Origin of the sequence: Ruegeria sp. (assembly GCF_965243365.1) — a bacterium.
In the GTDB taxonomy this organism is placed as follows: Bacteria; Pseudomonadota; Alphaproteobacteria; order Rhodobacterales; family Rhodobacteraceae; genus Ruegeria.
In genome coordinates this window covers 2,218,477-2,332,686 of record NZ_CBDEUW010000002.1, presented here as the reverse complement: position 1 = coordinate 2,332,686, position 114,210 = coordinate 2,218,477, and the positions used below count along the sequence as shown (strand labels likewise).

Annotated in this window: 111 protein-coding genes, 2 tRNA genes and 1 riboswitch (2 of these 114 cut by a window edge); of the genes, 66 read left to right on the top strand and 47 right to left on the bottom strand. The window is 58.4% G+C overall.

Annotation, left to right across the window (positions count from 1 at the left end):
- The 8 genes from trmB to miaB form a co-directional block, all read right to left on the bottom strand.
- Positions 1-636, bottom strand: the 5' portion of a protein-coding gene (gene trmB / locus ACP0GE_RS15290; RefSeq protein WP_424832775.1) for a tRNA (guanosine(46)-N7)-methyltransferase TrmB. It extends 75 nt beyond the left edge of the window; 636 of the gene's 711 nt are visible here — the first part of the coding sequence; the start codon lies at positions 634-636; its stop codon lies off the left edge, out of view.
- A 166-nt stretch (positions 637-802) separates the two neighbouring features.
- Positions 803-1,984 carry a methionine adenosyltransferase gene (metK, locus tag ACP0GE_RS15285; protein WP_424832774.1) on the bottom strand — a complete coding sequence of 394 codons (1,182 nt, stop codon included), beginning with the start codon at positions 1,982-1,984 and terminating at the stop codon, positions 803-805.
- Between the two features lie 5 nt (positions 1,985-1,989).
- Positions 1,990-2,038: riboswitch (SAM-SAH riboswitch) on the bottom strand.
- Between the two features lie 42 nt (positions 2,039-2,080).
- Positions 2,081-3,586: an apolipoprotein N-acyltransferase gene (gene lnt, locus ACP0GE_RS15280; protein WP_424832773.1), complete on the bottom strand. Its 1,506-nt coding sequence runs from the start codon at positions 3,584-3,586 to the stop codon at positions 2,081-2,083.
- Positions 3,583-4,470 (bottom strand): hemolysin family protein, encoded by an 888-nt coding sequence (locus tag ACP0GE_RS15275; protein ID WP_424832772.1) that lies wholly within the window; start codon positions 4,468-4,470, stop codon positions 3,583-3,585. The genes lnt and ACP0GE_RS15275 overlap by 4 nt, the downstream gene beginning before the upstream one ends.
- A 36-nt stretch (positions 4,471-4,506) precedes the next feature.
- A complete protein-coding gene (gene ybeY, locus ACP0GE_RS15270) occupies positions 4,507-5,001 on the bottom strand; it encodes an rRNA maturation RNase YbeY (RefSeq protein WP_424832771.1) in 495 nt (164 codons plus the stop codon).
- Between the two features lie 38 nt (positions 5,002-5,039).
- Positions 5,040-6,062, bottom strand: a complete 1,023-nt coding sequence (locus ACP0GE_RS15265; RefSeq protein ID WP_424832770.1) for a PhoH family protein — start codon at positions 6,060-6,062, stop codon at positions 5,040-5,042.
- A 158-nt stretch (positions 6,063-6,220) separates the two neighbouring features.
- Complete coding sequence (locus ACP0GE_RS15260) at positions 6,221-6,952, bottom strand: outer membrane protein (protein ID WP_424832769.1); 732 nt, start codon at positions 6,950-6,952, stop codon at positions 6,221-6,223.
- A gap of 198 nt (positions 6,953-7,150) precedes the next feature.
- Complete coding sequence (miaB, locus tag ACP0GE_RS15255; protein WP_424832768.1) at positions 7,151-8,470, bottom strand: tRNA (N6-isopentenyl adenosine(37)-C2)-methylthiotransferase MiaB; 1,320 nt, start codon at positions 8,468-8,470, stop codon at positions 7,151-7,153.
- A 121-nt stretch (positions 8,471-8,591) separates the two neighbouring features.
- Between miaB and ACP0GE_RS15250 the strand changes: the two genes are divergently transcribed.
- The gene (locus tag ACP0GE_RS15250) at positions 8,592-9,455 is read left to right on the top strand and encodes a hypothetical protein (RefSeq protein ID WP_424832767.1); all 864 of its coding nucleotides are present in this window, start codon (positions 8,592-8,594) and stop codon (positions 9,453-9,455) included.
- 111 nt (positions 9,456-9,566) lie between these two features.
- Here the strand turns inward: ACP0GE_RS15250 and irrA are convergent, their stop codons facing one another.
- Positions 9,567-9,986, bottom strand: a complete 420-nt coding sequence (gene irrA, locus ACP0GE_RS15245; RefSeq protein WP_424832766.1) for an iron response transcriptional regulator IrrA — start codon at positions 9,984-9,986, stop codon at positions 9,567-9,569.
- A 209-nt stretch (positions 9,987-10,195) separates the two neighbouring features.
- Here irrA and fabA point away from each other — a divergent pair, with 209 nt between their 5' ends.
- From fabA to ACP0GE_RS15225, 4 genes are read left to right on the top strand one after another with little or no spacing between them, the layout of a single operon-like run.
- Complete coding sequence (gene fabA / locus ACP0GE_RS15240) at positions 10,196-10,705, top strand: bifunctional 3-hydroxydecanoyl-ACP dehydratase/trans-2-decenoyl-ACP isomerase (protein ID WP_093964585.1); 510 nt, start codon at positions 10,196-10,198, stop codon at positions 10,703-10,705.
- Between the two features lie 49 nt (positions 10,706-10,754).
- Positions 10,755-11,984, top strand: a complete 1,230-nt coding sequence (gene fabB / locus ACP0GE_RS15235; protein WP_424832765.1) for a beta-ketoacyl-ACP synthase I — start codon at positions 10,755-10,757, stop codon at positions 11,982-11,984.
- 5 nt (positions 11,985-11,989) lie between these two features.
- Positions 11,990-12,781, top strand: coding sequence for an enoyl-ACP reductase FabI (locus tag ACP0GE_RS15230; RefSeq protein ID WP_424832764.1), 792 nt, complete (start codon positions 11,990-11,992; stop codon positions 12,779-12,781).
- Between the two features lie 59 nt (positions 12,782-12,840).
- The gene (locus ACP0GE_RS15225) at positions 12,841-13,035 is read left to right on the top strand and encodes a hypothetical protein (RefSeq protein WP_424832763.1); all 195 of its coding nucleotides are present in this window, start codon (positions 12,841-12,843) and stop codon (positions 13,033-13,035) included.
- 8 nt (positions 13,036-13,043) lie between these two features.
- On the opposite strand, the gene ACP0GE_RS15220 is transcribed toward ACP0GE_RS15225, so the two are convergent.
- The gene (locus ACP0GE_RS15220) at positions 13,044-13,472 is read right to left on the bottom strand and encodes an FKBP-type peptidyl-prolyl cis-trans isomerase (protein ID WP_424832762.1); all 429 of its coding nucleotides are present in this window, start codon (positions 13,470-13,472) and stop codon (positions 13,044-13,046) included.
- Positions 13,473-13,595: 123 nt separating this feature from the next.
- On the opposite strand from ACP0GE_RS15220, the gene ACP0GE_RS15215 reads away from it, so the two are divergent.
- The 9 genes from ACP0GE_RS15215 to ACP0GE_RS15175 all read left to right on the top strand — a co-directional run bounded on the left by ACP0GE_RS15215 (position 13,596) and on the right by ACP0GE_RS15175 (position 21,775).
- Positions 13,596-14,282 carry a haloacid dehalogenase type II gene (locus ACP0GE_RS15215; RefSeq protein ID WP_424832761.1) on the top strand — a complete coding sequence of 229 codons (687 nt, stop codon included), beginning with the start codon at positions 13,596-13,598 and terminating at the stop codon, positions 14,280-14,282.
- Positions 14,282-15,109 carry an alpha/beta fold hydrolase gene (locus ACP0GE_RS15210; protein WP_424832760.1) on the top strand — a complete coding sequence of 276 codons (828 nt, stop codon included), beginning with the start codon at positions 14,282-14,284 and terminating at the stop codon, positions 15,107-15,109. The genes ACP0GE_RS15215 and ACP0GE_RS15210 overlap by 1 nt, the downstream gene beginning before the upstream one ends.
- Complete coding sequence (locus ACP0GE_RS15205; protein ID WP_424832759.1) at positions 15,106-16,080, top strand: threonine ammonia-lyase; 975 nt, start codon at positions 15,106-15,108, stop codon at positions 16,078-16,080. The genes ACP0GE_RS15210 and ACP0GE_RS15205 overlap by 4 nt, the downstream gene beginning before the upstream one ends.
- Positions 16,081-16,150: 70 nt before the next feature.
- Positions 16,151-16,939, top strand: coding sequence for a 3-oxoadipate enol-lactonase (gene pcaD / locus ACP0GE_RS15200; RefSeq protein ID WP_424832758.1), 789 nt, complete (start codon positions 16,151-16,153; stop codon positions 16,937-16,939).
- A 12-nt stretch (positions 16,940-16,951) separates the two neighbouring features.
- Positions 16,952-17,665, top strand: coding sequence for an alpha/beta fold hydrolase (locus tag ACP0GE_RS15195; protein WP_424832757.1), 714 nt, complete (start codon positions 16,952-16,954; stop codon positions 17,663-17,665).
- Between the two features lie 82 nt (positions 17,666-17,747).
- Positions 17,748-18,947, top strand: coding sequence for a TCR/Tet family MFS transporter (locus tag ACP0GE_RS15190; RefSeq protein WP_424832756.1), 1,200 nt, complete (start codon positions 17,748-17,750; stop codon positions 18,945-18,947).
- An 82-nt stretch (positions 18,948-19,029) separates the two neighbouring features.
- Positions 19,030-20,124, top strand: a complete 1,095-nt coding sequence (locus ACP0GE_RS15185; RefSeq protein ID WP_424832755.1) for a Zn-dependent alcohol dehydrogenase — start codon at positions 19,030-19,032, stop codon at positions 20,122-20,124.
- A gap of 18 nt (positions 20,125-20,142) precedes the next feature.
- A complete protein-coding gene (locus ACP0GE_RS15180; RefSeq protein ID WP_424832754.1) occupies positions 20,143-21,375 on the top strand; it encodes a mandelate racemase/muconate lactonizing enzyme family protein in 1,233 nt (410 codons plus the stop codon).
- Between the two features lie 112 nt (positions 21,376-21,487).
- Positions 21,488-21,775, top strand: a complete 288-nt coding sequence (locus ACP0GE_RS15175; protein ID WP_424833857.1) for an ArsR/SmtB family transcription factor — start codon at positions 21,488-21,490, stop codon at positions 21,773-21,775.
- A 3-nt stretch (positions 21,776-21,778) separates the two neighbouring features.
- Here the strand turns inward: ACP0GE_RS15175 and ACP0GE_RS15170 are convergent, their stop codons facing one another.
- Positions 21,779-24,775, bottom strand: a complete 2,997-nt coding sequence (locus ACP0GE_RS15170) for an ABC transporter transmembrane domain-containing protein (RefSeq protein ID WP_424833856.1) — start codon at positions 24,773-24,775, stop codon at positions 21,779-21,781.
- 213 nt (positions 24,776-24,988) lie between these two features.
- Here ACP0GE_RS15170 and ACP0GE_RS15165 point away from each other — a divergent pair, with 213 nt between their 5' ends.
- Positions 24,989-25,378, top strand: a complete 390-nt coding sequence (locus ACP0GE_RS15165) for a DUF3307 domain-containing protein (protein ID WP_424832753.1) — start codon at positions 24,989-24,991, stop codon at positions 25,376-25,378.
- Positions 25,379-25,381: 3 nt separating this feature from the next.
- On the opposite strand, the gene ACP0GE_RS15160 is transcribed toward ACP0GE_RS15165, so the two are convergent.
- Positions 25,382-25,843, bottom strand: coding sequence for an Lrp/AsnC family transcriptional regulator (locus ACP0GE_RS15160; protein ID WP_424832752.1), 462 nt, complete (start codon positions 25,841-25,843; stop codon positions 25,382-25,384).
- A 141-nt stretch (positions 25,844-25,984) separates the two neighbouring features.
- Between ACP0GE_RS15160 and ACP0GE_RS15155 the strand changes: the two genes are divergently transcribed.
- Entirely contained in the window at positions 25,985-29,410 is a 3,426-nt protein-coding gene (locus ACP0GE_RS15155; RefSeq protein WP_424832751.1) for an indolepyruvate ferredoxin oxidoreductase family protein, read from the top strand.
- On the opposite strand, the gene ACP0GE_RS15150 is transcribed toward ACP0GE_RS15155, so the two are convergent.
- The 7 genes from ACP0GE_RS15150 to ACP0GE_RS15120 all read right to left on the bottom strand — a co-directional run bounded on the left by ACP0GE_RS15150 (position 29,337) and on the right by ACP0GE_RS15120 (position 37,392).
- On the bottom strand, positions 29,337-30,104 hold the full coding sequence (locus ACP0GE_RS15150) for a hypothetical protein (protein ID WP_424832750.1): 768 nt from the start codon (positions 30,102-30,104) through the stop codon (positions 29,337-29,339). The genes ACP0GE_RS15155 and ACP0GE_RS15150 overlap by 74 nt on opposite strands.
- A 56-nt stretch (positions 30,105-30,160) precedes the next feature.
- Positions 30,161-31,465, bottom strand: coding sequence for an NAD(P)/FAD-dependent oxidoreductase (locus ACP0GE_RS15145; RefSeq protein ID WP_424832749.1), 1,305 nt, complete (start codon positions 31,463-31,465; stop codon positions 30,161-30,163).
- Positions 31,452-32,135 carry a TetR/AcrR family transcriptional regulator gene (locus ACP0GE_RS15140; protein ID WP_424832748.1) on the bottom strand — a complete coding sequence of 228 codons (684 nt, stop codon included), beginning with the start codon at positions 32,133-32,135 and terminating at the stop codon, positions 31,452-31,454. Before ACP0GE_RS15140 ends, ACP0GE_RS15145 begins: the two co-directional genes overlap by 14 nt.
- Complete coding sequence (locus ACP0GE_RS15135) at positions 32,136-33,680, bottom strand: trimethylamine methyltransferase family protein (protein WP_424832747.1); 1,545 nt, start codon at positions 33,678-33,680, stop codon at positions 32,136-32,138. It abuts the gene before it with no gap.
- 2 nt (positions 33,681-33,682) lie between these two features.
- Positions 33,683-36,085, bottom strand: coding sequence for a GcvT family protein (locus tag ACP0GE_RS15130; protein ID WP_424832746.1), 2,403 nt, complete (start codon positions 36,083-36,085; stop codon positions 33,683-33,685).
- A 108-nt stretch (positions 36,086-36,193) separates the two neighbouring features.
- Positions 36,194-36,823 carry a glutathione S-transferase family protein gene (locus ACP0GE_RS15125; RefSeq protein ID WP_424832745.1) on the bottom strand — a complete coding sequence of 210 codons (630 nt, stop codon included), beginning with the start codon at positions 36,821-36,823 and terminating at the stop codon, positions 36,194-36,196.
- A 71-nt stretch (positions 36,824-36,894) separates the two neighbouring features.
- A complete protein-coding gene (locus tag ACP0GE_RS15120; protein WP_424832744.1) occupies positions 36,895-37,392 on the bottom strand; it encodes a class I SAM-dependent methyltransferase in 498 nt (165 codons plus the stop codon).
- A gap of 230 nt (positions 37,393-37,622) precedes the next feature.
- Here ACP0GE_RS15120 and ACP0GE_RS15115 point away from each other — a divergent pair, with 230 nt between their 5' ends.
- Genes ACP0GE_RS15115 through ACP0GE_RS15095 form a run of 5 tightly spaced genes read left to right on the top strand, consistent with a single transcriptional unit; the run spans position 37,623 to position 44,847 of the window.
- A complete protein-coding gene (locus ACP0GE_RS15115; RefSeq protein WP_424832743.1) occupies positions 37,623-39,395 on the top strand; it encodes a dipeptide ABC transporter ATP-binding protein in 1,773 nt (590 codons plus the stop codon).
- Positions 39,388-41,301 carry an ABC transporter substrate-binding protein gene (locus ACP0GE_RS15110; RefSeq protein WP_424832742.1) on the top strand — a complete coding sequence of 638 codons (1,914 nt, stop codon included), beginning with the start codon at positions 39,388-39,390 and terminating at the stop codon, positions 41,299-41,301. Before ACP0GE_RS15115 ends, ACP0GE_RS15110 begins: the two co-directional genes overlap by 8 nt.
- Positions 41,302-41,315: 14 nt before the next feature.
- On the top strand, positions 41,316-42,344 hold the full coding sequence (locus ACP0GE_RS15105) for an ABC transporter permease (protein WP_424832741.1): 1,029 nt from the start codon (positions 41,316-41,318) through the stop codon (positions 42,342-42,344).
- Positions 42,341-43,495: an ABC transporter permease gene (locus ACP0GE_RS15100; protein WP_424832740.1), complete on the top strand. Its 1,155-nt coding sequence runs from the start codon at positions 42,341-42,343 to the stop codon at positions 43,493-43,495. The genes ACP0GE_RS15105 and ACP0GE_RS15100 overlap by 4 nt, the downstream gene beginning before the upstream one ends.
- On the top strand, positions 43,492-44,847 hold the full coding sequence (locus ACP0GE_RS15095; protein ID WP_424832739.1) for a CoA transferase: 1,356 nt from the start codon (positions 43,492-43,494) through the stop codon (positions 44,845-44,847). The genes ACP0GE_RS15100 and ACP0GE_RS15095 overlap by 4 nt, the downstream gene beginning before the upstream one ends.
- Positions 44,848-44,936: 89 nt before the next feature.
- Here the strand turns inward: ACP0GE_RS15095 and ACP0GE_RS15090 are convergent, their stop codons facing one another.
- Entirely contained in the window at positions 44,937-47,306 is a 2,370-nt protein-coding gene (locus tag ACP0GE_RS15090; protein ID WP_424832738.1) for a mechanosensitive ion channel domain-containing protein, read from the bottom strand.
- 343 nt (positions 47,307-47,649) lie between these two features.
- Here ACP0GE_RS15090 and ACP0GE_RS15085 point away from each other — a divergent pair, with 343 nt between their 5' ends.
- Genes ACP0GE_RS15085 through ACP0GE_RS15055 form a run of 7 tightly spaced genes read left to right on the top strand, consistent with a single transcriptional unit; the run spans position 47,650 to position 54,144 of the window.
- Entirely contained in the window at positions 47,650-48,864 is a 1,215-nt protein-coding gene (locus tag ACP0GE_RS15085) for a glycosyltransferase family protein (RefSeq protein ID WP_424832737.1), read from the top strand.
- Positions 48,861-50,108 (top strand): glycosyltransferase family 4 protein, encoded by a 1,248-nt coding sequence (locus ACP0GE_RS15080; protein ID WP_424832736.1) that lies wholly within the window; start codon positions 48,861-48,863, stop codon positions 50,106-50,108. Before ACP0GE_RS15085 ends, ACP0GE_RS15080 begins: the two co-directional genes overlap by 4 nt.
- Positions 50,108-51,184 (top strand): glycosyltransferase family 4 protein, encoded by a 1,077-nt coding sequence (locus ACP0GE_RS15075; protein ID WP_424832735.1) that lies wholly within the window; start codon positions 50,108-50,110, stop codon positions 51,182-51,184. Before ACP0GE_RS15080 ends, ACP0GE_RS15075 begins: the two co-directional genes overlap by 1 nt.
- The gene (locus ACP0GE_RS15070; RefSeq protein WP_424832734.1) at positions 51,181-51,759 is read left to right on the top strand and encodes a histidine phosphatase family protein; all 579 of its coding nucleotides are present in this window, start codon (positions 51,181-51,183) and stop codon (positions 51,757-51,759) included. Before ACP0GE_RS15075 ends, ACP0GE_RS15070 begins: the two co-directional genes overlap by 4 nt.
- Entirely contained in the window at positions 51,759-52,898 is a 1,140-nt protein-coding gene (locus ACP0GE_RS15065; RefSeq protein WP_424832733.1) for a glycosyltransferase family protein, read from the top strand. The genes ACP0GE_RS15070 and ACP0GE_RS15065 overlap by 1 nt, the downstream gene beginning before the upstream one ends.
- Positions 52,898-53,671 (top strand): polysaccharide deacetylase family protein, encoded by a 774-nt coding sequence (locus ACP0GE_RS15060; protein ID WP_424832732.1) that lies wholly within the window; start codon positions 52,898-52,900, stop codon positions 53,669-53,671. The genes ACP0GE_RS15065 and ACP0GE_RS15060 overlap by 1 nt, the downstream gene beginning before the upstream one ends.
- Positions 53,668-54,144 carry a class I SAM-dependent methyltransferase gene (locus tag ACP0GE_RS15055; protein ID WP_424832731.1) on the top strand — a complete coding sequence of 159 codons (477 nt, stop codon included), beginning with the start codon at positions 53,668-53,670 and terminating at the stop codon, positions 54,142-54,144. The genes ACP0GE_RS15060 and ACP0GE_RS15055 overlap by 4 nt, the downstream gene beginning before the upstream one ends.
- Here the strand turns inward: ACP0GE_RS15055 and ACP0GE_RS15050 are convergent, their stop codons facing one another.
- Entirely contained in the window at positions 54,145-55,287 is a 1,143-nt protein-coding gene (locus ACP0GE_RS15050) for an alpha-D-ribose 1-methylphosphonate 5-triphosphate diphosphatase (RefSeq protein ID WP_424832730.1), read from the bottom strand. It lies immediately after the preceding gene.
- A 53-nt stretch (positions 55,288-55,340) separates the two neighbouring features.
- Here ACP0GE_RS15050 and ACP0GE_RS15045 point away from each other — a divergent pair, with 53 nt between their 5' ends.
- Positions 55,341-56,024, top strand: a complete 684-nt coding sequence (locus tag ACP0GE_RS15045; RefSeq protein WP_424832729.1) for a DUF1045 domain-containing protein — start codon at positions 55,341-55,343, stop codon at positions 56,022-56,024.
- Here the strand turns inward: ACP0GE_RS15045 and phnN are convergent.
- From phnN to phnG, 8 genes are read right to left on the bottom strand one after another with little or no spacing between them, the layout of a single operon-like run.
- Entirely contained in the window at positions 56,006-56,554 is a 549-nt protein-coding gene (gene phnN / locus ACP0GE_RS15040) for a phosphonate metabolism protein/1,5-bisphosphokinase (PRPP-forming) PhnN (protein WP_424832728.1), read from the bottom strand. The two genes, ACP0GE_RS15045 and phnN, sit on opposite strands and share 19 nt — an antisense overlap.
- Entirely contained in the window at positions 56,551-57,234 is a 684-nt protein-coding gene (gene phnL, locus ACP0GE_RS15035; RefSeq protein WP_424832727.1) for a phosphonate C-P lyase system protein PhnL, read from the bottom strand. The genes phnN and phnL overlap by 4 nt, the downstream gene beginning before the upstream one ends.
- A gap of 22 nt (positions 57,235-57,256) precedes the next feature.
- The gene (phnK, locus tag ACP0GE_RS15030) at positions 57,257-58,027 is read right to left on the bottom strand and encodes a phosphonate C-P lyase system protein PhnK (RefSeq protein WP_424832726.1); all 771 of its coding nucleotides are present in this window, start codon (positions 58,025-58,027) and stop codon (positions 57,257-57,259) included.
- Positions 58,024-58,884, bottom strand: a complete 861-nt coding sequence (locus ACP0GE_RS15025) for an alpha-D-ribose 1-methylphosphonate 5-phosphate C-P-lyase PhnJ (protein WP_424832725.1) — start codon at positions 58,882-58,884, stop codon at positions 58,024-58,026. Before ACP0GE_RS15025 ends, phnK begins: the two co-directional genes overlap by 4 nt.
- Positions 58,881-59,477, bottom strand: coding sequence for an HAD family hydrolase (locus ACP0GE_RS15020; RefSeq protein WP_424832724.1), 597 nt, complete (start codon positions 59,475-59,477; stop codon positions 58,881-58,883). The genes ACP0GE_RS15025 and ACP0GE_RS15020 overlap by 4 nt, the downstream gene beginning before the upstream one ends.
- Entirely contained in the window at positions 59,474-60,565 is a 1,092-nt protein-coding gene (locus ACP0GE_RS15015) for a carbon-phosphorus lyase complex subunit PhnI (protein WP_424832723.1), read from the bottom strand. Before ACP0GE_RS15015 ends, ACP0GE_RS15020 begins: the two co-directional genes overlap by 4 nt.
- Before the next feature lie 2 nt (positions 60,566-60,567).
- Positions 60,568-61,143, bottom strand: a complete 576-nt coding sequence (phnH, locus tag ACP0GE_RS15010) for a phosphonate C-P lyase system protein PhnH (RefSeq protein WP_424832722.1) — start codon at positions 61,141-61,143, stop codon at positions 60,568-60,570.
- Positions 61,143-61,601 carry a phosphonate C-P lyase system protein PhnG gene (phnG, locus tag ACP0GE_RS15005; RefSeq protein ID WP_424832721.1) on the bottom strand — a complete coding sequence of 153 codons (459 nt, stop codon included), beginning with the start codon at positions 61,599-61,601 and terminating at the stop codon, positions 61,143-61,145. Before phnG ends, phnH begins: the two co-directional genes overlap by 1 nt.
- 103 nt (positions 61,602-61,704) lie before the next feature.
- Between phnG and phnF the strand changes: the two genes are divergently transcribed.
- Positions 61,705-62,415 (top strand): phosphonate metabolism transcriptional regulator PhnF, encoded by a 711-nt coding sequence (phnF, locus tag ACP0GE_RS15000; protein WP_424832720.1) that lies wholly within the window; start codon positions 61,705-61,707, stop codon positions 62,413-62,415.
- A gap of 68 nt (positions 62,416-62,483) precedes the next feature.
- Here the strand turns inward: phnF and ACP0GE_RS14995 are convergent, their stop codons facing one another.
- The 5 genes from ACP0GE_RS14995 to phnC all read right to left on the bottom strand — a co-directional run bounded on the left by ACP0GE_RS14995 (position 62,484) and on the right by phnC (position 67,218).
- Complete coding sequence (locus ACP0GE_RS14995; RefSeq protein WP_424832719.1) at positions 62,484-63,098, bottom strand: chloramphenicol acetyltransferase; 615 nt, start codon at positions 63,096-63,098, stop codon at positions 62,484-62,486.
- A gap of 18 nt (positions 63,099-63,116) precedes the next feature.
- Positions 63,117-64,484, bottom strand: a complete 1,368-nt coding sequence (gene phnE, locus ACP0GE_RS14990) for a phosphonate ABC transporter, permease protein PhnE (RefSeq protein WP_424832718.1) — start codon at positions 64,482-64,484, stop codon at positions 63,117-63,119.
- Positions 64,481-65,362, bottom strand: coding sequence for a phosphonate ABC transporter, permease protein PhnE (phnE, locus tag ACP0GE_RS14985; RefSeq protein ID WP_424832717.1), 882 nt, complete (start codon positions 65,360-65,362; stop codon positions 64,481-64,483). The genes phnE (ACP0GE_RS14990) and phnE (ACP0GE_RS14985) overlap by 4 nt, the downstream gene beginning before the upstream one ends.
- Positions 65,363-65,428: 66 nt before the next feature.
- Entirely contained in the window at positions 65,429-66,331 is a 903-nt protein-coding gene (gene phnD / locus ACP0GE_RS14980) for a phosphonate ABC transporter substrate-binding protein (RefSeq protein ID WP_424832716.1), read from the bottom strand.
- A 65-nt stretch (positions 66,332-66,396) separates the two neighbouring features.
- On the bottom strand, positions 66,397-67,218 hold the full coding sequence (gene phnC, locus ACP0GE_RS14975; protein ID WP_424832715.1) for a phosphonate ABC transporter ATP-binding protein: 822 nt from the start codon (positions 67,216-67,218) through the stop codon (positions 66,397-66,399).
- Positions 67,219-67,386: 168 nt separating this feature from the next.
- Between phnC and rpe the strand changes: the two genes are divergently transcribed.
- Positions 67,387-68,073 (top strand): ribulose-phosphate 3-epimerase, encoded by a 687-nt coding sequence (rpe, locus tag ACP0GE_RS14970; protein ID WP_424832714.1) that lies wholly within the window; start codon positions 67,387-67,389, stop codon positions 68,071-68,073.
- Positions 68,074-68,079: 6 nt separating this feature from the next.
- On the opposite strand, the gene ACP0GE_RS14965 is transcribed toward rpe, so the two are convergent.
- Entirely contained in the window at positions 68,080-70,167 is a 2,088-nt protein-coding gene (locus tag ACP0GE_RS14965; RefSeq protein WP_424832713.1) for a 3-hydroxyacyl-CoA dehydrogenase NAD-binding domain-containing protein, read from the bottom strand.
- A gap of 324 nt (positions 70,168-70,491) precedes the next feature.
- Between ACP0GE_RS14965 and pcaF the strand changes: the two genes are divergently transcribed.
- The 8 genes from pcaF to ACP0GE_RS14925 are packed head-to-tail and all read left to right on the top strand — an operon-like array spanning position 70,492 to position 76,313.
- Positions 70,492-71,694 carry a 3-oxoadipyl-CoA thiolase gene (pcaF, locus tag ACP0GE_RS14960; RefSeq protein ID WP_424832712.1) on the top strand — a complete coding sequence of 401 codons (1,203 nt, stop codon included), beginning with the start codon at positions 70,492-70,494 and terminating at the stop codon, positions 71,692-71,694.
- Between the two features lie 15 nt (positions 71,695-71,709).
- Positions 71,710-72,702, top strand: coding sequence for a 1,2-phenylacetyl-CoA epoxidase subunit PaaA (paaA, locus tag ACP0GE_RS14955; protein ID WP_424832711.1), 993 nt, complete (start codon positions 71,710-71,712; stop codon positions 72,700-72,702).
- Positions 72,703-72,710: 8 nt separating this feature from the next.
- A complete protein-coding gene (locus tag ACP0GE_RS14950) occupies positions 72,711-72,929 on the top strand; it encodes a hypothetical protein (RefSeq protein ID WP_424832710.1) in 219 nt (72 codons plus the stop codon).
- A gap of 16 nt (positions 72,930-72,945) precedes the next feature.
- The gene (gene paaB / locus ACP0GE_RS14945; protein WP_424832709.1) at positions 72,946-73,230 is read left to right on the top strand and encodes a 1,2-phenylacetyl-CoA epoxidase subunit PaaB; all 285 of its coding nucleotides are present in this window, start codon (positions 72,946-72,948) and stop codon (positions 73,228-73,230) included.
- Positions 73,230-73,988 (top strand): 1,2-phenylacetyl-CoA epoxidase subunit PaaC, encoded by a 759-nt coding sequence (gene paaC / locus ACP0GE_RS14940; RefSeq protein WP_424832708.1) that lies wholly within the window; start codon positions 73,230-73,232, stop codon positions 73,986-73,988. The genes paaB and paaC overlap by 1 nt, the downstream gene beginning before the upstream one ends.
- A gap of 6 nt (positions 73,989-73,994) precedes the next feature.
- On the top strand, positions 73,995-74,453 hold the full coding sequence (gene paaD, locus ACP0GE_RS14935; protein WP_424832707.1) for a 1,2-phenylacetyl-CoA epoxidase subunit PaaD: 459 nt from the start codon (positions 73,995-73,997) through the stop codon (positions 74,451-74,453).
- A 14-nt stretch (positions 74,454-74,467) separates the two neighbouring features.
- Positions 74,468-75,541: a 2Fe-2S iron-sulfur cluster-binding protein gene (locus tag ACP0GE_RS14930; protein ID WP_424832706.1), complete on the top strand. Its 1,074-nt coding sequence runs from the start codon at positions 74,468-74,470 to the stop codon at positions 75,539-75,541.
- A 13-nt stretch (positions 75,542-75,554) separates the two neighbouring features.
- Positions 75,555-76,313: a Phenylacetic acid catabolic protein gene (locus tag ACP0GE_RS14925; RefSeq protein ID WP_424832705.1), complete on the top strand. Its 759-nt coding sequence runs from the start codon at positions 75,555-75,557 to the stop codon at positions 76,311-76,313.
- A 4-nt stretch (positions 76,314-76,317) separates the two neighbouring features.
- On the opposite strand, the gene ACP0GE_RS14920 is transcribed toward ACP0GE_RS14925, so the two are convergent.
- From ACP0GE_RS14920 to paaG, 5 genes are all read right to left on the bottom strand, one after another.
- The gene (locus ACP0GE_RS14920) at positions 76,318-76,533 is read right to left on the bottom strand and encodes a hypothetical protein (RefSeq protein WP_424832704.1); all 216 of its coding nucleotides are present in this window, start codon (positions 76,531-76,533) and stop codon (positions 76,318-76,320) included.
- 82 nt (positions 76,534-76,615) lie between these two features.
- Positions 76,616-77,212, bottom strand: a complete 597-nt coding sequence (locus ACP0GE_RS14915) for a TetR/AcrR family transcriptional regulator (protein ID WP_424832703.1) — start codon at positions 77,210-77,212, stop codon at positions 76,616-76,618.
- A 21-nt stretch (positions 77,213-77,233) separates the two neighbouring features.
- Entirely contained in the window at positions 77,234-78,541 is a 1,308-nt protein-coding gene (gene paaK, locus ACP0GE_RS14910) for a phenylacetate--CoA ligase PaaK (RefSeq protein ID WP_424832702.1), read from the bottom strand.
- 16 nt (positions 78,542-78,557) lie between these two features.
- Positions 78,558-78,986, bottom strand: coding sequence for a hydroxyphenylacetyl-CoA thioesterase PaaI (gene paaI / locus ACP0GE_RS14905; protein ID WP_424832701.1), 429 nt, complete (start codon positions 78,984-78,986; stop codon positions 78,558-78,560).
- Between the two features lies 1 nt (position 78,987).
- Entirely contained in the window at positions 78,988-79,773 is a 786-nt protein-coding gene (paaG, locus tag ACP0GE_RS14900; protein ID WP_424832700.1) for a 2-(1,2-epoxy-1,2-dihydrophenyl)acetyl-CoA isomerase PaaG, read from the bottom strand.
- Between the two features lie 190 nt (positions 79,774-79,963).
- Here paaG and ACP0GE_RS14895 point away from each other — a divergent pair, with 190 nt between their 5' ends.
- The 17 genes from ACP0GE_RS14895 (at position 79,964) to speB (ending at position 98,450) form a co-directional block, all read left to right on the top strand.
- On the top strand, positions 79,964-80,983 hold the full coding sequence (locus ACP0GE_RS14895; protein WP_424832699.1) for a TRAP transporter substrate-binding protein: 1,020 nt from the start codon (positions 79,964-79,966) through the stop codon (positions 80,981-80,983).
- A 54-nt stretch (positions 80,984-81,037) separates the two neighbouring features.
- The gene (locus ACP0GE_RS14890; protein WP_424832698.1) at positions 81,038-81,544 is read left to right on the top strand and encodes a TRAP transporter small permease; all 507 of its coding nucleotides are present in this window, start codon (positions 81,038-81,040) and stop codon (positions 81,542-81,544) included.
- Positions 81,541-82,893: a TRAP transporter large permease gene (locus tag ACP0GE_RS14885; protein ID WP_424832697.1), complete on the top strand. Its 1,353-nt coding sequence runs from the start codon at positions 81,541-81,543 to the stop codon at positions 82,891-82,893. The genes ACP0GE_RS14890 and ACP0GE_RS14885 overlap by 4 nt, the downstream gene beginning before the upstream one ends.
- 28 nt (positions 82,894-82,921) lie before the next feature.
- Complete coding sequence (gene paaZ, locus ACP0GE_RS14880) at positions 82,922-84,946, top strand: phenylacetic acid degradation bifunctional protein PaaZ (RefSeq protein WP_424832696.1); 2,025 nt, start codon at positions 82,922-82,924, stop codon at positions 84,944-84,946.
- A gap of 56 nt (positions 84,947-85,002) precedes the next feature.
- Positions 85,003-85,806, top strand: coding sequence for a PaaX family transcriptional regulator C-terminal domain-containing protein (locus ACP0GE_RS14875; protein ID WP_424832695.1), 804 nt, complete (start codon positions 85,003-85,005; stop codon positions 85,804-85,806).
- A 286-nt stretch (positions 85,807-86,092) separates the two neighbouring features.
- The gene (locus ACP0GE_RS14870) at positions 86,093-86,998 is read left to right on the top strand and encodes an alpha/beta fold hydrolase (RefSeq protein ID WP_424832694.1); all 906 of its coding nucleotides are present in this window, start codon (positions 86,093-86,095) and stop codon (positions 86,996-86,998) included.
- Positions 86,999-87,078: 80 nt separating this feature from the next.
- Positions 87,079-87,155: transfer RNA gene (locus ACP0GE_RS14865), tRNA-Met, on the top strand.
- A gap of 249 nt (positions 87,156-87,404) precedes the next feature.
- Positions 87,405-88,673 (top strand): imelysin family protein, encoded by a 1,269-nt coding sequence (locus ACP0GE_RS14860; RefSeq protein WP_424832693.1) that lies wholly within the window; start codon positions 87,405-87,407, stop codon positions 88,671-88,673.
- A gap of 143 nt (positions 88,674-88,816) precedes the next feature.
- On the top strand, positions 88,817-89,110 hold the full coding sequence (locus ACP0GE_RS14855; protein WP_424832692.1) for a (2Fe-2S)-binding protein: 294 nt from the start codon (positions 88,817-88,819) through the stop codon (positions 89,108-89,110).
- A complete protein-coding gene (gene bfr, locus ACP0GE_RS14850) occupies positions 89,058-89,543 on the top strand; it encodes a bacterioferritin (protein ID WP_424832691.1) in 486 nt (161 codons plus the stop codon). The genes ACP0GE_RS14855 and bfr overlap by 53 nt, the downstream gene beginning before the upstream one ends.
- Entirely contained in the window at positions 89,503-91,047 is a 1,545-nt protein-coding gene (locus tag ACP0GE_RS14845) for a di-heme oxidoredictase family protein (protein WP_424832690.1), read from the top strand. The genes bfr and ACP0GE_RS14845 overlap by 41 nt, the downstream gene beginning before the upstream one ends.
- A 4-nt stretch (positions 91,048-91,051) precedes the next feature.
- Entirely contained in the window at positions 91,052-92,059 is a 1,008-nt protein-coding gene (locus tag ACP0GE_RS14840) for an imelysin family protein (protein ID WP_424832689.1), read from the top strand.
- Between the two features lie 3 nt (positions 92,060-92,062).
- Complete coding sequence (locus tag ACP0GE_RS14835; RefSeq protein WP_424832688.1) at positions 92,063-93,148, top strand: DUF1513 domain-containing protein; 1,086 nt, start codon at positions 92,063-92,065, stop codon at positions 93,146-93,148.
- 101 nt (positions 93,149-93,249) lie between these two features.
- Positions 93,250-95,139 carry a biosynthetic arginine decarboxylase gene (gene speA, locus ACP0GE_RS14830; protein ID WP_424832687.1) on the top strand — a complete coding sequence of 630 codons (1,890 nt, stop codon included), beginning with the start codon at positions 93,250-93,252 and terminating at the stop codon, positions 95,137-95,139.
- Between the two features lie 14 nt (positions 95,140-95,153).
- Positions 95,154-96,365, top strand: a complete 1,212-nt coding sequence (locus tag ACP0GE_RS14825) for a saccharopine dehydrogenase family protein (protein WP_424832686.1) — start codon at positions 95,154-95,156, stop codon at positions 96,363-96,365.
- A gap of 76 nt (positions 96,366-96,441) precedes the next feature.
- Positions 96,442-97,611 (top strand): carboxynorspermidine decarboxylase, encoded by a 1,170-nt coding sequence (gene nspC / locus ACP0GE_RS14820; protein ID WP_424832685.1) that lies wholly within the window; start codon positions 96,442-96,444, stop codon positions 97,609-97,611.
- Positions 97,608-98,450, top strand: a complete 843-nt coding sequence (gene speB, locus ACP0GE_RS14815; protein ID WP_424832684.1) for an agmatinase — start codon at positions 97,608-97,610, stop codon at positions 98,448-98,450. Before nspC ends, speB begins: the two co-directional genes overlap by 4 nt.
- Here speB and ACP0GE_RS14810 read toward each other — a convergent pair.
- Positions 98,447-99,037, bottom strand: coding sequence for an HD domain-containing protein (locus tag ACP0GE_RS14810; RefSeq protein WP_424832683.1), 591 nt, complete (start codon positions 99,035-99,037; stop codon positions 98,447-98,449). The two genes, speB and ACP0GE_RS14810, sit on opposite strands and share 4 nt — an antisense overlap.
- 101 nt (positions 99,038-99,138) lie before the next feature.
- On the opposite strand from ACP0GE_RS14810, the gene ACP0GE_RS14805 reads away from it, so the two are divergent.
- Positions 99,139-99,969: a LysR family transcriptional regulator gene (locus ACP0GE_RS14805; RefSeq protein WP_424832682.1), complete on the top strand. Its 831-nt coding sequence runs from the start codon at positions 99,139-99,141 to the stop codon at positions 99,967-99,969.
- Here the strand turns inward: ACP0GE_RS14805 and lptF are convergent.
- Entirely contained in the window at positions 99,966-101,105 is a 1,140-nt protein-coding gene (lptF, locus tag ACP0GE_RS14800) for an LPS export ABC transporter permease LptF (RefSeq protein ID WP_424832681.1), read from the bottom strand. The genes ACP0GE_RS14805 and lptF overlap by 4 nt on opposite strands.
- Positions 101,106-101,711: 606 nt before the next feature.
- On the opposite strand from lptF, the gene ACP0GE_RS14795 reads away from it, so the two are divergent.
- Entirely contained in the window at positions 101,712-102,041 is a 330-nt protein-coding gene (locus ACP0GE_RS14795) for a DUF2834 domain-containing protein (RefSeq protein WP_424832680.1), read from the top strand.
- Between the two features lie 64 nt (positions 102,042-102,105).
- On the opposite strand, the gene ACP0GE_RS14790 is transcribed toward ACP0GE_RS14795, so the two are convergent.
- Positions 102,106-102,181, bottom strand: a tRNA-Trp gene (locus ACP0GE_RS14790).
- A 143-nt stretch (positions 102,182-102,324) separates the two neighbouring features.
- Here ACP0GE_RS14790 and ACP0GE_RS14785 point away from each other — a divergent pair.
- The gene (locus tag ACP0GE_RS14785) at positions 102,325-103,071 is read left to right on the top strand and encodes a lysophospholipid acyltransferase family protein (RefSeq protein WP_424832679.1); all 747 of its coding nucleotides are present in this window, start codon (positions 102,325-102,327) and stop codon (positions 103,069-103,071) included.
- Here ACP0GE_RS14785 and ACP0GE_RS14780 read toward each other — a convergent pair.
- Positions 103,055-103,996, bottom strand: a complete 942-nt coding sequence (locus ACP0GE_RS14780; protein WP_424832678.1) for a lipid A-modifier LpxR family protein — start codon at positions 103,994-103,996, stop codon at positions 103,055-103,057. The two genes, ACP0GE_RS14785 and ACP0GE_RS14780, sit on opposite strands and share 17 nt — an antisense overlap.
- Before the next feature lie 267 nt (positions 103,997-104,263).
- On the opposite strand from ACP0GE_RS14780, the gene ACP0GE_RS14775 reads away from it, so the two are divergent.
- A complete protein-coding gene (locus ACP0GE_RS14775) occupies positions 104,264-105,415 on the top strand; it encodes a ParA family protein (protein ID WP_424832677.1) in 1,152 nt (383 codons plus the stop codon).
- An 88-nt stretch (positions 105,416-105,503) separates the two neighbouring features.
- Here the strand turns inward: ACP0GE_RS14775 and tuf are convergent, their stop codons facing one another.
- From tuf to parC, 3 genes are all read right to left on the bottom strand, one after another.
- Complete coding sequence (gene tuf, locus ACP0GE_RS14770; RefSeq protein WP_424831564.1) at positions 105,504-106,679, bottom strand: elongation factor Tu; 1,176 nt, start codon at positions 106,677-106,679, stop codon at positions 105,504-105,506.
- A 113-nt stretch (positions 106,680-106,792) separates the two neighbouring features.
- Positions 106,793-107,386 (bottom strand): hypothetical protein, encoded by a 594-nt coding sequence (locus tag ACP0GE_RS14765; protein WP_424832676.1) that lies wholly within the window; start codon positions 107,384-107,386, stop codon positions 106,793-106,795.
- Positions 107,387-107,482: 96 nt separating this feature from the next.
- Entirely contained in the window at positions 107,483-109,831 is a 2,349-nt protein-coding gene (gene parC / locus ACP0GE_RS14760) for a DNA topoisomerase IV subunit A (RefSeq protein WP_424832675.1), read from the bottom strand.
- Between the two features lie 199 nt (positions 109,832-110,030).
- On the opposite strand from parC, the gene ACP0GE_RS14755 reads away from it, so the two are divergent.
- The 6 genes from ACP0GE_RS14755 to ACP0GE_RS14730 all read left to right on the top strand — a co-directional run.
- Complete coding sequence (locus tag ACP0GE_RS14755; RefSeq protein ID WP_424832674.1) at positions 110,031-110,651, top strand: SH3 domain-containing protein; 621 nt, start codon at positions 110,031-110,033, stop codon at positions 110,649-110,651.
- A gap of 68 nt (positions 110,652-110,719) precedes the next feature.
- The gene (locus tag ACP0GE_RS14750; RefSeq protein ID WP_424832673.1) at positions 110,720-111,547 is read left to right on the top strand and encodes an SDR family NAD(P)-dependent oxidoreductase; all 828 of its coding nucleotides are present in this window, start codon (positions 110,720-110,722) and stop codon (positions 111,545-111,547) included.
- A 79-nt stretch (positions 111,548-111,626) separates the two neighbouring features.
- Complete coding sequence (locus tag ACP0GE_RS14745) at positions 111,627-111,830, top strand: twin transmembrane helix small protein (protein ID WP_424833855.1); 204 nt, start codon at positions 111,627-111,629, stop codon at positions 111,828-111,830.
- On the top strand, positions 111,831-112,403 hold the full coding sequence (locus ACP0GE_RS14740; RefSeq protein ID WP_424832672.1) for a cob(I)yrinic acid a,c-diamide adenosyltransferase: 573 nt from the start codon (positions 111,831-111,833) through the stop codon (positions 112,401-112,403). It begins immediately after the preceding gene.
- Positions 112,404-112,586: 183 nt separating this feature from the next.
- Positions 112,587-113,345, top strand: a complete 759-nt coding sequence (locus ACP0GE_RS14735; RefSeq protein ID WP_424832671.1) for an electron transfer flavoprotein subunit beta/FixA family protein — start codon at positions 112,587-112,589, stop codon at positions 113,343-113,345.
- Positions 113,345-114,210, top strand: the 5' portion of a protein-coding gene (locus ACP0GE_RS14730) for an electron transfer flavoprotein subunit alpha/FixB family protein (protein WP_424832670.1). Its footprint extends 64 nt past the window's final position; 866 of the gene's 930 nt are visible here — the first part of the coding sequence; it begins with the start codon at positions 113,345-113,347; its stop codon lies beyond the right edge, outside the window. Before ACP0GE_RS14735 ends, ACP0GE_RS14730 begins: the two co-directional genes overlap by 1 nt.

Here is a 114,210-nt window from a genome sequence, read left to right as displayed (position 1 = left end):
AATCCAATCATCCCACGGTTCACGCCAATCCACAGGACGCTCGGCCAGCCATTCGAAACCGGCGCGCGGCACCTCTTCCAGAGTTTGGCGCACATAGTCGGGAATATCGGTGGCCACACGGAAGATCGATCCCGGTTTCAGGGCACGCGCCAAGGGTTCAAGATGCTCGGCCGTTACAAAGCGACGGCGATGATGCCGTGTTTTGGGCCACGGGTCGGGATAGAGCAGGAAAGCCCGGGAAATGCTGGCCTCGGGCAGTACATCAAACAGATCACGGGCGTCGCCGGGATGCACAGCCAGGTTTTGAACCCCCGCCCTGCGGATTTTGCCCAGCAGCATCGCGACGCCGTTGATATACGGTTCAGCGCCGATAATCCCGATATCAGGGTTGCTGGCCGCCTGGTGCACCAGATGTTCGCCACCGCCAAAGCCGACCTCTAGCCAGACCTCTTTGCCATTAAACAGATTTTTCAGGTCCAACGGTTGGCGTTCAGGGTTGCTGTCCCAGTCAACTGCACCCGGAGACAAAGCGTCGAGGTCTTCGCTCAGATACGTCTTTTGACTCTGCTTCAAAGCTTTGCCTTTGAAACGGCCATAGAAGTTTCTGCGGGGGCGTTGGGGTGTTTGGGTGCTCATGGCCGTGGCCATACTGCGCGCGCCGATGCGTTGCAAGGGCTGGGCGTGGCCGCCATCCTGTCCCCATTGGTTTCTCGAACCAATGGCGCATCCAATGGCGGCCCCCGAAGTATTTTCAACAGAAGAAGAGGCGCCGACCACAGCGCACCCTTCGGGTTGCAGTTGGTTAGACAGCCTGTTTCAGGGCTGCGGCAAGGTCGGTCCGCTCCCAGCTGAAACCGCCATCAGCATCGGGCTCGCGGCCAAAGTGACCGTAAGCAGCGGTGCGCTGATAGATGGGTTTGTTCATTTCCAGATGTTGACGAATGCCACGCGGCGTCAGGTCCATCACCTGGCCAACGGCTTTTTCGATCTCGGCATCCGGAATCTGCCCGGTACCTTGCGTGTCAGCATAGATCGAAAGTGGCTTTGAAACGCCAATTGCATAGCTGAGCTGAATAATGCAGCGCTCGGCCATGCCTGCGGCCACAACATTCTTCGCAAGATAGCGCGCGGCATAGGCAGCCGAGCGGTCCACCTTGGTCGGGTCTTTGCCCGAGAACGCACCGCCGCCATGCGGTGCCGCCCCGCCATAAGTATCCACGATGATCTTGCGACCCGTCAGGCCCGCATCCCCGTCAGGGCCACCGATCACGAACTTTCCGGTCGGGTTCACGTGCCACTCGGTTTCTGCCGACAGCCACCCCTCGGGCAGCGTTTCACGGATATAAGGTTCAACGATCTGGCGAATATCGTCTGAACTCAACGTCTCATCCAGATGCTGGGTCGACAGCACGACCGAGCTGACCCCGACCGGTTTGCCGTCGCGATAGACAACAGACAGCTGCGACTTTGCGTCCGGGCCCAACGCAGGTTCTGTGCCGTTTTTACGCACTTCGGCCAGGCGACGCAGAATCGCGTGGGAATACTGGATCGGCGCAGGCATCAACGCGGGCGTCTCGGTCGTGGCGTAACCGAACATGATGCCCTGATCGCCAGCGCCCTCATCCTTGTTGTCCGATGCATCCACACCTTGCGCGATGTGGGCGGATTGTTCATGCAGCAGGTTCGTCACCTCAACCGTGTTGTGGTGGAACTTGTCCTGCTCGTAGCCGATATCTTTGATACAGGCGCGGGCGATTTCATCTATGCGCCCCATGTAGTCGTGCAGTTTATCCTGATCCGACAGGCCTACTTCGCCGCCGATAACCACACGGTTTGTGGTGGCAAAAGTTTCGCACGCCACGCGTGCCTCGGGTTCTTCGTTCAGAAATGCGTCAAGGACGGCATCGGAAATTCGGTCACAGACCTTGTCCGGATGCCCTTCGGAAACGGACTCCGAAGTAAATGTGTAGTTCTGTCGGGACATGAAAGTGCTCCATTAAGATTTCCCCGCCACGCCAGGAAGCCGTTGTGACAGGCATTCGAGGGGATACGCCCACAGAAAATCGGGGTCAATCGGAAATTATGCGTGACCCGATCGCAGGTTGCGCCAAAGCAGCAAAAACATCGCCAATAGACAGAGAAAGACCGGAATGTCGCCAAAACGGGAATAGGGGGTTGGCGGCAAGGGCTGCGGCAGAACAGCGTCGACGAAACCCGCCTGCCCCAAAGGAAGCGCATCGGTGATCCGGCCAAGAGGGTCGATCATCGCCGACACGCCCGTATTGGCGACCCGTACCATTGGCAGCCCCTGCTCGATCGCGCGCATCCTGGCCTGCGCAAGATGCTGATAGGGGCCAGAGCGGGTTCCAAACCAGGCATCGTTCGTGATCTGCAGCAAGAAGTCCGAGCGGTCCGGTGCGGCCAGAACGTCCTGCGGGAACACGGCTTCGTAACAGATCAACGGCAAAGCCTTGCCCAGTTTCCCAACGTCCAGATTTGCCGCCCCGGGACCAGCGCTGAAGCCGTGACCGGTAGTCGATGCCAATCCCGCGATCCCGAATTGTTCCAGCACCCCTCCAAAAGGCACATATTCGCCAAAAGGCGCCAGATGGTGTTTGTCATATAGCCCGGCCTGACGCCCTTGTTCGTCCAGATACACCATCGAATTGTAGATACGCAGCCCCTCTGCCCTTTGGATACCAAGAATTACCGGCGTCCCCTGGGCGGCATCGGCGATGGCCTCAAGATAGGGTTGAGCACTGTCCAGCCATGCAGGCACAGCTGTCTCCGGCCAGACAATCAGGTCTGGGCGCGGCTCGATCGCCGTGAACTCGATCTGACGGGCGAAGAACAGCGGTGCGTAATCCGGATCCCATTTCTGGTGTTGGGGCGCGTTGGGTTGAACCAGTCTGACGATATGTTCCGTCTCAGACACCGGCGGCCGGGTCGTTGCATAAAACCCGGCGATGCCCGTAACGCAAATCGCACCGATGGCGGGCAAGGCCAGTCCTCTTGCCGTTCTGCGTTCCGCAAGCGCCGCGCCCAATGGCAAAGTCACGGCCAGTGTCAATGCCCCCAAACCGAACGGGCCGATCAGCGACAACGCCTGAGCAATTGCAGCGTCGACCCAGACCTGAGAAATCCCGGCCCAGGGGAAGCCCGTCAGCACATACCCCCGCGCAAACTCGGCCACAGACAAGGACAGGGCCAAAAACACGGCCTGACGAAGCGGATCGGTCTTCGGTCTACGCGCGATCCAGAACGCCCAACTCCAGAACAGGGCGAGACCACCAGCCAAAAAGACCAGGGCGAAGGGGGCCATCCAGGCATGGCGCGCGGCATCCACTTGAAAAGGTTCAATAATCCAGCTAAGCGCGTTGGCAAGATAACCTGTCGCAAACAGCCATCCCAGCCACGCGGCCCGAAGACGCGTTTCGCAGGCTAAGAAAAGCGGTGCGATTAGGACCAGCCCGACAATCGTGGCCACCCAAAATCCGTAGGGAGCCAACCCAAACGCCGCAATTACACCCAGCACTGCACCCAGCACAAGCCTCAGCCAGAATGGCCAACCCTGCGCTGGGTTCATGTAACGAGGTCCGGCAGCATAACGCGCAACCGCTTGATACGGCGTGGATCGGCATCCATGACTTCAAACTCGGGGCCCTCAGGGTGCAAAACCACCTCGCCGCGAGCCGGGACCCGGCCAGAAAGCATGAAGACGAGACCGCCCAGAGTGTCGATTTCTTCTTCGTCCACGTCTTCGTGGCTGGTCAGAGAACGCCCGATCTCTGCCTCGAATTCTTCAAGTGGGACACGTGCCTGAACGATATAACAGCCGGGTTTTTCGTGCACCCACAGCTGGTCCTCATCGGCGTCGTGCTCATCAGCGATCTCGCCTACCACCTGTTCGATCAGGTCCTCAATCGTCAGCAACCCGTCGACGCCGCCATATTCATCAATCACCAAAGCCATGTGCCTGCGTTCGGTCTGCATTTTGGTCAGCAGGACTCCGATCGGCATCGAAGGGGGGACAAACAGCAACGTGCGCAGCATCGATTGCAGGTCAAACTCGGCCTCGCCCCCATTGAACCCATGGGTCAGCGCAAAATCCTTCAGGTGGACAAAACCCAGCGGGGTATCCAACGTGCCGTCATAGACTGGTATCCGTGACAGGCCGCTGTCCCGAAAAACTTTCGCCAGTTCATCCTTGGAGATTGTCAGAGGGGCTGAAACGATTTCCGCCGTAGGTATGGCCACATCTTCTACCCGCATTCGGCGCAGGTTGATCATGCCGCGTGATTGCGGGGCTATTGCCGATTGGCCGTTTACCGTGTCCGGCTCTTCCTCGCCGGGAGGTGAAAACGCATCGATGATGCGGGAAAAAAATCCGCCTTTTTCGTCTATTGCCGTGTTGCTGTCCTGAGGTTGCGCGCCGTGCGCCGCCCTAGAACTGCCGTCTGTATCGCCCATTTCTCTGTTCCAGTTGATCGAGCCCGAGGACCCACATTAATCATTATATGGGTCATCAATACCCATTTTGCCAAGTATCTCGACCTCGATCCGCTCCATTAAAGTGGCGTCGGGGTCACGGATGTGATCATAGCCCAACAGGTGCAACGTACCATGAACGATCAAATGTGTGACGTGATCACCCATGTTTTTGCCCGCAGCAGCCGCTTCGCGGACGCAAGTGTCGTAGGATATTGCGATGTCACCCAACGCAATCTCACCCGTGAAATCCGGCGTCGCCGGATGGGGCGTCCCCCCTGCTTCGTCTGGGGACAAATCCTTGGCAGGCCAGCTTAGCACATTGGTCGGGGTCGGTTTCTCGCGGAATTCAGTATTCAGTTCCGCGATGCGGTTGTCGTCACAGCCCAGCAGGCTGACCTCGCAAATCTCTTTGTTCAGGCCACAATGATCCAGAACAGCAGAAATGGCTGCATGCGACAGCACATCCAGCCCCTGCCAGCGGTCGTCTTCGATGGTGATCTCAAGGTTCATGACATTTCACACAAAGGCCCGGCGCGGGCCTTCGGTTTTCAGCCTGCTTCACGGCCCGCATCGGCCTCATACGCTTCGATAATCGCGGCGACAAGCGGGTGACGTACGACATCCTTGGAAGTGAAATAGTTGAAGCTGATGTTGGGGATCGTCTTCAAAAGACGCTCTGCGTCCTTCAAGCCAGACTGCACGCCACGCGGCAGGTCGACCTGGGACCGGTCGCCGGTGATGACCATGCGGCTGCCCTCGCCCAGACGGGTCAGGAACATTTTCATCTGCATCGTCGTGGCGTTTTGGGCCTCGTCAAGAACCACAAAGGCGTTGGCCAATGTACGCCCACGCATAAAGGCCAGCGGGGCGATTTCGATCCGTTTTTCCTCGATCAGTTTGGCCAGCTGTTTTCCCGGAAGAAAATCATTCAGCGCATCATAGAGCGGCTGCATATAAGGATCGACTTTATCCTTCATGTCGCCGGGCAGATACCCAAGCTTTTCGCCAGCTTCGACCGCCGGGCGGCTCAGGATGATGCGATCCACGTGGCCACCAATAAACATCGAGACACCAACGGCCACCGCCAGATAGGTCTTGCCCGTCCCCGCCGGACCGATTCCAAACGCAAGCTCGTTCTGGAACAGCGACTGAACATAGGCTTTTTGCGCATCCGTGCGCGGCTCTACCAGTTTCTTGCGGGTCTTGATCTCGACCGTGCCGCCCTTGAACATTTCAAGCTGATCACCGTCACGCGCGCCGGTCCCAACCTCGGAATTTCCCATCCGCAGCTCCCGGTCCACGTCGGCGGCCTCAACGTCCCGCCCCCCTTCAAGACGGGTATAGAGTGCCTGCAGAACTTCGACCGCCTGCTTCTGGGCATCCTCTTCGCCCATCACGACAAGCTGGTTGCCGCGCCGTACGATCTGGACGGTCAGTTTCTGTTCGATCTCGGCGAGATTGCGATCGTACTCGCCGCACAGATCAATCAACAATCGGTTGTCTGGAAATTCAACAAGTGCCTCGCGCTGGGGCATGTCGTCTTGCGGTGGGGTCAGGGCACCGATGGCCAATCCGTTCTCCTGTCTTGGCGTTTCATCTTGAGCGTGACAACAAATTCTGGTCGGCGCAAGGCGCAGATTCAAATTTTCCCAAACCAATTGCAATTGCGCCCGCAGATCATCCCAAATCCGGGAAATGCAAGCGGGAAACAGTAAATATCAGGGAAGTTTCAGAAGGTGTAATTCAGCCCAAACCTGACCCCGGTAAAGCTTGGGGTGGATTTGGTTGAAAAGCCCGAGCCAAAGTCAACGACTTTCGATTCGAACTGCACATATTCAATTTCACCAGTGATCGACCACCGATCATTCAATCGATGTTCGGCACCCAAGCTGGCTGAATATCCGTTGCGCCGATCCGATTCTTGAAACCGTGAAAGCGGTCCGCCCCCCGGCAGAGTCGCCTGTGTGCCAATGTCGCCGGTGACATATCCCAAGGTGGCAAAATATAGAACACTGCGGCTGCGATTGCTGATGCCGCTACGAAGGCGAACAGAGAATACATCCGAGATTGAGGATTCGGCCTGAACAGGGATTCCCGTCACCCGAGTTGAAGCACTGTCTTCGAGTGTTCCGAAATCATAACCGACCTCAAGGCCATAAACATAGTCACGGCCGCCCCGCGCAGGCAAAACGCCACGCCATCCGCCGCGAATACCTCCGTATCCACCGCTAGGCTCCAATTCGCCAATCGGAAACAGCCCGCCCGGCGTGCGAAGCCCAAACTCATCGTCGCCCCCGCCACCATAGCCGCCGCTGAGTCCTAAATAGAATGCGCTGGCATCACGTGGTTGTTGCTGCGGAGCGATGACGTCCGGTTCTGTCACATTGCCTACAACATCCCCTGCCAGGGTCGGGACTGCACTGAAAACGGCAAAGGCAGCTGCGCTGAAAAAGCGAGACAAACTACTTCTTTGTAACACAGTCGAACTCACCACACGCGCTCCCAATCGCATGGATCCGCAACGCAGATCCGGGCAGATTCCCCACACATCAAATTATTCTCCCGTGAAAAATCTGGCCTCTCTCGGAACATAATTCCAAGTGATAAATCAAGGGTTAATTTCCTGAAAACTCGTCAGATATGACGACCAACCACCTGATCAGATCAACTCACCCGCGAGTGAGTTTGCGCCCGAGCCGGTGATCTTCACGGCCCGCAGATCACCTGTCGCGACATCGGCATTTGTCACGTGAACCGCGTGAAGATACTCGGATTTTCCGACCATTTGTCCGGCCAGACGCCCTGGTTTTTCGAATAGAACGCGCACAGTACGACCGACCATCGAATCCTGAATTTCGCGCTGATGCTGTGTAATCATTGCTTGCAAACGTTGTAGACGGTCATCTGCCACTTCGGGTTCGACCTGTGGCCGTTCTGCCGCAGGTGTGCCGGGTCGCGTGGAATACTTGAACGAATACGCATACCCGTATTTGACCTGCTCGACCAAATTCAAAGTGGCTTGAAAATCCTCATCTGTCTCTTCAGGAAAACCAACGATGAAGTCCCCGGACATAAGGATATCCGGCCGCGCTTCACGGATTCGTTCGATCAAACGCAGATAACTTTCCGCCGTATGGCTGCGGTTCATCCGCTTCAAAATCCGATCCGAACCCGACTGAACCGGCAGGTGCAGATAGGGCATCAGCTTGTCACAGGTACCGTGTGCCTCGATCAGATCGTCACTCATGTCATTGGGGTGCGAAGTGGTAAAGCGGATACGCTCCAATCCGTCGATCTTGTTCAGTTCCCAGATCAAACCAGCCAGCGTCATGTCGCCATTAGGACCAGCGCCATGATAAGCGTTGACGTTTTGACCCAACAGAGTGATTTCCCGCACGCCGCGTTCGACCAGATCCTGCGCTTCATGAATGATGCGATCTGCCGGACGGCTGACTTCGGCCCCACGAGTATAGGGCACCACGCAGAAGGCACAGAACTTGTCGCACCCCTCCTGTACGGTCAAAAACGCGGTCGGACCACGCTTGGCTTTTGGCCGGTTTTTCAATTTCTCGAACTTATCCTCCTCGGGAAAGTCCGTATCCAGCGCCTTTTCGCCCTCGCGTGTCTTCGCCTCCATCTCAGGCAAACGGTGATAGCTCTGCGGCCCGACCACCAGGTCGACCAGAGGCTGACGGCGCATGATCTCTTCGCCCTCGGCTTGGGCAACACAGCCGGCAACCCCGATTTTCAGATCCGGCTTCTCGGCCTTTAACCCCTTAAACCGACCCAGTTCCGAATAGACCTTTTCGGCCGCTTTTTCCCGAATATGGCAGGTGTTCAGCAAGATCATGTCCGCGTCATCCGCCGATTTGGCTTCGACATAGCCCTGCCCGCCCAGCGCTTCCGCCATGCGTTCGCTGTCATAAACATTCATCTGACAGCCATAAGTCTTGATAAACAGCTTTTTGGGTTCGGACATGAGACGGGCCTTTGCAGTCGCTGGATCGGCGTCATCTATATGCTTCGAACGCCGCTTGCAATGCCGGCGCAATTACCCGAATTTGACGCCCAATTCCAGCAATGCGGCAGCAATTCAGACGATGCAGTACGAATCCGTAGATCAGTTTCTCAAAAGTGGCCAGGCGGCACTGGCCAAAGGGCCAGTCGCATTGATCTTTGCCGAAGATAACGTCGAACTGAACAGCACGCTGCGTCACCACCTTAAGCTGGGGTTCCGGTCGGTCATCGCATTTATGCCGCAAGGTTTCGAGATAGACGCAGACCTAGAAAGTGACATTCATCGCGTCACATTCACCTGCGCGCCCCGATCAGTGGTTTTTGACACGATCAATCAAATTGGTCAGGCCGCGCCGGGGCTGTGGACGTACTACTGCTACAATGCGGAATACCTGTTTTTCCCTTTCTGCGAAACGCGCAGTGTAGGCGAGATGCTGGCGTTCCACACCGAAGAACGGCGCCCCGCCATGCTGACCCATGTGGTCGATCTGTATGCCGACGATCTGACCACTTTCCCAAACGGAGTCTCGCCAGACCGTGCGATGCTGGACCGAACTGGTTATTATGCTCACACACGGCACGACGCGACGGGTCAGCCAATTGACAGACAGCTTGACATGTCCGGCGGTCTGCGCTGGCGGTTCGAGGATCATATCCCGTATGAGCGCCGCCGCATCGACCGCATTGCCCTGTTCAAATCCCGCAAGGGCCTGACCTTACTGCCCGATCACAGTTTCAACGAGCCCGAGTACAATACCTATGCCTGCCCGTGGCACCATAATCTGACCGCCGCAATCTGCTCGTTCCGCGCAGCCAAAGCGCTAAAAACAAATGCAGGATCAACCTTCGACATCCCCAGCTTCCGCTGGCGCAATTCAGTCGAATTCCAATGGACCTCACGCCAATTGCTCGACCTTGGCCTGATGGAACCGGGCCAATGGTTCTGACCCGCTCTTCTTCTGTTCAAAAATACCTCGGGGGAGTCGCGGCTTGCCGCGGCGGGGGCAGAGCCCCCTTTCACTGACATGACACTAAAGGGTCAATGGCACCAAAACCATTCAGGCCTTCCTGCGTAGACGGATCACTACGTCGACCGACGCGATCTCGACCCCTTCGGGGGCATCCGGCAGTTGCTGGATCACCAACTGATCAGAGGGAGCATCGCTCAGTCGCCCCTCATCTTCCCAAAAGAAATGCGGGTGATCATGGGTGTTGGTGTCGAAGTAGCTTTTCGAACCATCCACGGTGATCTCCTGCAACACGCCTGCTTCGCAGAAAGCGCGCAGAGTATTGTACACCGTCGCCAGCGAAACGGCGTCGCCGTTGCGCTTTGCAGATTCGAACAGACTCTCAGCGGTCACATGGCGATGACGTCCGTCGCCCACCAACAACTCAGCCAGCGCCAGCCGCTGGCGCGTAGGGCGTAAACCGGCATCGACCAGCCAGCTTGTCGCGATATCTCGGCTCTGAGGTGTCATGAATCCGATACCTGTTATTGCTGACTTTATATATAGGGGCGCATGGTTGGTAATTTCAAATGAAATTCATTCGCAAAGACACATGTAGACAAACACAAAGAATGTCGCGTGCACAACATGATATGCGCGCTGCTCTTGCAGGACCTTGCATGCGGGTGCTAGACGAGGCCAGATATAACGAACGAACCCCTGGCAGGAGAGGCGGCAGAATGGCCCAATTCCCGAGCAGCTTTGACAAAGATGATCTGCTGAAATGCGCCCGTGGCGAATTGTTCGGCCCCGGCAATGCGCAGCTGCCCGCCCCGCCGATGCTGATGATGGACAGGATCACCGATATCTCAGGTGATGGCGGCGCCCATGGCAAAGGCCACGTGGTCGCCGAATTCGATATCACGCCGGACTTGTGGTTCTTTGACTGTCATTTCCCTGGCAACCCGATCATGCCCGGATGCCTTGGCCTTGACGGTTTGTGGCAATTGACCGGTTTCAACCTGGGCTGGCGCGGCTGGCAAGGGCGCGGCTATGCACTCGGCGTGGGTGAAGTCAAACTGACCGGGATGGTTCGCCCCGACCGCAAGATGCTGACATATTACGTAGACTTCACCAAAGCTGTGCAAACCCGCCGCCTGACCATGGGTGTGGCGGATGGCCGGGTCGAAGCGGACGGTGAAGTAATCTATCAGGTCAAGGACATGAAGGTTGCATTGTCCGAAAGCTGACCCCAGCTTTCGAACAAGGAACTGAACCAGGGAATACAGGAGTACGCTTATGCGTCGCGTCGTCGTCACCGGTCTGGGGGTCGTTTCCTCCATCGGGAACAATGCCGAAGAGGTCTTGGCCTCACTCAAAGCAGGTAAATCCGGGATCGAGGCCAATGAGCAGATGGTCGAACACGGCTTCCGCAGCCAGATCGCCGGATCGCTCAAGATCGACGTGGCCGAGCATGTGGACAAGCGCACGTTGCGCTTCATGGGACCGGGTGCGGCCTACGCGCATATCGCCATGAGCCAGGCCATTGCCGATTCCGGCCTGACCGAAGATCAGGTCGTCAACCCGCGCACCGGTCTTGTGGCCGGATCAGGTGGTCCGTCCACAAGCGCCATGCTGACCGCGCACCAGACCGTACTGAAAAACGGCGCGACCAAGCGGATCGGGCCGTTTGCGGTACCGAAATGCATGTGCTCGACCATTTCGGCAAACCTGGCGACCGCGTTCAAGATCAAGGGCATCAACTATTCGATCACCTCGGCCTGCTCGACCTCCCTGCACTGCATCGGCAACGCGGCGGAACAGATCATGCTGGGTAAGCAGGACGTGATGTTCGCAGGCGGCGGTGAAGAGCTCGACTGGACGCTCTCCTGCCTGTTTGATGCGATGGGGGCGATGTCGTCCAAATACAACGACACGCCCGAGAAAGCCTCGCGCGCATTTGATGAACACCGCGACGGATTCGTGATCTCCGGCGGGGGTGGCATTGTCGTGCTGGAAGAGCTGGAGCACGCTCTGGCCCGTGGTGCCAAAATCTATGCCGAGGTGACCGGCTACGCCGCAACCTCAGACGGCCACGACATGGTGGCCCCGTCTGGCGAGGGCGGCGAGCGTGCGATGCGTCTGGCGTTGTCCACGCTGCCCGAAGGCCGCAAGGTCGGCTATATCAACGCCCATGGCACGTCGACCCCGGTCGGCGATGTGGGCGAGGTCGAAGCCGTGCGCCGCATATTCGGCGAGGGCAGCGTGCCACCGATTTCCTCGACCAAATCGATGACAGGCCACGCACAAGGCGCGGCTGGCGCGCTTGAGGCGATCTTCTGTCTGCTGATGCTGGACAATGACTTTATTACTCCGTCGATCAATGTCGACACACTAGCCGAAGGCATCCTGCCCGGTGAGATTGCAACGCAAGTAGTTGAAAACGCAGGGCTGGACAGCGTGATGACCAACAGCTTCGGCTTTGGCGGCACCAACGGGTCCATGATTCTGTCGAAGTATAACGGGTGACTGTGATGTCGGATTCTCTTAAAGGTAAACGCGGCCTGATCATGGGCGTGGCTAATGACCGCTCAATCGCGTGGGGCATTGCCAAAGCCATGCACGAGGCAGGCGCAGAACTGGCATTCACCTATCAGGGCGAGGCCTTCGGCAAACGGCTTGAACCGCTGGCCCAAAGCCTGGGCAGCGATTTTATGGTCGATGCGGATGTGACCGACGATGCATCGCTGGACCGTGCCTTTGGCGAACTGGCCGAACGCTGGCCCACAATTGATTTTGTGGTCCACGCCATCGCTTATTCGGACAAGTCCGAACTGACCGGCCGGTTCCTGAACACGACACGGGCGAATTTCAAGCACTCGCTGGATGTCTCGGCCTACTCGTTTATCGAAGTTGCGCGTCGCGCATATCCGATGATGCAGGAAAACGGCGGCACGCTGCTGACGCTGACCTATCAGGGCTCGAACAAGGTTGTGCCGAACTATAACGTGATGGGTGTGGCCAAGGCCGCACTGGAATCGGCGACCCGTTATCTGGCAAATGATCTGGGTCCCGAAGGTATCCGCGTAAACGCCATCTCACCCGGCCCGATGAAGACGCTGGCAGGGGCGGCTATTGGCGGCGCGCGCAAAACCTACAAGTTCTGTGATCAGAACGCCCCCATGCGCTCGAATGCGACGCTTGAGGCTGTCGGGGGCACCGCTGTTTACCTGGCTTCGGATGCCGGGGCCTTTACTTCGGGTGAGATCATCCGGGTCGATGGCGGTTATCACATCCTCGGAATGCCGCAACCCGAATCGATGTGACCATAACATTCCCTGCCGTCGCCAAGATTTCACCATTATTGCGCGGCAGGGATTGGGTTATGAGCAAAGTTGACCACATCCTTGTAAACAGCGGGCGTACACCGCGATCCAAATTGACGCGGGGCCTTAAAGGCAATCGCCCACGCATGTTGCTGGTGTCGCTGATTGCCCTGCTGACCGCATTCATTTTCTTTACTCAGCCTGAGGTTAGCCGGGCAACACAATCATTGATCGGCAGCTTACCCGGCTTCTGATCAACAGATCAGTTGATCGCGACGATTTCGAAATCAAACACCAGATCCTGCCCCGCAAGTGGGTGATTTGCATCCAGTGTGACGGTGGCTTCATTTGCACCAACAACGGTTACGGGGATGGCCTGTCCTTCTGGTGTTTGCATCTGCAGTTGCGTGCCTGGTTCAAGCGGGATGTCGTCTGGGATACCTTCGCGTGGAATTTCCTGCCGCATACCTGGATTGATCGGGCCATAGGCATCAGCGCAGGCAATCTCGACCTTTTTCTTTTCGCCCAGTTCCATTCCCGGTAGCGCGGCATCCAGACCCGGGATGATCTGACCCGAACCCACCACAAACTCCAGCGGGTCGCGCCCTTCGGAACTGTCGAACACTTTGCCGTCCAACAATGTCCCTGTGTAGTGAATGCGAACGGTGTCGCCTTGTTTGATAGCGGTCATGGTGGCCTCCGGCCTCAAGGGGTTGAACGGCGCAGCCTAGGGTCTGACACGGTATTGTAAACCCTTGGCCCTTTAACCTGCTGGACCATTGTGTTTACCTGCGCCCGATCAGGGGAGGGTCAAATGGCAATCACCACATGTATATTCGATGCGTATGGCACTTTGTTCGATGTAGCCGCTGCTGCGCGTCAGGCTGCGGCAGAGCCCGGAAACGAAGCGCTAAGGGAAAAATGGCCCGAACTGGCCAATCACTGGCGGCTGAAACAGCTGCAATATACATGGCTGAGGGCGGTCGCCGACGCCCATGCCGATTTCTGGGACGTCACGCAAGACGGGCTGGATTGGGCGCTGGAGGCGACCGGCCTGCATGGCGATGCGACCCTGCGCCAACGATTGCTGGACCTGTATTGGGAATTGCAAGCCTATCCGGAAGTACCTGCCATGCTGGCCGCGCTCAAAGCGGGTGGATTGCAAACCGCGATCTTGTCCAACGGCTCGCCCCCAATGCTGGATGGTGCTGTGCAATCGGCCGGAATCGGCAGTGTTCTGGATGATGTTCTTTCGGTCGAAAGTGTTGGTGTCTTCAAACCTCACAAGCGGGTTTATGACCTTGTGCAGGAACGGTTCGGCTGCGCCCGCGATGAAGTTCTTTTCGTCAGCTCAAACGGCTGGGATGCGGCTGGCGCAAGCGGCTATGGTTTTGTGACTGCTTGGGTTAATCGGGCAAACGAACCAATGGACCGACTGCCCTGGACCCCAGCACATACTCTGTCGGACCTGACCACAATCCCTGACTTGGCCGGTATGTGATGGCCTTCTTCACAACCTCGGACGGCCAGCGTTTGCACTTTGAGGATTCTGGCACTGGTACGCCGCTGCTGTGCCTTGCCGGATTGACCCGATCAGGCCTCGATTTTGGGTATCTGGCACCGCATGTCGCTGACCTGCGCATGATCACGATGGATTATCGCGGGCGCGGGCGTTCGGACTTTGATCCGGACTATATGAACTACAACGTTCTGCGTGAATCTCATGACGTGATCGAACTGATGGATCATCTTGGGCTTAAGCGCGCAAACGTCCTCGGCACATCTCGCGGTGGTCTGATCGCCATGGCGCTGGCCGCCAGTCACCCCAAGCGATTGAAGCGTGTCATCCTCAACGATGTCGGCCCGGTGATCGAACCCGTGGGGATCGCCCAGATCATGGATTATGTCGGCAAGCAGCCTGTTTCGAAAACCTATGAAGAGGCGGCCCGCGCACTGAAACAGGCAATGGAGCCCCGTTTTCCGGGCGTACCACTTGAAAGATGGCGACAGCAGGCCGAGGTGCAGTATTCCGAAACCAGCGGCGGTCTTGGGTTGCGCTATGACCCCGCGTTGCGCACTGCGCTGATCGAGCAATCCGTAACCGGCGCGACCCCTGATCTGTGGCTGTTCTTTGAAGCCCTGCGCGACATCCCGACCGGCGTTATCCGTGGTGCGAATTCCGATGTTTTGGGTGCCGCGACACTGGCCGAAATGCACGCCCGGCATCCGGGGCTGATCTCGGTCGAGGTTCCGGATCGCGGCCATGTTCCGTTTCTGGATGAACCAGAGTCACTTGAACTCATCCACAAGGTGTTGGAGACCGCATGAGTACGTTGGACATGATCGAGGCCGCCGCCATTCGGCTAAATGGGCATGTGCGTGAAACGCCGATCCTCACATCACCCTTTCTGGATGAAATCGCGGGCCGCCGGGTGCTGATCAAACCGGAATGTCTGCAGCATACAGGCAGTTTCAAGTTCCGGGGTGCGTGGTCGGCTATTTCAGCCTTAGATGACGCCGCGGGCAAACGCGGGGTCATCGCCTTTTCATCGGGCAACCATGCGCAAGGCGTGGCCTACGCGGCAGCGCAACATGGCGTTTCTTCCGTCATCATTATGCCCTCGGACGCACCAAAGCTGAAGATCGACAACACCCGCGCATTGGGGGCCGAAGTTGTTCTGTACGACCGCGCCAAAGAAAGCCGCGAAGAGATTGGAGAAGCCCTTGCCAGCGAGCGGGGCCTGACCCTGATCCGTCCATATGACGAACCGCAAGTGATCGCCGGGCAAGGTACAACCGGGCTGGAAATTGCGCGACAGGCCAAGGATCTGGGTGTCACCGAAGCCGACGTTCTGATCTGCTGCGGCGGCGGAGGGTTAACGTCGGGCATCGCATTGGCGCTTGAAGAGCATGCCCCGGGTTTGCGTGCGCGTCCTTGCGAGCCTGAAGGATTTGATGACGTAAAACGTTCGCTGGCGTCGGGCAGCATTCAGAATAACAACGCCACATCGGGCAATATCTGCGATGCCATCCTGACGCCGCAACCCGGTCAGATCACCTTTCCCATCCTGAAACGCCTTTGCGGGCCCGGGTTTTCGGTCTCGGAACAAGAAGCGATGCATGCAGTGGCGCTGGCGTTTCTTAGGCTGAAGATCGTGTTGGAACCCGGTGGAGCAGTGTCTTTGGCGTCTGCGTTGTTCCGAAAGGATGAGATCGAAGGTGATGCCGTCGTCGTTGTCGCATCCGGCGGGAATGTCGATCCGCAGGTATTTCGACAAGCCTTGGAATTCCTGACCTGACAATTGGACCTAACGGGTGCAAACTGTTGGCAACACCTATCCTCCGCCCGCAGATATTGGAACCGAAACAATGAACATCGTTGAATTGGGGGACGTGGGTCTCCACTATCGCATTGACGGCAACGCTGACGGTCCGCCCGTGGTCTTTGCGAACTCACTGGGCACCGATATGCGATTGTGGGATCCGGTTCTGCCATTCCTGCCCGAGGGCTTACGCGTCATCCGATTTGACAAGCGCGGGCATGGGCTGTCGTCGCAACCTGCGGGCCCCTATACGATGGGTAGCCTGGTACGCGATGCCGAAAGACTGCTGGATTATCTGGACGTCAAAGATTGCGTTTTCGTGGGCCTGTCCATCGGTGGAATGATCGCGCAGGGACTGGCCGTCAAACGCTTGGATCAAATCCGGGCGCTGGTGCTGTCAAACACGGCGGCCAAGATCGGAACACCCTCGATCTGGCAGGAGCGTATCACTGCAGCGCAATCCGGCGGGATTGAAGCGCTGGCAGATGCCACAATGGAGCGCTGGTTCTCAAAACCTTTCCGCGCAAGCCCCGAAATGCAGTTGTGGCGCAATATGATGGTGCTCCAACCGCTGGAAGGGTACCTGGGATGCTGTGCGGCGATTTCGGGTACGGATTTCTATACTCCAACCAGCGGGCTGCGCCTGCCGGTACTTGGGATAGCTGGCAGCGAGGACGGATCAACCCCACCCGATCTGGTGCGCGAAACCATCGATCTGATCCCGGGTTCGCGATTTGAATTGATGCGAAAGGCCGGGCATTTGCCTTGTGTCGAACGCCCCGCTGACTATGCCGCATTGCTGACCGGGTTCCTGACCAAGATTGGGCATATTTGAGGAAGACAGATTATGGCAGATTTATTGTTGGTGCATGGCTCTTGCCACGGCGCGTGGTGTTGGCGCGATCTGATCCCGGAATTGACGGCACTTGGTCACTCCGCTCGCGCCATCGACCTGCCCAGCCACGGCTCGGACCCAACGCCCATCGCTGATGTCACGCTGGACCTGTGCCGCGACACGGTTCTGGCAGCCTCATCCCCCGAGACAATTATTCTTGGCCATTCATGGGGCGGCTATCCCATCAGCGCTGCGGCCGAGGCGGACCCAAACGCCATGCGTGGGCTCATATACCAAAGCGCTTACGTGCCGCATGCGGGCCTATCCATGGTCGAGATGCGAAGGCGCGGGCCACGCCAGGTGATCGGCGACGCCGTCGAAAAATCCGCAGACGGGCTTTCGTATAGCGTCCTGCCGGACCGGGTGCAGCAGCTGTTTTACCACGACTGCCCTTCGGAGGTCGTCACCTATGCTCTCGCGCGCCTATGCCCGCAGGCAATCCTGCCGCAAGACACTCCCCTGCCAACCAGTGAGAATTTCGCCAGCGTACCCAAGGCTTATATCCGCACCACCGATGACCGAACTGTGCCGACCGAATATCAGGCGCAAATGGCCCAATGTGCGGACCCTGAACAGCATGTGACCATCAACAGCTCGCATTCTCCATTTTTCTCGCAGCCTGAACACATGGCAAAACTGATCGATAGGATCGTGAGGCGCATGTGACGTACCGTTAACCGAACAAAGCTGACTTTTCAGATTGCAGATGTGCAGTTAGGGTCCGGCTACGACACAGCCCGGAATCCCTATGCGTCTGCCTTTTCTGTTTGTTCTTGGTACGGTGATGATCGACGCGATGGGCATCGGTCTGGTGTTGCCCATCATGCCGCAATTGATTGTCGAGGTTCAGGGCGGCACTCTGGCTTCCGCTGCGATCTGGGGCGGCATCCTCAGCACCGCTTTTGCCACCATGCAGTTTCTGTTCGGCCCGGTTCTGGGCAATCTGTCGGACGCCTATGGACGCAGACGGGTTCTGCTGGTTTCCCTGTTTGTCATGGCACTGGATTACGTCGTGATGGCCGTTGCCGGTAGTATCTGGCTGTTGCTGGCCGGGCGGATTATCGGCGGGATCACCGCAGCCACGCATTCTACGGCAGCGGCGTTCATGGCCGATGTCTCTAAGCCACAAGAAAAAGCGGCCAATTTTGGATTGTTGGGCGCGGCCTTTGGTCTTGGCTTTGTCCTGGGTCCACTTATGGGCGGAGTACTTGGCGAATTTGGCACCCGTGCACCTTTCTGGGCAGCGGCAGGGCTGTCAGCCATAAGCTTTTTACTCGGGCTGTTGGTCATGCCTGAATCTGTCACCGATAAGAACAGGCGCGCCTTTCAATGGAAGCGCGCCAACCCGGTGGGCGCGTTAACGGCCATTGCCGCCTTACCTGGTATTCAGCCGCTGCTGTGGGTCTATTTCCTCTATTCCGTGTCAATATACGTCTACCCAGCCATCTGGTCCTACTTCACTTTGGAACGGTTTGGCTGGTCACCGCAGATGATCGGCCTGTCACTCGGTGTTTATGGGCTGGGTATGGCCGCTGTACAGGGCGGGCTGATCCGCCCGGCAACGCGGTATCTGGGTGAACGTGTGACCGTGATCTGGGGCATGGGGTTCGAGATCGTCAGCTTTGCCCTGTTGGCCTTTCTGACCAATGGCATAATTGCGCTGATGCTGATCCCGATCACTGCCCTTGGGGCGGTTGTGACACCAGCCCTGCAAGCAATGATGTCCAGGGCCACACCGGACTCCCAACAGGGGGAATTGCAAGGTGTCCTGACCGCGCTGCATGCCTTGTCGATGATCATCTCACCGTTGCTTATGACCAGCGTGTTCGCGGAATTCTCCCGTGCAGGGGCCATGTTCTATTTGCCGGGTGCGCCGTTCCTGCTAGCGCTGGTTCTGATGCTAATTGGTCTGGCGCTTTTCCTGCGTCCCTTGCGTCACCCGGCCTAAAACGACACGCGCGTGACGGAAATTGCCTTGCGGGACGCGATCCGGACGTCCACCGTGGACTGAAAGAGAAACGGGGACAGACATGCAATCTATCAAAGCCGCTGTGTGCCGGACGTTCGGCCAACCTTTGGTCATCGAAGACATCCAGATTGCTCCACCCGGTATGGGAGAGGTCGAGGTCACTTTGGGCGCGGTGGCCATCTGCCATTCTGATATTACCTATGCCAGCGGTGCATGGGGTGGCTTTCTGCCCGCCGTTTACGGGCACGAAGCGGCAGGTGTCATAACCGCGACCGGCGACGAGGTCGGGCCCTTCAAGATCGGAGACCCGGTTGTCGTGACCCTTATCCGCAGTTGCGGCTCCTGCCCCTCTTGTGCAAGCGGCAAACCTACGATCTGCGAGACCCCTTATGACGCCCTGAAAGGCCCCCTACGAACTGCAGACGGCGGACCTTTGGAGCAGTCGATGGCCTGCGGCGCTTTTGCCGAAAAGGTCGTGGTCAGTCATCGGCAGATTGTCAAAATCCCGCAAGACATGCCCAAGGATGTGGCCAGTCTGTTGTCCTGTGGTGTGATCACCGGCGTTGGTGCCGCCGTGAACGCGGCGGGCCTGCGCGCCGGTCAGGACGTAGTCGTGATTGGCGCAGGTGGCGTGGGTCTGAACGCCATTCAAGGTGCTCGCATCGCCGGGGCGCGGCGTATCGTGGCCGTGGACATGACTGAAGAAAAACTGGACATCGCCCGGGAATTCGGCGCCACAGATGGGGTGTTGGGCAGCCAGAAGGAACCCTGGAAAGCAGCTTACAAGGCTTTGGGCGGTCGTGGCGCAGATGCGGTCCTGATCACCGTTGGCGCCATCCCCGCCTACGATCAGGCCCCGCGCTACTTGGGTCCGGGCGGCAAAGCCATCATGATCGGGATGCCGCATTCCGGTGATTTCTCGTCCTACGAGCCCGTCATACTTGCCGCATTGGGGCAAGGTCTGATCGGCTCGAAGATGGGTGACGTTGTCATCCAACGTGACATCCCATGGATGATCGACCTGTACGAACAAGGAAGACTAAAACTGGACGAGCTGATCTCGGGCCGATGGTCGCTGGATCAAATCAACGAGGCGATCGAGGATACAAAGACCGGGGCGGCCAAACGTAATGTGATCCTGTTCAATCAGGGCTGAACATCGGGGAGGAATTCGATGAAACTTCAGGATCTCGACATTATCGTGACCGCCCCGCCTGCCCCCGGCTGGGGTGGACGGTATTGGATACTGGTCAAAGTCACGACAGACACAGGTGTTACGGGTTGGGGAGAATGCTATGCCTCGACCGTCGGCCCCGAGGCGATGACACACGTCATCCGAGATGTGTTCGAACGCCACATGGCCGGAGAAAACCCAGAAAACATCGAACTGATGTTTCGCCGCGTCTATTCCAGCGGGTTCACACAACGCCCTGACCTTACGGCAATGGGCGCGTTTTCAGGGCTGGAAATCGCGTGCTGGGACATCTTGGGCAAAGACCGCGACCGCCCCGTCTATGCCTTGTTGGGCGGCAAAGTAAATGACCGCATCCGTGCCTATACTTACCTTTACCCCCTGCCCCAACATAACCTGAACGATTTCTGGACCGCGCCCGATCAGGCCGCTGAAAGCGCGCTGGAAATGGTTCGCCGGGGCTATACTGCGGTCAAGTTCGATCCTGCCGGCCCCTACACGATCCGAGGCGGACATATGCCAGCGATGTCCGATATTTCGATGTCGGTCGCCTTCTGCAAAGCCATCCGCGAAGCGGTCGGGGACAAAGCGGACCTGCTGTTCGGCACCCACGGACAATTCAACACCGCAGGCGCGATCCGGTTGGGACAAGCGTTGGAACCCTATTCCCCGCTTTGGTTCGAAGAACCTACGCCACCCGACATGATCGAAGATATGGCCCGCGTCGCCCGCAACGTCCGCATCCCGGTCGCAACCGGAGAGCGTATGACCACAAAGGCCGAATTCAGCGCTGTTCTGCGCACAGGTGCCGCGGAAATCCTGCAACCGGCGTTAGGGCGCGCTGGCGGCATTTGGGAAATGAAAAAGGTCGCGGCCATCGCCGAGGTTTTTAACGCGCAGATGGCACCGCATCTTTATGCTGGTCCGGTCGAGTGGGCCGCCAACATCCACCTTGCCGCTTCAATCCCCAACCTGCTGTTGCTGGAAACCATCGAAACACCGTTCCACGAGCAGTTGATCAAAGGCTCCATCCGCATTCAGGACGGCTTTGTTCCAGTCCCCACCGAACCCGGCCTTGGGATAAAGGTGGACGAAGAACTGGCCCGCGCCCATCCTTACACCGGCGACGGCCTGCATCTTCAAATGCAAGAAGACCCATGCAATTACGTCGACGGCAACGCGTTCCAAGGCGGAGCACCTGCGACCGAGGGGTGACAAACACAGGGCGTTTAGGGCATATTGCATCAACCCCTCGTTGCAAACCGGTTTGCATGTGACTGTTCAAGACCCCGAAACCACTCACCTCGCGCCGCAAACCCCGGCGGAAATGGAAGAAAGCGCCGGAAAGGCGGCCGCGTTCCTGAAGGCGCTGGCGCACCAGGGGCGGCTTATGATCCTGTGCCACTTGGGTACCGGAGAGCGTTCAGTCGGCGAGTTGGAGGCGTTGCTGAATATGCGACAAGCCGCCGTCAGCCAAATGCTCGCGCGTCTGCGGGAAGAGGAGATGGTGACGACCCGCCGCGACGGAAAGACAATCTACTATGCGCTTCACGATGGCAAAACGGCTCAGGTCATCGAATTGCTTTACGACCTGTTCTGCGCTCCGGAAGACTGAACGTCAGTTCGAGACATAGCCCGCGATCACCTGCATCAGCTTGAACGCCGTCGCGGCATCGTTTTCGACCACAGCCAGGAACTCCTCTTCACCGATGCGCAGACAGGACAGTTGCGTCTCGGCGATCATGCTGAGCGCTCGGGGCTCTTTTCGGATCAGACCCAATTCACCAACCAAAGCGCCAGCCCCCACTTTGGTGATCAACTGATCCGGACCGTCCGCCTGGGGCAAGTAAAGCCCGGCTTCCCCTTCAAGAACCACATAGGCACCGTCTGTAGGCTGATCGTCTTTGAGGAAGACAACCTCGCCCGGTTTGGCGTCAAACCACCGGGCACCAAAGGCCAGCAGGCGCAACTGGCGGCGATCCAGCCCCGAAAACAGCGGCGTCTGTTCCAGCGCGCGCAGCTTACGTGCCAGATCCGCTGATGAGGCTCCGTCTTCTTCCACGTCCGCAGGCCCCTCGTCCGAAACAACCCGCCCCTGGCGTATCTCAACAAACATGTCGAACGCCTGCGGGTTCTGAAACTGATCATTCAGGTATATGACAGTTGCGTCCGGCAACAAAGCGCGCAGGTTTTTGTAGACAGCCACTTGTGTCTGCATGTCATAACTGGCCAGCGCGTTGTCGAGGATCAGAATGTCTGGCTTTTTGATCGTCGCACGAGTAAAGGCCAGAGGTTCAGCAAAGACAGCAGGCAGGTTTTGTCCGCCCAGCGCGACAGGCACGTCATAGATCAGTTCGACCACCAGCGGCCGCGCGCCGTTTTCCGCCAGCACATCAACGATGGTTTTGCGAACTTCATCAGATCGCGCACCGCCAATCTGACTGACTTTGCCGAAAAGTGCGTTTTCTAAAACGGTCAAACCCGGGGCAAACTCGGTCGCATCCAGCGGAACAAAGACATCATGCAGCCGCGCCATCAGCTTGTCGGAATGGGAAGCGCGCAATTCAAGAATACGGTTCTTGAGCTCGTCGGTGAACGCGGGCCCGATCTGCTCTGCCGAGATGACAAAAGGTACTGCCAGCAAACTGGCCAGTTGTTCGTCGTCCAGCCCAGAGGCCCCCTCTTTCCGGGTTTGTTCGACCAATTCTACGGCTGCTTCGTAGGTCTGAACCTCCAGCCCCAACTTGCGGAACAGCGGGTGGTCCGTGCCGTCCAATCCAAAAATCTGGCGCAGCATGTCGATCACATCGCGGGTCAGCCCGATCAGGGTTTCATCCAGCCCCAATTCACGCAATTGCCCCAGGAAAATCGTCTGACGCGCCAGCAGCTCTTGTGTTACGGGCACGCGCGGAGTGGCAAACAGCAGGTTTTCAACGACCGGCAGCGCCGGATTATAGGTGTCTCGATCAAAGACCAGCGCCTGTTGTTCCAGTCCGGCCTCACGCACAGCCGCTTGCACAAACGGCCTGATCTCGACCAGTTTGCGGGCCAATGCCGGATGTTCGTCAGCCTCGAACGCCTGCTCGGCCCCGCGCAGGAACAGCTCGGTCCCGGATCCCATCCCGTCGATCAGTTGCAGCCACCAATCCCGCAGGTTTTCAGCGTTATCGAACCCGGCCAAAGACGGATCCAGCCATTCGGTTTTGAATGGATCGTTGCTGTTTCCGGCACGCAGGGTTTCGGCAAAGTCCGGATCGTTTTCCAGCGCCGCAAGCGGTTTAAACCGCATTGGCATCATGACGTTGTCCCCCAACGACCCCTGAAACATCACCGGGCGCGAGGATGCATACCCGATACGCGACGCCACCACAGCCTGATGCAGGCCCGAAAGGTTCCGGCCGCCAATCTCCACCCGTCCGGAACTGGGCAGAATTTCCCGCGTCAGAAGGTCGGCCAGCGCGCGGCGATCCTCTTCACTTGGGGCGGAGATGCCGATTGTCTGTCCAGCCGGAAAGGTCAAATCAAGATCGTCCAGAATATGGTTGCCGTCCATATCCCGCACCGAGACGTGGTCCAGAACGATATCACCAGTCAAATGCGGGCGGGTTTCCGGTTGGCCTTCGAACAACTTTTCGTCCTGCATGCCGGACGGCGCGAAACGCTCGATCACGACCTCCCACCGTAGCGACATGTCTTGCGTCTGGTTGTAATAAGTCAGCAGTTCCTTCCACGGCGAACTCAGATCCTTATACGCCGCCAGCGCCGCGACCAGCGCCCCCAGCGAGACAGATCCCTGAAGAACCAGAAGGCCGCCCACAAGGTAGAACATGAACGGGGTCAGCTGCGAGATGAAGTTGTTGATGAACTTCATAAAGAATTTTTTCTGGTAGATATCAAAGCGGATGGCAAACAACCGCCCCAACTGATCCGAGATCATCGCGCGGCGATAACGCCAGCCTCCGTTGGCACGCAACGTCGACGCACCTGCGGCGTTTTCGCCAATCTGTGCCGCCAAAATACGCACTTCCTGTATGCGTTTCTTGTTCAACAGGTTGATCTGCCGCTGCAGGCGCGGAATCAGCCAGGCCTGCACCGGGATCAGCGCGACCGCGGCCAGCCCGAACCAGACGCTTTGAAGAAACAGAAACGATAGGATCGTGATCATTTGCCCGGCCTGCAGAACCGGTTGGCTGATCGCGTCGCCCATCAGCCCGCCCATCGGTTCGCTCTCGGCGGTGATCATCGACACCATCTCGCCCTGGCTGACACGCTCGAAATAGGGTTGCGGGAACCGCAGGGCGCGGCTGATAAGTTGATAGCGGAAGCGGCGCAACATGCGTTCGCTCAGCACGCCTTTCATCGTGTTGATCCGCATTTTCATCAGCCCGTGGGCCAGAACTGCCACCAGAAATGCTATACAAAGGACAATCAAAAACGTTGTCTGTTCCAGCGAGTATCCCCAGACATCGACAATCGGGCTGGCTGCACCAATCGCATCGTTGATAATGCGCTTGGGCAGTTCGAGCGTTAAATAAAGTAATGGGAATAGGGTCGAAGTCACAGCCAGCAAAATCAGCTGATCGCGTTTGGAATACTTCCAGATGAACCCAAAAATCGTGCGTTCTATGAAACCTGCCCCTGCTACTGTTCCGCCGCTTAAATCACTGATTTCGACGGGAAGACAACGGCCTGAATTTACCGCAATCGTATCCAAAGACGCAAATGAAATCCCGATTTGCGCCGAATTCCCCTTATGTGAACAAGTTCATTTGCGCGTAGCACTATTACCCCCTAGTCTTTGACACAGGACGATGTCGGGAGGGTTCATTTGCCTGCTACTATAGGCACGGTGTTTCTGTTGCTATGTCTGCTACAGATCAAACACATGTTTGCCGACTACTATTTGCAGACGCCCAAGATGTTATCTGGGCGAGGCACATATCTACATATGGGCCGGGCTCAACATGCCGCTGTGCATGTCGTGGGATCGGTCATTATTTTTGCGCTGTTTCGCGCCCCTGTTGAATTTATTCTGATCATCGCCGCCCTGGAATGGATTGTTCACTTCCACATCGATTTCGCCAAGGCCAGTTATTCCGACAAAAAACAGCTACAGCCCAATCAAGCCGCATTCTGGCGCGCTGCTGGTTTGGATCAATGCATGCATAACCTGACCTATATCGCGATGGCCTGGGCCTGGGCGACCTTCGCGGCCTGACATTCAGGGCACAATCGGCCGGTTTCGCTTGATCGTCCGCAAAACCACATTGGTTTGTGCGCTGGCAACCGCAGGCAAGCGGAACAGGAAATCCTCAAGAAACACGTTATAGGCCGCAAGATCCCGGCACAGAACCCGCAGGTGATAATCCGCTTGCCCAGTTGTGGCGTAACATTCCTGGACTTCAGCACTGATCTCGACCGCTCGGATAAAATCTACAATTCTGTCCGGGTCGTGCCGCGTCAGGTGTACATGCACGATCGCCTCGAACCCCAGACCCATGGCCGAAGGGTTCACGACCGCGCCATAACGTTCGATGATCCCCGCTTCTTCCAACGCGCGAACCCGGCGCCACAGGGCCGAGGCGGACATACCCACCTTGTCAGCCAAATCGGCGTTCGACATGCGGCTGTCCGTTTGTAGGTGCTGCAGAATTTGGCCGTCTCGGTCGTCGAATTGATCCATATTGGTTATTTCCTCCGAAATTTTACCAATTACTGGATGAAATTTTCGCATTTATTGAAATCAAAAGTCAATCTGGCACATCTTTTCACCGTGACCGGGATAGAATTTCAGAATCCACAGGCAACCCGGCGGATTCACGCGATGACCCATCACACCCCTGCCTTGCGCACCTACCAACTTGACGACCGGTATACCCAAACCGAAGGCCGTGTTTTTCTGACCGGCACTCAGGCTCTGGCCCGGATCATGATGGATCAGGCAAGACGCGACCGACAATCAGGATTGAACACAGCCGGGTTTATCTCGGGCTATCGCGGTTCTCCGTTGGGCGGTCTGGATCTCGAGCTGTGGCGCGCGAGCGAACGCCTCAAGTCCGACCGCATCACCTTTATGCCCGCAGTGAATGAAGACTTGGGCGCAACCGCCGTTCTTGGCGCACAACAGGCCACACTGGACCCGCATTGCGAAGTCGAGGGCATCTTTTCCATGTGGTACGGCAAGGGCCCCGGTGTAGACCGGTCCGGCGACGCGCTAAAGCACGGCAACGCCTATGGTTCCGCCCCCAAAGGCGGCGTGCTGGTTGTGGCAGGCGATGATCATGGCTGTGTCAGCTCGTCAATGCCGCATCAGTCGGATGTGGCCTTCATGGCGTGGTTCATGCCAACGCTGAACCCGGCCTCGGTCGAGGAATATCTGGAGTTCGGAGAATACGGTCTGGCGCTGTCTCGATTCTCTGGTACCTGGGTCGGTTTCAAAGCCGTCTCGGAAACCGTCGAAAGCGCCCGGTCCGTCGAATTGCGCCCAGATCGCCAATTCACCCTGCCACAAATCGACCAGCCTCCAAATGGTCTGCACGTTCGCCCAGCCGATTTGCCCTCACCCGAGATCGAAACCCGCATTCAACACAAACTGCGTGCGGTTCGGGCCTTTGCCGAGGAAAATCCGATCGACCGGCGCATATATGACATTGAGAAAGCGAAGTTTGGGTTCGTCACAACCGGCAAAGGACATCTGGACTTGATGGAGGCACTGCGCCTTCTTGGTCTGGACGAGGCAACCTGCCGCCGTTTGGGGATCGACATCTACAAGGTTGGCATGGTCTGGCCTTTGGCCCGGCGCAACGCCTTGCGCTTTGTGAAAGGCAAGGCCGAGGTGCTGGTTGTCGAAGAAAAACGCGGCATCATCGAAAGCCAGTTCAAGGAGTATTTCTATGACTGGCCCGGAGACAAGCCTCAGAAGATGGTTGGCAAATATGACAGCCATGGCGAGCCGCTGATCCCCTGGACCGGAGAGCTCAGCCCTCTGATGCTGGTCCCGATCGTCGCCGCGCGCCTGCATACGTTCTTCCCCGAGGAAAACCTGCCCGCCAAGGCTAAAGCCCTGACCGACACGCCGCCGCAACTGATCAACGTACCCGGCGCGACGCGTACGCCTTATTTCTGCTCGGGCTGTCCCCACAACACGTCAACCAAGGTGCCCGAAGGTTCAACGGCGGCCAGCGGGATCGGATGCCATGTCATGGCCTCGTGGATGGATCGACAGACGGTGGGCTATGCGCAGATGGGCGGCGAGGGCGTGCCGCATGTGGTGGCGTCCAAGTTCAATGGTGGAAAGCACATCTTCCAGAATCTTGGAGAGGGAACATGGTATCACTCGGGGTCATTGGCGATCCGGCAAGCGGTGGCCGCAGGAACGAATGTCACTTACAAAATCCTCTACAATGACGCCGTCGCAATGACCGGCGGGCAGCCCGTCGATGGCCCGGTCAGTGTCGCCGGCATCGCCCAAACCTGCCGTGCCGAAGGCGTTGAACGCATTGCATTGGTCTCGGACGATATCGAAAAGTTCCACAAGTCTGATTTCCCTCAGCGCACCAGTTTTCATGACCGGGCCGAACTTGACAATCTACAGCGTGAACTGCGCGAAGCCCCCGGCGTCACGGTCCTTATCTATGAACAGACCTGCGCGACCGAGAAACGCCGTCGCCGCAAGCGCGGTACGATGGAAGACCCTAACCGCTTTGTATGGATCAACGATCTGGTTTGTGAGGGTTGCGGTGACTGTTCTGTCGCATCAAACTGCCTGAGCGTCGAGCCGCGCGAAACACCGTTCGGACGCAAGCGCAAGATCAACCTAAGCACGTGTAACAAGGACTTCTCGTGCCTGAATGGGTTCTGCCCCAGCTTTGTGACTGTCGAAGGGGCGGAGCGTCGGAAACAGAAGGCCGATCTGGATCTGACCGAGCTTGAGAACAATCTGCCCGTTCCAACTCTGCCAGCGATGGACAAACCCTATGACCTGCTGGTCACGGGTGTCGGCGGGACAGGTGTCGTGACCATTGGCGCCTTGATCACCATGGCAGCACATCTTGAAGGCAGGGGCACTTCGGTTCTGGACTTCACGGGCTTTGCCCAGAAATTCGGGACTGTTCTCAGCTATATTCGCCTGGGCTCGGCGCCGTCGGATTTGAATCAGGTGCGTATCGACTCCGGCGCGGCGGATGCGGTGATCGGCTGTGACGTGGTGGTCAGCTCGGCGCCCAAAGCTTCGGCTCACTATCGCCGCGGCACACGGATAGTTCTGAATAGGGCTGAAATGCCAACCGGTGACCTGGTTCTGCATCGCGACGCGCAGTTGAATGTGTCCGACCGGGAGCGCGCGATTGAAACCGTCGTCGGTGCCGAGAATGTATCCGGCATTGACGCCAACCAGGTAGCAGAGGCTCTGCTGTGCGATGCCGTTTTCGCCAACATGGTCCTGCTGGGCTATGCGTGGCAAGCCGGATTGGTTCCGGTGTCACACAGCGCATTGGGTCAGGCCATTTTGCTAAATGGGGTCGCCATCGACAGGAACCGTCTTGCCTTCGCCATCGGGCGCTGTCTGGCCGCAGACCCTGCGCGACTTCCGTCAGTTTCTCAGCCGCAGGATGAGGTGGAAACACTGGATCAGATGATTGCCCGCCGTGCTGAGTTTCTGAGCGATTATCAGGATGCCGCTTATGCCAAGCTTTACTCTCATCGGATTTCCACCCTGCGCGCGAACCAGCCCGAGGTGATCGTCGATAGCGCCGCGCGCAACCTGTTTCGTTTCATGGCCTACAAGGATGAGTTCGAGGTTGCACGGCTTCAAACCTCCGAAGCATTTTCCGATGAGCTGGCCCGCACCTTTCAAGGTCGATTCAAGACCAAATACCACTTCGCCCCGCCGCTGATCAGTTGGGGGAAAGATGAGCAAGGTCGTCCCAAAAAACGGCAATTCGGTCCTTGGGTCCGCCCGGTCCTGACCGCCTTGGCGCAAGCAAAATCACTGCGTGGCAAGGCTTGGAATCCTTTCGGCTATCATTCCGAAGCACGGCTGCACCGTTCAATTCTGGCGTGGTATCAAGGCCTGCTCAACCAACTTGAAGCAGATATCGCGCCCGACGCGGATTGGCACCAGATCCTGTCTGCAGCGGATCAGATACGCGGGTATGGTCCTGTCCGCGAGGCCGGGTTCAAAACAGCGCGCACTGCGGTCGAAAAACTGCTATCCGATCACGCCGCACTGGCCAATCGGGACCTTTCATAGGCTTCCAGCCACAGTTGATCCAGCGCGTCGATCTTTTCAGGGTCAAACCTGTCCTCGACCTCCCAGTAGCGTCAGACGACACAAAATAGCCAAGCTCTGCCTCCCGGGCCAACGGTGCCTTCATTGACTTTGCGTTTGGGAAGGACGCGGGCAGATCGTCCTGTGTCGCAGCCGGGAACACCAGCCTGCTTTCCCCACTCGACAACCGAACGACACTGCAGTTCTGCGCGGCCCCGAACAAGGCAAGGCGCGCCGATTTGGCCTCGAGCGACCGCAGGGTCACGTCGCCACGCAAAGGATCTGCCGTTCCAGTGCCATAGAAATGCGTTTTGCCAGATCCGGGATAAATCATGTCGCAGCCGAAATAAGCCAGAACCGCAGGCTTCAGCGCGCCTAAAGCCCAATAACCGGCCGTGAAGGCCATGGTTCCACCGGCGTAGACGAACCCGCCATACTTGTTTTGTAGCGGAACGTAGTCCTTGGCTGTCACGATGTTCTGGCCAGGGGACAGGTCCGTTGGCCGGTTTTTAACCGGGAAATCTTCGGGATGGATCAGCACATCCCAATCCGGCCTGATCCGCCAGGCGTTGTTGATTGCAACGATATGGGTGAATGCCTGCCGCGGCCAGTCGCGCGCCGCAACCGCTGACGGAGCGCTGCCAAGGATCAGAACCTGCGGACGTTTCGATGCCATCGCGGGGCCTCGTATTTTCCTGTTCACCAGCGACCTAGGCCGCTTTGGGCACCAGTCTAGCCCAGAACAGAAAAACTGCTATCCGTATTGATTGGCCGTTTGCGCGAATAAAAACCCACATCGATCATGCGCCCGATATAAGGCAGTTCGAATTGCAAGGGCTGCGCATCGTGATCTGCCCCACCTTCGCAATAGCCGATCAGGGCCGCCATCATTTTCCCTGCAATTGGCGCATTCTTGTATTGGTTACCGCTGGTCCCGCACGCCATGTAAAACCCAGGCAGGCTGGATTTGTCGTAAATCGGAATCCAATCGGTCGAGGCGTCATACAGATCGACGACCCCTCGTGTTTTCGACGGGATCCCCAGGCTTGGGACACGTTGCGCGTATCGCATGGCCTGAGTGGTCCACTGGTCCGAGAAATCGTGATCATAGCTCTGATCGTCCTCGCACCATTGATGCGGGTCACATTCCGGGTCTTCCGAGCCGATCAGAATGTGATTGCCACGTTCTGGCCGACAATACAGCGCAATATCGCTGTCCGACACGATCGTTCCGTTGTTTTCGAAGTCGAACCCTTTCGGGGCAGGCACATGAACCACCTCTTGCCGAAGGGGCCGTGTTTCAATGGTCATATCCTCCAGAACCCCCGCCATCCCATTGATGATAGCCGATCCCGGACCCGCAACATTTACCACGACCTTGCTTCGGATCTTTTCGCCCGAGGCCAGCTTGACTCCGGCCACGCGACCAGCCTCTGTCAGGATTTCCGTAACTTCTGCACCAGTTCTGACGTCAGCCCCATGCTGTTTGGCGGCGTCCATCAGGTTCTGCGCTGAGAGGGCCGGATCCGTTACATACCCCGCATGCGGCCAAAAGATTGCGCCCTTTATCCGGCCCCCATTTGGCTGCCCGAACGCAGGGTCGTCCATGCGGCGAGCGGGCGCGAAACTGTCTAATGCATATATCGGGAGATGTTCTGTAATCTCCTCCGGCGACCAGTCCTCGAACGGGCAATCCAAGGCGGCGCTGTTGATTTTGTGCTTTTCCAGCATCCCGTTCGCATCGGTCTTCATGACCAGACAGCCGGTTTCGCGGAACTGCGCCAGGTTGGCATCGTCCGGCAGGCCCAGATAGTCGGCCCAGTCACGCCAGTAATGGTAGCCTTCCCAGGCGAAAGCAGTACCATCGAAAGTCGAATAGTGCATACGGATGATAGCGCAGGACCCGGCAGTCGATCCGTGGCCAACCTGTGAATTTCGGTCCAGCGAAAGGGTTTTCCAACCCTGCTTGGCCAATTCGAATGCGATTGCTGCCCCTATAACCCCTGTACCGATGATAATTGCGTCAGGTTGGTTCATGATCCACCCCCTCCCAAAACCGCTTTGCATAAGCGCTGAATTCCTCGACCTCGTCCGGGCGCGGTTCAACCCCGGTGAAGACGTAGAGGTAATGCGGAACCATCGACAATCTGACCGTCATCGGTTCATTCAACTGCGCCAGATCATAGCCAAGCTGCATGTAATAAAGAACGCGGCCGCGCGTTTCGGCCTCGGTTTCGTCGTACCCGTACCGGACGAACATTGCGCGCAGCGCGGCTAGGCGGCGTGCGTCTGACTGGTCCAGCATCCGCCGCACCTTGCCGGACCGGCGCGCCCAATCGCGTACGGCAAAGTCCAGTGCGGTATCGAACAAATCGGTATTCACCACACAGCGCTGGACATTGCACACCGCCGCGGTGATCGTCTCTGCCGGTAATTCCGATTGCGAGATCAGCGCCGCCGTATTGGTAGCTTGCCAACGGTTCAGCAGCGCGTCCAACAATTCCTGCCGCGATTTGAAATACCAATAGAAAGACGAGCGTGAGACAGCCATACGCTCGGCCAGGTTCATCACCTTGACCTGCTCGACCCCGTCCGAGATCAGTACGTCCATGGCTACATTCAGCCAATCGTCACGAGTGACCTTGATGTTACCGACCAGAGGTTCCGCCTTGGGGTCGTCGCGGTGCAGAATAGGTTTGGTGTTCATTCAACTCTCCGGCGGTGCGCCGCCCTCTTCCGTGCGGCGCGCTATGAAGTCCTTCAGCGCGCCGATGCGATCCAGTTCCTGCCCCGGCGCTTTGAAATTCGCCAGGATGTCCTTCCACACGCCCGTTGCACGCCGATTGGCATCGATCGCACCACGCTCGGTCCATGTTCCGAAATTGGCATAGTCGTGCAGATGGGGTTCATAGAACGCCGTATTGTAGCGCTCCATCGTCTGGCTGGTGGCAAAGAAATGCCCGCTGGGTTCCACTTCGCTCAGCGCGGTGTCGAACCCGATCTCATCCCCACCGGCCTGTGCCCCGGCGCAAAGCTCGGCCACCATGTTCAGCACTTCGGCATCGCAGATCATTTTCTCGAAAGACACCGTCAGACCGCCTTCGAGCCACCCGGCCGAATGGATGATCACCGTCGCCCCGGCCATCAGGCAACCCCACAGGCCGAACTGGTTTTCATTCGCGGCCTGCACATCGTTGATATTGGCAGCCGAACCCGCCGCCGACCGCCATGGCAAGCCAAGATGGCGGGCCAACTGACCGGCGGCCAACGAGGCCTGGAAATGCGAAGGCGTGCCAAAGGCTGGCGCACCGGACTTCATATCCACGTTGCTGGTGAAGGTCCCATAACAAACCGGCGCACCGGGATTGGCCAGCTGGGTCAGTGTCAACGCCGCCAGCGCCTCGGCGTGCGATAACGTGACGGCCCCGGCCACAGTAATCGGCGCCATTGCCCCCATCAGGGTAAAAGGCGTGATGATCGACATCTGGCCATGGCGGGCAAAGTCGATCAGTCCCTGTGCCATCGGAATATCCAACGTCCGCGGGCTGTTGGTGTTGATGATGGTATAGCAATGCGGATTGGCGCGGAACTCATCATCGGTCAGCCCGCGCGCGATCGACAGCATCTCAAAGCAATCCATCACCTGCGGCGTACCGCGCGAGAAGAAGAAGGGGAACTTATCCGTCAGCTCCATCTGCGCTTGCGTCGTGAAATAGTGGCGCAGGTGAGTCGGTACATCCTGCGGCTCAACCTGGGGTGAGATCATCTGGAACACATCAAAATGATGCGTAAGCTTCAGAAATTCCAGATAATCCTGCCCGCTTGCCGGTCTGCGCCCACGTTCCAGATCGGTCGCATTCGGAGCCCCCGCCCCAGGTTGGAACACCAAAGAGCCCAGTTCCAGCGTGAAATCCCGCCGACGCGCACCCGCGCGGCAGGCGATGGATTTCGGGGCCGAAGCTATCGCGGCTTCGACAATGTCGCGCCCGATAAAGACCATTTCGCTGTCTTCATCCATCCGGGCGCCGCCTTGGGCAAATATCCGGCGCGCCTCGGGCAACAGGACTTTCACGCCCAAGTCTTCCAACGTGCGCAGCGCGGTTTCGTGCATATCCGCGATCTGGCCCGCTGGAAAAACCTCCATCTGCGGGAACGGATTCCGGAGCTGGCGATAGTTTACATCGCGTTGGGGTGGAGGCATCGCCTCGGCCCCGCGTCCGCGTCGACGGCGTCTGCGGTTTTCAGCTTCCATGATCAGCCTCGCATCGCTTTGCCCTGCGGGTCATAAGGCGACGGCGCAATGACACGGGCCGGACGTTCGACACCAACCACATGAACTGACAGCTCTGTCCCCGGCTCGGCCTTGTCGCGATTGACCAGAGCCATCGCCAGCGACTTGCCTGTGTAGTGACCATAACCGCCAGAGGTGACAAACCCCACGCGTTCGTCTCCGGCCCAGATCGGCTCGTACCCGCTGGCATCTGCGTCCAGCGCGTCGACCTCAAGCGTCACCTGAACTTGCGCGGGTCCGTTGCCATCGCGTTCCGCCAATGCCGCCTGCTTGCCGACAAATTCCTTGTCCCAGTCGATCCAGCGGTCCATGCCAGTCATACCGGGCGTATAGAGTTGGGTGAATTCCGCCGACCAGATGCCAAAGCTCTTCTCCAGCCGGGTCGATAGCATCGCATTGAAACCGCACTCGCGGATACCATCCTCGGCCCCGGCTTCCAGAAGCATTCTTCGTAACTTGATGTGATCACCATAGCGGCAGTTGATCTCGTAGCCTTTCTCGCCGGTCACCGACATGCGGGCGACACGGGCGCGCACCAGACCGATGTCGAAATCTCCGCAGCCCATGAACTTGAGGCCCGAGATATCCTGTTCCGCCAGTTTCTCGACCACAGCCTGCGATTTCGACCCAACCACTGCGAAGCCGCAATATTCTTCGCCCAGATCGCGGACCGTTACACCGTCCATCATGTGATCGTCGAACCAGCGCATGTGCCATGCGCGCAGATAATAGCTGCCCATGATCCACCATGTGCCATCACCCCAGTTGAGCACGGTCAGATCGCCCTTGAGCCGCCCGTTTTCCCCCAGCATCGGGGCCAGCTTGGCACGCCCCGGCGCGGGCAGTTTCGAGGCCATGACCCTATCCAGCCACGCCTCGGCATTCGGCCCGCTGACTTCGAACCGCGAAAAGCCCGAGATATCTAGCAAGCCGACCCCTTCGCGGATCACCTTGCATTCTTCAGCCACGATGTCATGCGCGTTGGATCGCTTGAGTGTCGGCGTTTCCTCGAACCCGTTTGGCGCGAAATACAGCGGCACTTCAAGGTCCCAACTGACTCCCCATTTGCACCCCGCCTCAGTCATCGCATCGTGGGCCGGAGCCATTTTCAGCGGGCGACCCGCAGGCAATTGCTCGTTCGGGTAGGTCATAACGAAGCGACGGGAATAGAACTGCCCCGTTGTCTCGCGGATATAGCGTTTGTTCTGCGCGAAGTCGCCATAACGCGCCACGTCCATCGGCCACGCGTCGGCCTCGGGCTCGCCATGGATCATCCACTCGGCCAGTGTCTTGCCCACACCGCCGCCTTGCAGAAAGCCCGCCATCACCGCGCAGGCAGACCAGTAGCCGCGCTTGCCCGGGACGGGTCCAACCAGAGGGTTGCCGTCCGGCGAGAAGGTAAACGCCCCATTCACCCATGTTTTAATACCCACGTTCTGGATTGATGGATAGCGTTCAAAACCCAGCATCAGCTCGTTCTCGATCCGGTCGAGCTGTTCCTGAAACAGTTCCTCACCATAATTCCACGGCGCACCGTCCATGGCCCAGTGTTCGTGATCAATCTCGTAAATGCCAACCAGAACGCCTTTCTGGTCTTGCCGCATATAGGTGAACCCTTCGAGGTCCACGGTCATCGGCATCTCGAAATCGGCTTGCGCAACCTCTGGCACCGTATCGGTAATCAGATAATGATGTTTCAGCGGAGAGACCGGCAATTCAACGCCCGCCATACGCCCCACCTGTTTGGCCCAAAGACCTGCTGCGTTGACCACATGCTCGCAGGTGATCGTGCCGCGATCCGTCACCACCTGCCAGCCATCATCTGTCTGGATCAGTTCCTCAACCTTGGTTTCTTCATAATACTCCGCACCCCGCTTTTTGGCCGCCGTTGCATAGGCCTGCACGGTCCCGGTCGTATCGATATAGCCCTCGCGATCCGCCCACATCGCGCCCAGCACCCCATCGGTGGACATGATCGGGCAACGCTTCTGCGCTTCTTCCGGCGACAACAACTCGCAATCGTCAATGCCGATGGACTGGAAGATGCGGTAATTGGCTTGCAGCCACTCCCATCGCTCGGGCGTGCCTGCCAGCGTCAAACCTCCGGTCATGTGCAACCCGATATTCTGGCCTGACTCCTTCTCGATCTCGCTGAGCAGATCAATAGTGTAGGCCTGCAGCGAAGCCATGTTCGGATCGGCGTTCAGCGCGTGGATGCCCCCCGCTGCGTGCCAGGACGAACCCGACGCCAAACGCCGCCGTTCCAGCATGACCACATCGGACCAACCGAACTTGGCCAGATGGTACAGAACCGAGGCGCCCACAACGCCGCCCCCAATCACGACAACACGATACTGAGATTTCATCCTGCCTTCCCCCGCATGACTCGCAGAAGACGCTAGTAGCACTGTTCACTTCTGTCTAGACATTTCTGTCCAGTACAAGACGCGACCTGACTGTTCGGAACATTTCGGCTAAAGCTGCGCGCTGGGACGGGCTTGAACGGCCTCAAACCAAGCTTGAGTCGCGGCATTCCCATCCGGGATACGGATCTTGATGACACGGGCGAAATCGACGAACACAAAGGCCGTTATATCCGCCAGAGAAAAAGCATCCCCTGCCACAAACGCGCTATCCTGCAAGCGGGTTTCAAGTAGATCGAAGAACGCAGCCACCCGATCACGGCCGCGCTGTGCCAATTCCGGGATTTGTGCGTAGCTCACCGGACCGGGTATGGCACGCCCCTCGAAAGCGGGATGAGTGTTGCGCAGCGTTTCAGCAATTGGCGCGCCGCCCTGCTGTTCAACGATAGCGTTCCACATCAGCACCGCCCCTTTTTCATCCGGGTTGCGTCCCATCAAAGGAGGCTCGGGGTAGCGCGCCTCAAGATACGCGGCGATGCCGAGGTTTTCCGTCAACGCATTCCCTTCATCTGTCACAAGAACAGGGATTGTCGCCCTCGGGTTCACCGCCCGAAACGCATCGCTCAGCTGCTCACCCTTAGCTATGGAAATGTCGCGAGTTTCGATGTCCAACCCCTTTTCCGCGATAAACATGCGGGCGCGGCGCGGGCTTGGTGCGGTCGAGCAATCGTAAAACAGCATGTGGTCGGATCCTCCTGCAGCTCAGGCTAGACGATTACTGAACCACAGAGCGAGCCTGACCCTACGGCATATCAGCGCTGGTAGATAAAGCAGCGTCCCTCGACTGCGCCTTGGGGTATAGGCAGTTCACTCAGCCCGTCAAAATACATGCGGTCACTGGACACCATCAGCCCACCCGGTGCCAGCAGCGGTTCAATCAGGGGCGAGACAAAGCGGGCGAACGCATCATTCTTTTCCCGGTTATGCCCCCCCAAATCCGCGTGGATCAGGCTGGCCGTTGCGCCGAAGCGGTTGACCGACGCAGGCAATGTCTCCCGCACATCACCCAGAATGACCCTGTCTTCGGGTGGTGTTGAATCCGGGTGCGAGGCCACCGCGCGTTCAAAAACATAGACCGGTCGATTCTGAATATGCTGTATCATGTGGTGATAGGTGCGCCCGTTCCCCAAACCCAGCTCGAATACCGGGCCCGGCTGACCTGAGGTTTGGGCAATAGCGAAATCCAGACAGGCGCGCTGGGACACCATGCGATCAATGAACAGATCCAGGCGGCTTTGATTCTCGGGCACGGGGCTTAACCTTTTCCTTTTGTTCGACACATAGCGCGTGCCGATTGCGCAGTTGATGACAAAATCTCAGGACTTTGTGTAGAGATACGCAGCGGTATTTCACGAATCCGCGACAATTCTGCTGAAGAAGGTATTTGACTAGCCCGCCCCAACCGCGCGAAACTGCACGAAAAAGTCAGGGAGTTCAAAAATACGATGCCATTCCACGGCCAGCCGGGTGGAAAACCCGAATGACTGCGTTGTTGTCCGTTCGGGATCTCAGCATCGGATTCGGCACGGGGCCGGATGTCGTCCAGAACGTCAATTTCGAAGTCTCCGCCGGACAAACCCTTGCTTTGGTTGGAGAATCCGGGTCGGGAAAAACGATTTCCTGCCGGGCAGCATTGCGAATTCTACCGCGCACAGCACAGATACGCAGTGGAACAATTACCTTAAACGACTCCAAAGGTATGGCCGATCTGACCGCCATCAGTGAACGCGAAATGCGTTCGATCCGCGGCAACCGGGTGTCGATGATCTTTCAAGAGCCGATGCGTTCTTTGTCGCCGCTTCACAAAATCGGCAATCAGGTCAGCGAAGTTCTGTGGCTACATCGCGGCGCGTCCGAGGCGCAGGCGCGCAAAGAAGTTCTGACCCAGTTCGAGCGGGTCGGCTTTCCCGACCCGCAACGGGCCTATGATTCTTATCCGTTCGAGCTGTCAGGCGGGATGCGTCAACGTGCCATGATCGCGATGGCTATGGTCTCAAAGCCGGAACTGCTGATCGCCGACGAACCGACGACGGCTTTGGACGTCACCACTCAGGCGCAGGTTCTGGGGCTGATCAAAGAGTTGCAGCGTGAAACCGGCATGGCGCTGATTCTGGTGACGCATGATCTGGGCGTCGTAGCCAATATGGCCGAGCAAGTCGTGGTCATGCACAAGGGCCGCGTGATGGAGGCCGGTCCCGCCGATCTGATCCTGACCGATCCTGCGCACCCATATACCAAACAGCTTTTCGATGCGGCCCCTGAAATTCCCGACAAGGATGCGGTCGGCCTGCCGATGCCGGACGAAGACCTGATCCTAGAGATGAAGGATGTGTGCAAGACCTACACCATGCGCGCGGCCAAAGGCTGGAAGTCGGACAAGCTGATTCACGCCTGCCGCGGGGTCGATATGAGGCTGGCGCGGGGTAAGACACTTGCAATCGTGGGCGAAAGCGGCTCGGGCAAAACCACGGCGGCGCGTATCGCGCTTGGGGCCGAATTGCCCGACCCGGGTGGACAGGTCCTGTTCCGCACCGCGCCTGACACCGATCCGATCACAGTACATCAGATGACCAAAGCGGAACGCACCGCGTTCCAGCGCAAGGCGCAGATGGTGTTTCAGGACCCTTACAGCTCGCTCAGCCCGCGCATGCGCATCCAGGACGCCATGACGGAACCGCTGGAAATTCATGGCCTTGGCTCAGTTGCGGAACAACGGGACAAGGCGGCGGAAATGCTGCAGCGGGTCGGGCTGAATGCCGATATGCTCAAACGCTATCCGCACGCGTTTTCCGGCGGTCAGCGCCAGCGCCTGTCGATTGCGCGCGCGATGATGCTAGACCCGGCACTGATTGTCTGTGATGAGCCGACCTCGGCCCTGGATGTATCCGTTCAGGAGCAGATCCTGACTTTGCTGGAAAACCTGCAGGACGGTCTGAACCTGTCCTATCTGTTCATTTCTCACGACCTGGCGGTCGTGGCCCGCATCGCCGACGAGGTTGCAGTGATGCGGCAAGGGCTGGTGGTCGAACAGGCCCCACCCGAAACGCTGTTCTACAACCCTCGTCACCCCTACACCAAGGCGCTGATCGCTGCTCAGCCGGAACCCGATATCAATCGCCCGATCGACCTGAAACTGGTTGCTTTGGGCGCCGGATCACCAGACAGTTGGGAAGACGCCTTTCGTTTCTCGGACACCATGATACCCTCACTTGTGGAAATGGAGCCCGGCCATAAGGTACGTTGCCATGTTTAAGACCACTCGACACTTGTTATTGGGCTCGGCCCTGGCCCTTCTGGGAATGCTGCCCGCCACGGCGGAGATTCCCGCGAACCTGCAGGAAAGCGCGTTTTGGCAATCCGAGGTGGATAGCGGAGATCTTCCACCCGCAGCAGAACGCGTGCCGCAGGATCCCTTGATCGTGGACCTAACCGCAAAGGGCCGGGAATTTGGTGAACCCGGCGGGACATTGCGCACGATGGTCACCCGATCGAAAGACATCCGGCAGATGGTTGTTTACGGATATGCAAGGCTGGTCGGGTTTGATGAAAACTACGAAATCGCTCCTGACCTGCTGGCCGCATATGAAAACGAAGGCAACCTCAAGTTCACTTTGCGTCTGCGCGAAGGGCACAAGTGGTCCGATGGCTCGCCCTTCACATCCGAAGATTTCCGCTATTGGTGGGAGGACGTCGCCAATAACGAATTGCTCAGCCCGTCCGGCCCACCGGATTTTCTGCTGGTGGAAGGCAAACCCCCAGTCGTCACCTTCCCCGATGAGATGACAGTGGTGTTCGAATGGGAAGACCCCAACCCGAACTTCCTGCAATCTCTCGCGCAGGCCCGACCGCCGTTTATCTACCGACCGTCTGCATTTCTGAAACAGTATCACGAGAAGTTTGCCGATCAGGAGGAACTGGCATTTCAGGTCGAGGATGCCCGCGTCAAAAGCTGGGCGGCGCTGCATAACAAGCTGGATAACCTCTATAAATTCGACAATCACGAACTACCGACGCTGCAGCCGTGGCTAAACGCCAGCTCTGGCAAAAAGATCCGGCACAGCTTTGTGCGCAACCCCTATTACCACCGCATCGACAGCAACGGCGTGCAGTTGCCCTATATCGACGTGGTCGAGATGGAGATCGTGGCCCCCGGCCTTGTCGCCGCTAAAACCAACGCGGGAGAAAGCGACTTGCAGGGGCGCGGACTGGCGTTCCGCGATGCCTCGATCCTGAAAAAGGGTGAGGCCGACGGAAACTACAAAACTCTGCTTTGGAAAACCGGCGTTGCATCGCAGATCGCCATCTATCCAAACCTGAATTTTGAGGATGACGGTTGGCGTGACGTTTTGCGCGACGTCCGTGTGCGCCGCGCGCTGTCTCTGGCGATCGACCGTAATACTATCAACCAAGCGCTTTATTTTAAACTGGCCCAACCCGGAGCGATGTCCGTTCTACCAGCCTCACCCTTCTATGACGAAGAAAACGCCAAGGCCTGGGCACAGTATGACATCGACGCCGCCAATGCCCTGCTGGATGAGGTCGGTCTGACCGAACGCGACAGGGATGGCATCCGCTTGCTGCCTGACGGGCGCCCAATGGAACTTGTGATTGAAACCGCAGGCGAACGGCAGGAGGTTGAAAACGCGCTGCAGATCGTCACCGACAACTGGCGCGATATTGGTGTCGATCTTGTCATGCGCCCATTGGATCGCGATATCCTGCGCAATCGGGTGTTTGCGGGGAACACCATGGCCTCGGTCTGGTTTGGCTGGGATGACGGCATCCCGCAACACCACACGTCTCCGGCCTATCTGGCGCCCACCGATCAGGTGTTTCTGGCCTGGCCCAAATGGGGGCAGTATTATCAGACTGGCGGTGGCTCGGGCGAACCCCCCGATATGCCAGAAGCCCAGCGTCTGATGGAACTTGCGCATGATTGGGAGATCGCGTCATCAGACGAAGCGCGCGCAGCCGTCTGGACCGAGATGCTGAAAATTCATGCCAATCAGCTATATGCCATCGGCATCCTGAACGGCGCGCCGCAACCTATCGTCGTGTCCAACCGTTTGCGCAACGTCCCTGAACAGGCCATGTGGGCGTGGGAACCCGGTGCGCATTTTGGCGTCCACCGACCGGACGAGTTTTTCTTCGCCGACTGACTGGGAGCAGCTAAATGATCATGCTGCGCTATGCGGTGTATCGCTTTTTCACGATGCTGCTGACGCTGCTGGTGGTTTCGGTTTTGATCTTCGTGATCATCAATCTTCCACCCGGCGACTACCTCAGCAACCAGATCGCGGAATTGCAGGCCTCGGGCCAGTCCGCCGGTGTTGCCAAGGCCGAATTTCTGCGGAAGGAGTATTCGCTGGACCGGTCCTTGCCGGAACAATACCTGATCTGGATAGGCTTCTGGCCCGGCCCCCACGGGTTTGAGGGGCTGTTGCAGGGAAATTACGGCTGGTCCTTCGAATTCGACCGCCCCGTGCGAGAGATCGTAGGCGAAACACTTTGGCTGACGGTTGTAGTCAATCTGGCCGCCATCCTGTTCGTCTATGCGGTTGCCCTGCCCCTTGGTGTTTTGGCGGCAGCAAAATCACGAACCTGGATCGACTATACCTCGGCCTTTGTGGGGTATCTGGGTCTGGCCACCCCGAACTTTCTGCTGGCGTTGATCCTGTTCTATTATGGCCACCGCTATTTCAACCTGCCCATCGGCGGCCTGATGGACCCCTCGTTCGAAGGCCAACCGATGAGCTGGGATAAGCTGAAATCCATTTTGGTCCATCTGATCGTACCAACCTTTGTCATCGGCACCTCCGGCGCATCAGCCATGATGCAGAGGCTGCGCGCCAATATGCTGGACGAATTGGGCAAACCCTATGTGGAAACCGCCGTCGCCAAGGGCATGGCCCCGTCGCGAATGCTGACCAAGTATCCGTTGCGCGTGGCGTTTAACCCGTTTGTCGCGGATATCGGCAACCTGCTGCCTTCAATGGTGTCAGGCTCGGTTCTGGTCTCGGTTGTCCTTGGTCTGCAAACCATCGGTCCGACCCTGCTGACCGCGTTGAAAACACAGGATCAATTCCTATCCGCGTTCATTCTGATGTTCGTCGCTTTGTTGACGCTGATCGGCACCATGATCTCGGACATCCTGCTGGTCATGCTCGACCCGCGTATCCGATACGAGGGGCGTGAAGCATGACACAGAAACCTGATGGTCGCTATGTCGACGATGCCCCGTTCGACCCGGATGCCGCCCTGCAACAGCTTGAGCGCGCGGATCTGGACGCCCCAAACTGGGTACTGGTCTGGCGCAAATTCAAGACGCACAAACTGGGCTTAATCTCGGGCATCTTTCTGCTGCTGTGCTACCTGATGCTGCCCTTTGCCGGGTTCATCGCACCCTACGGACCAAACGACCGGAATGGCGAGCATCTGTACGCCCCGCCGCAATCCATCAACTGGTTCCACGAGGGCGCGTTCATTGGGCCATATGTCTATCCCATCGTGGCCGAGGCGGACCTTGAAACCTTCCAATGGAAGTTCGTCCCAGACACCGAGGACCCGCAACCGATCCGCTTCTTCTGCGAAGGGTCTGAATACAAACTGGCTGGTCTGATCCGATCCGATACCCACCTGTTCTGCGCCCCCGAAGGCGCAACACTGTTCCTGTGGGGGTCCGACAGGCTGGGCCGTGACGTGTTCAGCCGCATCCTCTATGGCGCGCAATTGTCGCTGACCGTGGGTTTGATTGGCATTTCCGTATCCTTCTTCCTCGGGATTCTCTTTGGATCGATGGCAGGATATTTCGGCGGCAAAATCGACTGGGTCATCAACCGCGTGATTGAAATCCTGCGTTCTCTGCCGGAACTGCCGCTGTGGCTGGCCCTGTCTGCTGCTGTCCCTTCGAACTGGAGCCCCGTTGCGGTGTTCTTCATCATCTCAATCATTCTCGGCATCCTCGACTGGCCGGGTCTTGCCCGATCCGTTCGCGCCAAATTCCTCTCTCTGCGTGAGGAAGAATACGTGCGTGCCGCCGAAATGATGGGCGCAAGTTCGGGCCGCGTGATCCGCAAGCACCTGTTGCCGAACTTCATGTCTCACCTTATCGCATCAGCCACCCTGTCGATTCCGGCGATGATTTTGGGGGAAACGGCGCTCAGCTTCCTCGGTCTCGGCCTCAGGGCTCCGGCAGTCAGTTGGGGCGTCATGCTGAATGACGCGCAGAATCTTGCCTCGATCGAAATCTACCCATGGACCGCGATCCCGATGCTGCCAATCATTGTGGTCGTTCTGGCCTTCAACTTCCTCGGTGACGGGCTGCGCGACAGTCTGGATCCCTATCAGCAATGAGCCTGCTCGCCGCCCTCCCCTCCGCCGACACCTACGAGGTTGAGGGGACGGGTGCGCGCCCAAGCGCTTTTGCGGTGTCAGAACTCGCCACTGCAAGCATCGCGGCCGTTGGCCAGGAATTGGCCCGACTGGCAGAAGCTTTGGGCTTGGTGGATAAATCACCGCACGTGAAGATCAATCACCGGCTGGCCTCACTGTGGTTCGGCTATTCTTTCAAACCGGATGGGTGGGACATGCCCAGCCTGTGGGACCCGATTGCAGGCGACTACCCTGCCGCGGACGGCTGGATTCGGCTGCACACCAACCTGCCACATCATCGTGCTGCGGCGCTGAAGGTTCTGGGGACAACGGCAGACAAAACCCTTGTCACTGAAGCCGTCAGAGAATGTCCCATCTCTGATCTGGAAACAGCGATAGTCGCCGAGGGCGGCGTCGCGGCAGCCATGCGCAGTCGCGCCGAATGGCAGGATCATCCTCAGGGTCGCGCAGTCGCCCGTGATCCGCTGATCGGCTGGCAAGGGCCGCGCGGCATTACCCTGCGTGACCGCCCTCAGGCCACGGCTGCCCGCCCGTTAGAGGGTTTGCGCGTTCTGGACCTGACACGGGTTCTGGCCGGGCCGGTTTCCACCCGCACTTTGGCAGGTTTCGGGGCCGAGGTTCTGCGTATCGATCCCCCTGAATGGGATGAACCGGGCGTCATCCCGGACATTTCTCTGGGCAAGACATGCGCCTATCTCGACCTGAAAACCCCGTCAGGTCTGAGCAAGTTTAAAAAGTTGCTGGCGCAGGCTGACGTTTTTGTACACGGCTACCGTCCGGGCGCTTTGGACGCGCTGGGGCTGACAAAAACCGAGCGAGACGCCGTCGCCCCCAACCGCGTTGAGGTCACTCTGGACGCCTATGGCTGGCAAGGCCCCTGGGCTGCGCGCCGCGGTTTTGACAGCCTTGTGCAGATGAGCGCGGGCATCGCAGCAGCAGGCCGCGAATGGGCCAAAACCGAAAAGCCAACGCCACTGCCAGTTCAGGCGCTGGATCATGCGACCGGATATCTGATGGCTGCCGCGGTACTTTCGGCACTGGCCGAGGCAGCCGCACACAATGCGGTTATGGATGCACGCCTGTCTCTGGCCCGAACCGCAGAATTGCTGGCGAGCTTGGCAAAGACCAGCACAGGCGAAGATATCACGACCGCCAAAGACAGCGACTATTCCAAAACGCCCGAAGCATCAGGCTGGGGGCCCGGGCATCGGCTCAAACCGGCCTTAACCGTCGGCGGCGCAGAGATGCGCTGGAGTTTGCCTGCGTCAAAAACGGGCTCGTCCAACGCCGCCTGGCCATCGCTCAATCCCTGACGCAACCGCCGCGCAAAACGCGCGGCCCGGTCCAACGCTTGGGATGGCGTCTCGTCAGGGACGCAACCCAAGAAGCGGCGGGAGCACCTTTAGCGGTCGTCGCCTCCCGGACCGATATCGTCAAGGTAATCCTCGTCAATCGCGGCCTGCACCGCGCCCGTCACAGCCTCGCGTTGTTTTGGCGTCAGGTCTTCGGTTTCTTTGCCATCGGCCAGACGCACAGTTACCTCGCGATGGGCGAAACGGATGCCTTCCCGGGCGAACAGCTCGCGAATCTCCTGATAGACCTTCTTGCGCACCAACCACTGATCGCCGGGTTTGGTCATGAACTTGACCCGGATGATCATCGCCGAGTCCTGCATCTCAATCACGCCCTGCGACTTCAGCGGCTGAATGAAGTTGTCGCCAATCACCGGATCACTCAGCAACTCCTGACCTAGCTTCTTGATCAGTTTACGCACCTTTTCGACATCCGTGTCATAGGTCACGCGCAACGGAAGCTTCATGATCACCCAATCGCGCGAGTAATTGGTCAACACTTTGATTTCCCCAAAGGGAATAGTGTTCAGCGCGCCCAGATGATGGCGCAACTGGAAGGACCGGACCGAGATCTTCTCGACCGTGCCTTTCACATCCCCGATGTCGATATATTCGCCTTTGCGGAATGCATCATCCATCAGGAAGAACGCGCCCGAGAAGATATCCCGGACCAACGTCTGCGACCCGAAGCCAACGGCCAGACCGACCACACCGGCACCGGCAAACAGTGGGCTGACATTAATGCCCAGCTCCATCAACACGATCAGAGCAATTGTAACAACAACCACGGCCAGAATCGCGCCCCGGAACAAGGGCAACAAGGTCGCCAGACGGCTTTGCCCACCTTCCCCTCCTTCGTCGCCCAACTCGGCCTCGGCACCGCCATCGTCGGTTTCCTCGGCGATCTTGCTGTCGATCCAGATGCGGAAGAAATGGAACAGGATATAGCCGATGAACAGGATCACCATCACATCCAACGCACGCCCAACCGGGATATCATCGCTCCAGTTGGCTTGCGGGTTCCAGATGACCACAAGGGCATAGAGACCGACCACAAAGGCCAGAATCCCCGCAATCCGACGGGCGAGGTCTTCATATGTCAGGATTGTATGCTGACGCTTTTCCGCCTCGGGCGTTTGCGCTGGCAGTTCCTCGCCGTCCTCGGTTTCTGCGTTTATGTCCTCCATCTGCCGGTTGCGATCGAAATACCGTTCAAGCAGATAGTTCATCGCCCCATAGGCCACGACAACGGACATGAATATCGCATAGCTGCTGGCAACAATGGGGATCGAGTCCTCGACCTCAAGCACCAGGTCAACCGCCAGTTTGAACCAGCTGAATACCATGTAAATGATCAGAACCGGTGCCCAGGCGTATGAGATGAAGCGCAGGACCCACGACACCTGATCCGGCTTGCGGCCACCCCGGATTGCATTTGAAATGGCTCGGGCATTGAACAGGATCATCAATATGTTGCCCAAAGCACCGACCAGTGTCAGACCGCCATAAACCATGGCATAGACGTTGTAGTTCAGCCCGAAATCCGCCACCCAGGTCGCAAATAAGACGGCTGAAATGTCGTAGGTCGCCAGCGCCGAGGCCCAGATATACAATCGCTTGGCATCGCGGTCAGAGAACGGAGGCAAGCGATACTGGCTTAAATACGGCGACAACACCATGCGCCACAGATCGGACACGGTGCGCGACAGGAAAAAAGCCGTAAAGATCGCTGTGACCGTAAACTGTATGGAGATGTCTTCTGCTTCGCCAAAGAACAGGTAACCGACGATCAGAGCCATTAGCATGGCAAAGATCGTACCGCCGATACCCATGACAAATCGGAAGACCAGAAATGGCATCTTTTCGCGGTAGCCTTGCGGGTTGTCCTTGATCCGCGCAACCACCCAGCGCTTCGCAATGCGCTTGCCGTAAATCTCGATCGATAACCACCGCCCCAGCAGCAGGAACAGAATATTCCACGCCAGAACTTCTACATAGGTCTGAATCCGCCCATCCGGGCTGGTCTGGCGCAGGATATACTGCACTTCGAATACCGAATAGGGCAGCGCCTCAAGGCGTGATCGGACCGAGTCGCGGAATTTAGAGAACCTCTCCTGCGCCTGCATAAGCTGCGAACTGCCGGCCATCGGGTCGGCGGGATCCGTATTCGACTGATCGCTTCCGCCACCCGATGTCGATGCAATCTGGCCTGCGCTGTCGATGACAATCACACTGGCACCGGACTCGGTCGCTGCCCGGATCGCTGCGGCCACATCCCCGTCGGCTTGCGTCTCCTCTTCGGAACTGCCGCCCGTGGGATAACCCGGGATAAGCGATGTCTGTGCCGCAGCCCCGGTCGCCAGTCCCAAAACAGCGATCCAGAGCCCCAAGATCAACCCGGCAAGAAAGTTTGTCTTCATAATGTGTTGCACCCAGTCTTCAGATAACCGTCAGATTACAGAAGCGATCCGTACAGCACAAATCCTCTGCTCACACATCGTGAATTTGTGTCAGGCCCGTGTTCCGCGCGCAATGCTGCGATAAGGTATTTTCGACTCATTGAAAATTGAATATGACCCGGTGTGGGAGACTTTAAATTTGGGATCTGCAGCCACAGCGCGGTTGCCAATCGGCTGTTGCCAAATCGCAATGATTATCGCATTTGCTGGGTCACCTCTGCCCCTTTCGCAAGCAGGGGAAAAAGATATACGCTAACAGGTGTAAGCGCGCGGATTTGCACCGAAACCTGAGACAGGCAAAGGCATGAGCCTAGGCACAATGAACGAAACACACGGCCGCGCCCCGCGCATCCTGTTCTACAGCCATGATACGTTTGGGCTGGGTCATCTGCGCAGGTCACGGGCACTAGCTTCGGCGATCACACAGGCTGATCCGCGCGCGTCGGCCCTGATCCTCACTGGTTCGCCCGTGGCTGGGCGGTTTACCTTTCCGCGCCGGGTCGACCACGTGCGCCTGCCCGGCGTGACCAAACGGGCGGATGGGAGCTATGCCTCTCAGACAATCGGGATGGGTATTGAAGAGGTTACCGAACTCCGCTCGGGCCTGATCGAGACTGCGGTTCAGCAGTTCGATCCCGATGTGCTGATCGTCGATAAGGAACCAACCGGTTTTCGCGGTGAACTGTTACCAACACTCGAACGCCTTGAGCACACGCAAAAGACTCGGCTGGTTCTGGGCCTGCGCGACGTTCTGGACGAACCGGCCGTTCTGGCCGCCGAGTGGGAGCGGAAAGAAGCCATCGCCGCGACCGAGCGGTTCTATGACGAGATCTGGGTCTATGGCCTGCGCTCGGTCTATGACCCGACCGAAGGCCTGCCGTTGAGCGCGGCGACCCAGGCTCGCTTTCATTGGACCGGGTATCTGCGCCGCGACCTCGGCCCGATCGGCGAACCGCCCGATCAGCCCTATATCCTAATCACACCCGGCGGCGGCGGGGATGGCAAAGCGATGGTCAACCTGGTTCTGTCGGCTTACGAAAAAGACCCAGATCTGTCCCCCCGGGCGATACTGGTTTATGGCCCGTTCCTTTCGGGTGAACTGCGCGATGAGTTCGAGGCCCGCGTTGCCGCGCTGAACGGCCGGGTAACAGCGGTTGGATTCGAATCCGAGATCGAAACTCTGTTCGCCGGGGCCGCCGGTGTGGTCTGCATGGGCGGTTATAACACATTTTGCGAGGTTCTTTCGTTCGACAAACGCGCCGTGATCGTGCCCCGCACGACGCCACGCCTGGAACAGTGGATTCGCGCCTCGCGCGCGGAAGAGCTGGGGCTGGTGCGGATGCTGGACGAAAACCGCGATGGCTTGACGGCAGATGCAATGATCGAGGCAATCCGCAACCTGCCGCACCAGCCTGTGCCGTCCCAGGCGATCCGGGCTGGTTTGCTGGACGGGCTGAAATATGTCACCCATCGCATAGACGCCTTGCTGGGCGCGGAACCAGAGCGCGCAACCGGATGAGTTCAGCAGGCCCCAAACTGGCGGTGCTGGTCAAAGGATGGCCGCGCCTGTCCGAGACGTTCATCGCACAAGAACTGGTCGCCTTGCAGGAAGCCGGGCACAGTTTTGACATCTGGTCGCTGCGTCACCCCACGGATACCAAACGCCACCCCTTGCATGACCGGTTTCGGGGTCAGGTGCATTACCTGCCCGAGTATCTGTACGACGAACCGGACCGACTGACCGCCGCGCGCCAGATCGCCCGCCGCCTGCCGGGATATGCGCAGGCCTATCAGGTCTGGCGGCAGGATTTGCGTCGGGATCCTTCGCATAACCGCATTCGCCGCTTTGGTCAGGCATGTGTTCTGGCTGCCGAACTCCCTTCCGAAACCCGCGGGCTGTATGCGCACTTCCTGCATACCCCATCCTCAGCCGCGCGCTATGCCGCCATCATGCGGCAGCTGCCGTGGAGTTTTTCGGCGCATGCCAAGGACATCTGGACCTCGCCCGAATGGGAAAAACGCGAAAAGCTTCAGGCCGACAGTTTTGGCGCGGCTTTCGGTGCGACATGTACTGCGGTAAACGCCGAACACCTGCGCGCGTTGGCCGATGATGCATCCCGGATTGACCTGATCTATCACGGGCTTGACCTGTCGCGTTTTCCAGACGCCCCCGACCGGATACCGCGGGCCGTAAATGGGCCATTTCACATGCTTTCGGTCGGGCGGCTTGTGGAAAAAAAGGGCTTTGACCGGTTGATACAGGCTTTTGCCCATCTGCCGCAGGCGTTGGATTGGCACTGGACCCATATTGGCGGCGGTTGGCTTGGTGATGCGTTGCGCGCTCAGGCGGCTCAGGCCGGTGTAGCGGATCGTATCACATGGAAAGGCGCTTGCGATCAGCCAGAAGTTATCGAAGAAATGCGCCGGGCCGATCTGTTTGTACTGCCCAGCCGTATCGCGTCGGACGGTGACCGGGACGGGTTGCCGAATGTGTTGATGGAGGCGGCCTCGCAACGCCTGCCGACCCTTTCGACCCCAGTGTCAGCTATTCCCGAATTCATCGAAAACGGCACGCATGGGGTGTTGGCGGATGATGATCCTGACGCATTGGCACGCGCGATAACAGACATTGCGGATGACCCGGACGGCGCCGCGCGCATGGCCGTGAACGCGCATGACCGGTTGCTTGCCGAGTTCCAAATGGACCCTGGCATAGCGCGCCTGTCCGAGCGTCTGACAGCCCTGTGCAAAGGTTACCCCTAATGGCACGCGTAGCGTTTTACGCGCCGATGAAATCACCGGATGACCCGAAACCTTCGGGCGACCGCGAAATGGCCCGTAACCTGATGGCAGCCATCGGCGCGCAAGGGGATAGGGTAGACTTGGTTTCCCGTCTGCGTATCTACGACAAATCCGGCGACGCCACACTACAGGAAACCCTGCAAAAAAAAGCCGAGCAGGAAGCGCACAAGCTGATTGCAGACCTGCCCGGGCAGACCGATCTGTGGGTTACCTACCACAATTACTATAAAGCGCCCGATCTGTTGGGCCCGATAGTCTGCCGTGCGCGCGGTATTCCTTATGTCCAGTTGGAAAGCACGCGGGCAACAAGCCGACTGGCAGGCAATTGGGCCGGATTTGCCCAAGCCGCCCACAACGCTTGCGACGCGGCGCAGGTTATATTTTATCACACGGCAAACGATCTAATCACGCTTGAACGCGAACGGTTTGGTGATCAGAGGCTTGTGGAACTGCCCCCTTTTCTTCCGATGAACACAGCGCCTGAAAGTTCAACCGGAGACGGCCCAATGCTGGCCGTCGGCATGATGCGACCGGGCGACAAGCTGGCCTCATACCGCATTCTGGCCGAGGCCTTGCACAAGCTGACCGGCCCATGGTCCCTGAACATAGCCGGTGACGGACCCGCACGGGCCGAAGTCGAAGCGCTGATGGCCCAGTTCGGGGCACAGGTGCGATTTCTGGGCCAGCTTGACCGCGACGCCGTGCAGAGGTTGTATTGCGCCTCATCAATGCTGTTGTGGCCCGGCGTGAACGAGGCATACGGAATGGTCTATCTTGAAGCGCAAGCCGTCGGCCTGCCGGTCCTCGCGCAGGATCGCCCCGGCGTGCGCGATGTGCTGGCACCATCGCTTTACCCGTCGGTCGAAGGTGGGGCCACCGTGTTTGCCGAACACATTCAACGCTTTCTAGACAACGCTGACCTGCGTCTGGCTGCGGGTGATCGGGCACGCTCATACGTCTCCGGGCGTCACCTGATGCCCTCTGCAACCCAGCGGTTCTGGGAAACTGTACGCCCTCTGCTGGAGGTTCGGGAATGACACGACTGGCTCTGCTCCGCCATGGGCACACCACTTGGAACCGCTCTGGCCAAATCCAGGGCCGCAGCGATATCCCGTTGGACGAGCGCGCGCGCGCAGAGCTTGCAGGTTACGACTTGCCCGAACCCTGGGGCGCTGCAACGCTCTGGTCCAGCCCCCTGTCTCGCGCCGTTGAGACAGCGCAGCTGGTCACCGGTCGCGATCCGCAAACAGACGGCGCATTGACCGAGATGAACTGGGGAGATTGGGAAGGCAAACGCGGCCTAGACCTGATTGAACAACCCGACAGCGGCTATCGGCATATTGAAGATTGGGGATGGGATTATCGTCCGCCGGCGGGGGAAACCCCGGCCGAGCTGTGGAACAGACTTGTTCCCTGGTTGCACGGCCTGACCGGCGACAATCTTGCAGTCTGCCACATAGGCATCATGCGGGTCATTCTGGCCAAGGCGTGGGGATGGGATTTCAGCGGCCCGGCACCATTCAAGGTCAAGCGAAACCGGCTTTATATCCTGGACCTAAGCCCGATGCGGGCCGAGGCTGACCCTGTCCGTTTGGTGCAAAAGGTGCCCTGATGAAGGTCATGATCGTCGTCACACACCTTCTTGGCACCGGTCACCTGAGCCGGGCTCTGACGCTCGGGCGCGCTTTTGTCGATAGCGGGCACGAGGTCTTTTTGGTGTCGGGCGGAATGCCAGCCCCCCAACTGGACAGCACTGGCATGACACTGCTGGGCTTGCCACCCTTGCGATCAGACGGCGTGGACTTCAGTCGGTTGTTGGATCACGAGGACCGGTCAGCCAGTGACGATTACCTGTCTGCGCGGCAAACCGCGCTGACCGAAGCCGTTCGCAGCTTTCATCCTCAGATCCTGATTACCGAGCTTTTCCCCTTTGGTCGCAGGTCCCTAAGCGCCGAGTTTCTGGCCACATTGGAAACCGCCAGAAACCTATCACAGCCTCCGGTTATTCTGAGCTCTATCCGCGATATTCTTGCCCCGCCATCCAAGCCGTCCAAAGCGACCAGAGCGGATGAGATCATCGCCGCATTCTACGACGGCGTGCTGGTGCATTCCGACCCGCAAATTGCGCCGCTTGAGATTAGCTGGCCGGTCTCAGATGGCCTCGCCCCCCGACTGCACTATACCGGCTTTGTCGCGCCAGAGCCTGCATCGCCTCATTCTGAAGCAGAAGGGCGAGGCGAGGTTCTTGTCAGCGCGGGCGGCGGCTCTGTCGGGCAACCGATCTTTCGCGCGGCCATCGAGGCCGCCCGAAAAATGCCCAACCGGCGCTGGCGCCTGTTGGTCGGCGGGCAAAATGCACGGGCACGCATTTCTGAACTGGCCGACCTCGCCGAGGGTTTGCCCGTGACCGTGGAACCCGTGCGCCCAGATTTTCGGAATATGCTGCCTCTTGCGGCCTGTTCGGTCAGCATGTGCGGATACAACACTGCGATGGATCTGCTGCAAAGCGGTACGCCCTCGGTGCTGATCCCCTTTGACGACGGCAAAGAGGTCGAGCAAAGCCTGCGCGCGCGGACCCTGTCCAAATTACCCGCCATTGAAGTGATAAACAGTGCCGCGCTGACAGGGCATACGCTTGCACGTGCTGTTGCACGGGCTATCGGCGATGGGCCACGTGCGCCGATGACTGAAGGCTTTGGTGGCGCACAACGGTCTGTCGATATTGCCGAATCCCTGATGGGGGTCAGGTGATGGGTATCGACTGGTCACCCCTGCAGGATGAATTGGAGCGCTGGAAGGCGGAAGGCCTGACTTTGCCGGTCTGGTGGCGTGATGACGATGCGGTCACCGTGACCTCTCAACTGGATCGTTTGACAGCGCTGTCAGACACGCTGCGGGTGCCCGTGCATTTGGCGGTGATCCCAAGAGATGCAGATAGGGCTCTGGCCGATTACGTTCTGGGGAATGCCAATCTGGTTCCGGTCGTGCATGGCTGGGCCCACCAAAACCATGCACCTGCAAATGAGAAAAAGTCCGAATTCCGCCTGCACCGCCCAATGCCGGATATCTCCAAGGATGCATCAGCCGGTTTGGCGCATTTGGCCCGTCTGTTTCAGGATCGCCTGTACCCGATGTTCGTTCCCCCATGGAACCGTATCGCCTCTGAGGTCGCCGCACTGCTTCCGGAATTGGGCTATCGTACGCTGTCCACGGCAACGCCCCGCAAAACCCGCTTTTCAGTACCAGGGTTGGAACAGATCAATACACATCTTGACCCGATCGACTGGCGCGGATCGCGCGGTTTATGCGCACCGGACAGCCTGATTTCGAAGACTGTCGGGCTGTTGCAGGATCGCCGCGCAGGCCGGGCAGACAATGCGGAACCATTTGGCGTGTTGACCCACCATCTGGTCCATGATGATGACATCTGGAGCTTTACGGGCGACATGCTGCAACACCTGCTGGATGGGCCCGGCACCGTCTGGACCGCTGATAAACCGAAAAACCTGGGAGATCCCGAATGAGCCGACTGGATTCCATGTTACGCCGCCTGACAGCCCAACGGGATGGGCTGAACTGGGCGGCAGACCAGATCGAATGCATGGATGGCGACATTCTGGATATGGGGCTGGGCAACGGCCGCACCTATGATCACCTGCGAGAGATTCTACCCTCCCGCCGTATCTGGGTGATGGATCGGGTTCTACAATGCCACCCGGACAGCACTCCTCCGCCCGAGGATTTTCTGCAGGGCGAGGCCGAACCGATGCTGCAGAAACTGGAAGCTGCAGGCCACCGCATCGCTTTGGCGCACTACGACTTTGGGCGGGGCATTAAAACCGAGGATGTCGCCGAGTCTCAGCGCCTCAGCCCCCTGATTGCACAGGTGATGCAGCCCGGTGGGCTGCTGATCTCGGGGCAGCCTCTGGTCGGATTCGAACAGATTGCAGGACCCGAGACAATCGCACCGGATCGCTACCTGTTTTATCGCGCCTGATCAGGCCACACGCTGCCCGCGTGACCACACGGCACGCAGCGCCGGTGCATCCGCGCGCATCCTGAACCGGATCAGATCGGCGCGGGCGCCTGCGCGCAACTCTCCGCGATCATCCAGACCTGCTGCCTGCGCTGGCGTTTGGGTCACTGTGCGCATGCCCCTTGCCATATCGCCCCACAGCTCTCCCAACCGGATGGCGGACAAAAGCAGCGCCGCGGGCACGTAGTCAGACGACATGATATCGAGATGCTCTAGCTCGGCCAACTCACGCGCCGCAACGTTGCCGGAATGCGAGCCACCACGAATGACGTTCGGCGCGCCCATCATCACCTTGATACCATGGTCATGACAGGCCCTTGCGGCCTCGACCGTTGTTGGGAATTCCGCCAGCCGGATGCCGTGATTGGCCGAGACACGCACCTGATCTTCTGTGGTGTCGTCATGGCTTGCCAGAACCGCGCCGAACCGGCGCGCTGCTTTCACCGTTTCTGTTTCGTGCTTCTCGCCATAGCGATCGCGCAACGCTTTGAGCTGGGCCACATGCTGCAAGAATGCATCTTCAACCAGCCCGTATTTCCCCTTCATATAATCTTCGAGCTTGGTGATATCGCGGAACTGACGCTGCCCTGGCGTGTGATCCATCAGCGAGACCAGACCCACGCGATCCTCGGGGCCGAACTCGTCCAGTTCGTCAATCAGCGTCTCGGAACAGACCTCGGCACGCAAATGCAGGAAGTGGCTGATCTTCAACGCATCCTGTTCTCGCAACTGCCACAGTTCGCGCGACAGTCCCCGCGCGTATTTCATATAGCGCCCCGCCCCGCTGGGGATGGACCCGATGCGCATGGCGTCAAAGACAGTAGTGATACCCGTACTGGCCAGCTCGGCATCATGGGCGATGATGGCCGAAGCATGGGGCCAGTCCACCCCCGGTCGCGGCTGGATATGGCGTTCCAGGTTGTCGGTGTGCAGTTCGACCAAGCCCGGGCTGACATAATCCCCGCCACAATCTACTGCACCGGTTGGAACGAACGCCCCCGTGGCAACATCCACGATCGCCTCTCCAACAATCCGTACACTTCCGGTGACGATCTCATCGGGCAGAACAAGCGTGGCATTGGCAAGGATCATTTCTTCTGTCATCTGAACTTCACATGATTTGAGCTATAGGAACGGCCACGCAATAGGAGGCCAATGTGACATTCACGCGATACGCGATCTATTTTGCGCCACCTGCCGGGGTCGAATGGGTGAAATTCGCCACAAGCTGGCTGGGTTGGGACATGGAAACCGGCCAAGCGGTTGCGCACCCGGCCATCGACGACGTGGATGTTTCTGACATAACAGAGGTGCCGCGCAAATACGGGCTGCACGCGACCATGAAGCCGCCGTTTCGTCTGCGGGATGGCCAATCTGTTGCCGCGTTGAAAGACGCCTGTGCCGCGCTGGCCGCGCATCAAACGCCCGTCACGCTGGACGGGTTGGAGATTGCCCGGTTGGGCCGGTTTCTGGCGCTGTGCCCGGTGGGCGATACCACGGCGCTGAATGCATTGGCGGCGTCGTGCGTTTGTGATCTGGACGCGTTCCGCGCACCAGCGCCTGAGGCTGAATTGGCCCGTCGCCGCGAGGCCGGTCTGTCGCCCAAGCAAGAGGTCAATCTGACCCAATGGGGGTACCCTTACGTGATGGAGGCATTCCGCTTCCACATCACACTCAGTGGCAAGCTGGACAAACCCACGCTGGCACAGGTCCAATCCACACTGGACGCGCGACTTGCCCCACTGCTGCCCCGTCCGTTCCACATCGCCGATCTTGCCCTGATGGGTGAGGCCGAGGACGGGCGGTTTCACCTGATCCATCGCTACGCCCTTTCTGGCTGAAGTCGTGACAGGATTTCGGCCACGGTCACTTGCAGCGGGCCGGAATTGTCAATTTCGATGACCCGCTGCAAACCCTTTGGCAGGGGTGCTTTAGCGCGCCCAAGGCGCCGTGTCTGCTCAGCCATGCTTTCCCGGCCACGTGCGGACAGCCGCCGCGCCAGAACTTCGGCATCCGCAGTCAGAGAGATCACGATCAGATCGCCAAAAACCTCTTGCGCCTGCAGCAGAACGGCGCGCGACAGGTTGACCAACACCGCATCTGCACCCAGCCGCTGCTCGGCAATCGCTTTCGGAACTCCGTAAAGCAGACCATGCGCGGCCCAGTGCAGTGCAAATGCGCCGTCCAGCGCCATCAGTTCGAATTCTTCGACCGAAACCCGGTCAAAATCTTCTCCTTCTTCCCCTTCGGGCCGCGTAATCACCCGCCGCACCCGGCAAATGCCGGGCGCGCTTGCCTCCAGTGCCTCCATCACGCTGTCCTTGCCCACACCTGACGGACCGACAACAGCTATGACGGGAGCCCGGCTCACGCGGCTACACCGGGCGCAAAGTCCGAAACATCAATCTCTCGGTCGCAAACGCGATTTCGGGCGTCTACATCATGAAAGATGCCCACAATCGCAGCGCCACGCGCCTTGGCCTCTTCGATCAGCGACAATACGGTTTCTCTGTTCTGGGCATCCAGCGAAGCGGTCGGCTCATCCAGCAACATCGCCGGGTATTCATGCGCGAACCCGCGCGCTATGTTCACCCGCTGCTGCTCACCCCCTGAGAAAGTCGTGGGACTCAGCGACCACAGTGTTTCGGGAATATTCAACCGCTGAAGCAGGCTGGCCGCCTTATCCATCGCGATGCGCTTGTCACAGCCAATCGCCAACAACGGCTCGGCCACGACCTCCAACGTCGGGACCCGGGGCACGACGCGCAGGAACTGGCTGACATAACCCAGCGTGTCCCGGCGCAGGGCCAGAACCTCGCGCGGCTCGGCTTGCGCGACATCCAGACCACCGACCAGGACCCTGCCAGATGCGGCCAGGTAGTTGCCGTAGATCACTCGCATCAGCGTGGATTTCCCTGCACCTGACGCGCCGGTCAAGGCAACACATTCGCCCGGCTCCACTTTCAAAGACGCACCTTCCATCACTGGAATAACCGCGCTGCCCTGATTGTGCAGGGTAAAGCTTTTGCTAACGTCGTTAAGCTCAATCATGGCTTCATCTTTTCCCAAATACTCAAACCTGCAGAACGCTGGACACCAGCAGCTGCGTATAGGCGTGCTGGGGATCATCCAGCACCTGATCGGTCAGGCCAGCCTCGACCACATGCCCGTCTTTCATCACCATCAATCGGTCCGCCAGCAGGCGCACGACAGCCAGATCATGGGTCACGATGATCGCGCTCAGGCCCATTTCACGCACCAATCCACGCAACAGATCCAACAGGCGCGCCTGAACCGAGACGTCCAATCCCCCCGTCGGCTCATCCATGAACACTAGCCTTGGCCCGGTGACCAAATTGCGCGCGATCTGCAAACGCTGTTGCATCCCGCCCGAGAATGCCGTCGGACGGTCGTCGATCCGGCTTTCATCGATCTCGACGCGGCCTAGCCAATCGACTGCCTGGTTGCGGATCTGACCGTAGTGACGATCTCCGACGGCCATCAACCGCTCACCTATGTTGCCACCCGCACTGACCGACATTCGCAATCCATCGCGGGCGTGCTGATGCACAAAGGCCCAATCGGTGCGACCCAGCATGCGGCGTTCAGGCTCGGACATGGTGACCGTGTCCACCAGTCCGTCAGCGCGTGTATCAAAGATCACCTGTCCCGCATCCGGCGGCAAATGACCAGCCAGACAATTCAGCAGGGTCGATTTCCCCGACCCGCTTTCGCCCACGATCCCCATGACTTCGCCGGGATAGAGGTCGAAACTGACATCCGCGCATCCGATCCGCGTGCCATAGTTCTTTTCAATCTGCTTGACTTGTAACAGAGGGGTCATGCTGCATCCTCCGAACCCAATCGGCCCACATGGCCCGCGGCGCGGCGGGACCGGCAATAATCTGTGTCCGAACAGACAAACATCCGGTTGCCTGCATCATCCATGATGACTTCATCCAGATAGCTGTCCTCCGCCCCGCACAGATCGCAGGGGTGGTTGGCCTTCGTGGCCTCGAACGGGTAATCTTCGAAATCGAGGCTGACGACCTTGGTATGCGGCGGCACCGCGTAAATACGCTGCTCCCGCCCTGCGCCGAACAGCTGGATCGCGTCCATTTCAAGTTTGGGATTGTCGAATTTCGGGATCGGCGACGGGTCCATCACATACCGATCAGACACTCTGACCGGATAAGCGTACGAGGTCGAAATTGCGCCGTGCTGGCTGATGTCTTCATACAGTTTCACATGCATCAGCCCGTATTCCTCAAGGCTGTGCATCTTGCGCGTCTCGGTTTCACGCGGCTCGAGAAAGCGCAGAGGTTCGGGGATCGGCACCTGATAAACAAGGATCTGATCCTCGGTCAGCTTCGCCTCGGGAATGCGATGTCGGGTTTGAATGACCGTCGCTTTCTCGGTTTCCTCGGTGGTTTTGACACCAGCTGTATTTTCAAAGAACTTGCGGATGGACACAGCGTTTGTAGTGTCGTCCGCACCCTGATCAATCACCTTGAATGTATCCTCGGGCGTCAGGGTCGCCGCCGAAACCTGCACCCCGCCCGTACCCCAGCCGTAAGGCATAGGCATCTCGCGGCTGGCAAAGGGCACCTGATAACCGGGCACCGCCAAGCCTTTCAGAATAGCCCGGCGGATCATCCGCTTGGTTTGTTCGTCCAGATAGGCGAAATTGTATTCGCTCATAGGATACCCCTTTCGGTCAGCGCGATTTCCAGCGCTTGCGGTGTCGTGAAGTGAATGCCGTCCATGCCCACGGCGCGCGCGCCTTCGACATTGTGCAAACCATCATCAATGAAAACGCAGTCTTCCGGTGCGATGCCTGCCCGTTGGCACAGGATACGAAATATTCGCGCGTCGGGCTTCATGACGCCCTCTTCTCCGGACACCACCAATGTCCCGAACACCTCGCCCAGACGCGGATGGGCTTTCACGCCCTCGGGCCATGTCTCGGCTGACCAGTTGGTTATGCCGTGAACCGCCGTGCCTTGCGCCCTAAGGCGATCCAGCACGTCCCACGTACCGTGAATCGGATTTTCAACGGTCCGCCCATAATGCTCGACATAGCTGGCGAACAGGCGCTGATCTTCGGGATCGTCCAGTTCCTGGGCCATATCGGCGAAAAGTTCACCGTTATCGCCGCGCGCGTTCTTCTCGCGAAATCCGGTGCGTTCGATAAAAGCGTGCGCCGCTTCTTCCGAGCCCAACTGTTCTGCCCAGGCCAAATGCGGCTGCCAATCGATCAGCACGCCGCCAATGTCAAAAACAACGGCCTTCATTCTGCGGCCTCCTTCGGGGTGATGCGCTCTTCGGCTTCACGGCGCAGTTTGCGGACCAGTTCCAGTTCGGATTGGAAATCGACGTAATGGGGTAGCTTGATGTGTTCGAGGAACCCAGTCGCCTGAATGTTGTCAGAGTGACTCAGAACAAATTCCTCATCCTGCGCAGGCGCGCCCAGATTGTCCTCGCCCAGTTCTTCCCACCGCAGGGCGCGGTCGACCAGCGCCATTGAGATGGCTTTTCGCTCGGACTGTCCAAACACCAGACCATAGCCCCGCGTGAACTGAGGCGGTTCGGTCTTAGACCCCTGAAACTGGTTCACCGTTTCGCATTCGGTCAGTTCAATTTCACCGATTTCAATGGCGAAACCCAATTCAGGCACCTCCATCTCAACCGCGACTTTGCCGATGCGCAGTTCGCCCACAAAGGCGTGGTTGCGGGCATAACCACGCTGGGTGGAATACGCCATGCCCAGCACAAACCCCTCATCCCCCCGTGTCAGCGATTGCAGCCGCAGCGGGCGATTGGACGGGAATTCAAGCGGCTCGCGGGTCAGGTCGCCCGGAGTGTCCTCGCTGGCTGGTTCATCCTGGATGATGTCTTCGCCCTTGAGAAAGCTGGTGATATGCGGTGTCGTTTCCTGCCGCGCGATCCCTTGCGGCGCTGCCGGGACCTCTCCGTCAGCAGCGAGTTTGAAATCCAGCAACCGGTGCGTGTAATCGAAGGTCGGACCCAGCACTTGCCCTCCGGGTGCATCTTTGAACGTAGCCGAGATTCGACGGTCACAGGTCATTTCTCCGGTCTCAACGGGGTTGGAATAGCCAAATCGCGGCAGCGTGGTGCGATAGGCCCGGACCAGAAAGATCGCCTCGATCAGATCACCGCGCGCTTGCTTTATCGCCAGCGCTGCCAGGTCAGGATCGTAGAGAGACCCTTCGGCCATCACCCGATTGACGGCCAGGCTTAATTGCTCGCGAATCTGGGCAATACTCAGCTCGGCAACATTTGTGTCTCCACGCCGTTCCTCAGCCAGCCAGGCATGGGCGTTTTCAATGGCTTTCTCGCCACCTTTAACGGCTACATACATTGTTAACCCTCCGCCTCGATCTGCGTGCTGCGTGGAAGCCCGGCGACCTGATCGCCGGCGGTGAAGAAGAAGTCACAGCCCAGCGGGTATTGCATCGCGTTGCCTTGCAGAATGGTGACGTCCGGCAGTGACAGGCGCGCTTTGTTCTTGATGCCCGGACCCCGAAGAATTGCGCCGTTGGGCTGCAGGCTGTCGCGCTCGACGATCAAGGTTGTGGAACGATCCGGGTATTCGGGCGTTCCGATGCGATAGTCGCGCAACGGCATCAGATCGACCCAGGAACCCACAGCGAAATCCGCCTCGGATGCAGTGACGAATGGCGCGCCGGTGTGAAACGTCAGCCATTGACGAACCTGAGCCGTATCAGCAGCACCGGCCAGATAAACCCCGGTGTCTGCGTCACACAACGTCAGCAACAGCGTTCCTGCCGCAACGGACAAAGGTTCGGGCGGTTCGGCACCTGCCAGTGTTCGAATTTCACCCGGTCTGGCCAGTACTGTCATTGCCGCCCGAAAGGCATAGGCTGCGTCCCTTGAAGCATCCTGAAATCCACCCGAGAATTGGGTCTGTGCGATCATCAGTCCTCTCCCCGTACAAGTGTAAAGAACTCAACCTTGGTGGCTGCCGCTTTGGCTGCGCGGGTCTGCTGTGCCGCCTGTATTTTCTGGCGAAGCGGTTCGATCACTACCTCCTGCAGCGCAGTTGCCGCATCGGTTTGCATCAAGGCATCGATCATCGCTGCGGCCTCTGCCTTGGGCTTTGATCGCCCCTGCACATAGCCATGCCCGACGGTTCCATCCTCAAGCACCAGTGAACAGCGCGTCACGGACATCTCGCCCAGATTGAACGGTGCACCAGTTGCCCCCGCACGACCCCGCACCATCACACCGCCGACCTCGGGGCTGCGCAGCCATTTGAATGCGGGGCGGTCCGTGACCTTTGCCCACAGGGTTAACAAGTCCTTCTCAGGTGCCCGGGCCAAAAGCCCCATCCAGCCCTGTCGCGCCGCCGCGTTGGTTTCCATCTGTTCTGCCATCGAGAGCCCTTGCCGAGTTTGTCTACACGAACTATACAACTAGACAAATAATACCCGTAACAACCCCGTACCGCAATTGGGGACACTGTGAATATTTGATGACATGAGCAAAACTCCGATCTGGAAAAGCATCGCCCTGAGCCTGACATCTGATATCGCCGAAGGGCGCTATGGGACCGGTGACCGGCTGCCGACCGAGGCGCAGCTGGCTGCTTCACATGGTGTAAACCGCCATACGGTGCGCCGCGCGTTATCCGAACTGGCCGATCAGGGATTAGTACACGCCCGACGCGGTGCGGGCGTGTTCGTCACGGCGCAACCCACGGATTATCCGATTGGAAAGCGGGTCCGGTACCACAAAAGCATCTCGGCCAGCGGTAAAATCCCCGGCAAGCGCATTCTGACCCTGACAACCCGCGCGGCAGATCAGGCAGAGGCCGAAGCACTACAACTCGATCCAGGTGATCCGGTGCATGTCTATGATGGCCTGTCGCTTGCAAATGGTCTGCCCATCGGATTGTTCCAAAGCATCTTTCCGGCGAACAGGTTTCCAGACATTCTGACAATTCTGACCGAGACCCGATCTGTCACAAAAGCCCTCCAACGTTGCGGTGTTGAAGACTACACCCGAATTTCCACACGCCTGACTGCGCGTGCAGCGACCGCAACCCAAACCCTACATTTGAACCTGAGCGAAGGCGCGCCGGTCCTGCATTCACTGGGGATCAACGCCGACCCCGAAGGCCGCCCGGTCGAATTTGGCCGAACCGTCTTTGCCGGTGAACGTGTAACACTGACAATCAGCGAATCCTGAGTATCCAAGCCACGACCCAAGGCCTTCTCCTGTTACAGGTGCGCTGATTTTGGTGCGGAGCCGGGGGCTTACCCGTATTTCTCCAGAAAGGCGTCCACATGCATAGAACGGAAATCCGGAAGCACCTGTCGCAGTCTCTCGTGGCTCCAATCCCACCAGGCAAGCGCCATCAGGCGATCAGCGACCTGCTCGGAAAAACGACGTCGAACGGGTTTGGCGGTCACTCCGGCGACGATGGTGTAAGGCGACACATCTTTTGTCACGATAGCCCCGGACGCAACAACTGCACCATCACCGATAGTCACCTCGGGCTTTATGATGGCGGCGTGCCCGATCCATGTATCGTTGCCTATGGTTGCCATGCGACTGGCGCGATGCGCAAACCAGTCGCCATCATCCTCGACATCATCCCAGTAATCAGCAGAGCGATACAAAAAGTGGTGCAGCGACGCTTTCTCCATCGGGTGGTCCGTCGCACCGATCCGGGTGAAACTGGCGATATTGGCGAACTTCCCGATCCGCGCATTCGCAATGTCGCATGTCCGGTCGCAATAGGAATAGTCACCGAACTCGGAATTGGCGACCCGCGTTCCAGCACCAATTTCGACATATCTGCCAAAACTGCTGTTGGAAATCGCGCAGTCCGGATGAACAAACGGTTTGTCCGAACACAGGCGTGCCATTGTCTTCCTATCCTTGGTTCAGCTCTGCGGCCGGAGTTTGGCTTTCGCATCACGCGGCTTGCGCTTTGTCCCGGTTTCCCCCTGGATCAACCGCTTCCGTAACCAGCCCGAGAACCAATCCATCAGCATCACCATCAGAATGATCAGGACGATGTAATACGCCACCTCTTCCCAGTCTTTCTGCGTGATGATCGCCTGCGTCAGCAACAGACCGATACCACCCCCCGTAATCGCACCAATGACGGTCGCGCTACGCGTGTTGGATTCGAGGAAATACAGAAGCTGGCTCAGCAATACAGGCGTGATCTGCGGGATCACCCCAAAGCGATAGCGTTGCGGTGCGTTCGCGCCCGTGGACTGAACGCCTTCGATTTGCTTTTGATCAACGTTCTCCAGGGCTTCCGAGAAAATTTTCCCGAACGTGCCAGTATCTGTCACCAGAATAGCCAAAGCACCCGTCAAGGGACCCGGCCCGAAGGCCCGGGCCAGAACGACTGTCCAGATCAAAGCATCCACACCACGGACGAAATCAAACACGCGCCGCGTTGCGAAACGAACCGAACGTAGCGGGTTGAAGTTCCGCGTTGCCAGGAACGCCAAGGGAAGCGCAATCATGCCCGCGCCAAGTGTCCCAAGGAATGCCATCAGGATGGTTTCAAAGATCGCCCAGGCCACGTCCTGATGACGCCACATCTTGTTGGTCCAGAAGTCATTGAAGATTGCCCCGGCTTCACCCGATACCGCCCGACCGGCCAGCTCGGGGAAGGATTGACCATAGTAGGGGCTGTCCAGCGTGAACCAGAACAGCTCCCACCCGGTGAAATAACGGAACACTTCAGACCGGTTGCGGGTGACAGTCAAACGGCCTGCTTCCGTGGTAATCGCCAGACGGTTTTTGGAAAGGTTGATCCAGTCCGGCACCTCTCCGGCAGGTAATTCGGCCTGAACGCCAGCCGACCGGCTGGGGGTGGCGCGCACCAGACCATAGCCGGGAATGTCGTATTCAACCGTCTCGGGACCGAAGCGCACGACATGACCGTCTTCCAGATCAATCACCGTGGTCTCACCCAATGCGACCCATTCCGGAGCGGTCCCTTCGGGGTAAGCCCCTTTGCGTTCACCTTCGATGGCAACTGAAACCTCGCCATTGCGATTGTCCCGCTCGACATGTGTCTTGTAGCTGTAACTGTCCGAAACAAGCGTCTTGCCGTTTTCCCAGTTGGCTCGTTCGGCCAAGCCGGGCACGTCGAAGGCAAAGAATACGTAAATCAGATAGGCCAGAACCAATCCTGGCAAGCCGAAATTCACAATCCTCTTGCGGCTGAACAGACGATCCGCTTCGGCCTTCAGTTCATCTACGGACAGATCGGTGGCAAAGGTGCTCATGCCGTGGCTCCTTTTTCCGACCCGTGGGTCAGACGGTCGCGCAGGTAGCCGGACAGCTGGTCCACGACGACGATAGTGACAAAGAGAAGGATAAAGATAGCCGCAGCCTCATCGTAGCGCCCCTGCCCCCAGGACATGGCGTTGCGCAGCTCGTATCCCAGACCACCTGCGCCAACGAAACCCAGAATGGCCGAGGCGCGTATGTTGATCTCGAACCGCAGCAGGGCATAGCTGACATAGTTCGGGCCGACCTGCGGGATCACGCCCAGATACATGCGCTGGGACCAATTCGCACCAACCGAGTGCAACCCCTCCACCGGCTTCAGTGATGCGTTTTCGTTAACTTCCGAAAACAGCTTGCCCAGTGCACCGGCGGTGTGAATGGCAATGGCGATCATGGCCGGGATCGGGCCACCGCCCAGAATGAAGATCAGGACCAGAGCTATCACGATCTCGGGGATCGCGCGGAAGATGTCCGAGATGCGGCGGAACAGCGGTATCAAAGACGGCCACAGCGCCATGCCGCGCGTTGACATCAAGGCCAGAAACGTGCCCGCAATGGTGCCGATCAGGGTCGAGGCTGCCGCGATGTTGATCGTCTCGACCAGCGCCGGGAAGAACTCGACAAGATTGGCTGGCATCTCGCCGATCTTCTCCCACGCCTCGGACAGCACCTCGGACGGGTAGTCGATGATACGGTGCCAGCCATCGAAAAAGCTGCCCGCGTTGCGGCTGTCGGCAGTGCGAAAACCGGCGGCCATCAAGGCCACGAACAGGATCAGGAGGATACCACCATAGACCCTTTTGCGCCGGGTCATCGCTGTATATTCGTTGCGGATCTGGTCGACGCTATGGGACCCTGCAGTCAGGTCTTTCATGGAATGCTCCTGAGGGGAAAACGGGGTCCGGCTAGGCACCGGACCCCGTGTATTGGGTAGGCAGGCTTAGTTGGACTTCAGCTTGCGGGCTTCGATGATGATTTCGTAAGCGTCGTGTGTGATCGGCTCGAACGCTTTGGCCTCACCTGCAGCAACACCGTAGAAGCACTCGCGGTCCTTGTCCGCCAGACCCGCCATCAGAGCGGTCATCTTTTCCTTGACGTCCGCAGGCAGCGCCTTGCGCAGAACAACCGGACCTTCCGGGATCGGCTGCGACTGCCAGATCATGACCAGATCGTTCATATCGACCAGACCCGCATCAACCGCACGGCGCAACGCACCCGAGTTGAAACCGTCTTCCCAGTTACCCAGACCGTCGGCCCAGGTCACACCGCCATCAACGTCACCGTTGTTGACCGCCACAATGGTTTGCTCGTGACCGCCGGTGAATTTGACCTCACCGAAATAGTCGCCCGAATCCATGGTCGCGCCAGTGGCCTGCGGGATTTCGATGGACGGGATCAGGTAGCCCGAGGTCGAGTTCGGATCGCCAAAACCAAAGGTCTTGTCCTTCATGTCCTCCAGCGAGGCGATGCCGCTGTCCTTGCGCGCAAAACCGATCGAGTAGTAACCGTAACCGCCATCCAGGTTCACCTTGACCAGAACCGGCTCGACTGCTTCGGGATCGCTCAGATAGGTTTTGGCGTAGCCCGATGCACCCAGCCATGCCATGTCGATGGTCCCGCCCAGCAGGCCCTGGATCACACCGTTATAGTCGGCAGGTGCGAACAGCTTGGTCTCAACACCGAGCGTCTCTTCAGTGTATTCGCGCAGGCATTCGTTGTTGTTCAAACGGTCCTGAGCGTTCTCACCGCCCAGAATGCCGATGCGGAACTCGCTGATTTCCTGAGCCATTACGGGCGCGGCCATGGCTGTGGTCGCAACAAGGGCAGCCATTAGTTTTTTCATCTGTCTCTCTCCAGGTTGTTGTCCCCGGCCCCTCATCGAGCCGGACGATGAAAGGGTTGGGTGGCTCAGATGGTGGCTTCGGCCTCCATCAGAGCCTTCTGGGCAGCATCGAGCGTTTCTATCTCGGTCGATGTCGCTTCTTCCGAAAAGCTGTCGTCGGCGCCATAAATCTCGCGGGCAACGCCGGTGGTCAGCTGTTCGGGCAAGCCATCAAAGACGATGCGACCATCGCGCATGCCGACCACCCGGTCACAGTAGCGGCGCGCTGTATCCAGCGTGTGCAGGTTGGCAATGACGGTACGGCCGTCCTCTTCATGGATGCGGCGCAGGGCTTGCATAACGACCTGAGCGTTCATCGGATCCAGTGAGGCGATGGGCTCATCCGCCAGAATGATCCTCGGGTCCTGCATCAGAGCGCGGGCGATGGCGACACGCTGCTGCTGGCCGCCGGAAAGGGCCTCGGCCCGCTTGGGTGCATGTTCAGCGATGCCCAGACGGTCGAGAATGTCGATAGCCCGGTGGATGTCCGCCATCGGAAACAGGTTGAACATTGTGGCAAGCGTTGAATGGCGATTCAACGTGCCATGCAGCACGTTCGAAACAACATCCATGCGCGGAACCAGGTTAAACTGCTGGAAGATCATGGCGCAATCTGCCTGCCAGGCGCGTTTTTCACGCCCTGTCAACTGGGTCACATCGCGGCCTTCGAACAGAATCTGCCCGTTGCTGGAATCGGTCAGACGGTTGATCATTCGCAGCAAGGTCGACTTGCCCGCGCCGGACCGGCCAATGATGCCGATCATACAAGGTTTATCGACATCCAAAGTTGCTGCATCCACAGCCACGTTATCACCAAAGCGCTTGGTCAGTTTTTCGATACGCAGCACGTGCCACCCCCAATTCGTGTTGGCGGTCAGCTATAGATTCCGTTCAACGGATATGTGTCGGTTCGGTGAAAGTTTTGTAAACGCCCCGAGGGGCGCCGAGGGGCCTACACTTTATCCCGGTTCGCAGATATACGCGCCGACAACACAGTTTTTCACATGAGGCCAGACATGAGCTTTGACCGTTCCATCAAGATCGCCCCGTCGATCCTGTCCGCTGATTTCGCCAATTTCGGACAAGAGATTCAGGCCATCGAAGCGCAAGGGGCCGACTGGGTTCATGTTGATGTGATGGACGGCCATTTCGTGCCTAACCTGACTTTTGGTCCCCCTGCCGTCAAAGCGTTCCGCCCACATGTAAAGACAGTGATGGATGTGCACCTGATGATCACCCCGGTTGATCCTTACATTCAGGCCTACGCGGATGCCGGCGCCGATTTTCTGACGGCGCATGTCGAGGCCGGGCCACACACGCACCGTACCCTGCAAGCCATTCGCGCGGCCGGAATGAAGGCGGGCGTCGCGCTCAACCCCGGCACTCCCGCCGAGGCCGTCGAGCATTTGCTGGACCTGGCCGATCTGGTCTGTGTGATGACTGTGAACCCCGGCTTTGGCGGGCAGAAGTTCATTGACATGACCGATAAAGTCCGCCGCCTGCGCCAGATGATCGGCGATCGCCCGGTGCATATTGAGATCGATGGCGGCGTCGATCCGAAGACCGCACCCTTGGTCGCAGCCGCCGGAGCAGATGTTCTTGTCGCGGGGTCAGCGGTTTTCAAAGGCGGCTCGGTCAGCAACCCCGAGGTTTACGGCGAAAATATCCGCGCGGTCCGTGCAGCAGCTGAAAGCGCCAGATGATTTACGCTACGTGTTGAGGTCTTCAAAGCAGCCGCCTTTTGCCACCAGTTCCTCCAGCAAAGGTGCGGGTTTCCAAAAATAAGGGTCTTCTTGCGACCATCTCCGAATATCCGACAGGATCTGAGGCAATCCCTGAATGTCCGCCCATTTCAACGGCCCACCCCAAAATCGCGGAAACCCGTAACCGTAAAGCAGGACGACATCCACATCCAATGGGCGATGCGCGATGCCCTCGCCCACGACTTTCGCCGCCTCGTTGACCATCGCGACCATATATCTGCGCACAATTTCCTTGTCCGAAAAGACCCGTGGCGTAAGGTCTTGCGCCACTCTGTCGGCCTCAATCAATGGCATAACATCCGGGTTTGGCACACCTCCCCGCTTGCCCGGTTCATAGATGTAATACCCCTTCCCCGTTTTTTGGCCGAAATGCCCGGCTTCGCACAGCTTGTCCGCATAAGAACTATCGCGCACGCCGGAGTCAAAGCCGGCCGCCCGTTTGCGCTTGCGCGCGGCCCAGCCAATGTCCAGACCGGCCAAATCCGACACGGCAAACGGGCCCATCGCAAAGCCGAATTCGGTTAGGGCGTTGTCGATCTGATAAGGGCTTGCCCCATCCAGCACCATATGATCCGCGCAGGTCCGATAGGTGTTGAGGATGCGATTGCCGATGAAACCATCACAGACACCCGCCCGCACCGAGACTTTCCGCAGCCTGCGCCCCAGCGCAAACCCTGTCGCCACAACATCCAGCGTTGTCTGATCTGCCACAACAATCTCAAGCAGTTTCATGACATGCGCAGGTGAGAAGAAGTGCAGCCCGATCACATCGCCGGGTCTGCGGGTCGCTTGAGCGATCTCATTGATGTCCAGATAAGACGTATTGGTCGCCAAAACCGCACCGCTTTTGCAGACGTCATCCAACTGGGAAAAGACCTGCTTTTTGACATCCATATCCTCGAACACTGCTTCAATCACCAGATCCGCAGTGCCAAGCGCGCTGTATTCCGTCGCCAGGCCAAGCCGATTGGACAGGATTTCGTCATGTTCCTTTTGGCTGAGCTTGCCACGTTTCACCGCACCACTCAGATTCGCTGCAATACGGTCTCTTGCTGCATGAACTGCGTCCTGAGACATCTCGATCAGGGTCACCGACAGACCTGCCAACAGGACTGAGGTCGCAATCCCGGCCCCCATCGTACCGCCGCCGATAACGCCGATCTGATGCAGGTCGCGCGGCGCAATGTCTTTCAGCTCGGGCAGCTTGGAAACCGCGCGCTCGGCAAAGAAAGCGTGGATAAGCCCCTTGCGCTGGTCCGAGGCCAACAGGTCGTGGAACAATTGCCGCTCACGCGCCAAACCGTCCGCGAAGCTCTTGGCCTCACAAGCGGCTTGGACGGCGCGCACAGCGACAGCCGGAGACAATTGCCCGCGCCCTTTGCGCAATGCAGTGTCGTAAGCGGCGTCAAAATCGATCCCTTCAGGGGCAGGCAACTCGCAAATAGGACGGCGCGGCGCGTTGCTTTGCAAAAGCTCGGTCGCAAACTCCAGCCCGATCTGTCGTGGGTCACCATCCAGAACCCTATCGAGCACACCCAGTTCCAACGCCTCGGGCGCGGGGATATGTCGGCCGGTCGTGATCATATCCAGAGCAGCCCGCGCGCCCGTGAGGCGCGGCAGACGCTGGGTTCCACCTGCACCGGGTAGAATACCCAGGTTCACTTCGGGCAAACCAACCTTGGCCGAGGGCACGGCAATGCGATAATGGCAGGACAGTGCAATCTCGAGGCCGCCACCCAGCGCTGTCCCGTGCAACGCAGCGATCACCAATAGCGGAGAGGCCTCGATCCGATCGCACAAGGCCGGCAACAAGGGATCCTGCGGAGGTTTGCCAAACTCACGGATATCGGCCCCCGCAAAAAATGTCCGGCCCTCGCCATAGATCAGAACCGCGCGGGCACCTTCGGATTCGGCGCGTTCAATCCCTGCCCAAAGCCCATTACGCACATCAATCCCCAATGCGTTTACCGGCGGGTTGTTTGTCGCAAGAATGGCGATCTCACCGAGTTTTTCATATTCAACAGCCTGGGACATCCGGCTCTTCCCTTCCTAACTGAACGCCAATCCTGCGTTGCCAAGTGACGCAGCAATAAGCTACGCGCCCGAAGACTGAACCGGGTAATTTCCGTATTCAACCCTATTTCCCGACCAACCGTTCGATTTTTATACTCTTGATCCTAGGGTTCCTCTGGCGCCCACGCTTGCGGGGTTTTGTGTTTGTCCCACCCCTTTATGTTACAAATTTTGTTACTGCAGAGAAATTGCGTTACGTTTTTTCTTGCCGCGAATCGCCCACGGGCGTATTAACCGACCCAACGGTCACTTAATCCACTCACCACCTGGAGGAGGGTTCGGTACATGGACGCCTTTATCTGCGACGCTCAGCGAACGCCCATCGGCAAGTATGGTGGCAGTTTGAGTACAGTCCGCACCGACGATCTGGCGGCCATCCCGATGGCGGCCCTGGTGGCGCGGAACCCGCAGGTGAATTGGGCCAGCCTGGACGACGTGATTTATGGCGACGCCAATCAGGCCGGTGAAAGCAACCGCAACGTCGCGCGTATGGCCGCTCTGCTGGCCGGACTTCCGGTGGATGTACCCGGCACAACGATCAATCGCCTTTGCGCCAGCGGTATGGACGCCGTTGGCATGGCGGCCCGTGCGATCAAAGCGGGTGACTATGACATGGCCATCGCGGGTGGGGTCGAAAGCATGTCACGCGCACCTTTTGTGATGCCCAAAGCGACATCTGCCTTTGCCCGGAACGCTGCGGTCTATGACACCACAATCGGCTGGCGGTTTGTGAACCCCGGAATGCAGCAGGAATTCGGCATCGACTCGATGCCCGAAACCGCCGATAACGTTGCGGAAGATTATGGCATCAGCCGCGCCGATCAGGACGCATTTGCCGAACGCAGCCAGGCCCGCTGGGCCGCGGCGCACCAGACCGGGGTGTTTCAGGAGGAGATCACCCCGGTCACAATCCCTCAGCGCAAGGGTGATCCGCTGGTGGTCGACACGGATGAGCATCCGCGTCCGGGGACCACCGCTGAAAAGCTGTCAGGCCTGAAGGGCATCAACGGGCCGGACAAGACTGTGACCGCCGGGAATGCCTCCGGCGTCAATGATGGCGCGGCGGCGATTTTGATGGCAAACGAGGCCGCCACGGCAAAGAATGATCTGACTCCGATAGCGCGCGTAGTTGGCATGTCTGCCGCAGGTGTTGAACCCCGCGTCATGGGCATTGGCCCGGTTCCAGCCACTCGCAAAGTGCTTGCCCGCGCCGGGCTGAGCATCGAGCAGATGGATGTGATAGAATTGAATGAGGCCTTCGCATCGCAAGGTCTGGCCACGCTGCGGGAACTGGGCGTTGCAGACGACGCACCTCATGTGAACCCAAACGGCGGGGCCATTGCTATCGGTCATCCCCTGGGGATGAGCGGCGCGCGCCTGGTGATGACTGCGGCCTATCAGTTGCGCCGCACGGGCGGGCGCTATGCGCTTTGCACAATGTGCGTCGGCGTTGGCCAAGGGGCAGCCCTAATTCTTGAACGCGTGTAAGGGAGGAGACCCGACATGTATGCTCAGATGATAAAGACAGCCGGAACAGGGGTTAAATCCCGCGAGGAGATGACCGAGCAGGAACGCGCCTTTCAGGACAAGATCGACGCCGATATCAAGATCGAGCCCAAGGATTGGATGCCGGATGACTATCGCGCGACCCTGATCCGTCAGATCGGCCAGCACGCTCATTCCGAAATCGTGGGGCAACTACCCGAGGGCAATTGGATCACCCGCGCGCCCACGCTGGAGCGCAAGGCAATCCTGCTGGCCAAGGTGCAGGACGAGGCCGGGCACGGGCTATATCTGTATTGCGCGGCCGAAACGCTGGGCGTCAGCCGGGATGAGCTTACCGAGATGCTGCTGGACGGGCGCATGAAATACTCGTCGATTTTCAACTACCCAACCCTGAACTGGGCCGATATCGGCGCGGTCGGATGGCTGGTCGATGGCGCCGCGATCATGAACCAGGTCCCGCTGCAACGGACATCCTTTGGCCCCTATTCGCGCGCGATGATCCGCATCTGCAAGGAAGAAAGCTTTCACCAGCGGCAGGGGTATGACGCCATTCGAAAGATGGCCGAAGGTACGCCCGAACAGCGGAAGATGGCACAGGATGCGTTGAACCGTTTCTGGTTCCCGTCTCTGATGATGTTCGGGCCATCAGACAAGGAATCCGTACACTCGGCGCAATCGATGGCGTGGAAGATCAAGATCAACACCAATGACGAACTGCGCCAGAAATTCGTCGACCAGACCGTGCCGCAGGCCGAGTATCTGGGCCTGACCATCCCCGACCCGGACCTGACATGGAACGAGGAGCGTGGACACTACGATTTCTCGGAACCCGACTGGTCCGAGTTCTTCGATGTGATCAAAGGCAACGGTCCCTGTAACGTTGATCGCTTGGCCGCGCGCAACAAGGCGTGGGATGACGGCAAGTGGGTTCGTGATGGTTTGCTGGCCCATGCCCGCAAGAAACGCGCCAGAAATCTGGCGGCGGAATAGGTGTAACGATGACGGAAAAAAGCAAAAATCCGCTTATGCTTCTGATCATGGCTTTGCTGCTTGCCAGCTTCGCAACCACCATGATCGAGATGCCTTACCGGCCAACCTCATTTGCCGCGCTCGGCAAAGATTTTCCGATCGATCCGACCTCATTGTGGGGCGTCTATGACCCGTTTCTGGACCCTTATTCTGCCCAAATCGCACACGATCCCTTCATGTTCTACTAATCTGGAGGAACATCTGATGAATAACGAATGGCCCCTGTGGGAAATCTTCATCCGTGGTCAGCACGGTATGAGCCACCGTCATGTCGGCTCACTGCACGCACCGGACGCCGAAATGGCAGTCAAGAATGCCCGCGATGTCTATACCCGCCGCAACGAAGGCGTGTCGATTTGGGTGGTCGAGGCCAACAACATCACCGCCTCGTCGCCCGGCGACAAAGGCCCGCTTTATGAGCCTAGCGAAAGCAAAGTGTACCGCCATCCGACCTTTTTCGACATCCCCGATGAAGTGGGGGCAATGTGATGACCCGGGATGAAGCTTTCCTGCAGTTTCTGCTACGGATGGGGGACAACACCCTGATCCTTGGCCACCGCGTCAGCGAATGGTGTGGTCTTGCGCCAGTGTTGGAAGAAGATATCGCTCTGGCCAATACCGCACTGGACCTGATCGGCCAGACCCAGATGTGGCTGGGCCTTGCTGGTGAGACCGACGGCGGACAAAGCGCCGATGATCTGGCCTTTCTGCGCGACGCGTGGGATTTCCGCAATGTACTGCTGGTCGAGGTTCCCAACGAAGATTTCGGGCGCACCCTGATGCGTCAGTTTCTGTTCGATGCGTGGCATTCGATCATGCTGGGGCGTCTGATGAAGTCATCCGACGAACGGGTTGCCGCAATCGCCGCAAAGGCCAGCAAAGAGGTCACCTATCACCTCGAACGCTCAGGTGACACGGTTGTAGGGCTCGGCGATGGGACCGAGGAAAGCCATGCGCGGATGCAAGCGGCCCTGGATTATCTATGGCCCTATGTGGGTGAGATGTTTGTCAGTGATGATGTCGACGCCGAAATGGTGGCCGCGGGCATCGCCCCAAACCCGGCTGACCTGCGCGCGGAATACGACGCTCTGGTCGAGCGGGTGCTGACAGAGGCCACCCTGACCATTCCGGAAAGCCGCTTTGCCCATAAAGGTGGCCGCGATGGTCGTATGCACACTGAACATCTGGGCCACTTGCTGACACAAATGCAGTGGCTGCAACGCGCCTATCCCGGCGCAAAGTGGTAAGGGCTGATGCGCGCCTCGACCGATCAGGTATGGGATTGGCTGGACGCCGTTCCCGATCCCGAGATCCCCGTGATCTCGGTCGTCGATCTGGGCATCGTGCGCGACGTGGCTTGGGAAAACGACACGCTGAAAGTCACCGTCACGCCGACCTATTCCGGCTGCCCGGCAACGTCTGTCATCAGTATGGATATCGAGACCGCGCTGCGGGATCACGGGATCAACGATCTGCGGATCGAGACCAGTATCGCCCCCGCATGGACCACCGATTGGCTCAGCGATAAGGGCCGCGCCCGGCTTGAGGAATTCGGCATCGCTCCGCCGCAGCCTGCAGGTGGCCCGGAACGCTGTCTCCGTTGCGGCAGCAAGGCAGTCGAAAAAGTCAGCCAGTTCGGCTCGACCCCGTGCAAGGCTCACTGGCGCTGCACCGATTGCCTGGAACCCTTTGACTATTTCAAGTGCATCTGACGGAGGACCACCGGATGGCACGCTTCCATGACCTGAAAGTCACCGACATTCACAAAACCATCCGGGATGCCGTGGTTGTGACGCTAGAACCTGTGAACGGCGCGGCGGAGCACTTCGACTTTGCCGCTGGTCAATATCTGACGTTTCGCCGCGACTTTGATGGCGAAGAACTGCGTCGGTCCTATTCGATCTGCGCAGGAAAGGATGATGGCATCTTGCAGGTGGGGATCAAACGCGTTGACGGTGGTGCGTTTTCCAGTTGGGCCAATGCAGACCTCAAGGTTGGGGATGTGATGCAGGCGATGCCCCCGATGGGCAGCTTTCACACGCCGATAGACCCATCAGCCGAACGCCAATATCTGGGCTTTGCGGGCGGGTCAGGCATTACACCGGTTCTGTCGATCCTGCGCACGACACTGGCACGCGAACCCAAGTCCCGCTTCACGCTGGTTTATGCCAACAAAGGCATCAACACGATCATGTTCCGAGAAGAGCTGGAGGATCTCAAGAACTTGTATATGGACCGTCTGAACGTGATCCATATTCTGGAATCCGACGCGCAGGACATTGATCTGTTCACAGGGCTGGTGACTCAGGACAAATGCGCACAGCTTTTTGAGCACTGGATCGACGTGGACAATGTCGACACTGCATTTATTTGCGGACCCGAACCGATGATGCTGGGCATCGCATCCGCCCTGCGGGGGCATGGGCTGGACGACGGTCAGATCAAGTTCGAACTGTTTGCCAGCGCCCAACCCGGGCGTGCCAAACGTAGATCGGGTGCTACCGATGCGGCGACACAGGCGAACCAGACAAGTGCCTCGATCACGTTGGACGGGTCCACTCAGACCATCACCCTGCCCAAGGACCAATCCATTCTGGAGGCCGCCTTGGAAAATGCGATGGACGCGCCCTTTGCCTGCAAAGCCGGGGTCTGTTCGACTTGCCGGTGCCGGGTGCTTGAAGGCGAGGTCGAGATGGTCGCCAACCATGCGTTGGAGGATTATGAGGTCGAAAAGGGCTATGTTCTAAGCTGTCAGGCCTACCCGGTGACCGACCGCGTGGTTGTGGACTACGACCAATAGAGGGAGAGGATCAATGGCCGAAGACATGACACTCGACAGCTATCTGGCCGCAGGCGGTGTGCTGACCAATCCCATCAACGTGCCGCCGCGATATCGGGCCGAGTTGATGAAGCTGATGGCCACATTCGTGGACAGCGAACTGGCCGGAGCCGCCGGATTTGCCGACATCATCAATCAGGGTCCCGGCATCAAAGAGCGCATCGCCGCGGCCCGCATTGTACTCGAGAAAACCGACAACGCAGACCGGGTTCTGAAAATCATGGGCGAGTTCGGGGTGGACACCCAAAGATACGCCACCCATCACCCATGGACTGCGCGCCTAAGTCGCGACGCCGATATCGGCGCGACCCGCAGTGAACATGACATGCGCCTTGCTGTGTTCAACTATCCAATCTCGGGCTGGACCGACGCCGTCATCATGAACCTGCTGATGAGCCGCGCCGTCGCCGAACAACTGGCCGAGTTTTCAACGGTCTCGTACCAACCGCTGGCCGACGCCTTTCGGACGATTGCCCCGATCGAAGCAAATCACGGCAGATTGGCTTTGGAGGGGGCTGAGAAGCTGGCTGAACAGGGCGAGGGCGCGCTGATGCAAGCCTCGGTGGACTATTGGTGGCCGCGCGTTGCGGCCAGCTTCGGCACAGCCAGCGAGGAAAAGATGGACCACCTGCGAAAGCAAGGTCTGCGACGTCTCAGCGGGCCAGAGTTGCAAGCCCGATGGATCGCCGAAGCAACCCGCGTGGTAGCGCATCTGGGCCTGACGCACCCCTGAAATATCAGCGAAAGCGGTTGCGGCTGATCAAACCATATTTCAACGCAAAGGACCTGAGCGTGCTGCGTTTACGCCTTACCGGCAGAACGCCACGTTGCGCATGTGCGCCGCTTTGGCGGTTGAACTCATAAACGTCGATGACCTTTTCGGCACAACCACAGGCTTCTCCCAAGCCCACTTTGGCAAAATAGAATTTGTCGAACTGTTCAGGTTGCGTCATTGCGGGCCCTCCTACCACATTGAACCCCGAACAGCGGGAAAAACCAAATCACAACCGTGCAAAGAGATTTCCGGTACTGACTTTAAATGCCTTTCAAGCCATCAAGCGTCAGGTCGCTGACCAGCGCGGCATAGTCCTTGCGGGCCTCTGCGTCTGCGCCTGAATTCCACATGTAGAACCAGTTCAGCATGCCAAAGACGGACATGGTTGTCGCACGCAGCTTTTCCTTGTTGTCCCGCAGCACGTCAGGCGAGATGTCGGCAAGAATATCGCTGAGGAAGACCACCAGATCGCGCTGATACCCGCGCAGCAATTGTTGCTGTTCCGCTGGCAGGGCCGAGATTCCGGTGGATTGCACCCGGTGTTCATCATCCACGCCCTGATAGGCCAGCAAGATCTCCTGAACCACCAGACGCAGGCGGTCCGGGGCACTGAGACCATCCATCTGCAAGCCGCAAATCCCATCACGCAGCTGGCGCAGATAGGTTTCCAGCATATCGAACAGGATCGCATCCTTGCTGTCGTAGTAGTGGTAGATATTGGCCTTCGATATCCCGCACTCGGCCGCCAGTTGCGCCATCGAGGCCCGGTCGAACCCTTCGCGCGCAAAGACGCGGGCGGCCGACTTCAAAATACGGGCGCGCTTGTGATCGTGGTCTTTTGCTATCGTACGGGCCAAATCTCGACCTCCACCTCTGCCTTAATCATTCCGGTTATCAACTACGCGCCGGGCCTTGCCCTGACTGCGTTCAACCTCGCCCGGGTCGCCTATATTGATCTCGGTCGAAATGCCAACCACATCTTTGATCCGGCGCGTCAGCATGCGGGCGGCAGCAGTTTTGCTCAGTTCGTCCGCAGCATCCGGCAGAGCCTCGACATGGATGCGCATGGCGTCCATGCGACCCGCGCGGTACAGCTCGATCTGGTAATAGGGCGCAAGGCCGCCCGTGGCCAATACCTGTTCTTCGATCTGGCTTGGGAACACATTTACGCCGCGCAGAATGATCATATCGTCCGAGCGCCCGGTGATCTTTTCCATCCGCCGCATTGACCGCGCCGTGCCCGGCAACAACCGCGTCAGATCGCGGGTTCGATAGCGGACCATCGGCAGGCCTTCCTTGGTCAGAGTGGTGAAAACCAACTCACCCATCTCGCCATCCGGCAGCACTTCGCCGGTTTTGGGGTCGATGATCTCAGGGTAGAAGTGATCCTCCCAGATAACCGGGCCATCTTTGGTTTCCACGCATTCATTGGCTACGCCGGGGCCCATGATCTCGGACAGGCCGTAGATATCGACCGCGTGCATATCGAAAGCTTGCTCAACCTCGGCCCGCATGGAATCTGTCCAAGGTTCGGCACCAAAGACGCCAACTTTCAAGGAACATGCGCGCGGATCAAGGCCAAGCTTATGAAACTGCTCAAGAATATTGAGCATGTAGGATGGGGTCACCATGATCCCGTCGGGCTTGAAATCGGTGATCAGATCGACCTGCTTGGCGGTCTGGCCGCCGCTCATCGGGACAACGGTCGCACCCAGGCGTTCAATCCCGTAATGCGCACCCAGCCCGCCTGTGAACAACCCATAGCCATAGGCATTGTGCACGATATCCCCGCGCCGCAACCCGCTGGCGCGCAAGGACCGGGCGACCAGATCGGCCCAGTTGTCGATGTCGCCTTGCGTATATCCCACCACGGTCGGCTTGCCAGTCGTCCCCGAGGACGCGTGAAGACGTATGATCTGCTCGCGGGGGACTGCAAACAGACCAAACGGGTAGTTGTCGCGCAGGTCGTTTTTGTACGTGAACGGAAACCGGCCAAGATCGGACAGCGTTTGCAGATCATCGGGGTGGACACCAGCCTCATCGAACCGTTGCCGATACATGGGGACGTTGTCATAGGCGTGGCGCAGTGACCATTTCAGCCGATCCAGTTGCAGCGCCCGGATTTCATCGATCGAGGCGATCTCAATCGGATCAAGGTCGGCCTTGTTCGGAGTAAGATCCTTCATGTCATCCCCTCTTTTTTCAGGTTTCGTCAAAGACTGCGCCGCCGATTGCGCGGGAAAAGCCACGGAACTCGGCGATCTTCCGATGGTCCTGATTGGTGACGGTGACGTCATAGATGCCGCTGCGACCGGTCAGGCTCAGTTCAGTTGCCTGCGCCGTCAGCCGGTCGCCTGCACGAGCCGGTGCCAGGTAGCTGACCACATTATGCTGGGCGACGGTGGACTGATTGCGGCTGTTGCAGGCAAAGGCAAATGCACTGTCCGCCAGCATGAAGGTCACACCGCCGTGGCAAATCCCATGCCCATTGCAGTGATGATCCTGAACGTTCAGCGTCAATGTCGCGGTACCTTCGTTGATATCAACCAACTCCATCCCCGCCCATTTCGAGGCATTGTCCCGCCCCCACATGACAGCCCCTGCGCGATCTGCGCGTTCTTTCGGTGTCATATTATTCTCCCCGAAACACAGGTGCGCGCTTTTCCAGAAAGGCCGTCACGCCTTCGGCATAATCGGCACTTTCGCCGCAGGTTTTCATGGCATCTGCCTCAAGCTCCAGGTGGTCGGTGAGGGAATTGGTCGCCGCCGCCTGAATGGTCTGCTTGGTCAGGCCCAGACCCAATGTCGGGCCATTGGCGAATTGTTCGGTCAAAGCCCGGGCCTGATCCATCAGAACAGCATCTGGGTAGGCTTTCCAGATCAGCCCCCAGTCCTCGGCCTGGACGGCCGTCACTGGTTGCCCGGTCAGCGCCAGCCCCTTGGCCCGCGCTTCGCCCAGCAGGCGCGGCAAGTGCCAACTGCCGCCTGTGTCGGGGATTAACCCGACCTTGGCAAAGGACTGAATAAACTTGGCGGACTCGGCGGCCAGAACAACGTCACATGCCAGCGCAATATTTGCCCCTGCCCCCGCCGCAACACCGTTGACAGCGCAGACAACCGGAAAGTTCAAAGATCGGATCAGGCGAACCAACGGCGCATAAAAGGTGCGGACGGTCTGCCCCAAATCGGGTGGACCATCCATCGTGGCCGGGTTACGGTCACCCAAATCCTGACCGGCACAGAACCCGCGCCCCGCCCCGGTCAACAGAATCGCCCGAGCACCTTGGTCGCGAGCACCTTCAATCGCAGCCCGTAGGGCAAGATGCATCTCATCCGTAAAGCTGTTCAGACGATCCGGGCGGTTCAGTGTGATTTCAACCCATTTGCCGTGATCCTGCGAAAGAATCGTATCAGACATACCCAATTCTCTTTGCATTAGTTTCAACAAACTTCTTGCATAAACCGAACGGTTGGTCAATAAATTCTGAGAAGCTTGTGACTCGATGTCCCCTGAGCCGCCGAAATGGGCGCCCTTTGGCATCGTTGATAGTTACAAATCACACTTTTAACATGTTCACGACTTGCGCTTTTGAGGAGGAGACCCGGTCATGAAATTCACCAAGCTCACCACCCTGCTGGCCTCAGCAACTCTGGCGGTATCAGGCACAATCGCATTTGCTGCCGACTACACCCTGACAATTTCCAGCTGGGCCCCGCCGACCCATGGTATCAACGCCAAGATGTGGCCCAAATTCGTCGAAATGGTCGAAGAGGCCACCGATGGGAAAGTGACAGCCGAGTTGAAGCTGGGCATCGCCCCGCCCCCGGCGCAGATGGACCTGATCATGGACGGTGCAGCCGACGCATCAATCATTTTTCACGGCTATCAGCCGGGTCGGTTCGTCACCACCAAGCTGATCGAACTGCCGGGATATGAAGGCAGTGCCGAACAAGCCTCGGTCGCCTATTGGCGGGTCTACGACAAACACCTCAAGGCCGCAGACGAGCATCGCGGCGTGAAGGTGATTGCCGTGCATACGCATGGACCCGCGCAGTTACACTCCAGCAGCCCGGTTACCTCGCTGGACGAGGTGTCTGGCCTCAAGGTGCGCATCCCCGGCGGCGTTGGCGGAGATGTGGGCGCGGCATTGGGTGCAACCGGCATTCAGGTTCCGGCCCCTAAGGTTTATGAAACACTGGCGTCCAAAGCCGCAGACGGCGTGGTCATGCCATTCGAGGGTCGTAAAGGGTTCAAACTGACCGAAGTGGCGCAAAACGTCTACGAAATGCCCGGCGGTCTGTATCGCGGTTCGTTCGCATTTATCATGAACGAAGACGCTTTCGCCGATCTGCCCGCTGACCTGCAGACAGCACTTGAAGAGAACGTCTTTGGCGAACCGCTCAGCCGCGAGATTGGCAAGATCTGGGATGAGATCGACACCATCGGGCGCGAGACGACCGAAGCAACCGAAGGCAACGCGATCAATACTGCCAGCGACGCCGATATGGAAAAGTTCTCGGCCATTGCAGAGGACATCCGTGGCAAAGTGATCACCGAAGTCGGCGCGACCGGCGTCGATGCGCAGGCGGCCTATGACATGATCAATTCGGAACTGTCCTCCAACTGATCCAAGTTCCGGGGCGGGTCCCGAACCCGCCCCGGACGAATGCCCGAGGTGCCAATGTCCCCCCTGATCCAGCTGATACGCCGCGCCAGTGTGCTTCCGGTTATTGTAGCCAGCGTCGCGTTGTTTGCCCTGATGGTGATGACCTTTTGTGACGTCATTTTGCGGTCGATGTTCAATGCCCCGATCGAAGCCGCCACCGAATTGACCCGCATTCTGATGGCCATCTTGGTGTTTTCTGTGCTGCCCATTGTTTCGACCACGAACGGGCATATCGCGGTTGACCTGACGGATGGCATCTTCAGCCGTCTGCATCTGTCCCGCGTGCGTGATCTGATCATTTATGTCATCAGCGGGGTGATGCTCTACTGGCCGGTTCAACGGGTTTGGGTCTTGGCCGAGCGTGCGCGAGATTATGGGGACGTGACCGAATACCTCTCGATCCCGACCTATCTGATCGGCTGGTTCATCACCCTGTCCGTGGCTGTGACCGCAGTGGTGATGATCGTGACCGGCCTGCTGCGGTTCTTCGCGCCGCACACCCTGTCGGAGGCCGCCCGATGACCGCCGCACTGATCGGTTTCGCGATTGTCCTGATCCTTGTCCTGATGCGCCTGCCCATCGTTTTTGCCATGGGCCTCGTAGGAACGCTGGGCTTCGCTTATGAACGCGGAGGCTCTGTTTTTGACGAACGCGGCCTGAAGGCTGCCATGTCCATGGTCGGGCGGCAGATCACCGACACCGCTCAGGATTACGGGCTGTCCGTTGTGCCGCTGTTCATCCTGATGGGTCTGTTCGTCAACAAGGGCGGCATGGCGCGCGAGCTTTATGCCGTGTCCAATGCCTTTCTGGGCCATATGCGCGGCGGCATCGCCATGGCGACAGTTGCCGCCTGCGGCGGGTTTTCGGCCATCTGCGGGTCGTCGCTGGCCACCGCTGCCACCATGTCCAAAGTCGCCATGCCGCAAATGCGGCGCTACGGCTACTCGGATGAGCTATCGACGGCCTCCATCGCCGCCGGTGGCACGTTGGGTATCCTGATCCCACCGTCGGTTATATTGGTCATCTATGGCCTGCTGACTGAAACCTCGATCGGTAAGCTGTTTATGGCGGGTATCATCCCCGGCCTGCTGGGCATCCTGTTCTACCTCTTCGCAGTGCGCTGGACCGTCTGGCGCAACCCAGCGGCCGGGCCTGCGGGTGAACGTGCCAACTGGTCCGAACGCCTGCGGGCACTCGGGTCCGTCTGGGCAGTGTTGTTGCTGTTCTTTCTGGTGATCGGCGGGCTCTACGGTGCGTTCGACTTTGAGCCCCTGAACCTGACGTTCTCACCCACAGAAGCCGCCGGTATGGGCGCTGCCGGGGCCTTCCTGATCGCCCTGTTCCGGGGCGGTCTGACAGTTGGCTCCACCTTCGAAGTATTGAAAGAAACCTGCTTTACCGCGTCGGCCCTGTTTGCGGTGCTGATCGGCGCGCAGATCTTTTCGAACTTCATCAATCTGGCCGGATTGCCCGAGGCACTGATTGCCTTGGTTACGGCCTATGACGTGTCGCCTTTTGTGGTCATCCTTATGATCCTTGGCATCTACATCATTCTGGGATGCGTTTTCGAATCCCTGTCGATGCTGCTGCTAACTGTGCCGATCTTTTTCCCGCTGGTCACATCGCTGGGATACGACCCGATCTGGTTCGGCATCGTCGTCGTCGTTGTCACCGAGATTTCTCTGATCACCCCGCCGGTGGGCCTGAATGTCTTCATCCTGAAAGGCGTGGTCGGAGACGTTTCGACCGGCACCATATTCCGAGGCGTCACCCCGTTTTGGGTCGCCGATATCTTCCGCCTCGCGCTGATCGTGCTGGTACCCATCGTGGTTCTGTACCTGCCGCAGCAAATGGGCGCGTTGGGGCACTGAGCCCCGCCTAGTCAAACAGGAGAACACCATGTCCCTGCATCAGATTTCCAGCTTTGCGGCGGGTCACTGGGTCGCGCCCGGAAACGGCGCCCGGACCATAGCCTCTGCCATCACCGGCGCGCCCTTCGCCACTGCCGGTAACGCGGCACTTGATGTTCAGGCCATGCTGGATTACGCGCGGAACATCGGCGGTCCGGCCCTACGCAAACTTACCTTTCACGACCGCGCCCGGATGCTCAAAGCGCTGGCGCAGGCGTTGTCAGAGCACAAACAGGCACTCTATGACCTCAGCTTTGAGACGGGCGCCACGCAAAAGGACCATCTGATCGACATCGATGGCGGGATCGGGACTCTGTTCGTCTTTGCCTCGAAAGGACGGCGGGAAATGCCGGACTCAGATGTGTATCTGGATGGCGATATTGAACAATTGTCGCGCAACGGGACGTTCCTGGGGCAACATATCTGTACCCCGCTGCAAGGCGTCGCTGTGCATATCAACGCGTTCAACTTTCCCGTCTGGGGTATGTTGGAAAAGCTGGCCCCCACCCTGCTGGCCGGAGTGCCCGCTATCGTGAAACCGGCAACCAACAGCTGTTATGTCACCGAACTGGCAGTGCGGGTCATGCTGGACAGCGGCATCCTGCCTGAAGGCGCGTTGCAACTGGTGTCAGGTGGGCTGGGCGATATGCTGGATCGTCTGGATTGTCAGGATGTGGTCAGTTTCACCGGCTCGGCGGAGACCGCGCTGAAACTGCGGCAGACACCGGCAATCGTGCAGAACTCGGTCCGGTTTGTTGCAGAACAGGACAGCTTGAACGCCTCGATCCTTGGGCCGGATGCGGTTGAGGGCACGCCCGAATTCGACCTGTTCATCAAGGAAGTCACCCGCGAGATGACCACAAAAGCGGGTCAGAAATGCACCGCCATCAGACGGATCATCGTGCCGGAGTCGCAAGCTCAGGCCGTGATCGATGCCCTGTCAGCAAAGCTGGCGCAGGTGACAATCGGCGACCCGAGGCAGGACACGACACGTATGGGCGCACTGGTTTCCAATGCACAAAAGGCCGATGTTCTTACCAAAGCCGAACTGATTGAGACGGAGGCAATGCGTGTCTTTGGCGACCCTTCCGCGTTTGACCTGCAAGGGCCCGAGACCGGAGCTTTTGTCCCTCCGATGCTGTTTCACTGCGCCGATCCGGATAACGCCCAGCGCGTGCATGATACCGAGGCCTTTGGCCCTGTCTCGACCGTTATGGGTTACCGCGATCTGCGTCATGCAGTTGAACTGGCCAATCGCGGGCAAGGATCACTGGTGACATCGCTGATCACGCACGATCCTGCCATCGCACGCGACGTGGTTGCGGGCGCTGCCTCCTATAACGGGCGCATCTATATCAACGACCGGGATTCAATGAAGGAATCCACCGATCACGGCTCGCCACTGCCGCATATGGTGCATGGCGGCCCAGGCCGCGCTGGCGGCGGAGAAGAGATGGGCGGTGTGCGCGGTGTGATGCATTACATGCAGCGTACCGCGATCCAGGGCTCCCCGCGGATGCTCACTGCGATCGGTCAAAAATGGGTCCCCGGCACGCCCGAGGTTGTCGGCCCGGCGCACCCATTCACCCGCAAGTTCGGTGAATTGAGCATCGGTGAAACCCTACACACCGCATCACGCGTAATCACGCTGGAGGATATCGATCATTTCGCCCATTTCACAGGCGATACGTTCTACGCCCATATGGACGAAGACGCAGCGACACGAAACCCCTTCTTCCCCGGACGCGTGGCCCATGGCTATCTGCTGTTAAGCTTTGCCGCAGGCCTGTTTGTTGAACCCAGTGAAGGGCCAGTGCTGGCCAATACCGGCCTGGACGGGCTGCGTTTCATGAAGCCAGTTGTGGCCGGTGACAGCATCAAGGTTCGCTTGACGGTCAAGCAAAAGACCCCGCGCAACGAAGAATATGGCGAAGTTCGCTGGCACGTGAGCCTCACCAATCAGGATGATGAGATGGTGGCCGAATATGAACTGCTGACCATGTGCGCGCACTGACCAGTCACCAGGTAAATCTGATTTTCTTATGTGTGCAAACGGGTTAAACTGGTCCTATGACCAGCCAGAACACGTGGTTCGAAACGGCCGTAGCCGAATTGGCGGACCCGCGGGATCAGCGGGTGTGGTCAGTTATCGTGTCGTTATTTGGCGATCTTGCCCAGGAACCCGGTGCCCAAATCTCGGGCGGCGCACTGACCCGGATCATTGAACCCATCGGAATCAAACCCGAAGCAATTCGCGTGGCCCTGCACCGGCTGCGCAAGGATGGCTGGATCGAAAGCGACCGCATCGGTCGCGTGTCGATGCATTTCCTGACTGAATACGGACGCGTGCAATCCGCCGCCGTGACGCCTCGGATATATGCTCGTGGACCGACCCCGGCCCGACCATGGCATCTGTTGATCGCCGAAGAAGGTGCCGGAACACAGGTTCTGGATGAGGTGATGCTCAGCCACGACTGCACGCCCATCACACGCAATGTTGCGCTAGGCCCGGGGCCCGCGCCCGGTCAGATCGAGGGCGTGCTGGCGTTTGATGTCACGCCCCATACCGTGCCCAAGTGGGTTCAGGATCGCCTGTGCCCGCAAGAGCTGCGCGTGGCGTGTCAATCCTTGTTTGAGGCAATTCAGCAGGCCGCCCGATCCCGCCCCGGGGACTGGTCTGCCACACCCCTGCAATCTGCCACTTTACGGACAATTCTGATCCACCGGTGGCGGCGTGTCGTTTTGCGCCAACCCGATCTTCCAGCCGAGTTCTTCCCATCAGACTGGAGCGGCCCCGCCTGCCGGGACGCCGTGTTCGACTTGCTGGATACCCTGCCCCGCCCGGCACCACAGGTACTGAACAACACCGCATAGCGCGACGGAAGGCCGTTTGCAGGACATCCGCGCCGCTTATTCTGATGCTGGTCCAGTCAACATGACCGAAGCACAGCCGACACATATCGGCCTATCTTCTCCGAGGTGATAGACCCCGGCAATGGGGCGCAGCACGGCACTTTGCTCAAGTTCAGGAAACGCTTGGCACAATCGGGAACAGGACACTAACATCCCCTGACCCAACCCCGGGGACGGAGAAACCTGACATGATGGCAGTATTGGCAGTACTTGTAATCTTCACCCTGTTCCTTTTGGGTATGAACCTTTGGACTCGACGCCTGACGCACCAAAGTTTGTCCATTGTGCCGCAACCGGGACAGGTCCTGCCGCTTCAGGGGGCAGCATTCACTACGTCGAAAAAGGTGACCCTGCCAAATCGACCATTGTGATGATCCACGGGCTGGCAGGCCAGTTGCAGCACTTTACCTATGCGCTGATGGATGATCTGGCAGCAGATCATCACGTGATCGCGGTTGATCGCCCGGGATGCGGGTATTCCACCCGCGAAACAGCTGATCTGGCCGATTTGTCCGAACAGGGGCGAATGATCCACGAATTCCTGCAGCGCAAAGGAATCGACCAGGCCATACTGGTTGGTCATTCGCTGGGCGGGGCTGTGTCCCTGGCGATGGCACTGAACTATCCCCAACGCATATCAGCACTGGCCCTGCTGGCCCCGCTAACCCAGAAAATGCCCGCGACGCCTGCAGTCTTCAAACCTCTTGAGATTCGTACCGCGTGGCTGCGCAACCTGATCGGCCACACTCTGGCCGTTCCGATATCGCGCAAAACGGCCCCCATGGTTCTGAAAGATGTCTTTGCCCCAGAGGACGCCCCGGCGGACTTTCTGGATCGGGCCGGCGGCGCCTTGGGTTTACGCCCCTCTGCCTTCATCACCGCATCCCAGGACGTTGTCGCCGCCGAAGCCGGAATCGCGGAACAGAGCCGAAGATATCCAGAGCTACAGGTACCCGGCGGTGTGCTTTTTGGCACTGAGGATCCCGTTTTGCCCGCGAAAGAGCATGGGGCCAAGATGTCCCAATACGGTCTGATCTATGAAGAGTTAGAGGGCCGTGGGCACATGATCCAGATAACGGCCCCCGAGGCCTGCGCAGCCTTCATCCGCAGGGTTTCCCAACCGGCGCTGACTGCAGATCAGAGCGATGGGTGAAGGGCAAAAAGATTCCGACAGCCCCACACATTTCCCTCTTGACCCTCTCGCGCCCCTCCCTTACATCGCCTCTCACTCGTGGCGGAGTAGCTCAGTTGGTTAGAGCAGCGGAATCATAATCCGCGTGTCGGGGGTTCAAGTCCCTCCTCCGCTACCATCTTATCCTGAAAATCGAAAAGGACGCTGCAGGGCAGCGTTAGGCTCTATGCTATTGCGCGGGTGTTGTCCTTGACCTTTTGGCTAACGGTCAGCGGTCAACTATTCAGCAAACATACGTACAGGATACATCTTACCTGATTAAAAAACTCAGGTTGACATAACTTACTAATTCACTAAGAAATCGGCTCGTCCTATCTCCGCAAGCCTGCGGGGCCCGATTCCCGATTTGACAGGAAAGATCAACCTCATGACCAAATTATTCGCTGCCAGCAGTGCTCTGGTACTGTGCATCGCCACCTCAGCCGTGGCCCAGGCACCGGCCAAAGCCGACGTGCTGAACACCTACGCCAATATTGCTGAAGCCAAATACGACGATAGTCTGATTGCTGTGAAAACGCTGCAGTCTGCCGTTAACGCGCTGATTGCCAACCCGTCCGATGCCACTCTGAACGCCGCGCGTGCAGCGTGGATCGCCGCGCGCGTCCCGTATCAGCAGACCGAGGTCTATCGCTTTGGGAATGCCATCGTTGATGACTGGGAAGGCAAGGTAAACGCGTGGCCACTGGATGAAGGTCTGATTGATTATGTCGACGCATCTTATGGCGGTCCGAGTGACGAGAACGAGTTCGCAGTTCTGAACGTCATCGCCAACCCCAGCTTTACATTGTCTGCCGAGACCATTGATGCCGCCGAAATCACTCCGGCCCTGCTATCGGACACCCTGCATGAGGCAGACGGAATCGAGGCCAATGTTGCCACCGGCTATCACGCTATCGAGTTCCTTCTGTGGGGCCAGGACCTGAATGGTCATGGCACTGGCGCGGGCAACCGTCCGTGGACCGACTATGCCAAGGGCGATGACTGCACCAACGGCAATTGCGACCGTCGCGCCCAGTATCTGAGCGCCGCCACCGATCTGCTGGTCAGCGATCTGGAATGGATGGCCGCGCAATGGGCAGAAGGTGGTGACGCCCGCGCTGCTCTGACCGAGAATGAAGACGCTGGCGTCAGCGCCATTCTGACCGGCATGGGCTCGCTGTCCTATGGCGAACAGGCAGGGGAACGGATGCGCCTTGGCCTGATGCTGAACGACCCCGAGGAAGAGCATGATTGCTTTGCCGACAACACCCACAACAGCCACTACTACGATGGTCTGGGCATCCAGAACGTCTATCTTGGCAGCTACACCCGCATCGACGGCACGCCGGTTTCCGGTGCATCCCTGTCGGATCTGGTGATTGCAACCGACCCGGCGCTGGATACCGAGATGAAGGCCAAGCTGGCGGCAACCATGCAGGCTCTGGGTCGCATCAAATCGACCGCTGAAGCGGGTTTCGCCTATGACCAGATGCTGGAACGCGGAAATGCGGGCGGCGAGGCTCTGATCATGGGCGGCGTCAACGGTTTGGTCGATCAGACAAAAACCATCGAGCGCATCGTCACCACACTGGAACTGGACGGTATCGAGTTCGAAGGCTCGGACAGTCTGGATAACCCGGGCGCAGTCTTTCACTAAGCGTCCACGGGCTGACAGACACAATAGGAGGCGCTTGGAACAGCGCCTCCGACCTTATCAGGCGGAAAGGGTCGGAACCCGGTACTGGACCCTGGTAAAATAACCGACTATTTATGTAGGAAATAGATACGGATCGAGTCGCTATGATCGTCTGCCACTGCACCAACATCTCGGATCGCGATATTTTCGCTGCGATCGACTGGATGCGATCGGCTGACCCCCAGGCCATCGTCACCCCTGGGAAAATCTACCATGCCCTTGGAAAATCAGCAGATTGTGGCGGTTGCATGCCGCTTTTCCTAGACACCATGCGCTCAAACGATAATCTGGAAGTCCCCATGCAGCTCCGGACCTTGCGGGCCGGACGATCACAGGAGAATTCAAATGAAGGGCGATCCCAAGGTCATAGAGTACCTAAACAAGTCCCTGCGGCATGAACTGACAGCCGTCAGCCAGTACTGGCTGCACTACCGGTTGCAGGAAGATTGGGGCCTTGGCCATATGGCCAAGAAAAGCCGCGAGGAATCCATCGAGGAAATGGGCCATGCCGATAAGCTGATCGAGCGGATCATTTTCCTGGAAGGCCACCCAAACCTTCAAAAACTGGATCCCCTGCGGATTGGCCAGACGCCCAAGGAAACACTGGAATGTGACCTGGCGGCTGAACACGACGCACGCAGTTTGTATGTCGAAGCGCGGGAATATTGCCGGGAAGCAGGCGATTACGCCTCAATGTCTCTGTTCGAGGAATTGATCCGCGACGAAGAAGGCCATATCGACTTCCTCGAAACGCAGCTTGATCTGTACGAAAGGATTGGCGAAGCCAATTATGCGCAACTCAACGCATCAAAAATGGACGAGGGCGAATAGCCTGTTGTTGCTGGTGGCCGTGTGCACGGCTACCCCCGCCCTGTCAGCCGAGCTGCAGGACCTTCATCTGAACTTCCTTCCCCGAACCCAGGACGAAAGCGCCCGAATCTCGGACGTTACGGCAACGCCCGAAGACTTCTCGGCCCCGCAGCCGTTCGAGGAACTGTCTGCCGGTGCGGCAACCGTCCGGGTGCGCACCGACGCGGATGCGTTCTCGCAGCCGTCGGCCAATATCAGTTTCGAACAGGAACTGGATTTTCGGGTTGGCAACGGCCTGTTCAAGAAACTCTGGGTGTCATCGCCGTCTTCGACGCTGGCCTCGGACGGTTTGGGGCCGCTTTACAATGCGCGTTCGTGCCAGCGATGCCATATCAAGGATGGGCGCGGACACACGCCGAGAGGGCCGGAAGATAACGCCGTTTCGATGTTCCTGCGGGTTTCGATCCCCGGAACGGCGGATGATGCCCCAGCCGATATTGAAGGGTACATTGCAACCTTGCCCGAGCCGAATTACGGCGGGCAGATGCAGGATTTCGCTCTGGTCGGGCATCCGTCGGAGTACCGATTGGAGATCACTTACGAGGAAATCCCGGTGGCACTGTCCGAAGGGGAAACCGCCTCGTTGCGCCGCCCCACCTACCATGCGGCGAATCTGGGCTATGGGCCGCTGCATCCGGACGCGATGCTGAGCCCCAGGATTGCGCCGCAAATGATCGGGTTGGGCTTGCTCGAATCCATCCCGGTCGAGGACCTGCTGGCCAATGCCGATCCCGAAGATGTGAATGGGGACGGTATATCGGGCCGCCCGAACATCGTCTGGTCCATCGAGTTTGGCGCGCCGATGTTGGGCCGCTTTGGTCACAAGGCCGGAATGCCTACGGTTATGGAGCAATCTGCCGCCGCTTTTGCCGGTGATATCGGCATCTCTAATCCACTCTACCCCGCGCCTCATGGGGATTGCACCGAGGCACAAAAAACCTGTGTGGACGCGCCGCATGGTGACGGAGACGAGCGTGGGTTTGAAATCGATGAAATCGGAATGGACCTTGTTGCATTCTACAGCCGCAACCTTGGGGTGCCCGCCCGCCGCGATGTGGATGATCCCTCAGTTCTGCGCGGCAAACAGGTGTTTCACGATACCGGTTGTGCCAGCTGCCACACACCAGCCTTTGTCACCCATCGCATGCGTGACCGCCCCGAGCAAAGTTTCCAGCTGATCTGGCCCTACACGGACTTGCTGTTGCACGATATGGGTGAGGGGCTGGCCGACAACCGCCCCGAGGCCCGCGCAACGGGTCGGGAATGGCGCACCCCACCGCTATGGGGTATCGGCCTGACCCAGCGTGTCTCGGGCCATACCGAATTTCTGCATGACGGGCGCGCGCGTAATCTGCTGGAAGCCATCCTTTGGCACGGCGGAGAAGCTCAATCCGCCCGTGATACGGTCGTTTCAATGCCGAAAGCCGACCGCGACGCCTTGATACGTTTTCTGGAAAGCCTCTGAATTCATGCGTCTACTATGCCTTGTCATTGCCCTGTGGGCCCCAATGCCCGCAGCAGCCCAGGATCATTCACCGATTCTGGATGACGTAACCCAACAGCATATCCTGCCTAGGTTTGCCCAATTGTCCGAAGCAGCACAGCAACTGCAAAGCGCCGCTGTTGCGGACTGCGCGCCGAATGCGCCGACTCTGCGTATGGCCTATGGAGCAGCTTTTGACGAATGGGTATTGGCCAGCCATCTGCGCTTTGGCCCCACTGAAGTTGATGACCGCGCTTTTGCGATGGCGTTCTGGCCGGACACCAAAGGGTTCACGCCCAAAGCCTTGTCCCAATTGATTGCAGCCAAGGATGCTGCCGTTCACGACCCCGAGGCCTTTGCAGAAACCTCAGTCGCAGGACGAGGGTTTTTCGCGCTTGAGCAGTTGTTGTTCGACCCCCAATTTGCGGATGAGGATGCCAAGTATCGCTGCGCTCTGGTCCAGGCCATCACGACCGATATCAGCCGAAATGCTGCGGCGATGCAGACGGATTGGCAGGGCTATGCCGTCGTTCTGACGCAGCCGGGTGAAAACAGCCCGTACCGAACAGACGAAGAAGCCTTGCAGGAGTTGTTCAAGGCGCTCAGCAGCGGATTGCAATTCACCTCGGAAGCGCGCCTTGGTCGTCCTTTGGGTACCTTCGACCGCCCCCGACCCAACCGGGCCGAGGCGCGGCGGTCCAACCGCTCGCTGCGCCATGTTGCGCTGTCGCTGATCTCCCTGCGTGATCTGGGTGCATCGCTGTCGGTTGACCACCCCGGGATTGCCGAGGATCTAAGCCAGGCTTTTGACAAGGCTATCGCCCGCGCCCAGTCGCTGGATGATCCTGCATTGGCTGGGGTTGCCATCCCCCAAGGGCGTTTGCGGGTCGAAGCCCTGCAGCAATCGATCAACGACATTCGCGCGATTGTGGCGACTGATCTTGGCCCCACGCTTGGCATCAACGCCGGTTTCAACTCACTTGACGGAGATTGAGCCATGAGCACCCGTCGCCATTTTCTGGCTGGCCTCGCAGCCGCCGCTCTGACCCCGACCCGGGGGTGGAGCGCGGTTGGGGCACCAAATTTTCTGGCGGCAGGGTTGTTCCCGGATGGTTCGTACCGTTTAGCCGGTCTGGGAGCCGACGGGACGATCCTGTTCGCACTTCCCCTTCCGGCCCGCGGCCATGCTGCGGCGGCGCATCCGAACAGGGCACTCGCGGTAGGTTTTGCAAGGCGCCCCGGTACATTCGCTGTGGTCATTGATTGCGCCGCCGGACAAGTGATTCAACAGTTGCAGGCCCCACCCGGCCGTCACTTCTACGGCCATGGCGTGTTTTCTACGGACGGCACCCGGTTCTTTACCACCGAAAACGATTATGACGCCGGAACCGGTGTTATCGGCGTTTGGGAAACCGCCAGCTTTGCGCGGATCGCAGAGTTTTCTTCCGGCGGCATTGGGCCCCATGACATGCGCCTTATGCCAGATGGGGCGACATTGGTCGTCGCCAATGGCGGCATCGAAACGCACCCCGATACCGGGCGCAGCAAGCTGAACCTGCCGACCATGCAACCCCGGCTCAGCTATCTCGACCTGACGGGCCAGGTGTTGGAGCAGGTTGAACTACCGCGCGCCTTACACAAGAACTCAATCCGGCATCTGGCCGTTCGCGCGGATGGGTTGGTTGGGTTTGCAATGCAATGGCAGGGCGCGCAGACAGAGCACCCACCGCTTTTGGGCCTGCACGAACGTGGGAAGGCCCCGCGCCTGTTGTCTGCTGACACCACCAGTCAAAGCCGTCTGCAAGGCTACGCGGGAAGCATAGCCTTTAGCGGTGATGGCACCCAAATTGCGATCACCTGCCCGCGCGGGAACGCACTGCATCCGTTTGACGTGGGCACCGATCAACTGATTCAGGCTTTCACGCTCACGGATGTCTGCGGGCTGGGTGCTGGGCCGGATGGTTTGGTTTTCACCACTGGCCAGGGCGTCTTCGGTGCAGTCAATGGGTCGCGTGCCCGGGTCACGGCAGAATTGGATTGCCAATGGGACAACCATCTTATCCCCATTCGCCACCCGACATAGAATTCGGCAAGCCCGATCACATAGATTACACTTGGAAGAATCAAACTGCTGCCGTATTGGCGGGCGCGAAACCGGCACCCTGACGCTAAGGACTGACTTGATTGAAACACACGCCTGACGCACCGCATTCCATCTACGGGGTTGAAAAATGGGGCAAGGGCCTCGTCGAGGTGACAGAGCAAGGCGAGATCGGTCTGCGCAATCCAATGGCGCCCGATGCGGATGCGATCAGCCTGCCGGGAATCCTCAGCGATCTGGATGACCGGGGCATCAAGGCCCCAATGGTGTTGCGCGTCGCGTCTTATCTGGAACACGAAATCGCACACCTGAACGAAAGCTTCGCCGACGCTATCGTCCGGGTAGGCTATAAGGGCGACTATCGCGGTGTGTTCCCGATCAAGGTAAACCAGCAGGCGCAGGTGGTCGACCGGATTGTCGAGTTCGGAAAGAAATACAACTACGGTTTGGAAGCCGGGTCCAAACCGGAACTGGTGCTTGCGCTGGCCCACCGTCTGGCCCCCGAGGCGCTGATCGTCTGCAACGGCGTCAAAGACGCCGAATTCATCCAACTGGCGATCCTGTCCCGCAAGATCGGCTTCAACACGGTGATCGTTCTGGAAAGCCCGAAAGAGGCTGACACGGTGATCGAGGTCTACAACGAGCTGGGCATAGAACCCCTGATCGGCGTGCGGGTCAAACTGACCAACCAGATCAGCGGCAAGTGGGAGGAAAGTTCGGGCGACCGCTCAGCCTTTGGCATGAACACCGATCAACTGGTCGCCACGGTGGACAAACTTAAGGTGGCGGGGTTGCTCCATTGTCTGAAGCTACAACACTCGCATCTGGGCAGTCAGGTGCAGGACGTCAACGACGTCCGCCGCGCCGTCGGCGAAGCTTGCCGGTATTACACCGAACTCACCCGCGAGGGCGTGCCGCTGACCCATCTGGACCTCGGTGGCGGCATGGGCGTGGACTATACGGGTGAGAAGAAGGCGGCGGAAAATTCGATCAACTACACGGTCGAGGAATACTGCGCCAACGTGGTCGAAACCGTGGCCTATGCGATGGATGAGGCTGAGATTGACCATCCCACGCTTGTCACCGAAAGCGGACGCGCTGTGGTGGCAACCTCCTCAATGCTGCTGTTCAACGTGTTGGAAAGTACGCTCTACGATGCGCCAAACGGCCCAGAGGTTGAACCCGAGGACCATCACCTGGTCTCGGACCTCGCCGCCGTGCACAGCTATCTCAGCAAAGACCGCCTGCAAGAATGCTGGAACGACGCCACTTTTTATCGCAACGAACTGCGCGCCCTGTTCCGCCGGGGCTATGTCGACCTACGCCAGATGGCCCGCGCCGAACGCATCTACCTGTCTCTGATGGCCCGCCTAAAGGCGCTGGCCGCCAGCGATGATCTGGAAACCGATGTGGACGATCAGCTTGAGAAGGTCGCAGATATCTACCACTGCAACTTCTCGCTGTTCCAATCCCTTCCTGACGTCTGGGCCATCGACCAGCTGCACCCGATTGTGCCTCTGCAAGGCCTGAACCAGACCCCCGACCGTCGCGCAGTTCTGTCCGACATCACCTGCGACAGCGACGGCAAGATTGACCAGTTCATTTTGGCTGATGGCGTCTCACCCAGCCTGCCGGTGCATTCCTTGCCCGAGGACAACGAATACTTCATGGGCGTCTTCTTCGTCGGCGCCTATCAGGAAACGCTGGGCGATCTGCATAATCTGTTCGGTGACACCAATGTGGTCACCATCGACCTGCGCCCCGACGGCGGCTTTGACTTGCTGCACGAACAAGAGGGCGACACGATCAGCCAGGTCCTGTCCTATGTGGAATTCGACCCGCAAGACTGCGTCGCTGCCTTCCGCAAAATGGTGGACGAGGCGATCTCGACCGGTACTCTGAAAGCCAAGGACCGCAAAACCCTGATGAGCGCCTATCGCGACTCGATCAACGGCTACACCTATTACGAATAAGAAGGAGACAGACCATGGGCAAAACACTGGTTGTCGGTGCAGGCGGCGTATCCCACGCTGCCGTGCATAAGATGGCGATGAATTCGGATATCTTCACCGAGATCACTCTGGCCAGCCGCACGAAATCGAAATGCGACGCCATCGCCAAAGCGGTGAAAGAGCGTGTAGGCGTCGATATCAAGACCGCCGAACTGGACGCCTACAAGGTCGAAGACACGGTCAAGCTGATCAAGGAAACCGGGGCCGAGATCCTCGTGAACCTCGCCCTGCCCTATCAGGACCTAGTGCTGATGGACGCCTGCCTTGAGGCCGGCATCCATTACCTCGACACCGCGAATTATGAGCCCGAAGATGAGGCCAAGTTCGAATACCACTGGCAATGGGCCTATCAGGAACGGTTCAAAGAGGCTGGCCTAACCGCAATCCTCGGCTCGGGGTTCGATCCGGGCGTGACCAGCGTGTTCGCCACATGGCTGAAAAAACACAAGCTGGACACGATCCGTCAAATCGACGTGCTGGACGCCAATGGCGGCAGCAACGACCAGGAATTCGCGACCAACTTCAACCCCGAGATCAACCTGCGCGAAGTGCTGGCCGAAGTGCGCCACTGGGAAGGTGGTGAATGGAAACACTCCCCCGCCATGACCCACAAGGTCGAGTTCGACTTCCCCGCCATCGGCCCCAAGAACATGTACCTGATGTATCACGAGGAACTGGAGTCGCTCAGCACCCACTTCCCCGAGATCGAACGCGCCCGCTTCTGGATGACTTTCGGCGACGCCTATATCACCCATGCCAAAGTGCTGGAAAACGTCGGCATGACCCGCATCGACCCGGTGATGCATGACGGCAAGGAAATCATCCCGATCCAATTCCTGAAAACCCTGCTGCCCGATCCCGGCGATCTGGGCGCGGAAACCAAGGGCAAAGCCTGCATCGGCGATATCGCCACGGGTCAGGCAAAGGACGGCTCGGGCGAGAAGACCTATTACATCTACAACATCTGTGACCACGAAGAATGCTATGCCGAGGTCGGCTCTCAGGCCGTCAGCTACACCACCGGCGTCCCCGCCATGATCGGAGCGGCGCAGGTGCTGAAAGGCAACTGGACCGAGCCGGGCGTCTGGAACATGGAACAGCTCGACCCGGATGACTTCATGGACATGCTGAACGAACATGGCCTCCCATGGCAGGTCCACGAACTCGACGGCCCGGTCGAGTTTTAACTTCATCTTTTCCTAAATACTCCGGGGGGTCCGGGGGGCTGGCCCCCCGGCCTCTCCAATTCAGGAGACGCCGGTTATGTCCGACATGATGACCACACAAGCCGGAGACGCCGGCGCCTTCCGCAATTTCGACCTCGCCCGCGTTCCGACGCCCTGCTTCGTGGTCGATGAAAAAGCCGTCGAGCGCAACCTGACCATCCTCGCCGATATCGGCGCACACTCCGGCGCGCATGTCCTCAGCGCGCTCAAGGCGTTTTCGATGTTTTCGCTGGCCCCGCTGGTGCGCCAGCACCTCGGCGGCACCTGTGCCAGCGGCATCTATGAGGCGCGTCTGGGCCGCGAAGAATATGGCGGTGAAGTCGCCACCTTCTGCGCCGGGTACAAAGACGCGGACATGGACGAAATCCTGTCGCTGTCCGACCATATCATCTTCAACAGCCCTGCCCAGAAAGACCGCTTTCTCACCAAAGCCCAAGCCGCCAAGGTTCAGATCGGCCTGCGCATCAACCCGGAACATTCCGAAGGCGAGATTCCTAAATACGACCCCTGCGCCCCCTGCTCGCGCCTTGGCACGCCGGTCAGCCAATTGACCCCTGAGACGCTGCAAGGAGTCGACGGTCTGCACATGCATACCCTCTGCGAACAGGGCTTCGAGCCTCTGCAACGCACATGGGCCGCCGTCGAACCCAAACTCGCCCCGTTCATGGGGCAACTCAAATGGCTGAACTTCGGCGGCGGCCATCACATCACCCGTGACGATTATGACCGCGACGGGCTGATCGCTTTCATCAAGGCGATCCGCGCAAAACACAACATCGACGTCTACCTCGAACCCGGTGAGGCCGTCGCGCTGGATGCGGGCATTCTGGTCGGCGAAATCCTCGACCTGCCCACCAATGGCATGACCCTCGCCATCACCGATATCTCGGCCACATGCCACATGCCCGACGTGATCGAGGCCCCCTATCGCCCCGCCCTGATGGACGAGGCCGAGACGGGTCACACCTATCGCCTGGGCGGCCCATCCTGCCTGGCGGGCGACGTGATCGGCGATTACACATGGGACAAACCGCTGGAAATCGGCCAGCGCTTTGCCTTCCTCGATCAGGCCCATTATTCCATGGTCAAGACCAACACCTTCAACGGCGTTCCCCTGCCCACAATCGCGTTGTGGAACAGCGAAACAGACGAACTGAGTATCGTGAAGCAGTTCGGCTATGACGACTTTAAGGACCGTCTCTCATGAGCATTTTCCTCGACAGTGAACTGACCGCCTCCGAGCGCACCGAAGACGCCCGGTTCCGCGTCATCCCGGTGCCGTTGGAACGCACGGTGTCCTACGGATCAGGCACCGCCAAAGGCCCCGAAGCGATCATCGAGGCCAGCAACGAACTGGAGCGCATCACCGGCCATGCCGAACCCTGTGTCGAGGGCATCTTCACCGAAGACCCGCTGGATTGCGCAGGCCCTCTGCCCGAGATCATGGAACGCCTCGCCCAGCGCACCGAAGCCGCGGTGCGCGCAGGCAAAGTGCCGGTCACATTGGGCGGAGAGCATTCGCTCAGCTACGGCGCAGTAATGGGTGTTGCCCGCGCGCTGAACCAACCCATCGGCATCGTCCAGATCGACGCCCATGCAGACCTGCGAAATGCCTATCAGGGCGAGAAACACTCGCACGCTTCGGTCATGCATCTGCTGGCCGAGGAAGGCATCCGACTGGCCCAGTTCGGCGTCCGCGCTTTTTCAACCGAAGAAGCCAAGAGCCGCCTGAAGAACCGCGTTATCCACGTCGATGCCGAGGAATTGGTGACCGGCAATATCCACGCTGTCGACCTGCCCGAGGATTTCCCCGAGCTGGTCTATGTTAGCTTTGACGTCGACGGCCTGGACCCGTCACAGATGCCGGCAACTGGAACCCCGGTTCCCGGTGGGCTGGGCTATTTTCAGGCGCTACACCTCGTTGAACACGCGTTGCGACACCGCAAATGCGTGGGTTTCGACGTTGTCGAACTTGCCCCAGACGGGAACGCCGCCTGGGATTTTACCGCTGCGCAGATCGTCTATCGCCTGATGGCCGCCTGTTAATCCTCGGACGTTTCGTTCAGCTCCATATGCCCTTCACCCTTGTTCAGCACGCGGCGCAGCATGGGTTCGAAGAATTCCAGCGGCTTGGTCGGATAGTCCGGGTCAAACGCCTTCTGATCGTATTCATGACAAAAATAGCGGCAGTCCTCCCAATGGGGGCTGTCGCGATATTTGTCACGGGCATTGCGGTCACCGCCCAGGTGGTGGTTGTAATAGTAGCCCTGAAACACACAGTGGTGCTTGAGGATCCAATGTGTCTTTTCGCTAACATAAGGCTTCATCATCGCCGCTGACAGCTCACCGTGGTTATAGGGCGACAGGATATCGCCGGTGTCGTGGATCAGCGCGGCGACGACCAGTTCTTCGTCCGCGCCGTCCTCATAGGCGCGGGTCGCGGCCTGCAGGCTATGCTGATAGCGATTGACCGGATACGGCGTCCACTCTTCGTCTAGTGATCGGATCGCTTCCAGAATCCGGTCTGGCAGAGCGGCATTGTAGGCCTCTTCATACTCCAGAACGGCATCCCAATCGGCCTTGGTGGCCTCTTCAAAACTGGTCCAGGTGGGTTTGTGGCTTTTGTCCAGCATGGCACGATCCCTTGGTTAAAATACTGCGATCAGCCTAATGTGATTTCGATACGCAAAAAAATGAATTGATTTTATCGTATCGATCAAAAAATAGTTTCAGTATGCAAATCAAAGCTATCGAAACGTTTCTCTGCGTTGCCGAAGTCGGTGGGTTCCACGCCGCCGCGCGCAAACTGAATGTTACACAAACTGCCATCAGCGCCCGTATCCGACTGATCGAAGAGGAGACCGGAAAACCTTTGTTCCACCGGGGCGCAGGAGGGACAAGTTTGACAGAATTCGGCAGGCAGTTCCGACCCTACGCCGAACAGATGTTGTCGCTTTGGTCCTTCGCCTCACGCGATCTGGCGTCGCAAACGCAAAATCGGGTTGCCCTGCGTCTTGGAGCGCAATTGAGCATCTGGGACCCATTGCTGGTCGATCTGGCCGTTCAGTTCGAACAAGGGCTTGGACAACTGCTTTTGACGCTGAACTACGACCATGACTTGCACATGGCCGACGCCGTGGCCACTCACGTTCTTGATGTCGCGTTGACGCATGAAAAACCTTCGGATTCTCGCTTGAACTACCAGGACATGACGCCCGAGCGCCTTGTTTTGGTGGAAACCCCCTGCAAGGGGGATGAGCCGATTTTTGTTAATCTTGAGCTTGGCGAACTTTATCAGGATCATGTGCGTTCGATTGTGCGGCAAGCCTCGGGGCAGACAGTTTTTCTGGGAAACTGCCTGATGGCCTTGCGCTATATCATAAAGCGCGGCGGCATCGGATACTTTCCAGAATACGTCATTCGGGATCAGCTTGCATCCGGAGAGCTGGCGCCGGTAGCAGGGTCCACCGACCTTTTCCTGCCGCTCTACCTGGTTGCCCGCAGGGATACAGACGCATTTGAAGACGTCCTGACATGCCTGACGGATCTGCGTAACGCAGATTAGGCCTGAGACAGATTGCCCGGGATGTCCCTTGACCGCCCGCGCATTAACGGCCGACCAGCAACCGTTAGAAACAAGCCGGAAATCAAGACGCCACCGATTGCGGGCAGGTACAGCAATATCCAAAGACCCGGGTCAGCGATCACAACCGGCGAAACAAACCCACGCACACCTTCCAGCAGGACAAGGATCACGAACGCTCCGAATATCTGGGGCCAAAGCCCAAATCGGGAAAAGCTTCCCAAGGTCAGTGTGAAATACCCCACCAGCGCAACAGCGATGCAAATGGCCACCCAGGAAAACCGCTGATGCAGTTCTTCAACAAGATGCCCATGGCTGTGGCCATCCGCTTTCGAGACCGCGTCACGGTCCCGCATCAACTCAATCGTCGGGATCGCCTCCAGGCTGCGCTGGCCCATCTCGGTCCGGCTGGTCAACTCGGAAATATTGTAGGACGCATCTTCGAACAGCGTCGAAGACAGCGTTTCGCCTTCGGTATTCAATCGCAGCGCCACACCGTCAACCATCACCAGATTAATACCGGATGTGTCATTCACAAGGTAGGCCGTCGAACTGGAATAGCTGACAGGGTTTTCCGCATCGCGCCGGTCGGATACGAACACCTCATGCAAGGTTCCGTCCAGATCAACGCGCCCGATATAGACAGTCACGCCATCCGCCGGATGCAGAAACTCTCCTTCATTGAGCAGTTGCGCGGTGACGTCGCCAGCGACCTCAGCCTGACGCAACTCTAATTGTTCGACAGAAGCGGGTCGCAGAAAGACGCTGATCACCGCCATCATCAAGCCGGTCAACAGGCCGAACATGAAAACCGGACGAGCCAACCGCCACGGGCTTGAACCTGTGGCCAACATAACGGTCATCTCACTTTCGCGGCTCAGGCGATTGGTGGCGTAAACCGCGGCGGCAAAAACTGCCATCGGCATCACGGTCCGGATCAAAGTTGGTAGAGTCAGGGCCGTGAATTCCAGAAACACCATGGCCGACTGCCCGCCACTGATCACCCGATCAAACAGGCTGACCGAACGGGTGATCCAGAACACACCGACAAGGACCAGGGTGAAGAAACCGAATAACACCAGCATTTGCCGCAGGAAGTACCCATCGAAACGCGACATGTGACCTCTTTCCGGCTGCTGGTGACGTGTGGGGACATTAGGGTATTCGCACGGCAGAGGAAACCGCCATTACTGCGTCAGTTTCCAGCTGCGCCACAGCCAGCGTATGGCCTGACCGGCACAAGATTCACCTTTACACGATCGTCATCTTTAACCCGAAAATGTCCGAGGCTTAGTGGATACGGTCAACGCGTATGGTGGGATCGTGGGGCAGCACCTCGCACTCGTAACCCCTTCCGAAAACCAGTTAGAAAACCAGTATGTGCAAAAATACAGAAGTGCCGCCCACCGGGGCAGAGTGACATTGTGGCGAAAATGTGTCCATGCCTGATTGGGAAATTCATTGTTTTCACTACCGAAACGAATTCTGCGATCCGAATGAGAGATCTCGTTACGGGATTCCCCCAATTTCCTACAAGCCCAGAAGATCGTAAGTTACCTCCAACGGAGCGCTTTCACCGATCCGTATTCCCCTTGAGGGGCTGGTTATGACCCCCTCGGCCAGCCCCTCTGATCTGCCCATTCCCGCCCAGACCAAGATTGTTGCGGCCATACCCGCCAACGCATAGGGTTTTGCGCCAGTGATGCAGCAAAGCGGCGGGCGGCATGAGCATACGGCAGTTTTACTTTCTTATGTGCGTGGTCGGCACGATTGTGCCTTGGATTTTCTTTGGCAGTTTCTTCGCGGAAAATGGTTTGAACGTTGGCTTATTCCTAAGCAGTCTGTTTGCAAATGGCGCAGCCGGTGGCTTTTCCGCAGACGTGCTGATTTCTATTGCGGTCTTTTGGGTATGGTCTTTCACAGATGCGCAGAAAGACCAGATACGCAATTGGTGGCTCGTCATTCCTGCAGGGTGCCTGGTGGGCCTGTCCCTTGCCCTGCCGCTATACCTGTTCCTGCGGTCCAAGCCGAAAAAGCTTGGCGCAAACGCCTAGACTGGCTGCATCGTTCAACGCACCCAAGAAAATCCAAAGACGCAATATCTGGGATTGGTTTTAATGGCAGGGGCAGCAGGGTTCGAACCCGCGACCTACGGTTTTGGAGACCGTCGCTCTACCAACTGAGCTATACCCCTGTGGTGCGCCCTCAGATATGCCAGCGGCGCGTCGGACTCAAGAGGCTTTTTCACAATCTCCCAAGGTTTGCCTTCTGACAAAATCGTTGCGCCTGACGCGCAGTTCTTTAAGACAAGGTTTGGCCAGCATAAGGACACCGCCCTTGAGCATCCGCAAGAAAATCGCCGACAGCGAAGCCGTTCTGAACTGGCTGGCCCGGCGCATTGCGACCTATATTCGGATGGTCAACCGCAACACACGCTGGCAGCGCATCGGTTACGAAGAATTAGACAAGCTGATCGAACAGGGTGAGCCGGTCATCGTCGTTCTGTGGCACCAACGTCTGGCGCAATCCCCCTATTTCTTTCCGCTGGACAAAGGCCGCATCTGCTCGATCACCTCATCCGCTCGGGCCGGCAGCATGGTGGGTCGCGTTCAAAAGCTGTTTGGCATGGACACAATCGCGATGAGTAGTCGGAAACGTCATGTCAGGCTATCGCGTGAAGTTCTGGGCAAGATCAAACAGGGCGTGTCGATCGGCATCGCGGCGGATGGACCGCGCGGGCCCGAGCGTGTGTGTTCAACCGTTCCACTGGTCTGGGCGCGTACATCGGGCAAGCGGGTTTTTGGGATCACCTATTCCGCCAGACACGGGCGTGAGGCCGGAACCTGGGATCGCCTGCTAATGCCCCGCCCCTGGCGGAACGAGGGTGTCTTTCTGTGCCGCGAGTGGACGGAAACCGTACCGCGCAAAGCGACAGACGAGCAGGTCGAAACTCTGCGGGCGAACCTGGAACAACATATGAATGACATCACGGCCGAGGCTGACCGTATGGTCGACCGGGTGCCCTGGGATGCAAGTCGGCGACGCCCGGCTGCCCGCAAGTCCGGTTCTAAAAAGAAATCTTGAAGTTCAGCGATCCAACGACCTGAGCTTCCGGCTGCTGGTTAAACTCCTCGCTCAGATAGGTCACACCATAGAACAGGGTTCCGTGCCGCGCCTCCCAATTCAGACCAAGGCGTGCGCGATAGCGTTCATGTTTCAGGCTGACCGACCCGGAATTCGGAATATACGCGCTGTCGGCCACATAGGCCGCGTCAAGGCCGAAAATGCCACTGACACCCTTTGGCCCTGAACGCATGGTGCGATAGCGCTGGCCGGTAATTTTGTCTCGGACCAACAACTCGGATCGACCAACCTGACCGATTGTCAGGTCAAACCCAACCCGCGCCAGCGTTTCATCCCCCGCCCGCACTGAGGCGAAAGGACGGATACGCGCGGACCGCCCCCAGTCCCACTCGCGGCCGATTTCGGCAACAGCCGTGGGGTAAAAGTTGTTCGGAATCTGATCGTCCAGAACCGCCTGAGACGGAGGCGTGCTGCCGATCAACTTGTGGAACTCGGTCTGCAGATTGTCCACCCCGGTTTGCGGTCCAACGGCCACCAGCTCAGCCCCAAGCGTATATTGCGCCTTCTGCCGCTGGAAATGGGTGTATGCGCCAAGGGATAGAATTCCCGCATATTGCCTATCGGTTGGGCTTGGATTCACCAAATCCTCAGGCGAGATCATCTGCGTATACGCCCGAATCTCGATCACATCGCCAATCGCCTCGGGCAGTTCCCCATTCCAACCCCGCGCCAAAACCCAGGACAGGTTGAGGGAAGACGTCTGCCACCGATCATGATCGTCCCCGATCAGATCATCCGTGAACAACCAGCCGAACCCGACCAGCTCGCGCTTGGCAGTATTTGCCGAGGGTGAAGCATCATCGGAAGACTGCGCAAACAGCAACTGAGGCATGCATAGAAGGGCGAGTGCCAGAAGAAATCTCATCAATGGTCCCACGTTCTTTTCTGCGGCAGTCTGACGGTCGGCGAGTGCCTAGCCTTTGAAAAACCGTAGAAAAAGGTGATGCGTTCGACAAGGACACAAGTTTTTCTGCACAGAAGCGGTACGAATTGGCAACAATGGGGGAAGGTGTCTGTTTCGCTGGCAATTTGCAACGGCAATTAAACGGCACTCACCGTCATCGCGCCCAAAAGGCGGAAATCACCCCACCTTGATGTTCTAGTTGAGAACTCGGGCGTATTGGTGGGGTTGGTGCGGTTTGACAAGGGGGATTTTCCGGATCAATTTTTTTCAGATTTAGCCGTATTGGATATTTTTTCCTTGTATGCGTACTTTTTGTACATTACTAAGTCAAAATTGTACAAAATCAAAAGGAGAGCAGTCATGCTAAAATACGCATTTTGGAACAATAAGGGCGGAACAGGCAAAACTACATTATCCTTCCAAGCGATTTGCGAGCTCGCTAGAAAGAAAAGCGATCAGAAAATTTTAGTGATCGATTGCTGCCCACAGGCCAACTTATCAGAATTGTTCTTGGGTAGTCTTCAGGGCAATGGAGGTAACAAACTACTTCAGTTGCAAGGTGGACAACTTCGCAAAACAGTCGGAGGCTACTTTGAATTGCGCCTCCCAACACCATATTCAGCGCCAGTGTTTACCCCAGAGGATTTTGTTTCCCAGCCAAACACCTTCAACCCTGTCGTCCCTCACAACATCGACCTACTAGCCGGGGACCCTCTACTCGAACTTCAAGCCAACACTATGTACACTTTGGCCAATGTTCCCAGCCCAGTGGCTAACAACTGGCTCGCAGTAGTTTCTTGGCTTCGTGATTTTCTCTCGGCTCTTTCCACACCTTACGATTACGTATTTTTTGATCTCAATCCAAGTTTCTCACTATATACTCAGATCGCACTTGCAGCATCGGATCGCCTCATTCTTCCAGTCATGGCGGACGATTCCTCAAGACGGGCTATTCAAAATGCTTTTTCACTCACTTACGGGCTGCGGCTACCTTCTCCAATCTACGCTCAACACGCCTTTTCGAGCCAATTGACGTCAGGAGGATTAAACCCGCCCCAAACCCATCTTATCGTAAAAAATCGCTTAACACAGTACATGGGACCGGCATCCGGTTACGCGGCAGTTCTGCGTTCAATTGACACTGATGTTGCAAACCTTTCGAACGCTAATCCCCAACATTTTACATTCGCTTCAGTTGCTAGCGCATTTTGTGAAATTCGAGACTTTCAGACTTGTGGTGTAGTTGCTTCAGCTCGTGGTCTACCTTTCGCCAGAATGTCAGCAAAACGATACGATGTATTTGGACAACGTGTCCAAGTGAACAGAGAACAATTGGACTTAGCGATTGCCCACATTGACAGAGTAGTTTCAAAGCTCTGAGAAATAGCAAACAAAAGAAAAAGGCCGCCCCCTGTGGGACGGCCTTCTTAGTCTCACCGATGCGCCGGGCTGAAGCCCGGCCTACCGATTATTCAATGATTTTCGACACAACGCCAGCGCCGACGGTGCGACCGCCTTCGCGGATCGCGAAGCGCAGGCCGTTTTCCATCGCGATGGGGGCGATCAGCTCAACGCCGAACGACACGTTGTCGCCGGGCATGACCATCTCGGTGCCTTCGGCCAGCGTCACGGTGCCGGTCACGTCAGTGGTCCGGAAGTAGAACTGCGGACGGTAGTTCGCGAAGAACGGGGTGTGACGACCGCCTTCTTCCTTGGTCAGGATGTAGGCTTCGGCTTCGAACTTGGTGTGCGGTGTCACCGAACCCGGCTTACACAGAACCTGGCCACGCTCAACGCCGTCACGGTCAACACCACGCAGCAGCGCGCCGATGTTGTCGCCCGCTTCACCGCGGTCCAGCAGCTTGCGGAACATTTCAACGCCGGTGCAGGTGGTCTTGGTGGTGTCGCGGATGCCGACGATTTCGATCTCGTCGCCAACATTGATCACGCCACGCTCAACACGACCGGTCACAACAGTACCACGGCCCGAGATTGAGAACACGTCTTCGATCGGCATCAGGAACGGCTGGTCAACAGCACGCTCGGGGGTGTCGATGTAGTCATCAACAGCCGCCATCAGTTCCTTGATTTTCTCTTCGCCGATTTCCGGGTTGTTGCCTTCCATCGCGGCCAGAGCCGACCCTGCGATGATCGGAATATCGTCGCCGGGGTACTCATAGCTCGACAGCAGCTCGCGGATTTCCATTTCCACCAGTTCCAGCAGCTCTTCGTCGTCAACCTGGTCAACTTTGTTCATGAACACGACCATCTTCGGGATGCCAACCTGGCGGCCCAGCAGGATGTGCTCACGCGTCTGCGGCATCGGGCCGTCAGCTGCGTTCACAACCAGGATCGCGCCGTCCATCTGCGCGGCACCGGTGATCATGTTCTTGACGTAGTCGGCGTGGCCGGGGCAGTCGACATGCGCATAGTGGCGGTTGTCGGTCTCGTATTCCACGTGGGCGGTCGAGATGGTGATGCCGCGCGCTTTCTCTTCCGGCGCACCGTCAATCTGGTCATACGCTTTGAAGTCACCAAAATACTTGGTGATTGCTGCGGTCAGCGTCGTCTTACCATGGTCAACGTGGCCAATCGTGCCGATGTTGACGTGCGGTTTTGTACGCTCAAACTTTTCCTTTGCCATTCCTCAGGCGCCCTTTTGCGATTTGGGGGACCCTCGGTCCCGTGGTTACATCTGCGCGCGCGAGATATTTGGTTCAAAGGGGAAAATCAAGCACATCCTGCGTTAAAACCCGTTTAGGATGCCGGATTTTGCGCAACATCGCTAGAATCGAGCGGTTGGATCAGGTCTGGCCGCTTGTCGAACCAGCCGTTGTCCTTGTGTTCCTCGGCCAGCCATTCCTCGACCCGGTCAGCAACCTTGAGGGCAAGCCCGCTCATTTGCTCTTCTTTCGTGCGGGTATGGCCCGATCCGGCAAAGGCGCTTTCGCTGGTGGTATCTTCAAGCACCTGAAACTGTTTTGCCTTGGCCAGAAACTCTTTTTTCTTCACGTCATAGACGTTGACCAGAACAATCGCAGTGCTTTTGGGATTGTAGATCACCGGCACACCGGGAGGGGCAAGCATATAGCCTTCGAGGCTGATTCCGATGTCATACTCCTGCGCGCCTTCATAGCGGCCAAGCCGGATATCAACGGCGTTCTGAATGGCGTCTTCCCATTCCTTGGGTGTTGCATCCCGCGACACCGGTCCCTGCTTGGCTTTTTCAGCGAAGGCATAGTTTACGCGCAGATTAAACTCGCCCAGCGACTCAGGTTCTTCATACACTTGCGTCTGTGTGCAAGCACCCATCAGGGCAAGTCCGGTAATCAGGATCAGAATGCGCAACATGTCTCGTCTCGATAGGCCTGTTTTTCTTTGATCTAGCGCACCGATACCGTTTGTGCCAAGCGGTATCGGCAGATTTTCACCAAACTGTTGGCTCGGTCACGAGAACTTATAGTCGCGCGGGAAGCCGTAGGGCGGCTTTTTACCGACGCCAGCCCGCTTGGCCAGCCACTGAGACATATCTGCCTCGTGACGGGTCTTGTCGCCCCCCATGGACCATTTCAACCCCTCTTCCCAGTTGAAAGTGGTGATGTCCGACAACCCGCCATCCAACTCCAAGGTGCCCTGGCGCCCACGCGCCATATTGTATTTTTGCAGACGCACACCCTTACCACGAGTCATCTCGGGCAGTTCTTCGGTTGGGAACACAAGGAACTTGCCGTTCTGAGACACCACGGCCACATGATCCCCCTCGACCGGCTTGCAGATCATCGCCGTCTCGTCGCCCTTAACGTTCAGCACTTGTTTGCCGTTGCGGGTTTGGGCCAGCACTTCATCCTCGGGCACCATAAACCCGTTGCCAGCATCCGAGGCTACCAGAAGCTTGCGCCCCGGCTTGTGGATCAGAATGTCAATGATCTGCGCTTCATTCGGAAGGTCGACCATTAGGCGCAGCGGTTCGCCCATGCCCCGACCTCCGGGCAAGTTGGCCGCACTAACGGTGTAGAATCGACCGTTCGAGGCAAAGACTAGCAGTCGGTCTGTGGTTTCAGCATGGAAGATGAAACGCGGGCCGTCGCCGTCCTTGAACTTCAACTCGCGCTTCAGGTCGATATGCCCGGTCATGGCGCGAATCCAGCCCATCTGAGAGCAGACGACCGTGATCGGTTCGCGGTCGATCATCGCCTCAAGCGGCACTTCCTCGACCTGTCCGGCCTCGGCAAATTGGGTGCGACGCGCGCCGCCCTCGTAGTCTTTGCCGAAGGTCTTCTTGGTCTCTTTTAGTTGTTCAGCGATCTTGGCCCATTGCAGAGCGGGATCGGCCAGCAGGTCTTCCAGATTGGCGCGTTCCAGCATTAGCTCGTCACGCTCACGAACCAGTTCCATCTCTTCCAGACGGCGCAAGCTGCGCAGGCGCATGTTGAGAATGGCGTCGACCTGAACCTCGGACAGCTCGCCCTCACCCGGCTTGGGTGAGACGTAATCGGCCTCGTTGGTGGTGCGAACGTGGTCGATGCCCCAATCTTCGCGCATCAGCGCGGCTTTTGGGTCTTCGTCATAGCGGATGATGTCGATCACGCGGTCCAGATTGAGGAAGGCGACGATAAAGCCCTCCAGCACTTCCAGACGGTGGTCGATCTTGGCCATGCGATGGCGCGAACGGCGCAGCAGCACCTCTTGCCGGTGATCGAGGAAGGCGCGCAGCACCTCTTTCATCGAGCAGACCTTTGGCGTCACGCCGTCGATCAGCACGTTCATGTTCAGGCTGAACCGCACCTCAAGGTCCGAGTTGCGATAGAGCATGCCCATCAGCACCTCGGGGTCCACGTTTTTGGATCGCGGCTCAAGGATCAGACGGATGTCGTCGGCGGATTCGTCCCGTACATCGGCGAGGATCGGGATTTTCTTGGTCTGGATCAGCTCAGCGATCTTTTCGATCAGCTTGGATTTCTGAACCTGATAGGGAATCTCGGTAACGATGATCTGCCACTGACCGCGGCCCAGATCCTCAACCTCGAACTTACAGCGCAGCCGGAATGAGCCGCGTCCGGTGCGATAGGCCTGCGCGATATTCTCGGGCGGCTCGACGATGACACCACCAGTCGGGAAATCCGGGCCGGGCACATAGTTCAACAGCGTGTCGTCGCGCGCATCCGGCGTTTTGATCAGATGCAGGCACGCATCACAGAGTTCAGAAATATTGTGCGGCGGAATATTCGTCGCCATACCCACCGCGATACCGCTAGCGCCGTTGGCCAGCAGGTTCGGGAACTGCGCGGGCAGCACGACCGGCTCGGTCAGCGTGCCATCATAGTTATCGCGGAAATCGACGGCGTCTTCGTTCAGACCTTCCAGCAGCGCCTCGGCCACGATGGTCATCCGCGCCTCAGTATATCGCGAGGCCGCCGGGTTATCACCGTCGATATTGCCGAAATTCCCCTGCCCGTCGACCAGCGGGTAGCGGACGTTGAAGTCCTGCGCCAGACGCGCCATCGCGTCGTAAATCGCGGCATCGCCGTGCGGGTGATAGTTACCCATCACGTCGCCAGAAATCTTGGCAGACTTACGGAACCCTCCGGTTGCGCTGAGTCGCAGTTCACGCATCGCATAGAGGATTCGCCGGTGAACCGGCTTCAACCCGTCCCGTGCGTCCGGTAAGGCGCGGTGCATGATGGTGGACAGCGCATAGGTCAGATAGCGTTCGCCAATTGCCCGGCGCAGCGGTTCGGCTACCTCGCCCCCGTTGTCAGGGGTCTCCATGTTGGGGTCATCGATCGTGTCGTTCATATATGATGTGATACGACGCAAGCGCGCCGTGGTAAAGCAAGCAGCACATATTTTGCTGGGGACAAGGCGCGCTTTTTGCAACAGGGGGAGGCAACCCACGGTTTTCCCCCATTTTTCGACTCGAACGGCCACTTATGGTATGCTCTGCACTACAAAAAGCTGCCGTTTTTCTGTGTTCGATTACCCCGGGGGAAGCGCCATGACGCGCCTTATTGTTATTATATTCGTGGCCCTTGGCTGGTGTTTTTACGTCATGAGCGGTGGCACGAACTTTGAGCCGCGCGGCCTGCGTGATCAGCAGCCCCAGCGCATTGCGACCACTCCGAAACCAGCCCCAACACCGATCGCGCCCTCCCAACCCAAAGACCTTGTTACCAATGTGGCCGTCCGGACGGCACCGGTTCGGGAAGAAGCGGAACCCAATCCGGAACCCGTAGAACCAATTATCATCGTTGAAGAAGTCGACAGTCTGCGTGGGTTCTCTCAGTTGCCTACCTTCACAGGTCAGGATGCAAGCTTTACCCTTGCATCGTTGGAAGACGGTGCTGCGGGCCTGCGGCAAACGACCACGCCCAAACCCGACGAGGCCGAACTATCGGCCTCACCGGAACCTCAAAAAGACACCCGCGAAATTATCGGAACTCGTGTGAATCTGCGGGATGGCCCCGGAACGATCTACCCGATCCTGGGCAAACTGCAACTGGGACAGGAGGTCGAGGTCATTGGCGACTCGGGCACCGGCTGGTTGCGGTTGCGCGTGTTGCCGTTGCAACAGGTTGGATGGATTTCCCAATCGCTGGTCAGTAAATCCGGCAACTGACGCGCAGGCGTCATTGTCCTGCCCCAAACTGCACAATAGGTATGGCGCAACGCAGGGGCGGACATGACATGCAGAAATCCATACTCATTACAGGTTGTTCATCAGGCATCGGTCACAACGCTGCGCATGGGATGCGCGCGCGCGGCTGGCGTGTCTTCGCCTCGTGCCGCCAACAGCGCGATTGCGACCGGCTGCGCGCCGAGGGATTTGAAAGCCCGTTGATCGATTATACCAACACGGAAACCATTTTTTCCGGGCTGGCTGAGGTGCTTGAGGCCACCGGCGGTACATTGGACGCAGTGTTCAACAACGGTGCTCATGGCCTGCCTGGCGCCCTGGAAGACGTACCAACCGACGGGTTGCGGCATATTTTTGAGGCGAATGTTTTTGGCTGGCACGAACTGACCCGTCAGATCATCCCTGTCATGCGCGCGCAAGGGCATGGGCGGATCGTTCAGAACTCCTCGGTATTGGGGCTGGTAGCGTTCCCGTGGCGCGGCGCCTATGTGGCGACAAAATACGCGATAGAAGGTCTGACCGATACGTTGCGGCTGGAGCTGCGGGACACGGATATCAAAGTCATCCTGATCGAGCCGGGGCCGATTACCTCGAAACTGCGCGAGAAATCGATTCCCAATTTCGAACGTTTCATCGATTGGCAGAACTCGGCCCTGCGCGAGAAATATCAGACGTCCCTTCTGAAACGCCTATACGAATCCTCGGGTCCAGACCGGTTCGAACTGCCGCCTTCCGCAGTGACCGACAAGCTGGCCCACGCGGTCGAGGCAACGCGCCCGCGCCCGCGCTATTATGTCACCACGCCGACCTATATCGCTGGCTACTTGCGCCGCATCCTGTCGACGCGCACAATAGATCGCATCCTGTCCGACATCTGAGGCGAAATTACCCGTTCGCTTTTCCGGGTGTGGGGGCTAGATGAGAGCCAACGAAACAGCAAACGCGGACGGTGTAGACATGGACCCTTTGATGGTCGTCCTGCTTTTGGCCATGGCGGCGGTGGTCGTCGTGCTGATCATGGGCATTGCGAATTTTGGCAAAAGCGGCATGAGCGCCGCTATGAAAAGCAACAAGATGATGCGCCTGCGCATTTTGTTCCAGTTCATTGCCGTGGTGCTGATTGTGATCTACGTCTGGCTGCGTGGGCAGGGGGTTCAGTAGATGGTCGTTCTCAACAAAATTTATACGCGCACCGGCGACGACGGCAAAACTGCGCTTGGCAATGGCGAACGCGTTGCGAAGTACTCGGGTCGGGTGACGGCCTATGGCACCGTGGACGAATTGAATGCGTTTGTCGGTGTGGCCCGGACCGAATCCGAAGGTGAGGTCGATGCCGCCCTTTCACGCATTCAGAATGACCTTTTCGATCTGGGGGCAGATTTCTGCCGACCTGACATGGACAAAGATGCCGAGGCCGACTACCCGCCCTTGCGCATCGTGTCTTCGCAGATCGAAAGGCTCGAGGCCGAAATCGACGCAATGAACGAAACGCTTGAGCCGCTGCGTAGTTTCATTCTGCCCGGAGGCTCGCGCCTGGCGGCGCATCTGCATGTCTGCCGTACTGTGTCGCGCAGGGCTGAACGTCTGGCTGTTGAGCTGACGAATATGGAGCCCGTGAACGAAGTGGCCGTCAAATACCTCAACCGCCTAAGCGATTGGTTCTTTGTCGCCGCACGCTGCGCGAACAACGGCGGCAAAGATGATGTGTTGTGGGTTCCCGGCGCGAACCGCTAGGCACCTGCCACGGGGAAACAAAATTTCGTCTCTTGTCGAAAAAATGACAAAACGCGACGTCTCGAAACCATGACGTGACGATTTTGCTCTGTTGCCGGGCATCGTGACCCGCTATCTAGGCCAGCGAGAGCATTGGTGGAGTCGCTGCGCGGCTTGCCGTTTTTGTAAGGAGCATACGCAAAAATGAAGGTACTTGTGCCTGTCAAGCGCGTGATCGACTACAACGTGAAAGTTCGCGTCAAAGCGGACGGTAGCGGTGTTGATCTCGCCAATGTCAAAATGTCGATGAACCCGTTCGACGAGATTGCAGTGGAAGAGGCGATCCGCCTGAAAGAGGCTGGCAAAGCTGACGAGGTTGTTGCCGTTTCGATCGGTGTGAAACAAGCGCAAGAGACCCTGCGCACCGCGCTGGCCATGGGCGCCGACCGCGCCATTCTGGTTGTTGCCGCCGACGACGTACATCAGGATATCGAGCCTCTGGCCGTTGCCAAGATCCTGGCCAAAGTGGTCGAGGAAGAGCAGCCGGGCATCGTTCTGGCCGGTAAGCAGGCAATCGACAACGATATGAATGCCACTGGCCAGATGCTGTCGGCCCTGTTGGGCTGGTCGCAAGGGACCTTCGCGTCCGAGCTGGACATCGAAGGCGACAGCGCCAAGGTCACCCGCGAGGTGGATGGCGGTCTGCAGACCATCAGCGTCAAGATGCCGACCATCGTCACCGTTGACCTGCGCCTGAACGAGCCGCGCTATGCGTCGCTGCCGAACATCATGAAGGCGAAGAAAAAGCCGCTGGACGAGAAAACCGCCGCCGATTACGGCGTCGACGTCACGCCGCGGCTGGAAATCGTCAAGACCGACGAGCCGCCGGCACGGGCCGCCGGTATCGTCGTGGGCTCGGTCGACGAGCTGGTCGAGAAACTCAAAGAAGCGGGGGCTGTGTAATGGCTGTTCTTCTTCTCGCTGAAGTCAACAATGGTGAGCTGTCGCTGGACGCCACCGCAAAGGCCGTCAACGCCGCAAAGGCACTGGGCGATGTGACCGTTCTGGCCGCCGGTGGCTCGGCCGCTGCTGCCGGTGAGGCCGCTGCCAAGATCGACGGTGTGTCCAAGGTTCTGGTGGCCGAGGATGCCTCGCTGGGTCACCGCCTGGCGGAATCGACTGCCGCCCTGATCGTGTCGCTGGCCGATGGGTACGAGCATATCGTGGCCCCTGCGACCACCGACGCCAAGAACGTGATGCCGCGCGTAGCCGCGCTGCTGGACGTGATGGTGATCTCGGATGCGTCCGGCGTGGTCGACGGCTCGACCTTCGAGCGTCCGATCTATGCAGGCAACGCGATCCAGACCGTGAAATCGAACGACGCCAAAAAGGTTGTCACCCTGCGTACCGCCAGCTTTGACGCGGCGGGCGAAGGCGGCTCGGCTCCGGTTGAGACCGTTTCGGTTCCGGGTTCCGAGGGCCTGTCGTCGTGGGTCGAAGACAAGGTTGCTGAAAGCGACCGTCCTGAACTGACCTCGGCTGGTGTCGTTGTTTCGGGTGGCCGTGGTGTCGGCTCGGAAGAGGACTTCAAACTGATTGAAACTCTGGCCGACAAGCTGGGCGCTGCTGTTGGTGCGTCGCGCGCGGCGGTCGACTCGGGCTATGCCCCGAACGACTGGCAGGTGGGGCAAACCGGTAAGGTTGTTGCACCTGACCTGTATGTTGCTGTCGGCATCTCGGGCGCGATCCAGCACCTGGCGGGTATGAAAGACTCCAAGGTCATCGTTGCGATCAACAAAGACGAAGAAGCACCGATCTTCCAGGTTGC

Excerpts from the sequence above, each read along its gene's own strand:
- paaI (WP_424832701.1), bottom strand. The coding sequence starts at position 78,986 with ATGACACCGAAAGAACGCGCAGATCGCGCAGGGGCTGTCATGTGGGGG.
- ACP0GE_RS15070 (WP_424832734.1), top strand. The coding sequence starts at position 51,181 with ATGACACGACTGGCTCTGCTCCGCCATGGGCACACCACTTGGAACCGC.
- fabA (WP_093964585.1), top strand. The coding sequence starts at position 10,196 with ATGGCCCAATTCCCGAGCAGCTTTGACAAAGATGATCTGCTGAAATGC.
- ACP0GE_RS14845 (WP_424832690.1), top strand. The coding sequence starts at position 89,503 with ATGCGCAACTCAACGCATCAAAAATGGACGAGGGCGAATAGCCTGTTG.
- ACP0GE_RS14950 (WP_424832710.1), top strand. The coding sequence starts at position 72,711 with ATGACGGAAAAAAGCAAAAATCCGCTTATGCTTCTGATCATGGCTTTG.
- ACP0GE_RS14930 (WP_424832706.1), top strand. The coding sequence starts at position 74,468 with ATGGCACGCTTCCATGACCTGAAAGTCACCGACATTCACAAAACCATC.
- ACP0GE_RS15015 (WP_424832723.1), bottom strand. The coding sequence starts at position 60,565 with ATGTATGTAGCCGTTAAAGGTGGCGAGAAAGCCATTGAAAACGCCCAT.
- ACP0GE_RS14735 (WP_424832671.1), top strand. The coding sequence starts at position 112,587 with ATGAAGGTACTTGTGCCTGTCAAGCGCGTGATCGACTACAACGTGAAA.
- ACP0GE_RS14885 (WP_424832697.1), top strand. The coding sequence starts at position 81,541 with ATGACCGCCGCACTGATCGGTTTCGCGATTGTCCTGATCCTTGTCCTG.
- paaZ (WP_424832696.1), top strand. The coding sequence starts at position 82,922 with ATGTCCCTGCATCAGATTTCCAGCTTTGCGGCGGGTCACTGGGTCGCG.
- ACP0GE_RS14745 (WP_424833855.1), top strand. The coding sequence starts at position 111,627 with ATGGACCCTTTGATGGTCGTCCTGCTTTTGGCCATGGCGGCGGTGGTC.
- ACP0GE_RS14805 (WP_424832682.1), top strand. The coding sequence starts at position 99,139 with ATGCAAATCAAAGCTATCGAAACGTTTCTCTGCGTTGCCGAAGTCGGT.
- ACP0GE_RS15155 (WP_424832751.1), top strand. The coding sequence starts at position 25,985 with ATGACCCATCACACCCCTGCCTTGCGCACCTACCAACTTGACGACCGG.
- ACP0GE_RS15075 (WP_424832735.1), top strand. The coding sequence starts at position 50,108 with ATGGCACGCGTAGCGTTTTACGCGCCGATGAAATCACCGGATGACCCG.
- ACP0GE_RS15080 (WP_424832736.1), top strand. The coding sequence starts at position 48,861 with ATGAGTTCAGCAGGCCCCAAACTGGCGGTGCTGGTCAAAGGATGGCCG.
- paaB (WP_424832709.1), top strand. The coding sequence starts at position 72,946 with ATGAATAACGAATGGCCCCTGTGGGAAATCTTCATCCGTGGTCAGCAC.
- ACP0GE_RS15130 (WP_424832746.1), bottom strand. The coding sequence starts at position 36,085 with ATGAAATCTCAGTATCGTGTTGTCGTGATTGGGGGCGGCGTTGTGGGC.
- ACP0GE_RS14755 (WP_424832674.1), top strand. The coding sequence starts at position 110,031 with ATGACGCGCCTTATTGTTATTATATTCGTGGCCCTTGGCTGGTGTTTT.
- ACP0GE_RS15220 (WP_424832762.1), bottom strand. The coding sequence starts at position 13,472 with ATGACCGCTATCAAACAAGGCGACACCGTTCGCATTCACTACACAGGG.
- ACP0GE_RS14875 (WP_424832695.1), top strand. The coding sequence starts at position 85,003 with ATGACCAGCCAGAACACGTGGTTCGAAACGGCCGTAGCCGAATTGGCG.
- ACP0GE_RS15105 (WP_424832741.1), top strand. The coding sequence starts at position 41,316 with ATGATCATGCTGCGCTATGCGGTGTATCGCTTTTTCACGATGCTGCTG.
- ACP0GE_RS15210 (WP_424832760.1), top strand. The coding sequence starts at position 14,282 with ATGGCCTTCTTCACAACCTCGGACGGCCAGCGTTTGCACTTTGAGGAT.
- pcaF (WP_424832712.1), top strand. The coding sequence starts at position 70,492 with ATGGACGCCTTTATCTGCGACGCTCAGCGAACGCCCATCGGCAAGTAT.
- ACP0GE_RS14895 (WP_424832699.1), top strand. The coding sequence starts at position 79,964 with ATGAAATTCACCAAGCTCACCACCCTGCTGGCCTCAGCAACTCTGGCG.
- ACP0GE_RS14965 (WP_424832713.1), bottom strand. The coding sequence starts at position 70,167 with ATGTCCCAGGCTGTTGAATATGAAAAACTCGGTGAGATCGCCATTCTT.
- ACP0GE_RS15095 (WP_424832739.1), top strand. The coding sequence starts at position 43,492 with ATGAGCCTGCTCGCCGCCCTCCCCTCCGCCGACACCTACGAGGTTGAG.
- ACP0GE_RS14765 (WP_424832676.1), bottom strand. The coding sequence starts at position 107,386 with ATGTTGCGCATTCTGATCCTGATTACCGGACTTGCCCTGATGGGTGCT.
- ACP0GE_RS14925 (WP_424832705.1), top strand. The coding sequence starts at position 75,555 with ATGGCCGAAGACATGACACTCGACAGCTATCTGGCCGCAGGCGGTGTG.
- speB (WP_424832684.1), top strand. The coding sequence starts at position 97,608 with ATGAGCATTTTCCTCGACAGTGAACTGACCGCCTCCGAGCGCACCGAA.
- ACP0GE_RS15225 (WP_424832763.1), top strand. The coding sequence starts at position 12,841 with ATGAGCAAAGTTGACCACATCCTTGTAAACAGCGGGCGTACACCGCGA.
- ACP0GE_RS14740 (WP_424832672.1), top strand. The coding sequence starts at position 111,831 with ATGGTCGTTCTCAACAAAATTTATACGCGCACCGGCGACGACGGCAAA.
- ACP0GE_RS15115 (WP_424832743.1), top strand. The coding sequence starts at position 37,623 with ATGACTGCGTTGTTGTCCGTTCGGGATCTCAGCATCGGATTCGGCACG.
- ACP0GE_RS14750 (WP_424832673.1), top strand. The coding sequence starts at position 110,720 with ATGCAGAAATCCATACTCATTACAGGTTGTTCATCAGGCATCGGTCAC.
- ACP0GE_RS15110 (WP_424832742.1), top strand. The coding sequence starts at position 39,388 with ATGTTTAAGACCACTCGACACTTGTTATTGGGCTCGGCCCTGGCCCTT.
- ACP0GE_RS15055 (WP_424832731.1), top strand. The coding sequence starts at position 53,668 with ATGAGCCGACTGGATTCCATGTTACGCCGCCTGACAGCCCAACGGGAT.
- ACP0GE_RS15190 (WP_424832756.1), top strand. The coding sequence starts at position 17,748 with ATGCGTCTGCCTTTTCTGTTTGTTCTTGGTACGGTGATGATCGACGCG.
- lptF (WP_424832681.1), bottom strand. The coding sequence starts at position 101,105 with ATGTCGCGTTTCGATGGGTACTTCCTGCGGCAAATGCTGGTGTTATTC.
- phnH (WP_424832722.1), bottom strand. The coding sequence starts at position 61,143 with ATGATCGCACAGACCCAATTCTCGGGTGGATTTCAGGATGCTTCAAGG.
- paaG (WP_424832700.1), bottom strand. The coding sequence starts at position 79,773 with ATGTCTGATACGATTCTTTCGCAGGATCACGGCAAATGGGTTGAAATC.
- ACP0GE_RS14795 (WP_424832680.1), top strand. The coding sequence starts at position 101,712 with ATGAGCATACGGCAGTTTTACTTTCTTATGTGCGTGGTCGGCACGATT.
- ACP0GE_RS15180 (WP_424832754.1), top strand. The coding sequence starts at position 20,143 with ATGAAACTTCAGGATCTCGACATTATCGTGACCGCCCCGCCTGCCCCC.
- ACP0GE_RS14780 (WP_424832678.1), bottom strand. The coding sequence starts at position 103,996 with ATGAGATTTCTTCTGGCACTCGCCCTTCTATGCATGCCTCAGTTGCTG.
- phnK (WP_424832726.1), bottom strand. The coding sequence starts at position 58,027 with ATGACCCCTCTGTTACAAGTCAAGCAGATTGAAAAGAACTATGGCACG.
- ACP0GE_RS15150 (WP_424832750.1), bottom strand. The coding sequence starts at position 30,104 with ATGGCATCGAAACGTCCGCAGGTTCTGATCCTTGGCAGCGCTCCGTCA.
- phnL (WP_424832727.1), bottom strand. The coding sequence starts at position 57,234 with ATGATTGAGCTTAACGACGTTAGCAAAAGCTTTACCCTGCACAATCAG.
- ACP0GE_RS15185 (WP_424832755.1), top strand. The coding sequence starts at position 19,030 with ATGCAATCTATCAAAGCCGCTGTGTGCCGGACGTTCGGCCAACCTTTG.
- paaD (WP_424832707.1), top strand. The coding sequence starts at position 73,995 with ATGCGCGCCTCGACCGATCAGGTATGGGATTGGCTGGACGCCGTTCCC.
- ACP0GE_RS15250 (WP_424832767.1), top strand. The coding sequence starts at position 8,592 with ATGCAGTACGAATCCGTAGATCAGTTTCTCAAAAGTGGCCAGGCGGCA.
- paaK (WP_424832702.1), bottom strand. The coding sequence starts at position 78,541 with ATGAAGGATCTTACTCCGAACAAGGCCGACCTTGATCCGATTGAGATC.
- lnt (WP_424832773.1), bottom strand. The coding sequence starts at position 3,586 with ATGAACCCAGCGCAGGGTTGGCCATTCTGGCTGAGGCTTGTGCTGGGT.
- ACP0GE_RS15275 (WP_424832772.1), bottom strand. The coding sequence starts at position 4,470 with ATGGGCGATACAGACGGCAGTTCTAGGGCGGCGCACGGCGCGCAACCT.
- irrA (WP_424832766.1), bottom strand. The coding sequence starts at position 9,986 with ATGACACCTCAGAGCCGAGATATCGCGACAAGCTGGCTGGTCGATGCC.
- ACP0GE_RS15160 (WP_424832752.1), bottom strand. The coding sequence starts at position 25,843 with ATGGATCAATTCGACGACCGAGACGGCCAAATTCTGCAGCACCTACAA.
- ACP0GE_RS15145 (WP_424832749.1), bottom strand. The coding sequence starts at position 31,465 with ATGAACCAACCTGACGCAATTATCATCGGTACAGGGGTTATAGGGGCA.
- phnF (WP_424832720.1), top strand. The coding sequence starts at position 61,705 with ATGAGCAAAACTCCGATCTGGAAAAGCATCGCCCTGAGCCTGACATCT.
- ACP0GE_RS15125 (WP_424832745.1), bottom strand. The coding sequence starts at position 36,823 with ATGCTGTTTTACGATTGCTCGACCGCACCAAGCCCGCGCCGCGCCCGC.
- ACP0GE_RS15215 (WP_424832761.1), top strand. The coding sequence starts at position 13,596 with ATGGCAATCACCACATGTATATTCGATGCGTATGGCACTTTGTTCGAT.
- ACP0GE_RS15090 (WP_424832738.1), bottom strand. The coding sequence starts at position 47,306 with ATGAAGACAAACTTTCTTGCCGGGTTGATCTTGGGGCTCTGGATCGCT.
- ACP0GE_RS14855 (WP_424832692.1), top strand. The coding sequence starts at position 88,817 with ATGATCGTCTGCCACTGCACCAACATCTCGGATCGCGATATTTTCGCT.
- ACP0GE_RS15020 (WP_424832724.1), bottom strand. The coding sequence starts at position 59,477 with ATGAAGGCCGTTGTTTTTGACATTGGCGGCGTGCTGATCGATTGGCAG.
- ACP0GE_RS14840 (WP_424832689.1), top strand. The coding sequence starts at position 91,052 with ATGCGTCTACTATGCCTTGTCATTGCCCTGTGGGCCCCAATGCCCGCA.
- miaB (WP_424832768.1), bottom strand. The coding sequence starts at position 8,470 with ATGTCCGAACCCAAAAAGCTGTTTATCAAGACTTATGGCTGTCAGATG.
- rpe (WP_424832714.1), top strand. The coding sequence starts at position 67,387 with ATGAGCTTTGACCGTTCCATCAAGATCGCCCCGTCGATCCTGTCCGCT.
- ACP0GE_RS15230 (WP_424832764.1), top strand. The coding sequence starts at position 11,990 with ATGTCGGATTCTCTTAAAGGTAAACGCGGCCTGATCATGGGCGTGGCT.
- ACP0GE_RS15140 (WP_424832748.1), bottom strand. The coding sequence starts at position 32,135 with ATGAACACCAAACCTATTCTGCACCGCGACGACCCCAAGGCGGAACCT.
- tuf (WP_424831564.1), bottom strand. The coding sequence starts at position 106,679 with ATGGCAAAGGAAAAGTTTGAGCGTACAAAACCGCACGTCAACATCGGC.
- phnD (WP_424832716.1), bottom strand. The coding sequence starts at position 66,331 with ATGAAAAAACTAATGGCTGCCCTTGTTGCGACCACAGCCATGGCCGCG.
- parC (WP_424832675.1), bottom strand. The coding sequence starts at position 109,831 with ATGAACGACACGATCGATGACCCCAACATGGAGACCCCTGACAACGGG.
- pcaD (WP_424832758.1), top strand. The coding sequence starts at position 16,151 with ATGAACATCGTTGAATTGGGGGACGTGGGTCTCCACTATCGCATTGAC.
- paaA (WP_424832711.1), top strand. The coding sequence starts at position 71,710 with ATGTATGCTCAGATGATAAAGACAGCCGGAACAGGGGTTAAATCCCGC.
- ACP0GE_RS14890 (WP_424832698.1), top strand. The coding sequence starts at position 81,038 with ATGTCCCCCCTGATCCAGCTGATACGCCGCGCCAGTGTGCTTCCGGTT.
- ACP0GE_RS14825 (WP_424832686.1), top strand. The coding sequence starts at position 95,154 with ATGGGCAAAACACTGGTTGTCGGTGCAGGCGGCGTATCCCACGCTGCC.
- ACP0GE_RS15100 (WP_424832740.1), top strand. The coding sequence starts at position 42,341 with ATGACACAGAAACCTGATGGTCGCTATGTCGACGATGCCCCGTTCGAC.
- fabB (WP_424832765.1), top strand. The coding sequence starts at position 10,755 with ATGCGTCGCGTCGTCGTCACCGGTCTGGGGGTCGTTTCCTCCATCGGG.
- ACP0GE_RS15085 (WP_424832737.1), top strand. The coding sequence starts at position 47,650 with ATGAGCCTAGGCACAATGAACGAAACACACGGCCGCGCCCCGCGCATC.
- ACP0GE_RS15205 (WP_424832759.1), top strand. The coding sequence starts at position 15,106 with ATGAGTACGTTGGACATGATCGAGGCCGCCGCCATTCGGCTAAATGGG.
- bfr (WP_424832691.1), top strand. The coding sequence starts at position 89,058 with ATGAAGGGCGATCCCAAGGTCATAGAGTACCTAAACAAGTCCCTGCGG.
- ACP0GE_RS15060 (WP_424832732.1), top strand. The coding sequence starts at position 52,898 with ATGGGTATCGACTGGTCACCCCTGCAGGATGAATTGGAGCGCTGGAAG.
- ACP0GE_RS15065 (WP_424832733.1), top strand. The coding sequence starts at position 51,759 with ATGAAGGTCATGATCGTCGTCACACACCTTCTTGGCACCGGTCACCTG.
- ACP0GE_RS14920 (WP_424832704.1), bottom strand. The coding sequence starts at position 76,533 with ATGACGCAACCTGAACAGTTCGACAAATTCTATTTTGCCAAAGTGGGC.
- ACP0GE_RS15195 (WP_424832757.1), top strand. The coding sequence starts at position 16,952 with ATGGCAGATTTATTGTTGGTGCATGGCTCTTGCCACGGCGCGTGGTGT.
- phnE (WP_424832718.1), bottom strand. The coding sequence starts at position 64,484 with ATGAGCACCTTTGCCACCGATCTGTCCGTAGATGAACTGAAGGCCGAA.
- ACP0GE_RS15025 (WP_424832725.1), bottom strand. The coding sequence starts at position 58,884 with ATGAGCGAATACAATTTCGCCTATCTGGACGAACAAACCAAGCGGATG.
- ybeY (WP_424832771.1), bottom strand. The coding sequence starts at position 5,001 with ATGAACCTTGAGATCACCATCGAAGACGACCGCTGGCAGGGGCTGGAT.
- ACP0GE_RS14810 (WP_424832683.1), bottom strand. The coding sequence starts at position 99,037 with ATGCTGGACAAAAGCCACAAACCCACCTGGACCAGTTTTGAAGAGGCC.
- phnG (WP_424832721.1), bottom strand. The coding sequence starts at position 61,601 with ATGGCAGAACAGATGGAAACCAACGCGGCGGCGCGACAGGGCTGGATG.
- ACP0GE_RS15050 (WP_424832730.1), bottom strand. The coding sequence starts at position 55,287 with ATGACAGAAGAAATGATCCTTGCCAATGCCACGCTTGTTCTGCCCGAT.
- ACP0GE_RS15175 (WP_424833857.1), top strand. The coding sequence starts at position 21,488 with ATGGAAGAAAGCGCCGGAAAGGCGGCCGCGTTCCTGAAGGCGCTGGCG.
- ACP0GE_RS14995 (WP_424832719.1), bottom strand. The coding sequence starts at position 63,098 with ATGGCACGCCTGTGTTCGGACAAACCGTTTGTTCATCCGGACTGCGCG.
- ACP0GE_RS15135 (WP_424832747.1), bottom strand. The coding sequence starts at position 33,680 with ATGGAAGCTGAAAACCGCAGACGCCGTCGACGCGGACGCGGGGCCGAG.
- ACP0GE_RS14835 (WP_424832688.1), top strand. The coding sequence starts at position 92,063 with ATGAGCACCCGTCGCCATTTTCTGGCTGGCCTCGCAGCCGCCGCTCTG.
- nspC (WP_424832685.1), top strand. The coding sequence starts at position 96,442 with ATGTCCGACATGATGACCACACAAGCCGGAGACGCCGGCGCCTTCCGC.
- paaC (WP_424832708.1), top strand. The coding sequence starts at position 73,230 with ATGACCCGGGATGAAGCTTTCCTGCAGTTTCTGCTACGGATGGGGGAC.
- metK (WP_424832774.1), bottom strand. The coding sequence starts at position 1,984 with ATGTCCCGACAGAACTACACATTTACTTCGGAGTCCGTTTCCGAAGGG.
- phnE (WP_424832717.1), bottom strand. The coding sequence starts at position 65,362 with ATGAAAGACCTGACTGCAGGGTCCCATAGCGTCGACCAGATCCGCAAC.
- ACP0GE_RS14860 (WP_424832693.1), top strand. The coding sequence starts at position 87,405 with ATGACCAAATTATTCGCTGCCAGCAGTGCTCTGGTACTGTGCATCGCC.